Annotated in this window: 95 protein-coding genes (1 of these 95 cut by a window edge); 58 read left to right on the plus strand and 37 right to left on the minus strand. The window is 43.2% G+C overall.

The genetic code is table 11. The annotated features are described in order from the left end of the window. On the minus strand, nt 1–613 hold the 5' portion of the coding sequence (locus R7Q48_RS16095) for a type 1 glutamine amidotransferase domain-containing protein (RefSeq protein WP_054576772.1). It extends 59 nt beyond the left edge of the window; the window shows 613 of its 672 coding nt (coding positions 1–613); its start codon is at nt 611–613; its stop codon lies off the left edge, out of view. A gap of 117 nt (nt 614–730) precedes the next feature. Here R7Q48_RS16095 and R7Q48_RS16100 point away from each other — a divergent pair, with 117 nt between their 5' ends. Next, a complete protein-coding gene (locus tag R7Q48_RS16100; protein ID WP_318132378.1) occupies nt 731–1,615 on the plus strand; it encodes a LysR family transcriptional regulator in 885 nt (294 codons plus the stop codon). Nucleotides 1,616–1,674: 59 nt separating this feature from the next. On the opposite strand, the gene R7Q48_RS16105 is transcribed toward R7Q48_RS16100, so the two are convergent. Then, the gene (locus R7Q48_RS16105) at nt 1,675–3,336 is read right to left on the minus strand and encodes an electron transfer flavoprotein-ubiquinone oxidoreductase (RefSeq protein WP_213911987.1); all 1,662 of its coding nucleotides are present in this window, start codon (nt 3,334–3,336) and stop codon (nt 1,675–1,677) included. 138 nt (nt 3,337–3,474) lie between these two features. Here R7Q48_RS16105 and R7Q48_RS16110 point away from each other — a divergent pair, with 138 nt between their 5' ends. Continuing rightward, entirely contained in the window at nt 3,475–4,440 is a 966-nt protein-coding gene (locus tag R7Q48_RS16110) for an electron transfer flavoprotein subunit alpha/FixB family protein (protein WP_213911986.1), read from the plus strand. A 67-nt stretch (nt 4,441–4,507) separates the two neighbouring features. Here the strand turns inward: R7Q48_RS16110 and R7Q48_RS16115 are convergent, their stop codons facing one another. Genes R7Q48_RS16115 through pdhA form a run of 3 tightly spaced genes read right to left on the minus strand, consistent with a single transcriptional unit; the run spans nt 4,508 to nt 7,723 of the window. After that, entirely contained in the window at nt 4,508–5,656 is a 1,149-nt protein-coding gene (locus R7Q48_RS16115; protein WP_318132379.1) for a dihydrolipoamide acetyltransferase family protein, read from the minus strand. After that, nucleotides 5,653–6,636: an alpha-ketoacid dehydrogenase subunit beta gene (locus R7Q48_RS16120; RefSeq protein ID WP_042521051.1), complete on the minus strand. Its 984-nt coding sequence runs from the start codon at nt 6,634–6,636 to the stop codon at nt 5,653–5,655. Before R7Q48_RS16120 ends, R7Q48_RS16115 begins: the two co-directional genes overlap by 4 nt. After that, nucleotides 6,629–7,723 (minus strand): pyruvate dehydrogenase (acetyl-transferring) E1 component subunit alpha, encoded by a 1,095-nt coding sequence (gene pdhA / locus R7Q48_RS16125; protein ID WP_213911985.1) that lies wholly within the window; start codon nt 7,721–7,723, stop codon nt 6,629–6,631. The genes R7Q48_RS16120 and pdhA overlap by 8 nt, the downstream gene beginning before the upstream one ends. A gap of 65 nt (nt 7,724–7,788) precedes the next feature. On the opposite strand from pdhA, the gene R7Q48_RS16130 reads away from it, so the two are divergent. The 3 genes from R7Q48_RS16130 to R7Q48_RS16140 all read left to right on the plus strand — a co-directional run bounded on the left by R7Q48_RS16130 (nt 7,789) and on the right by R7Q48_RS16140 (nt 9,653). Beyond that, complete coding sequence (locus R7Q48_RS16130) at nt 7,789–7,983, plus strand: hypothetical protein (RefSeq protein ID WP_127891143.1); 195 nt, start codon at nt 7,789–7,791, stop codon at nt 7,981–7,983. A 396-nt stretch (nt 7,984–8,379) separates the two neighbouring features. Then, nucleotides 8,380–8,700: a DOPA 4,5-dioxygenase family protein gene (locus tag R7Q48_RS16135; RefSeq protein ID WP_005375836.1), complete on the plus strand. Its 321-nt coding sequence runs from the start codon at nt 8,380–8,382 to the stop codon at nt 8,698–8,700. A 326-nt stretch (nt 8,701–9,026) separates the two neighbouring features. Continuing rightward, nucleotides 9,027–9,653: a hypothetical protein gene (locus R7Q48_RS16140; RefSeq protein WP_154203902.1), complete on the plus strand. Its 627-nt coding sequence runs from the start codon at nt 9,027–9,029 to the stop codon at nt 9,651–9,653. Nucleotides 9,654–9,995: 342 nt separating this feature from the next. Here R7Q48_RS16140 and R7Q48_RS16145 read toward each other — a convergent pair whose 3' ends face one another. The 4 genes from R7Q48_RS16145 to R7Q48_RS16160 form a co-directional block, all read right to left on the minus strand. Continuing rightward, on the minus strand, nt 9,996–11,777 hold the full coding sequence (locus R7Q48_RS16145) for a sodium:solute symporter family transporter (protein ID WP_017634233.1): 1,782 nt from the start codon (nt 11,775–11,777) through the stop codon (nt 9,996–9,998). Nucleotides 11,778–12,463: 686 nt separating this feature from the next. After that, nucleotides 12,464–13,180 carry a 3'-5' exonuclease gene (locus R7Q48_RS16150; protein ID WP_005388533.1) on the minus strand — a complete coding sequence of 239 codons (717 nt, stop codon included), beginning with the start codon at nt 13,178–13,180 and terminating at the stop codon, nt 12,464–12,466. Beyond that, a complete protein-coding gene (locus tag R7Q48_RS16155; protein WP_053307762.1) occupies nt 13,180–15,042 on the minus strand; it encodes a putative nucleotidyltransferase substrate binding domain-containing protein in 1,863 nt (620 codons plus the stop codon). Before R7Q48_RS16155 ends, R7Q48_RS16150 begins: the two co-directional genes overlap by 1 nt. 141 nt (nt 15,043–15,183) lie before the next feature. Continuing rightward, on the minus strand, nt 15,184–15,903 hold the full coding sequence (locus tag R7Q48_RS16160) for a FadR/GntR family transcriptional regulator (protein ID WP_005388529.1): 720 nt from the start codon (nt 15,901–15,903) through the stop codon (nt 15,184–15,186). A 560-nt stretch (nt 15,904–16,463) separates the two neighbouring features. Between R7Q48_RS16160 and R7Q48_RS16165 the strand changes: the two genes are divergently transcribed. The 3 genes from R7Q48_RS16165 (at nt 16,464) to R7Q48_RS16175 (ending at nt 19,901) form a co-directional block, all read left to right on the plus strand. Beyond that, nucleotides 16,464–17,180, plus strand: a complete 717-nt coding sequence (locus tag R7Q48_RS16165) for a FadR/GntR family transcriptional regulator (protein ID WP_017634231.1) — start codon at nt 16,464–16,466, stop codon at nt 17,178–17,180. Between the two features lie 190 nt (nt 17,181–17,370). Beyond that, nucleotides 17,371–18,660 (plus strand): MATE family efflux transporter, encoded by a 1,290-nt coding sequence (locus tag R7Q48_RS16170; RefSeq protein ID WP_025998585.1) that lies wholly within the window; start codon nt 17,371–17,373, stop codon nt 18,658–18,660. Nucleotides 18,661–18,857: 197 nt separating this feature from the next. Continuing rightward, nucleotides 18,858–19,901, plus strand: coding sequence for a polysaccharide lyase family 7 protein (locus tag R7Q48_RS16175; protein ID WP_054578992.1), 1,044 nt, complete (start codon nt 18,858–18,860; stop codon nt 19,899–19,901). Between the two features lie 227 nt (nt 19,902–20,128). Here R7Q48_RS16175 and R7Q48_RS16180 read toward each other — a convergent pair whose 3' ends face one another. After that, on the minus strand, nt 20,129–21,874 hold the full coding sequence (locus tag R7Q48_RS16180; protein WP_033906977.1) for a hypothetical protein: 1,746 nt from the start codon (nt 21,872–21,874) through the stop codon (nt 20,129–20,131). A 570-nt stretch (nt 21,875–22,444) separates the two neighbouring features. Here R7Q48_RS16180 and R7Q48_RS16185 point away from each other — a divergent pair. Further along, nucleotides 22,445–23,218 carry an oligogalacturonate-specific porin KdgM family protein gene (locus tag R7Q48_RS16185; protein WP_017634227.1) on the plus strand — a complete coding sequence of 258 codons (774 nt, stop codon included), beginning with the start codon at nt 22,445–22,447 and terminating at the stop codon, nt 23,216–23,218. Between the two features lie 76 nt (nt 23,219–23,294). Next, nucleotides 23,295–24,860 carry a polysaccharide lyase family 7 protein gene (locus tag R7Q48_RS16190; protein ID WP_170893277.1) on the plus strand — a complete coding sequence of 522 codons (1,566 nt, stop codon included), beginning with the start codon at nt 23,295–23,297 and terminating at the stop codon, nt 24,858–24,860. Nucleotides 24,861–25,332: 472 nt separating this feature from the next. On the opposite strand, the gene R7Q48_RS16195 is transcribed toward R7Q48_RS16190, so the two are convergent. The 3 genes from R7Q48_RS16195 to R7Q48_RS16205 form a co-directional block, all read right to left on the minus strand. Further along, complete coding sequence (locus R7Q48_RS16195) at nt 25,333–27,084, minus strand: polysaccharide lyase family 7 protein (protein WP_318132380.1); 1,752 nt, start codon at nt 27,082–27,084, stop codon at nt 25,333–25,335. A 322-nt stretch (nt 27,085–27,406) separates the two neighbouring features. Further along, nucleotides 27,407–29,587 carry a heparinase II/III family protein gene (locus tag R7Q48_RS16200; RefSeq protein ID WP_170893275.1) on the minus strand — a complete coding sequence of 727 codons (2,181 nt, stop codon included), beginning with the start codon at nt 29,585–29,587 and terminating at the stop codon, nt 27,407–27,409. A gap of 2 nt (nt 29,588–29,589) precedes the next feature. After that, nucleotides 29,590–31,755, minus strand: a complete 2,166-nt coding sequence (locus R7Q48_RS16205) for a heparinase II/III family protein (RefSeq protein ID WP_256902652.1) — start codon at nt 31,753–31,755, stop codon at nt 29,590–29,592. Between the two features lie 421 nt (nt 31,756–32,176). Between R7Q48_RS16205 and R7Q48_RS16210 the strand changes: the two genes are divergently transcribed. The 4 genes from R7Q48_RS16210 (at nt 32,177) to R7Q48_RS16225 (ending at nt 36,381) form a co-directional block, all read left to right on the plus strand. Further along, nucleotides 32,177–32,512, plus strand: a complete 336-nt coding sequence (locus R7Q48_RS16210; RefSeq protein ID WP_005450851.1) for a cupin domain-containing protein — start codon at nt 32,177–32,179, stop codon at nt 32,510–32,512. 34 nt (nt 32,513–32,546) lie between these two features. Beyond that, the gene (locus R7Q48_RS16215; protein ID WP_256902653.1) at nt 32,547–33,479 is read left to right on the plus strand and encodes a sugar kinase; all 933 of its coding nucleotides are present in this window, start codon (nt 32,547–32,549) and stop codon (nt 33,477–33,479) included. Nucleotides 33,480–33,557: 78 nt separating this feature from the next. Then, nucleotides 33,558–34,181 carry a bifunctional 4-hydroxy-2-oxoglutarate aldolase/2-dehydro-3-deoxy-phosphogluconate aldolase gene (locus R7Q48_RS16220; RefSeq protein WP_005388506.1) on the plus strand — a complete coding sequence of 208 codons (624 nt, stop codon included), beginning with the start codon at nt 33,558–33,560 and terminating at the stop codon, nt 34,179–34,181. A gap of 442 nt (nt 34,182–34,623) precedes the next feature. After that, complete coding sequence (locus R7Q48_RS16225) at nt 34,624–36,381, plus strand: sodium:solute symporter family protein (protein ID WP_005388503.1); 1,758 nt, start codon at nt 34,624–34,626, stop codon at nt 36,379–36,381. 491 nt (nt 36,382–36,872) lie between these two features. Here R7Q48_RS16225 and R7Q48_RS16230 read toward each other — a convergent pair whose 3' ends face one another. The 4 genes from R7Q48_RS16230 to R7Q48_RS16245 form a co-directional block, all read right to left on the minus strand. After that, on the minus strand, nt 36,873–37,769 hold the full coding sequence (locus R7Q48_RS16230) for an NAD(P)-dependent oxidoreductase (protein ID WP_372051950.1): 897 nt from the start codon (nt 37,767–37,769) through the stop codon (nt 36,873–36,875). Nucleotides 37,770–38,183: 414 nt separating this feature from the next. Continuing rightward, nucleotides 38,184–38,939 carry an SDR family NAD(P)-dependent oxidoreductase gene (locus R7Q48_RS16235; RefSeq protein WP_017821229.1) on the minus strand — a complete coding sequence of 252 codons (756 nt, stop codon included), beginning with the start codon at nt 38,937–38,939 and terminating at the stop codon, nt 38,184–38,186. A 606-nt stretch (nt 38,940–39,545) separates the two neighbouring features. Beyond that, entirely contained in the window at nt 39,546–40,019 is a 474-nt protein-coding gene (locus R7Q48_RS16240) for a copper chaperone PCu(A)C (RefSeq protein WP_005375841.1), read from the minus strand. Between the two features lie 93 nt (nt 40,020–40,112). Further along, nucleotides 40,113–40,574, minus strand: coding sequence for a hypothetical protein (locus R7Q48_RS16245; RefSeq protein WP_005388493.1), 462 nt, complete (start codon nt 40,572–40,574; stop codon nt 40,113–40,115). Nucleotides 40,575–41,013: 439 nt separating this feature from the next. Here R7Q48_RS16245 and R7Q48_RS16250 point away from each other — a divergent pair, with 439 nt between their 5' ends. Beyond that, nucleotides 41,014–42,063, plus strand: coding sequence for a Preprotein translocase subunit SecY (locus tag R7Q48_RS16250; protein ID WP_213874008.1), 1,050 nt, complete (start codon nt 41,014–41,016; stop codon nt 42,061–42,063). 476 nt (nt 42,064–42,539) lie between these two features. On the opposite strand, the gene R7Q48_RS16255 is transcribed toward R7Q48_RS16250, so the two are convergent. The 4 genes from R7Q48_RS16255 to R7Q48_RS16270 all read right to left on the minus strand — a co-directional run bounded on the left by R7Q48_RS16255 (nt 42,540) and on the right by R7Q48_RS16270 (nt 45,357). Continuing rightward, complete coding sequence (locus R7Q48_RS16255; protein ID WP_080996836.1) at nt 42,540–42,818, minus strand: hypothetical protein; 279 nt, start codon at nt 42,816–42,818, stop codon at nt 42,540–42,542. Nucleotides 42,819–42,821: 3 nt separating this feature from the next. Further along, nucleotides 42,822–43,340 carry a hypothetical protein gene (locus R7Q48_RS16260; RefSeq protein ID WP_318132381.1) on the minus strand — a complete coding sequence of 173 codons (519 nt, stop codon included), beginning with the start codon at nt 43,338–43,340 and terminating at the stop codon, nt 42,822–42,824. Nucleotides 43,341–43,711: 371 nt separating this feature from the next. After that, on the minus strand, nt 43,712–44,008 hold the full coding sequence (locus R7Q48_RS16265; RefSeq protein ID WP_017634219.1) for a hypothetical protein: 297 nt from the start codon (nt 44,006–44,008) through the stop codon (nt 43,712–43,714). Nucleotides 44,009–44,157: 149 nt separating this feature from the next. Continuing rightward, entirely contained in the window at nt 44,158–45,357 is a 1,200-nt protein-coding gene (locus R7Q48_RS16270; RefSeq protein ID WP_213874014.1) for a DUF5666 domain-containing protein, read from the minus strand. Between the two features lie 89 nt (nt 45,358–45,446). Between R7Q48_RS16270 and R7Q48_RS16275 the strand changes: the two genes are divergently transcribed. The 3 genes from R7Q48_RS16275 (at nt 45,447) to R7Q48_RS16285 (ending at nt 48,395) form a co-directional block, all read left to right on the plus strand. Beyond that, nucleotides 45,447–46,115 carry a response regulator transcription factor gene (locus R7Q48_RS16275; protein ID WP_130545584.1) on the plus strand — a complete coding sequence of 223 codons (669 nt, stop codon included), beginning with the start codon at nt 45,447–45,449 and terminating at the stop codon, nt 46,113–46,115. Then, nucleotides 46,087–47,328 (plus strand): HAMP domain-containing sensor histidine kinase, encoded by a 1,242-nt coding sequence (locus R7Q48_RS16280; protein ID WP_318132382.1) that lies wholly within the window; start codon nt 46,087–46,089, stop codon nt 47,326–47,328. The genes R7Q48_RS16275 and R7Q48_RS16280 overlap by 29 nt, the downstream gene beginning before the upstream one ends. Before the next feature lie 137 nt (nt 47,329–47,465). After that, complete coding sequence (locus tag R7Q48_RS16285; RefSeq protein ID WP_151515497.1) at nt 47,466–48,395, plus strand: SRPBCC family protein; 930 nt, start codon at nt 47,466–47,468, stop codon at nt 48,393–48,395. A gap of 146 nt (nt 48,396–48,541) precedes the next feature. Here R7Q48_RS16285 and R7Q48_RS16290 read toward each other — a convergent pair whose 3' ends face one another. The 5 genes from R7Q48_RS16290 to R7Q48_RS16310 all read right to left on the minus strand — a co-directional run bounded on the left by R7Q48_RS16290 (nt 48,542) and on the right by R7Q48_RS16310 (nt 55,170). Continuing rightward, nucleotides 48,542–48,997, minus strand: a complete 456-nt coding sequence (locus R7Q48_RS16290; protein ID WP_256902656.1) for a hypothetical protein — start codon at nt 48,995–48,997, stop codon at nt 48,542–48,544. Nucleotides 48,998–49,009: 12 nt separating this feature from the next. Continuing rightward, nucleotides 49,010–50,788, minus strand: coding sequence for a S8 family peptidase (locus tag R7Q48_RS16295; RefSeq protein ID WP_213874016.1), 1,779 nt, complete (start codon nt 50,786–50,788; stop codon nt 49,010–49,012). A 249-nt stretch (nt 50,789–51,037) separates the two neighbouring features. Next, a complete protein-coding gene (locus R7Q48_RS16300) occupies nt 51,038–51,379 on the minus strand; it encodes a hypothetical protein (RefSeq protein WP_025767691.1) in 342 nt (113 codons plus the stop codon). Between the two features lie 10 nt (nt 51,380–51,389). Further along, nucleotides 51,390–53,303 (minus strand): tetratricopeptide repeat-containing diguanylate cyclase, encoded by a 1,914-nt coding sequence (locus tag R7Q48_RS16305; protein WP_130545588.1) that lies wholly within the window; start codon nt 53,301–53,303, stop codon nt 51,390–51,392. Between the two features lie 610 nt (nt 53,304–53,913). After that, complete coding sequence (locus R7Q48_RS16310; protein ID WP_086047610.1) at nt 53,914–55,170, minus strand: aromatic amino acid transport family protein; 1,257 nt, start codon at nt 55,168–55,170, stop codon at nt 53,914–53,916. 379 nt (nt 55,171–55,549) lie between these two features. Here R7Q48_RS16310 and R7Q48_RS16315 point away from each other — a divergent pair, with 379 nt between their 5' ends. From R7Q48_RS16315 to nirD, 11 genes are all read left to right on the plus strand, one after another. After that, complete coding sequence (locus R7Q48_RS16315) at nt 55,550–55,984, plus strand: GNAT family N-acetyltransferase (protein ID WP_017634213.1); 435 nt, start codon at nt 55,550–55,552, stop codon at nt 55,982–55,984. Nucleotides 55,985–56,276: 292 nt separating this feature from the next. Beyond that, the gene (locus R7Q48_RS16320; protein WP_256902657.1) at nt 56,277–58,940 is read left to right on the plus strand and encodes a nitrate reductase; all 2,664 of its coding nucleotides are present in this window, start codon (nt 56,277–56,279) and stop codon (nt 58,938–58,940) included. Between the two features lie 20 nt (nt 58,941–58,960). Then, nucleotides 58,961–59,866 carry a uroporphyrinogen-III C-methyltransferase gene (cobA, locus tag R7Q48_RS16325; protein ID WP_213877423.1) on the plus strand — a complete coding sequence of 302 codons (906 nt, stop codon included), beginning with the start codon at nt 58,961–58,963 and terminating at the stop codon, nt 59,864–59,866. After that, the gene (locus R7Q48_RS16330; protein WP_213877421.1) at nt 59,863–60,816 is read left to right on the plus strand and encodes a glycosyl transferase family protein; all 954 of its coding nucleotides are present in this window, start codon (nt 59,863–59,865) and stop codon (nt 60,814–60,816) included. The genes cobA and R7Q48_RS16330 overlap by 4 nt, the downstream gene beginning before the upstream one ends. 229 nt (nt 60,817–61,045) lie before the next feature. Next, nucleotides 61,046–61,963 carry a dienelactone hydrolase family protein gene (locus R7Q48_RS16335; RefSeq protein WP_005375880.1) on the plus strand — a complete coding sequence of 306 codons (918 nt, stop codon included), beginning with the start codon at nt 61,046–61,048 and terminating at the stop codon, nt 61,961–61,963. A gap of 73 nt (nt 61,964–62,036) precedes the next feature. Continuing rightward, on the plus strand, nt 62,037–62,618 hold the full coding sequence (locus tag R7Q48_RS16340) for an ANTAR domain-containing response regulator (RefSeq protein ID WP_005375883.1): 582 nt from the start codon (nt 62,037–62,039) through the stop codon (nt 62,616–62,618). A 265-nt stretch (nt 62,619–62,883) separates the two neighbouring features. After that, nucleotides 62,884–64,248: a CmpA/NrtA family ABC transporter substrate-binding protein gene (locus R7Q48_RS16345; protein WP_005375887.1), complete on the plus strand. Its 1,365-nt coding sequence runs from the start codon at nt 62,884–62,886 to the stop codon at nt 64,246–64,248. A gap of 72 nt (nt 64,249–64,320) precedes the next feature. Further along, nucleotides 64,321–65,286 (plus strand): ABC transporter permease, encoded by a 966-nt coding sequence (locus tag R7Q48_RS16350; RefSeq protein WP_318132383.1) that lies wholly within the window; start codon nt 64,321–64,323, stop codon nt 65,284–65,286. Nucleotides 65,287–65,297: 11 nt separating this feature from the next. Further along, nucleotides 65,298–66,134, plus strand: coding sequence for an ABC transporter ATP-binding protein (locus R7Q48_RS16355; RefSeq protein WP_318132384.1), 837 nt, complete (start codon nt 65,298–65,300; stop codon nt 66,132–66,134). A gap of 10 nt (nt 66,135–66,144) precedes the next feature. Then, nucleotides 66,145–68,664: a nitrite reductase large subunit NirB gene (gene nirB / locus R7Q48_RS16360; RefSeq protein WP_274792528.1), complete on the plus strand. Its 2,520-nt coding sequence runs from the start codon at nt 66,145–66,147 to the stop codon at nt 68,662–68,664. Beyond that, complete coding sequence (nirD, locus tag R7Q48_RS16365; RefSeq protein WP_318132385.1) at nt 68,665–69,000, plus strand: nitrite reductase small subunit NirD; 336 nt, start codon at nt 68,665–68,667, stop codon at nt 68,998–69,000. It begins immediately after the preceding gene. A gap of 98 nt (nt 69,001–69,098) precedes the next feature. On the opposite strand, the gene R7Q48_RS16370 is transcribed toward nirD, so the two are convergent. Both R7Q48_RS16370 and R7Q48_RS16375 read right to left on the minus strand, forming a co-directional pair. Continuing rightward, on the minus strand, nt 69,099–69,503 hold the full coding sequence (locus R7Q48_RS16370; protein WP_256902660.1) for a PPC domain-containing DNA-binding protein: 405 nt from the start codon (nt 69,501–69,503) through the stop codon (nt 69,099–69,101). A gap of 1 nt (nt 69,504) precedes the next feature. Further along, nucleotides 69,505–70,080: a TetR/AcrR family transcriptional regulator gene (locus R7Q48_RS16375; RefSeq protein ID WP_005375904.1), complete on the minus strand. Its 576-nt coding sequence runs from the start codon at nt 70,078–70,080 to the stop codon at nt 69,505–69,507. A gap of 284 nt (nt 70,081–70,364) precedes the next feature. Here R7Q48_RS16375 and R7Q48_RS16380 point away from each other — a divergent pair, with 284 nt between their 5' ends. From R7Q48_RS16380 to R7Q48_RS16395, 4 genes are all read left to right on the plus strand, one after another. Beyond that, nucleotides 70,365–70,979, plus strand: a complete 615-nt coding sequence (locus R7Q48_RS16380) for a glutathione S-transferase family protein (protein ID WP_005375905.1) — start codon at nt 70,365–70,367, stop codon at nt 70,977–70,979. A gap of 220 nt (nt 70,980–71,199) precedes the next feature. Then, nucleotides 71,200–71,460, plus strand: coding sequence for a hypothetical protein (locus tag R7Q48_RS16385; RefSeq protein ID WP_005375908.1), 261 nt, complete (start codon nt 71,200–71,202; stop codon nt 71,458–71,460). A 29-nt stretch (nt 71,461–71,489) separates the two neighbouring features. Further along, nucleotides 71,490–72,719, plus strand: coding sequence for a PP2C family protein-serine/threonine phosphatase (locus tag R7Q48_RS16390; protein ID WP_256902661.1), 1,230 nt, complete (start codon nt 71,490–71,492; stop codon nt 72,717–72,719). Further along, nucleotides 72,700–73,161, plus strand: coding sequence for an ATP-binding protein (locus R7Q48_RS16395; RefSeq protein ID WP_064354660.1), 462 nt, complete (start codon nt 72,700–72,702; stop codon nt 73,159–73,161). Before R7Q48_RS16390 ends, R7Q48_RS16395 begins: the two co-directional genes overlap by 20 nt. Nucleotides 73,162–73,231: 70 nt before the next feature. On the opposite strand, the gene R7Q48_RS16400 is transcribed toward R7Q48_RS16395, so the two are convergent. The 3 genes from R7Q48_RS16400 to R7Q48_RS16410 all read right to left on the minus strand — a co-directional run bounded on the left by R7Q48_RS16400 (nt 73,232) and on the right by R7Q48_RS16410 (nt 76,390). After that, nucleotides 73,232–73,423, minus strand: coding sequence for a hypothetical protein (locus R7Q48_RS16400; protein WP_025767706.1), 192 nt, complete (start codon nt 73,421–73,423; stop codon nt 73,232–73,234). Between the two features lie 34 nt (nt 73,424–73,457). Further along, nucleotides 73,458–73,793 (minus strand): Hpt domain-containing protein, encoded by a 336-nt coding sequence (locus tag R7Q48_RS16405; protein ID WP_053307740.1) that lies wholly within the window; start codon nt 73,791–73,793, stop codon nt 73,458–73,460. A gap of 446 nt (nt 73,794–74,239) precedes the next feature. After that, nucleotides 74,240–76,390 (minus strand): serine/threonine-protein kinase, encoded by a 2,151-nt coding sequence (locus tag R7Q48_RS16410; RefSeq protein WP_256902662.1) that lies wholly within the window; start codon nt 76,388–76,390, stop codon nt 74,240–74,242. A gap of 312 nt (nt 76,391–76,702) precedes the next feature. Here R7Q48_RS16410 and tagH point away from each other — a divergent pair, with 312 nt between their 5' ends. From tagH to R7Q48_RS16520, 22 genes are all read left to right on the plus strand, one after another. Next, entirely contained in the window at nt 76,703–77,896 is a 1,194-nt protein-coding gene (tagH, locus tag R7Q48_RS16415) for a type VI secretion system-associated FHA domain protein TagH (protein ID WP_053307738.1), read from the plus strand. An 11-nt stretch (nt 77,897–77,907) separates the two neighbouring features. Then, nucleotides 77,908–78,363: a type VI secretion system lipoprotein TssJ gene (gene tssJ, locus R7Q48_RS16420; protein WP_017820223.1), complete on the plus strand. Its 456-nt coding sequence runs from the start codon at nt 77,908–77,910 to the stop codon at nt 78,361–78,363. A gap of 21 nt (nt 78,364–78,384) precedes the next feature. Continuing rightward, complete coding sequence (tssK, locus tag R7Q48_RS16425; RefSeq protein WP_080659252.1) at nt 78,385–79,710, plus strand: type VI secretion system baseplate subunit TssK; 1,326 nt, start codon at nt 78,385–78,387, stop codon at nt 79,708–79,710. 11 nt (nt 79,711–79,721) lie between these two features. Continuing rightward, the gene (gene tssL / locus R7Q48_RS16430) at nt 79,722–81,014 is read left to right on the plus strand and encodes a type VI secretion system protein TssL, long form (RefSeq protein ID WP_167416000.1); all 1,293 of its coding nucleotides are present in this window, start codon (nt 79,722–79,724) and stop codon (nt 81,012–81,014) included. Nucleotides 81,015–81,030: 16 nt separating this feature from the next. Next, a complete protein-coding gene (gene tssM, locus R7Q48_RS16435) occupies nt 81,031–84,549 on the plus strand; it encodes a type VI secretion system membrane subunit TssM (protein ID WP_256902663.1) in 3,519 nt (1,172 codons plus the stop codon). Beyond that, complete coding sequence (tagF, locus tag R7Q48_RS16440; protein WP_130545602.1) at nt 84,531–85,226, plus strand: type VI secretion system-associated protein TagF; 696 nt, start codon at nt 84,531–84,533, stop codon at nt 85,224–85,226. Before tssM ends, tagF begins: the two co-directional genes overlap by 19 nt. 9 nt (nt 85,227–85,235) lie before the next feature. Beyond that, nucleotides 85,236–86,030, plus strand: a complete 795-nt coding sequence (locus tag R7Q48_RS16445) for a PP2C family protein-serine/threonine phosphatase (RefSeq protein ID WP_256902664.1) — start codon at nt 85,236–85,238, stop codon at nt 86,028–86,030. After that, nucleotides 86,023–87,138 carry a type VI secretion system protein TssA gene (gene tssA, locus R7Q48_RS16450; RefSeq protein WP_318132386.1) on the plus strand — a complete coding sequence of 372 codons (1,116 nt, stop codon included), beginning with the start codon at nt 86,023–86,025 and terminating at the stop codon, nt 87,136–87,138. The genes R7Q48_RS16445 and tssA overlap by 8 nt, the downstream gene beginning before the upstream one ends. Nucleotides 87,139–87,153: 15 nt before the next feature. Next, nucleotides 87,154–87,684, plus strand: a complete 531-nt coding sequence (gene tssB / locus R7Q48_RS16455) for a type VI secretion system contractile sheath small subunit (RefSeq protein ID WP_005375949.1) — start codon at nt 87,154–87,156, stop codon at nt 87,682–87,684. Next, nucleotides 87,684–89,177 (plus strand): type VI secretion system contractile sheath large subunit, encoded by a 1,494-nt coding sequence (gene tssC / locus R7Q48_RS16460; RefSeq protein ID WP_005375950.1) that lies wholly within the window; start codon nt 87,684–87,686, stop codon nt 89,175–89,177. Before tssB ends, tssC (R7Q48_RS16460) begins: the two co-directional genes overlap by 1 nt. A 52-nt stretch (nt 89,178–89,229) precedes the next feature. Further along, nucleotides 89,230–90,741 carry a type VI secretion system contractile sheath large subunit gene (gene tssC / locus R7Q48_RS16465; RefSeq protein WP_047100991.1) on the plus strand — a complete coding sequence of 504 codons (1,512 nt, stop codon included), beginning with the start codon at nt 89,230–89,232 and terminating at the stop codon, nt 90,739–90,741. Between the two features lie 10 nt (nt 90,742–90,751). Then, nucleotides 90,752–91,546, plus strand: a complete 795-nt coding sequence (locus tag R7Q48_RS16470; protein WP_017635622.1) for a type VI secretion system accessory protein TagJ — start codon at nt 90,752–90,754, stop codon at nt 91,544–91,546. A 7-nt stretch (nt 91,547–91,553) separates the two neighbouring features. Beyond that, entirely contained in the window at nt 91,554–92,018 is a 465-nt protein-coding gene (tssE, locus tag R7Q48_RS16475; protein WP_017635621.1) for a type VI secretion system baseplate subunit TssE, read from the plus strand. Next, nucleotides 92,015–93,838 (plus strand): type VI secretion system baseplate subunit TssF, encoded by a 1,824-nt coding sequence (gene tssF, locus R7Q48_RS16480; RefSeq protein WP_203345463.1) that lies wholly within the window; start codon nt 92,015–92,017, stop codon nt 93,836–93,838. Before tssE ends, tssF begins: the two co-directional genes overlap by 4 nt. Next, nucleotides 93,835–94,800 (plus strand): type VI secretion system baseplate subunit TssG, encoded by a 966-nt coding sequence (tssG, locus tag R7Q48_RS16485; RefSeq protein ID WP_256902666.1) that lies wholly within the window; start codon nt 93,835–93,837, stop codon nt 94,798–94,800. Before tssF ends, tssG begins: the two co-directional genes overlap by 4 nt. Before the next feature lie 10 nt (nt 94,801–94,810). Continuing rightward, nucleotides 94,811–97,378: a type VI secretion system ATPase TssH gene (gene tssH, locus R7Q48_RS16490; protein WP_256902667.1), complete on the plus strand. Its 2,568-nt coding sequence runs from the start codon at nt 94,811–94,813 to the stop codon at nt 97,376–97,378. A gap of 208 nt (nt 97,379–97,586) precedes the next feature. Beyond that, nucleotides 97,587–98,066, plus strand: coding sequence for an Hcp family type VI secretion system effector (locus tag R7Q48_RS16495; RefSeq protein ID WP_005375967.1), 480 nt, complete (start codon nt 97,587–97,589; stop codon nt 98,064–98,066). Between the two features lie 49 nt (nt 98,067–98,115). Further along, nucleotides 98,116–99,951 carry a type VI secretion system tip protein TssI/VgrG gene (gene tssI, locus R7Q48_RS16500; RefSeq protein ID WP_256902668.1) on the plus strand — a complete coding sequence of 612 codons (1,836 nt, stop codon included), beginning with the start codon at nt 98,116–98,118 and terminating at the stop codon, nt 99,949–99,951. A gap of 11 nt (nt 99,952–99,962) precedes the next feature. Then, nucleotides 99,963–100,253 carry a PAAR domain-containing protein gene (locus R7Q48_RS16505; protein WP_005375969.1) on the plus strand — a complete coding sequence of 97 codons (291 nt, stop codon included), beginning with the start codon at nt 99,963–99,965 and terminating at the stop codon, nt 100,251–100,253. Further along, nucleotides 100,254–101,093 (plus strand): NAD/NADP transhydrogenase subunit beta, encoded by an 840-nt coding sequence (locus R7Q48_RS16510; RefSeq protein WP_213903759.1) that lies wholly within the window; start codon nt 100,254–100,256, stop codon nt 101,091–101,093. It abuts the gene before it with no gap. Between the two features lie 359 nt (nt 101,094–101,452). Then, nucleotides 101,453–102,586 (plus strand): exonuclease SbcCD subunit D, encoded by a 1,134-nt coding sequence (locus R7Q48_RS16515; protein WP_256902669.1) that lies wholly within the window; start codon nt 101,453–101,455, stop codon nt 102,584–102,586. Between the two features lie 9 nt (nt 102,587–102,595). Beyond that, nucleotides 102,596–105,652 carry an AAA family ATPase gene (locus tag R7Q48_RS16520; protein ID WP_256902670.1) on the plus strand — a complete coding sequence of 1,019 codons (3,057 nt, stop codon included), beginning with the start codon at nt 102,596–102,598 and terminating at the stop codon, nt 105,650–105,652. Nucleotides 105,653–105,711: 59 nt separating this feature from the next. Here the strand turns inward: R7Q48_RS16520 and R7Q48_RS16525 are convergent, their stop codons facing one another. Next, nucleotides 105,712–106,092 carry a cystatin domain-containing protein gene (locus R7Q48_RS16525; protein ID WP_256902671.1) on the minus strand — a complete coding sequence of 127 codons (381 nt, stop codon included), beginning with the start codon at nt 106,090–106,092 and terminating at the stop codon, nt 105,712–105,714. 307 nt (nt 106,093–106,399) lie between these two features. Here R7Q48_RS16525 and R7Q48_RS16530 point away from each other — a divergent pair, with 307 nt between their 5' ends. Continuing rightward, nucleotides 106,400–106,933 carry a lipocalin family protein gene (locus R7Q48_RS16530; RefSeq protein ID WP_017820207.1) on the plus strand — a complete coding sequence of 178 codons (534 nt, stop codon included), beginning with the start codon at nt 106,400–106,402 and terminating at the stop codon, nt 106,931–106,933. Nucleotides 106,934–107,140: 207 nt separating this feature from the next. Here R7Q48_RS16530 and R7Q48_RS16535 read toward each other — a convergent pair whose 3' ends face one another. The 5 genes from R7Q48_RS16535 to R7Q48_RS16555 all read right to left on the minus strand — a co-directional run bounded on the left by R7Q48_RS16535 (nt 107,141) and on the right by R7Q48_RS16555 (nt 111,933). Next, nucleotides 107,141–108,136, minus strand: a complete 996-nt coding sequence (locus tag R7Q48_RS16535; RefSeq protein WP_054574303.1) for a succinylglutamate desuccinylase/aspartoacylase family protein — start codon at nt 108,134–108,136, stop codon at nt 107,141–107,143. 110 nt (nt 108,137–108,246) lie between these two features. Further along, complete coding sequence (yfcC, locus tag R7Q48_RS16540; protein ID WP_256902672.1) at nt 108,247–109,779, minus strand: putative basic amino acid antiporter YfcC; 1,533 nt, start codon at nt 109,777–109,779, stop codon at nt 108,247–108,249. A 212-nt stretch (nt 109,780–109,991) separates the two neighbouring features. Beyond that, nucleotides 109,992–110,312, minus strand: a complete 321-nt coding sequence (locus R7Q48_RS16545; RefSeq protein ID WP_256902673.1) for a c-type cytochrome — start codon at nt 110,310–110,312, stop codon at nt 109,992–109,994. Between the two features lie 78 nt (nt 110,313–110,390). Next, nucleotides 110,391–111,395: a low-specificity L-threonine aldolase gene (gene ltaE / locus R7Q48_RS16550; RefSeq protein WP_042520986.1), complete on the minus strand. Its 1,005-nt coding sequence runs from the start codon at nt 111,393–111,395 to the stop codon at nt 110,391–110,393. Between the two features lie 22 nt (nt 111,396–111,417). Beyond that, nucleotides 111,418–111,933, minus strand: coding sequence for an NUDIX hydrolase (locus tag R7Q48_RS16555; RefSeq protein ID WP_256902674.1), 516 nt, complete (start codon nt 111,931–111,933; stop codon nt 111,418–111,420). Between the two features lie 269 nt (nt 111,934–112,202). Between R7Q48_RS16555 and R7Q48_RS16560 the strand changes: the two genes are divergently transcribed. Together R7Q48_RS16560 and viaA are read left to right on the plus strand one after the other, a co-directional pair. Further along, nucleotides 112,203–113,864 (plus strand): ATPase RavA domain-containing protein, encoded by a 1,662-nt coding sequence (locus R7Q48_RS16560; protein WP_054576741.1) that lies wholly within the window; start codon nt 112,203–112,205, stop codon nt 113,862–113,864. Nucleotides 113,865–113,873: 9 nt separating this feature from the next. Then, nucleotides 113,874–115,328 carry an ATPase RavA stimulator ViaA gene (gene viaA, locus R7Q48_RS16565; RefSeq protein WP_033907023.1) on the plus strand — a complete coding sequence of 485 codons (1,455 nt, stop codon included), beginning with the start codon at nt 113,874–113,876 and terminating at the stop codon, nt 115,326–115,328. Nucleotides 115,329–115,343 lie beyond the last annotated feature (15 nt).

A 115,343-nucleotide genomic window follows, 5' to 3' on the forward strand; every position in this document is an offset into this window, starting at 1 on the left:
CTGTGATGACACGATCATCCACAATTACAAACTCTTGCCATGGTTGCACTTTAGAGTAGCGCGCTGCGCCACGAGCAAGAGACTCTTCCAATAGGAATGGGATGTCGTTGATGGTGCCGAAGTCGATCTCTTCTTCACGAGTGAAGCCTGTTACTGATTTAGACGCAAGCAGCTTTTCGCCATTGCTAAGCGTGATAGGGAGAAGAGCGCCTGGACCATGACAAACTGCTGCCACAATACCGCCATCTTCATAGTGTTTTGCAGAAATCTTGGCAAAATCTTCGTTGCTCGCTAGGTCTGAAAGAAGACCAAAACCACCCGGATAGAAGATCGCATCATAGTTGTCACCGTTGATTTGTGACACTGGAATCGTGTTGTTGATGCGGTTCTGGAAATCATCATCCGCCAAGATTTTCTCGTTCACTGCGTCGCCTTCGATGTCGGTTCCGTACAGTGGTGCTTGTCCACCTTTGATAGAGGCAATGTCGTAATCGAAGCCTGCACCTAGTAGCTCGCTAAGGGCATGAGTGAGCTCTGGCGCGTAAGTTCCGTTTGCTTGGTCAGTTTCACCAAGAGTCGCATGGTTCGTCACAATGATGAGTACTTTCTTCATGATGGTTTCCTTTTTGGCTTACGTGTATTTGTTGAACACCTTCATACTAATTGCTAAACAAATAAGTGATAATACGATTAATTGGCAAAACATTATTGCTATATAGCAAAGGTAAGTATGGACAGTTTTGAAGGTATCAATGAGTTTGTTACGGTTGCTGAGAGCTTAGGTTTTTCTGCAGCGGCAAAACAGTTAGGTTGCAGTACCAGTCATGTCAGTCGCCAAGTCACAAGATTAGAAGAGCGATTAGGTGTCGCTTTGTTAGCCCGTTCGACAAGAATGATGAGTCTAACGGAAGCGGGGCAAGCGTATTATCAGCAGTGTAAAGAATTGGTGATTGGGCTTCAGCAAGCCAATGAACAGCTCACCACGCAGCAAACTCAGTTGAGTGGTACGTTACGCGTGAGTGCCGCTGGTGCGTTTTCTGAGAACCATGTAGCGCCTGCCTTGATGGCGTTTGCCAAGCAACATCCTAATCTCACGGTAGAAATCAACTTCAACACCAGCATGGTCAACTTTATTGAAGATGGCTTCGATTTCGCTATTCGTTACGGAAGGTTGAGTGATTCAGGCTTGGTTGCGAGAAAGCTGGTGGATCGTCCCATGGCAGCGGCAGCCAGTCAGCGTTATCTCGATGAACATGGTTTGCCAACGCACCCCGAGCAACTCAAGCGTCATAGCTGCATTATTGCCAACAAAGACGTTTGGTTGTTTGAAAAAGGCGGCAAGCCGTTAGATGGCGTAAAAGTGCAGGGCAGATGGAAGAGCAATAACGCACACACGGTCTTGCAAGCCTGTGCAGAAGGATTAGGTGTGGCGTACTTACCGAAGAGCAGTTTCAACGATGCTATTTCGTCTGGTCGTTTGGTGCCAATCCTAGAGCCCTATTGGGGAAGCGGCAACAGCAGCTGGATTGTTTATCAGAATCGTCACTTTCTACCACTACGAGCGCGATTGGCTATCGACTTCTTGCTTGATCATTTTGCCGATTGGCAGGAGTAATGAGGCTCTGCCAATCGGTTTGTTTATCCATTTGTTAGATCGTCAACATACTAACGTATCTACATGTTTTGATAGCTCGGTCCACCGCCACCTTCTGGTGCTTTCCACGTGATGTTTTGCGAAGGATCTTTGATGTCACAGGTTTTGCAATGCACGCAGTTGGCGGCATTTATCTGAAACTTCAACTTATTGTCCACTTCCACCACTTCGTAAACCCCAGCGGGGCAATAGCGCTGACTCGGTTCGTCATACATACCTAAATTAACATCAATTGGAATGTGAGGGTAAGTCAGAACAAGGTGACAAGGTTGATTCTCTTCGTGCTGTGTTCCCGACAAAAATACCGACGAAGGCTTATCAAAACTGATTTCACCATCTGGTTTTGGGTATGCAATTGGGTGGCACTCTTGTTTAGGTTTTAACTGCTCATGATCGTGCGAATAGTCCTTGATAGACCAAGGTAACGGCTTCTTAACCAGTGGTTGCCACAGGTTGTGTTCAAAAGTCGAAAGAGCACCGCCCAGTATGCTGCCAAACTTATGAATGTTCGCACCAAAGTTACGCGTTTCAGCGAGTTCGTCATACAACCATGATGATTCAAACAACGACTGGTAGTCTGGCTCAGAAGCTCCAGTTTGTCGGGCCGTATGTACCGCTTCTGCTGCAATGATTCCGGATTTCATTGCTGTGTGGCTGCCTTTAATTTTAGCAACGTTCAAAGTCCCCGCATCACAACCAATCAATAAACCGCCAGGGAATTGTTGTCTCGGCAGAGAGGAAAGCCCACCTTTCGCAATGGCTCTTGCGCCGTAAGCGATGCGCTGAGCACCTTTCAAATGTGGTTCAATAGCAGGATGGTGTTTAAAGCGTTGAAATTCGTCAAACGGACTCAAGTAAGGATTGCTGTAATTCAAGTCGACAATAAGCCCCACGGCGATTTGGTTGTTCTCCATGTGATAGAGAAAACCGCCGCCTGTGGTATTTGTTTCACTCAAGGGCCAGCCAGCGGAGTGGATAACACTGCCAGATACATCCTTACTGTCAGTGGGTAACTCCCATATCTCTTTTAGGCCAAGCGCGTAGTGCTGTGGTTGCTTTCCTGCGTCTAGGTCGAACCTTTGAATAAGTTCTTTACCCAGATGTCCGCGACAACCTTCAGCAAAAAGGGTGTATTTTGCCCTTAGCTCGATACCTGGTTCAAAGTTAGGTTTGGCCTGGCCGTTCTTATCTAGTCCCATATCGCTCGTGTTAATGCCTGTCACTGCGCCAGTCTGATCATAATTGATGCTTGCAGCGGCAAAGCCCGGAAAAACTTCCACCCCAAGATTTTCTGCTTGGTTAGCGAGCCAACGGCAAAGGTTGGCAAGGCTAATTACGTAATTATTCTCGCCATTTATCATTGGACGCGGTGTAAGGAAGTGGGGAACGCGAATATGGTTTTGTTCAGTAGTAAGATAAAGGAAATCATCTCGTTGAACTGAGGCTGCTAGCGGGGCGTCCATTTCTTTCCAATTGGGGAAAAGCTCATCTAAGGCACTAGTTTCAAAAACAGCGCCAGATAAAATATGTGCGCCCACTTCTGAGCCTTTTTCTACAACGCAAATTGAAAGTGCGTCATCTTCACTGTCTTGGTTGAGTTGAGCTAGTCGACAAGCTGCACTTAAGCCCGCAGGTCCGGCCCCCACGATCACGACATCAAACTCCATGCATTCTCGTTCCATCTCTATGCTTCCTTTCTATTATCGTCATCTGCGTGACAGGTTTTTGGTTTCTATACAGAAAACTATAGCTCAGTTGACGTTAACGTGAAGTGGACTAAGCTCAAGTAATGGATCTGACGTGTTATATGAGGCATGACCATGGAAGACCGACCATTAGCAACACTTGTGCTCGCAGAGCATGACAACCAATCGTTGGCTGTAGGGACGCTGTGTGCAATTAAAGCGGCATTTGAGATTAAGGATGATGATAAATCGCTTCCTGTTTCTGTGTTGCTTATTGGTTATCAGTGCCAATCAGTTTTGGATGAGTTGAATTGTGTTCAGGGTGTTGCAGAAATTATCTGGGTTGATGCGAAGGGATATGAACATGGATTAGCGGAAAATATCGCACCTTTGATCTCACAAGTAGCCAAAAACTACTCACACATTCTTTCTCCTGCCAGTACATTTGGTAAGAATGTGATGCCTCGTGTGGCGGCGTTGCTTAATGTTGGTCAACTTTCTGACGTGATGACAATCGAGTCTATCGATACGGTGATTCGTCCAATTTATGCTGGAAATGCATTGGTGAGAGTCACGTCGAATGATCCCTATAAAGTGATGACCATAAGAAGTACGGCTTTTGATGCCGCAGAGCTATCTGACACGCCAGTTGTCCCTAAGCTTACTCAAGTCGACACGGTGATTATCAATAAACTTAGTGAGTTTGTTTCGCAACAAACGCCAGAAAGTGAGCGACCAGAATTGCCAGCGGCTAGAGTAGTAGTGTCGGGTGGTCGTGCATTCGGGAGTAAAGAGAAGTTTGTTTTAGTAGAACAATTGGCTGACAAGCTAGGTGGAGCGGTAGGGGCGTCACGAGCGGCGGTCGATGCGGGCTATGTGTCTAATGACCATCAAGTCGGGCAAACCGGCAAAATTGTTGCACCGGAGTTATACATTGCCGTCGGAATTTCTGGCGCGATCCAGCATTTGGCGGGAATGAAAGATTCCAAGGTGATTGTTGCAATTAATAGCGATCCTGATGCGCCTATTTTTGACATTGCAGATTATGGATTGGTCGGCGATTTGTTTGTGGTAATGCCTGAGCTGTTAGAGAAGCTGTAGATATAGTCTTGTTCCCTAAAACAAAAGGCTTCCAAATTGGAAGCCTTTATCATTTGATTTTTATAAGTTACTTTTCGCTCGGACGTTGCAGGTGCTCTGCAAGTACTTTCGTAAACCTTGCAGCTTCACCACCAGTACAAGCGCGATGATCAAACGTTACGGATAGCGGCATTGCTTTCACCGAAATTGCCTGACCATTTCTTATCACAACTCGGTCGAGTATTCGGCCCGCGCCGACAATAGCGACTTGTGGCGGTGTGACGACAGGTGTCGCGTAAATACCGGCAATCGCGCCGAAGTTGGAAAGCGTAATCGTCGCGTGTTGCAATTGCTCACGACCGATTTTTCTCTCTCTGATCCCTTCAACGGTTTGATCGAGCCAACGACGAACATCTTGTGGCTCGTATTCATCTGCGTGGCGCAAGACTGGCACGTACAATCCATGACGGCTATCTACTGCAATTCCTACATTGACCGTTGTGTGTACACAGCGTGTCATGGTTTCGGCATCAAACCAAGCGTTTAAAGCGGGCTCTTCTTGACACGCATGAACAATCGCTTGAACAAGGCGGATACTGATATCTTCGTTTGGCAGCCAATCTTCCAACAATGCTTCTTCCGTAATGGTTACGGCAGCAACATGTTCGTGCGATTCGGTCATAGACGATACCATGGTACGTCGAGCGCCTTTCAAAACTTCGGTGCCTGGACGCTGTTTTCCGGCTTCGTCGTAAATATCGGCATCTACGATAAGTCCGTTCGGGCCACTACCTGACACAAGGTTAAGATCTACCCCAAGTTTTTGTGCCAACAAGCGAGCCGAAGGCAGGGCGGTAACGAGGTTACTTTCTGTCGTGTTGTGGTTGCCACCAATCCAGAAATCATCAACGTTAACATGATGCGCTTGGTGAGAAACGCTACCGACGACGGTTGCGGCGTCAGCAGTGGCTTTTTTCTCTGCCGTTACTTCTCTCCCGGCACATGTTTCATCAATCTCTAGCAGTAATGCACCAATATTGACGATTTCACCTTCCTCACCATGACGGCTGACCACACGGCCCGAATAGGGGGCAGGGACGTCGACCGTCGCTTTTGCTGTCTCTACGGTTAAGATCACTTGATCTAATTTAACCATGTCACCGACATTAACGTGCCATTTTACAATTTCTGATTCAGCGAGGCCTTCGCCGAGATCGGGTAAGTTAAACGTCTTCATTTCCAATCCTCCACGAGTTCGCGCGCTGCGGTCACAATGTCTTCTTTCTGAACCATGAAATAATCTTCGTTACGGTAATAAGGCATAATGGTGTCCATTCCAGTTACTCGTTTAGGTGGGGCTTTAAGTAAGCACATGGCGTGTTCAGCGGTTCGAGCTAATAGCTCAGATCCCACACCACAAGTTTTACTCGCTTCATGAACAACGAGTAAACGTCCAGTTTTTTCTAGTGAGCTGAAAATCGTCGCGGTATCAATTGGCTTAATACTCGCCAAATCAATCACCTCGACTTCAATTCCCTGACTAGACAAGGTTTGCGCGGCCTGAAGTGACTCTACGACGCATGCGCCCCAAGTAACGAGCGTGATATCTCGCCCCTTGCGTAAGGTGAAGCAGGTGTCGAGTGGGAGTGCTTCGCCGTTATCAACGACTTCAGATTTAACGGTGCGATATATGCGCTTCGGTTCGAAGAACATGACGGGATCATTGCTTCTAATTGCAGCGAGAAGTAAGCCGTATGCGCGTTGTGGAGAAGAAGGAATCACCACTTTAAATCCAGCAGTGTGAGCAAATAACGCTTCCACGCTTTCTGAGTGGTGTTCCGGAGCGTGGATACCGCCGCCAAATGGCGCACGGAAAACCGCGGGACAAGTGAGCCGACCGCGAGTTCTGTTACGCATTCGAGCCGCGTGGCACATTAAGTGCTCCATCGCAGGAAAAACGAAACCTTGAAACTGAAATTCGGCGACAGGTCGTAATCCTTGCGTTGCCATACCGACCGCAACCCCGCCGATTAAGGCTTCAGCGAGTGGCGTATCGATGACTCGTTTAAGACCAAACTCTTGCTTGAGTCCGACAGTGGCACGAAATACACCACCATTATCGCCCACGTCTTCACCTAATACGACAACATTGGGGTCTTGTTGCATTTCGTGGTGCAGGGCAAGGTTTACTGCTTCAACCAACGTTAGCTCAGCCATGTCTGCCTCCCTGCATTCTCATTGCCTTGTTGATGAGTTCATCTCTTTGTGCATGAAGCTCTTGAGGTAGCGATTCATACAAATAATCGAAACCGGTTTCTGGTGCTTGTGGCGGTAAGCTCAGATAGCGTTCAACAGCTAACTCTACTTGCTCTTTACAGTAATCTAGCCATTGCTGTTCTTGTTCGTCGCTCCAAGCGCCTTGATTAAGGAGATACGTTTTAAGACGTGCGATAGGTTCGTATTGCCATGCAGTTTGAACATCATCTTCTTTACGATAACGAGTCGCATCATCGGCCGTAGTGTGGTCACTCAGTCGGTAACTCACCGCTTCGATGAGTGTTGCGCCTTTCCCTTTTCTTGCTCTCTCAAGGGCGGTTTTAGTTGCATCATAAACGGCGACGACATCGTTACCATCGACAGTAATACCCGGTATACCTGCACCTTGCGCTTTTTCTGATAAGAAATCGGCGGCACATTGGAGACTACGCGGCACTGAAATTGCCCACTGGTTATTGTTTACGACGAAAACAAGTGGAATATTCCAAGTACCTGCGCAGTTTATTGACTCAAGAAAGTCCCCTTTGGATGTACCACCATCGCCGCACATGACTAGCGCAGCTTCATGGTTACCTTGAATTTTTAGCGCGGAAGCCACCCCGACAGCATGCGTACATTGCGTCGCTATGGGTACACAGTAGGGAAGGTCTCGGCTAGGAACCGGACTGCCTTCAGGAGCAAAATCACTCCCGCGCTCATCGCCACCCCAGTATTGAAGGTTCTTTTCCATGCCAATGCCACGACACCACATCGCAGGCATATCGCGGTAGTAAGGGACAAACACATCATCGGCTTTAAGTGCTCTGCCGACCGCAATGCCTATGGCTTCCGCGCCTAAGTGTGAGGGATAGGTCCCTAGCTTACCGGTGCGTTGCAAGGCAACTGCTTTGTTGTCGTAAGTGCGAGTTAATACCATATCTCGGTAAAACCCGACCAATGTTTCATTGTCAGCCCAGTTGGGTAGTTGGCCGACTAGGTCCCCACGATGGTCGATAAACCGATGCATGGGTAATGCCTGAACGTTCATCTCAAGCTCCTTTTGACGCTGCGGGTCTTTTGGACTGCAGCTGTTCATACAAAACCAGAGTTTGTATGGGTACTCAAACTCTGATATCAGCGCAAAGGCCATACCTAAGGTTGCGTGTGCTTTCGATAGCGGTAGGCATCTGTTCGTCCCTTAAACTATTTGTCGATAACATCGCTGCGACTATTTCACCGCAAGATACAGAGAAAGGCTTTTCTGTATCTAACCCTCTAACTAAATCGTGGTATAGCCAGATACAATAAGTGTAAACAAATTGTTAAATTATGCTTCATTTTGACTTTCGCTCAGTAGTAAAGTTTTGCTTACACCCTGATTTTGCAGAGTAATATGCTGCTATTTTGTTGGTGGTATTTTTAAACTCGAATTTAATTACTGGCTAATGAAACATATTTGCAACAAAATTTGGCTGTAAAATTTGACAAAGTGAGTCATTATTAATGAATCAACTCAAACAGTTGCTATATGATGAATTGCAAATTTTTGTTGTGCTCGAAGCCTCGACCTTATGAGAATGCATAACTTCTTCCCAACTGAGTGGAATCAAGGTAGGGTGACGGCATTACAAATGTATACCCTCGGCAGTCCTTGAGCTTATCCAAAGTAGGTGGTGCTCAAGCGGAAGTGATTATGGAGAAGTTATGTACCACGCTCATGTTTATTTTCCCCTAAGAGAACAAGATAAAGCGCAAGCCTTGAACGAGATCATCCGTCAAGAGCGTCAAGATGTGCTGCGTGTGTTTCCATTAGTTGGAAGGTTAGTTGGCCCACACAAGATGCCGATGTTTGAAATTCACCTAGAATCATTGAGTGAAGAGTTCTTGGCGTGGCTTGATACGATTCGAGGCGATTTTTCTGTGCTTATTCACCCAGTAAGCGAAGAAGAGTTGCTCGATCACACAGAACGCGCGATTTGGTTGGGCAGAGAGATTGGTGTATTTGAAGAAAAGTTAGAGAAATAGTTGCTCTTCTCGCCCATGCATGACCGCTTTGAATCCTTCTCTTCTCATTGCGGTCGCAGCTTCTGCTTAACGCCTCATCTTCATTGATGGGTGCGGAATCCCTCTCTTACGCTTTGCTGTAGTTATTTTTGTGCTAAACCTAAAAGTAGGCTTTCGAACTTCACGCACAAAGCGTGAAAATGTTGCTGTTTAGCATGCCATTAAATGAATTTTGGTGGTAATAAAATAATAAATCTTTGATAAATCAAATAGGTATAGCAGGGAAGTGCAGTTTACGACCCCAACGCCATTGGCAGTGGCGCCGATAATTTATGAGGGGGAAGGGTATGTTTTCAATACTCTTGGTTATACTTGCACTCTATATATTTTGGCTGTTGTTTCGCAACGGGCCTGCGTTTGCCGGGCGTACCGCTCAAAAAAAACGTGACTGGGTTGGGCCTACCGCCAACAAAGAAGAGTGGCGAGGATTTTGTACGGATGTATTTCAGCCGTTCAGTTCTCAAACGACTTTCTACGCCATTGCTTATTTTGCCAATTACGTAGCAGCAGCGAACGCAATATCTTGGTCAACGATATACGAAGGCGATTATCCGGTCATCATAAGCCGATTTGGTAGCTACTTCATTTTAAGCACGCATGATGCACTGGTCGTAGCTGGGTTTATTGCGCTTGCTTTCTTTATCATTAATTGGCAACTTGCCATGCGCTGCTCTGGTATTCTTAGCCAGTATCTAGTGCGGATTCTTATTATTAATCAAAAGCGCTTTGTCGCGATTAGCTTGGTGTTTTGCAGCTACTTTTCGTACCTACTGACGCTTGGTATATTCTGGCTGTTCCATGATGGGTATTCAATCTGGCATGGATTAATGCTTAGCCCTGTATTCCTGCTGTTAGCTTTATTGGTAGCGGTTGTTGTGCCATCTGCAAAAAGAGAAAATAGTGTACCTAAGTAATCCCGAGATGGTTTGTTCAGCGGGAATAGTTTGGCTTGTAGACTAGGTAGTGATGTAAAGGACTAGCGAGTCTAAATCACGAAGTGGCAACAAAGTATACGAGCCGAGATCTTTACTTCATCAGGTATTTTTGGGGCGTTTACTTAAGCAAGGTAGGCTGCACTTTTAACTCGATCAGATTATCACGTTCTGGTTTAGCCTTATCAAATGACAAAATAAAGCTGCAATTCGATAACCCTAGACAAGATGATATGTCTTCGTAAAAGGGTGAAGTGTTCGTACTGGGAACTTAGAATTAAAAAACGCGGCCAAAGAATAGCCGCGTTTATTAGAATAAGAGATTTAACTTTCTGTAACAGGTTCAGAGGCTTGTTCAGCGCTTGAATCCACAGCTTTTACAAGTAGTAGACCAACACCTCCGACGATGGCACCACATAGAATAAACACTAAGCGCCCCCATACTGGGTTAGGTAGCAGAGCCATAAACATGACACCTATACCTGCGACCGCGATAAGTTTACCCAGCATTTGACGTTGCTTGTTATCGAGTTTTTTCTGTGCCACTGATTCCGCTACAAGAGGCGTTGATAGGTTTTCAAAGAACTTATCGACATCTGCTTGACGTTTGTCAGTTAGAGGCTTGTAGAATAGAGTCGACAACATGAAGAAGCCACCAGTTAGCGTCATGTGTCCGATTAGACCTATTGCTACTTTCACATCAGACCATTCTCGGCTAGTCAACTCCTCAAGGCCAAACGCCGATGACACCATATCAGCTGTGATAACAAACCCAACAAGGTAGGAAACGATGCCACCCACGACTAGAGTTCCCCAACCGGCCCAGTCTGGAGTTTTCTTGATAAAGAAGCCTAAAAACGCTGGAATTGTCATTGGGAATCCGATGAGCGCACCAACGTACATCATAGTGTCGAATAGACTCAGACCTTTTAGAGAGTTTATAAACTGCGCGATTAGAATAATTGCAACGCCAAATACCGCCGATGTTGCTTTAGAAACTGCGACGAGCTCTTTCTCTGATGCTTGGCCTTTACGAACGATCGGTTCATAAAAGTTCTTTACGAAAATACCTGAATTGCGGTTAAGACCAGAGTCCATAGAGGACATCGTAGCAGCAAACATTGCAGCGACCAGAAGTCCAACCATACCTGCTGGCATGTATTCTTGAACGAAGTATAGGTACGCGAAGTCGCCTGCTTTGTTACCAGCATCTGGATAAGCTGCCGCTAAATCAACACCTTGGCCTGCAATATACCAAGAAGGCATGAACCAAATGAAAACTCCACCCAGCATCAATACACATGCTAGCAAAGCTGCTTTTTTTGCATTTTTAGAGTCTTTTGCAGCTAGGTAACGGTAAGAGTTCAACATATTGTTTGTAATAGAGAACTGCTTAACGAAGATAAAGAACGCCCAAATACTAAAGATGCTTAAGTAGTTCAGGTTGTTACCTGCAACAAAGCTGCCACTTTCTGCGACTGGGAAGTTAGAGATAATTTCAGTAACGCCACCACCTTGAACAATAGCAACGGCTGCACATGTGATCGTTACCGCCATGATGATGACCATTTGCATGAAATCGGAGGCGATAACCGCCCAAGAGCCGCCAGTTACCGACATCGCAAGTACAACTAAACCGGTAATCCAGATGGTTGCTGTCATATCAAAACCAAAAATACCTGAAGCTATAATAGCAAGGGCGTTAAGCCATACACCTGCAGAGACAACACTGTTTGGCATCGAAGACCAAGTAAATACTTGTTCGTTTGTTGTACCAAAACGCATACGAATGGCTTCTATGACAGTTACGACGCGTAACTGACGAAATTTCGGTGCAAAGTAAGCGAAGTTCATGAAGTAACCAAACGCGTTTGCAAGGAAAATAATAGCGACAGCAAAACCGTCATTGTAGGCTTTACCAGCGGCGCCAGTAAATGTCCAAGCAGAGAATTGAGTCATAAACGCCGTTGCTCCAACCATCCACCAAAGCATGTTGCCGCCACCTCGGAAGTAGTCGCTTGTAGTACTAGTAAAAGTTCTGAACATCCAACCTATTGCGATTAAGAATAGAAAATAGATGCCCACAATGAGAGTATTGAGTTCCATCTTTAGACCTTTGAAGTAGTTTATTGTCCTAAGTAATAGTAACGTTCGCTCCTCTTATTTGTAGTACAATAACTCAAAACCGTGACCAGTAAGGCGTAATAAACCCTTTAATTAATCATACAAGTGATCGGTGTCAGATATTGCTTTTCTCTGAAGCTGCTAAAAGTGTCGAGTTTAGGTATGGGTTCTATGAATATACTTATAAAGAATCTTAAGTCCTCTAATAAGAATGGACGCGGATTTATGCATATCTGGCAGAGGGATATAACATCGATTGATGTAGGATTGTTAAAAAAAAGCCCATGCAAGCCTGTACTGCATGGGCCAAACGGTACTAGTACCGCGAGCTGTCGGCTGAAGTTCGCAACAGCGGCTTTACATGATTACTAACCACTGCAGATGACGTTCGAGGGGACATCACCTGAATTCGGTTGTTTATGTAACGCTGCTAGATCTTCGACAATCATTGCGCACATGCAATGCTAAGCTCTCTAAAATGTAGTTATGATATGGAGCAACTAATCAGTTTACACTCGCTCTGATGTTGGCAAGTGACAATGGCTATTCGCTGCATTTTGCTAACGTCGCCTCCATTAATGATATTGTATTATTAATTAAGGTAAATGCTGATGATACCAAATTGTGACAGAGAACATGTTTAGCAAATAGGCCTGTGATCTGGATGATTACAGGCTAAGCCGGTAAAGGGGCCCGACTGTCGCTTTTGTCTGAGGTGCGATACGGGTTTGTTGAACTAATAGTAACTCTGCAGTTGCAATTGCATCTGCAAGTGCATTATGGCCGTTGTAAGCGGGTAACCCGTAACGTTCCCTTGTCGCTGCTAGAGTCACATCTGATTCATCGGAAGCATTGATAGCTCTTTGTAACCTTTTTTCTATTCGCAAGGTGTCTATCCAAATGAGCGGCAACTCTTTTATGTTGAAAACTCGCTGTAAATATTGATTAATAAAGCTAGTTTCGACTATACATCCGTGCGCAACAATAACTTTGTTTTCTGCTGCTTTAAAGAATGTCCGCATTGCTTCATGAATAGAGATTCCATCAGTCAGCATTTGTTGGGTAATATGGTTAACAACTATGGTTTCGGGCTTAATTTTTGAGTCGCTATGTACATAAAGGTGTTGACTTGTTGCTAAGTCAATATGGCCTTGTCGAATCTCTACCCAGCCCATGGAAAGAATGACTTCTTCCTCACTGTCTAAGCCAGTTGTTTCAAGATCTAGAACGATGAACTCAGTGTCAAAAGCTCGTTGATTTACGTCCAGATTTGGCGAGCGAAGCAGCTTTTTAAGATAAAGAGGGATGTGCTTCTTTTTACAGTGCTTTTGTCTCTGACGATTTTTTCGTGTCAATGGATGAAAGTACTCAAGTAAGCGCTTCATTATCGGCTCCCAAAACGGAGTTTGGCGACTTCTTGTAGATCTGCAATAATGCGGAACGCGTCTTTTAAATGTTGACGTTCAAAACTACCGAACGTATTGGGGTCAATGTGGTTATTTGGCTCATCTCCACTTTTTAGTGCTTCTAATTGATGGGCAAATCGAAACGACAAGATGAATTGATATGCGTTTATTATATTTTTGTACGCGTCATGGCTGAGCAGCCCTTTTTCGTTGGCTGCTTTAAAACGCTCATCAGTTGCAGTGAGGTCACATTCAACTGCAAGACCATAAATCCTTGCAAGATCAATGATTAGATTAATCGCGTATTTTTTTACGTCGAGCGTTTTCTTGTTCTCTCCCGATTTTTGTAACACTAGGCTATTGAATATTCCTAGCGGTGGGTTTGTTTTCACCGCATCGTTAACTAACATCGTAAGGAATTCTCTATTAGCGTTGATGTTAGAGTGAAGCTCATCGCGAAGTATCTGTTCAAAGTCTTTGTTTCCATAAACGGTTCGGATTTCTAAAAAGACACTGATATTGAGGAGGCGCTCGTATTCAGGATTTGCCACCCATTTCTTATAGTACTTTTTCCAAACAGAGAGAGGCTGGCACCATTTAGGGGTCGCTGCCATAAATTTCCCTGGACACAATGGATAGTTACATTTATTCAGACCATTACTTACTATCATTGCTAAATGTTTGAAGTAGATACGGTCGTTATCTGTTGCAGAATCATCTAATACGATGGCGCTATCTTGATCTGACAGCATATGTACTTCTTGGCGAGCATGAGAGCCTGCCACAATCCAAGAGAAGTCACAGGGAGGTGTTCCCAACTTATCAATGGCTATTTGTATTAACCTACGAGTGTACGCATCCATAATCATGGTCATCACTTTACCAATGATTTCTGGTGAAACCCGTCCTTCGACTAATGCTTCAAAAATAGCTTGGCGCTCAGACGTAAAACTAGACAACGCTTTGACACTGCCAGCATATTTGATCTTTTCAATTAAAAATATTGCTTGGACTCGATGGTTTTGAACCAAGTGCGTTGTTGTCAAAACGCCAACGACGTTATTGTCTTTAACTAGGGGTAAATTTCTTATGTTGTGCTGCATCATAATGGAGGCTGCGTGCAGAACTAAATCGTCAGGATGAATTGTTTTAGGATCAGGCGACATGACTTCGACGACTGGTGTTGAGATGCTTAATCCTTTGGCGATGACTCGCTTTGTCATATCTCGGTCGGTAATCAGTCCAACTATTTTATTATCACGATAAACGACAGCGCAGGGAGAGCACTTATCGATCATCTCGTTGGCGACTGACTGAATGGATTGCTCAGCGGTTACAATTGCAACTCGACCACTAGCAACTTCCTCTACACGCCGAATAAACAACCCTTTTTCTTTGTTAGACCACACGACATCTAATGCTGACTTTAGCCGTACCTGAGCTTGTGATGCAAAATGTTCAGCACATTCAGGATGAGAAGTGCACAACTTTTTCAGCGCAGCATTTGGAATTACATAAACTAATGAATTTTCGATTGCAATTGCTTTGTATTCTTTTCCGCTTTCGACTTCGTTACCAAGAAAAGTGAAGCCAAACAAATCTTCCGGACCAAGTTTAGCTCTCAATATGCCATCAGATTTACGCTGTTCGATAGAGCCAGTTCTAATAATATAAAGTGACTTTTCGTTCTTAGAAGAATACTGATCAACAACATCCCCCTTGCTTAAATAAGTGATCTTAACAGATGAAGCAAGCTCGCGAAGTGCACCTTTAGGTACCTTGTCAAACGGATCAATCTGGCTGATAAACTGTATGATATTTGGCAGTAGCGAGTCGGTCATAACACAACATTCTCAAAATACATTTGTATTACTATATATCAAAATATTGATGGTGTGCCATAAAGAATTGGAGGAAACGAAATTAAAAAAGCACGCGAGATGCGTGCTTTTGCCTAGTTATTAGATCGCCCAAGCCCAAGCTTAACTGGCTTCGGGTAAGCGATGTTTTGACTCCAACAAGTGGTTAGCCGAAGCTTGACGTGCTTTTTCAGCATTGCCTGCCATTATTGCTTCATAAATCTCACGATGTTCTTCGATGCACGTATTGCCTTCCTCAGATGAGTGAGCAATAAAGTTAATGAACATTGTAGTCAGAACATGCCCAAACGGTAAGAAAAAGTCGTTTCCGGTTGAGTTAAAAATAATGCTATGGAAACGAATATCTACATCCATCCAGCGCGCTTTGTCCAGTTCGTCTGCTTTAGCGACTTCCAACATATCTTGGAATGCTTCTGATAGCTGAATTCGCTGTTCCGCAGTGGCATTTTTCGCTGCGAGTGCACAAGCTTCAGGCTCTATAGCGCGTCGTAACCCCAAAAATTGATGACAGAACTGATCTATCTCTGTTAGACCGTCCATCCATTCAATTAATTGTGGGTCTAAAAAGTTCCAGTACGCTCGGTTGATGACTCGAGTACCAACTTTTGGACGTGACTCGAGTAAACCTTTTGATGTTAAAAGTTTTACGGCTTCACGCAAAGCTGTGCGACTGATACCAAACTGTTCACACAGGGACATTTCTCCTGGAAGAATGGACCCTTGAGGGATCTTGCCTGACAAAATGCTACGAGCAATTTCGCGAGCTACTTGTACATGTAAGCTGCGCTTGGAACCGGAGATAGAATGAAATTCACCAGACATAAAATCACTTATCGTTAAAATTGTATTATTTAAGCTTGGACTATATCATCCAAAGTGTAGCTCACCAAGAAGATGTTTACGTAATAACAGCTGTCTTCACAAATCCATTTTGAATCTCCGACTGCTTTATGAAGCCTTCATGATTATGATACTTAGCGTATAACAGATGAGGCCACCGATTCTTACATCATTCCTTATTTATTTGTTAGCTCAATATGTTAGTTAACTCTAGTCGCGCCTACTTATTGTACTCACTGATTTTCAATACACAGCACACAATTTGAATAGAAGGTCAGGTTTCTTGTTAAATAAAGTGATATTGTATTATTATATACTAAAGATCGGTGTGCATGATGTTACTACTCGACCATTCAATATTGAGTTTGGCCAATATACCTCGCGAGTAAAAATCATATTCATAAGATCGTTAGATTTTAGACGCTAAATAACAGTGCTTTACATTTACACAGAAAGTCTCCGCCTTCAAAGCGTGTTTCATTTGGCCTTTTCTAATTATTAGCTAAACAAGTCGTTTAGGCTGCTGGCAATGAGGAATATAGATGGCAGAGTTTTCACTTCTCGGGAATTCAAATCACAAGATACATGTACAAGTAGCAAGACAGATTTCTCGCAAAATATTGTCAGGAGAATTAAGTCAAAATGAGAAGCTCCCGAGTGAAATAGAACTGTGTAAGTTGTTTGGTGTTAGTCGGACAGCACTACGAGAGTCGACGAAGTTGCTGTCTGCTAAAGGCTTAATTATCTCTAAACCAAAAGTTGGAACTACGGTACTACCAAGAAACTATTGGCATTTTCTTGATCCTCAACTCTTAGAGTGGATCCAAGATTTAGAAGATACTAAGCCGTTTCTATCTCAGTTTTTAGGATTGCGTAAAGCCATAGAACCAGAGGCGTGTGCGCTGGCAGCCCAAAATGCCAATGCTGAGCAAAGAAAGCTGTTGTCAATTGTATTTCAAAGAATGACGATGGCAGCACGATGTCACGATTATGATGAGTGGATTGCTAACGATCATTTGTTTCATCAAACGATATTCCTTTGTACCGATAATCAATTCTACGTTCCCTTCAGCAATATACTTTCGACCATATTTAAGGTGTTTATTGACAAGTCAGTTGAAGGAGGGAGGTTCTGCCTTAATGAGCACCGTGCAATTTATGATGCAATTATGGTCGGAAACTCATTTCAAGCTCGTTTAGCCTCTCAAACGCTGTTAAATGATGAGAATCAGAGGCTTTCCGACGCCGTGAATAGTTAAGAGCTTGCGTACACCTTTATTGACTAAAAAGATTTTTCTGTCGTTTCTTTTTTGTCATGAACTTTGCCTAATGACCGAGCTCTTTAGTTTAAACGTTTAACCTCATTACAAAGGTTTACTAATGTTTTCCCAACCATATATAAAGAAAAATTTATCTCTTGCTTGGCCGCTCGCTCTTAATGCTTTGTTGATGCAATCAATGCTTATGATTGATACGCTGCTTGTTACTCCATTAGGTGAAGTTTCACTTGCTGCTATGGGGATTGCTACAACAATAGTTTCTTTCGTTTTAGGTATCCAAATGGCTCTAGCAAATGGGTCTCAATTGGTACTTAGCCGTGCCGTAGGCTCTGGTCATTATCTATCGTTAAATAAAGGTTTCTGGGCAGCTTTAGTTATCAACGTTCTAGTCGCATCCTTATTCTGGCTGTTGATTACTGTCTTTGATGAAGCATTAATCAGTAAGTTGACGGATAACGTTGATCTCTATGCGGAGACAAAATGCTACCTTGCAATTGCTAAGTTCATCGTCATATTCAATGCCATTACTCAGGTTATGATTGCGGTGTTCAATGCGCTTGGACGGACCAAAGTTCCATTTAAAGGCTATTTGATTGAATTGCCAGTCAACGTGGCGATGTCTTATGTTCTGATTCACGGCCTGACTAATTTTGAAGGTATTGGCGTTCAAGGCGCCGCGGCGGGTAGTTTGGTTGCTATTAGTATTCGGCTGTTATATTTAACCATGTGCATTAAGCTTGATGATTCTATCATCTTGTCTATTAAGAAGCTTGATGCGTCATTGAAAAGCAATATACATAAGCATTTTAAAGAGATTTTCCCCGTCGCGGCGAATGTCACAATGTTACAAACTGGCGCAACGATATACATGTTGCTGTACTCGCAACTGACCTTAAATGCTTATGTCGCTATGACTATCGTGATGCCTTGGATCAAAGCGGGTACTCAGTTCATTACTGCTTGGGCGCATTCATCGGCAATCACGATTAGCCAAGCAATTGGATCAAGAAAAATGGATGAGCTGCGTAACAATGTCGATATTAGTATTGATATGGCCGTGATGATCTCGTTCGTTTCAGCATTTTTCTTTTTTGCACTTAGTTTCGTGCTTCCTGATTTGTATCCCGACTTAGACCCGAGTACTTACAAAGCGTTATCCGCGATTGCTCCACTTTACATACTGCTACCGATAGTACGTGGCTATAACACCGTTCATGGTCATATTTTGAGAGCGTTAGGTAAAACAACGGAGGTGTTTAAGATTAACTTTACCGGTCAGTGGGTAATCTCAATACCGTTATGTGCTTTGATGATTTTATACTTGGACCTTTCAGTGTTTTGGGTGTTTGCAATCATGCCGTTTGAAGAAATTGTTAAGGCATGGCCATTTAGGCATTTAGCACGTAAGTCTCTGAAAGATTTCGATATTAATAAGGCAGACAAGCTAATGTACGATTGATCCTATGACTATTGGATTAGGTCGAAAATATTCGTAGATGCTATGGACTAAAGAGGAGTATGTCTAGCTTATCATTTTGGCGTTTATCGAGTTTATAAATTGTGATCAATAGAGCACATCATAACTTCTTTCCTCGAATCATTCCTTTGCAAACCTTATTATATGTATGACAATATTACATATAATAAGGTTTGAACATGAAACTCAATCTACTCGTAGCCGCAATGGCTGTTACCTTACCAACTCTTGCTATCGCTTCTGATTTAAATAATGGCGTTGATTATCCAGTCCCTGCCGATAAATTTGATATGCGAAACTGGAAGATCACTATTCCTTCCGATATCAATGAAGACGGAAAAGTGGACGAAATCGAGGGTGTGGCGATGCTGAGTTATTCACACAAAGATTTCTTCTTCTTGAACGAAGAAGGCAACTTGGTGTTTGAAGTGCAGAATAAAGCGGTAACGACAAAAAACTCGAAGAATGCTCGCTCTGAACTACGTGAAATGCCTCGTGGCGCTGACTTTTCTATTCAAACCGATGATTTAGCAAACCATTGGGCTTTATCGAGCCACCCTCAGGCTGCTAAACACAGTCGTGTAGGTGGAACGTTGGAAGCGACCTTGAAAGTGAACCATGTTTCTGAACACGCCAAATTTCCAGAGAAAGGGCCTGCTCATTCTGTTGTTGTCGGTCAAATCCACGCGAAAAAAATTGATGCAAGAATAAAAGAGGGTAAAGGTTATGGACATGGAAATGAACCCATTAAAATCTTCTATAAAAAATTCCCAGAACACAAAATGGGCTCTGTATTTTGGAACTACGAGCGTAACCTAGCGAAGGAAGATCCAAATCGTATTGATATTGCATATCCAGTATGGGGAAATACTTGGGATAACCTTGAAGAACCAGGCCAAGCAGGTATCGCTCTTGGTGAAGAGTTCAGCTACAAGATAGAAGTTCAAGGAACTATGATGAACTTGACGTTTGAAACAGAACGCCACGAGACAGTGACTTATTCCATAGATCTCAGTAAGGGGATTGATAGTAAGGACTTTGAGCATGGCTACGCAGAAGACATGTTCTATTTTAAAGCAGGAGCTTATGGTCAATGTAGCGTCAGTGAGTCTCACCCTGTGTGGGGTACAGGATGTGCGGGCACCGGTGATTTTTCAGTCGACAAGAAAAACGGTGACTATAACAGCGTGACATTTTCTAAGCTCAAGCTAAATCAAAATTGAAACTAATAGAAAACTAAGAGCTACTCGATTTCTACTTAAGCCTCATCGATTTGATGAGGCTTTTGTTTTCAGTGGAATTCTTTAAAAGGTAAGAAACAAGATAGAGCAAGCAATCACTGGGACTGGCTTGAATTTAGAGTATTGTGTTGAATTTTGTTCTTCTGAAGAGGTAAAAAATAAAGCCAGGCTCGAAAGCCTGGCCTAGTATCAAGTGCTACAAAATAACACTAGAGTTGCTTTGAATCGATGTTATCGAAATATGCTTTTGTTGAAGCACCACTTGTGTCCCCTACGTAAATAGTTAGCTGTGATGGTGTATTCGTTGCGTCTAAGCCTGTTTCGGACTGGCTTGGCGCATCAACCGTTTTTCCATTAATAGAAACGTTAATCTCATCACCATCCCAAGCTAGGGACATTGAGTTCCAAGCGTCAGTCGTAATAGTGCCTATTTCTACGTCATCTGATCCTGCTTCGGCTTCAACTTTACCACTGCCCGAAATTCTCAATTCGTAGTAACGATCTGAGTTGTTTTTACCTGAGCCAACATTAATGTATGTAGTTTTTTCGTTGTCTGACGGAATGTAAACATCGAATGACACGCTACCGTTTGATGTTGCTCCGTTTGAAAACTCGCGCGTAACGTATGGTTTGTTGGTCGTATCTGTGTCGGATATTAGCAGAGAGTTAGCGCCGCTCTTTGATACGTCATCACTTACTACAGCCACGGACGTCAAGGTGGAGGAGTCATCAGCAACCGTATTGTATTCTTTCCAACTAGAGTTTGCTGAACTGATATTTGTTCCTACTGGGTATGAGTCAAAGTTTTCACTCACGTCTTCTGACGGTTTATCAGGATTAGAACTTCCGTCTGAAATGACAACCGCTTCGCTTGATGCACTGTTGTAAATTGTCGCGAGGTCTAAGCCTGGAATGTAGTTGTCAAAATCCTCTTCTAGAACCAACACTTCAGAGCCCGAATCACTAGAGTAAATCTTCAAGTTGTCTGCATTTAATTCAAAGTTTGTAGTGTTGCCATTATCACCTAGTCTCAGTGATACATAGGTTACAGCGGTGCCATCAGCGACAGGTAACATTTCACCTATTTGTTTACCGTTAACCGAAAAAGAGAAGAAGTTTTCTATCCAACTGACTTCTATCGCGAGGTTTTCACCTAACTCAAACGTGTCGCCTGTTTCCGTCAAGTTTCCACTTGCATCGCGGTATTTGATTTTGCCGTTTTCAAATGCCACTTCGCCATGCAAGTTGGAATTCGAGGTTTTTGCTGCATAAAATGAGATGTAAGCATTGTCACCAGAACCGTCGGCTTCCTGTTCTGTTTCTTCATGATGCTGGTAAGTTAGATCTACAGTTAGTCGGCCTGTTGAAATTTCTGAAACACTCGTTGAATCAGACAGCTTGATTCGTAACTCACCGGTGTCTTCTTCTGTTCCACCTTTATTGGTATCCAAAATTTGTACGACGTTGTTATCGCCAGCGTCATTATTTGCCGCTGCAACTGCATCTTTCACCGCATCGTTTTCTGATTCATCGTTACCGGTGAAGTTTCCGTCATTCGTTCCTGAGATGGTTAACATGCCGTTTGAAACTTCATAAGTCCCTGTTAACTCGGTAGGGTTACCTAGATCGCTCTCGTCATAAAGGTTGAATGTAAGCGTCTCTGTATCTTTATCTTCGGTATAAGTTGAAGTGTAGATTGTGTAAGTACCGAAGTTATCATCATCGTTATAATACTTTTGCGTACCGTCTTCAAAGACATAGACGTTTGGCAGGTCGTGCTCATCATCGGATTTCGCCACAGTGGCTGGTGTTGAAATATCCCACATACCTTGGCTCAACTCAGACTCAGTTTCTGTTGGTGGGGGAGCCGATGGTGCATCCCTTAAATCAGTGTTACATCCGGTTAACAAACCTGTGGAAATAGCAATTGCTGCTGCAATTTTTGTTACTTGCATGGTAGGTACTCACTTCTATGTGTCTTTATTTATGTAATATTGTTAGACAAATAATTTCTGTCATCTAGATGGTTTTATCAATAGAATGATCCGACTCACACTAGATACAATGATTGCTCACTGAAGTGATGAATAAGTCACACAAAATAGTTGAATATTAACATCAATAAGAGCTGAACCTTTATGAGGTTGACAGCTTTCTTTATAGAGGAACAGCAAAAACTAAAGGTGATTTAGGAAAGAAATTTGATTTTACATCAAGATTTTTGATTTTAAGCCATTGAAGTTATTGCTGTTTATGTTTTTTTAATCTTCTTCTTTATCATATGAAACGAGTTAAAACATTTCTCTGTAAGTGATGTCTACAAAGGTCGTTTTAGAATCAGACATAGCTAACACTTTTGAATATATAATAATACAAATTGTCAGTTAAGGGGCACTTACATGATTAATATCACAGAACTCTCATGATGAATTAACTAGTATTTGTCATACATTAATTCAATAGTGTTGAATCAAATCCAGGGATTTAAGTGGTATCCCAAAAAATATATACAGAGAGATATAATCATGAAAGCAGTTACAACAATGTCCCTATTCGTTGCTTCCACATTAATGGCGGGAGCGGTTTCCGCAGCAACTTTAGACTATCGCGCAGAATATAAGCATGAGAGTGAAACTTATGCCCAACGTATCAAAATTAGTGGTAGTTCTAAAATTAACGATCAGACCAAACTGAACTTTGGTGTTGAACAAAAATTCCATAGTTACGACAACTCGCATTTTTGGGATCAACTCGTTGCTGGTGATTCTGAGTTTGATTGGGGAGTTCGCTACCAAATAAATAAACAATGGTTTATCCAACCAGGGATGCCTATTACTTTTGGTGATGATGACGAAAAAACCACTTATAAACCACAAGTTCGTGTTGGTTACAAATCCTCTTTTGGCTTAAGTACCGCTTTACGTTACCGACACGAATTTCAAGTTTATTCAGATGGTGCAGGTAACAAAACACTAACGGATGGTACTTCGGTAAGCGTTGCTGGGAAAACAGTTGAACAAGGTAAGTGGACACTGACAGGCTCTTACGATATGCGTCAGTTTGATAACGAGTACCTTGATAACGTCAAGCTGAGCTATGAGATCAACTACAACAAAAACTATGACGAAGTGCGTTTATCTGATTGGAAAGATTCTGAGTGGGATGCTGGCTTAATTGTTGGTTACCAAATGGGAGATTTCCGTCCTTACTTTGAATTGTGGAATGTCAAAGGTAAGGATGGTTCAACCACGGATGACCGCCAATTGAGAACACGCCTTGGCCTTAAATACAGCTTTTAACCCGAGTGTTATTGCCTAATTGTTGTTACAGCAAAAGAGCTGTTAATTCATTTTTATATTGTAGGTGTTAGATTACATGAAGCATATTTTCTTCAAAAGCTTGTTAGCTTCTTCTATTTTACTTGCTGTGGGCTGTAATAGTACGGCGACCATGGTAGATCCATTTCCAAACAACCAAGAAACTGGTGCTGATATTCTGACTCCCGTTACGATAACGGCGAGTAGTCATGATGGTAATGTTCCAGAGCAGTTGTTTGACCAAGATATTATGACACGCTGGTCAGCAAATGGTGATGGTGAGTGGGCGATGTTGGATTACGGCTCGGTTTATGAGTTCGACGCAGTTCAAGCCTCGTTCAGCAAAGGTAACGAACGCGTCAGCAAATTTGATGTTCAGTTTAGTACTGATGGTGAAAACTGGGTGACGGTTATTGAGGGTGCGCAAAGCTCTGGTCGCGCACTTGGCTTAGAGCGCTTCCAGTTTGAGCCTGCAGTAAAAGCACGCTATGTTCGTTACGTTGGCCACGGTAATAGCAAAAACCAATGGAACTCAGTTACTGAGTTAGCGGCAGTTAATTGCGGAATTAATGCCTGTCCGGCAAGTCACATCATTACTGATGACGTCGTTAACGCTGAAGCGGCTATGATTGCGCAAATGAAAGCGGAGCAAAAGGCACAAAAGGATTTACTCAAAAAGAATCGTAAAGGCGACTTTGGAGCACCAATCGTCCGTCCTTGTGAAACGACTGTGACGTGTGATCTTTCTAAAGCAATGCCTTACCCTACGTTACCGAAAGAGCCACTCGCTACAAATGCACCGGGTGAAAACTTTGACTTAACACGTTGGAAACTGACGACACCTTTCGACCATGACAAAGATGGTCGTGCTGATGATATTGATGAGTGGGACTTGGCTAACGGCTTCCAACACTCTGATATATTCTACACAGCAGATGATGGCGGAATGGTATTCAAGAGCTATGTGAAAGGCGCTCGAACTTCTGAAAACACTAAATACGCGCGAACTGAGTTACGTACCATGCTTCGTGCTGGTGATAAGTCTTACAGCACAAAAGGTGTAAATCCTAATAACTGGGTATTCAGTTCTGCACCAGTTGAAGATCAAAAAGAAGCGGGTGGTGTAGACGGTACGCTTGAAGCGACTCTGAAGATTGACCACGCAACCACAACTGGTCAGTCGCATGAAGTTGGCCGCTTTATTATCGGCCAGATTCATGACAAAGATGATGAGCCAATTCGTCTTTATTATCGTAAGCTACCAGACCAACCAACAGGTACAGTTTACTTTGCTCACGAAAAAACCAAAACTGGAACAGAGGATTACTACAGCTTAGTGGGTGATATGACTGGTGAAATCGGTGACGATGGCATCGCGCTAGGTGAAAAATTCAGCTACATCATTGATGTGAAAGGCAACACAATGACAGTTACGGTAAAACGTGATGGTAAAGATGATGTTGTTCAAGTCGTAGATATGAGTGACAGTGGCTATGACGAAGGTGGCAGATATATGTACTTTAAAGCCGGTGTCTATAACCAGAATATGTACGGTAATCCAGATGATTACGCACAAGCTACTTTCTATAAATTAAAACAATCTTTTGGTAAGTACCAAGGCTAGTTCTATCTCTTTTAGTTGATTGAAGTCCTTTGCCCTCAGCTTTGTAGCTGAGGGCTTTTTCTTTCTATAGAAGAATAAAACAGCTCAAATATTATTTTAATTGACATAGATAAATTAATTTAAAAATTTATCACTATAGATAGGTAATAATTATTGATTGCTTTTATCTTCTGACAATGTTTATTTTTAAGTGCGAATGTATATTAGAGTAGTTTAATTGGTTAAATTAAAAATAACTCAGCGTTAGGGTAGATAAATATCTCATGAAACTATAGAAGCTGTTTTTAAGCTGCCTAAGTGGAGGTTGACTTATATATTTATCGTAGAAGGAAACACTATGCGTGAAGCGAGTTGAATTGTGGTGTTCTAAAAGAAGAGGCCACGAGAAAATAAATTTCCCGTGGCGGCGGTATGAGCTTTGTTCGTTGCTTTAGAGCAAAGTAGCAAGCCTATTGCTAAGAGATTGAAATGACTATTGATGAAGAGTGCTCAAAGCACTAAAGCTCACATCAAAGATTTCTCCTCGATATGCATTATCAGGTTTAAACTGAGGGTAAATTCCGGCTTTGAAGTAAAACGCAATATCAGGCGACGCCCATCTTTCAGTCAGAGTATAGGACTTGTTGTTAGCGGTGTCTGAGTATGCTTCTCCCCACTTCAGTGTGTGCGAGACCATATTACTGCCATCTGCATCGTAGGAGGCTAAAAACAGTCCTTCCTTATCGGCACGGATCGTATATTGCCAGTCTTCGTTTACCGCGTAGGTACCAAGCTTAACGCTGAATGCGTTGCAATCAGTACAGTCTTTGTTGTTATCAAGTTTGTAGTTATCGTTCAGAATAACTCTGACTGGCTTATTGTCACCTTCCCAAAGTAGCTTCACGAGTGCTTGGCTGATTTTCCAACCATGTATCTGGCCTACCACGACTTTTGGTAATTGACCGTCGATTTTAGGGTATTCGTTAATTCTTAGTGTTGCGTTTAGCGTATGCGAAGTTGCACCGGTACGACTATCTTCAATATACCAACTTGTCTCTTCATCGCTGGTGCTGCAATCCGGGGAGTTAGTACTGATGTAGAGCTCTCGCAATTCTGAACGGATGTAACTGGAGTTGGCCGTTGACGTGCCGTAACCCATATCGGCGCGGAAATGCATGCTACCGTCAATAACATTGAAGTATGATAAATCAATCTCGCGTTGGTAAACGCTCTCTTCGTTAGACAGAGGATCTTTACTTGAATTACAACGCTCAGGCTCTAATTCAGCCGCGCTGTCACCGCCAAAACCATACCAATCATTTTTGCTTGTAGGAATGGTTAATTTCCAATCGTCAATATTCCAAGCTATTGAATCAGTATGGTCAGTTTTGGTTAGTCCTAACTGCTTAAATTGTACCTTTGCTTCACCGTTTTCAAACTGGTTGTAAACTCCGGCTTTAAAGTAGCTCAGGAGGTGCTGCCAGTAGGATACATCTACATTTACCTTTTGCTCATCGTTCACTTTAATGGTTAATGTGTTTTCTCCGATTTTTACTTCGAATCGCGTGAATGCGTTGAGATCGGCTTTTCCTAAATCATAACGATCGTATGATGTTGCATAACAATCTGATGCGCTAGAAGGTAGACTGCAATCTATGGCATTGTTCTTTACTACCGCCCAGTAATGACCAGTGATACTGTTTCGTTCTTGTTCCCAAACGATTCGTAACAAAGGGTGTGGGATAGCACCTGTACCAGAAGTATCTGTGCCTTTGTTATGAATTTGCAGGAAAGTGACTTCATCATGGTTTGCAGGGGAGCTAGCAATTGCAAGGTTAATCTCTGGTAATCGAACATCTGCATACAAAGTTCTAGAGACGCCTTGTTCTGAAATGTTGAAGTTTTCTCGCTCACGAACTTCTGAGCGCATTTTGTAGTTCGACATTTTAAAGACAAGGTAATTGGAATCCTTTTCTGCGTAAAAGTGGTCACTCTTATAATCCGAGAGTGCTCCATTTTTGACGTCACTGGTTTTATTTCCCTCCTTCCCATTGGGATCTGATACTTGTAAATCTGAATTACTCAATATGTTTTGAAATTTTGCTATTGAGTATGGTGCTACATGCTCTTGGTGTGGAATATTTGGTTTATCATCTTGGCTTGTAGGGGAGGTATTTCCTCCACACCCTATTAATCCAAGCCCAGAGAAGCTTATTAGAAGCAATTTAGTTGATTTTATAAACACAGTAGTACGTCTCTTACACTATTTAATATTTGTAATACAATATCATTTTAGTGTTGTTGGGGAGTAGTTTAGTCATAAGTTAAATAGTAAAACTGTTAATTAAATCTCAGAAGAGTTCTATATCTATAAGTGGTGTCTTTGATAAGGCGTAAGGTTAAGTTATGTCTGTTTTTCCTAAGAGTTATTAACGGTTTTACTATGATTAAACGCTAATTGATAAGCTCATGTAGAGTCATGTAAACAATCAAAAAAAGCCGAACATGACGTCCGGCTTTGAATTAGTTCCCGATTTTTACATTAATTTTTAGTGACTAGCTAAAGATTAAATTTGTGCGAATGCGCCTTCCCAAGTGTAAGCCACACCGTCGAACTCAACGCGATGTGCCGCGTTCTGCTTGTCTTCGTCTAGGTTGCAGATAGCGAAGTGGTAAGCGTTGCCTGTGGTAGTTTGCAGACGAATTACGGTACCCACTTCGTTGTTACCAACGACGGTTACTGACTCTACTAGGCCACGAGCGCCAACCGATGCTTCGATAGACTCGTTGAAGTAACCGTGTGTCTCTAATACAGAAGCAAACACGTGGTTCTGACCAGATTGACGTAAGATCAGTGCTGGTTCGCTCTTCAAGTTGAAGTCTGGATCATTTGCGCCAGTGCGAGTGAAGAACACTTTGCCGCCGTTTGTTGCGCTTGTGATTAGCGAGTAGTAGCTGTTGTCGTGCAACCAGCTTACAAGTGAGCTGCCTTGAACTTGGCCTGAACCCACATTCCATAGATGTTGGTAGCCGTTGTCTTCGCCCATTGGACGCAGCGTGCTTTCTACATCGTATTCAAAATCCGTACGGATGATTTGACCAGAGTAGTGCACTGGCAGGTCGTATTGGTGCTCTTGATCTGCTTCGATGCGGTAAACATCAATCACAAGTGGTTTTTCGAATTCTGGCAATTCAGCAAGAATGATGCTGCGCTGCATGTCTACACCGTTGTAGTAACCAGAAATACGACCGCTCATGCCTTGCAGCTTTTCATCATCAGCTTTGAAGAAGTGCTTAGAACCGAACTTGGTTTCTGCTAGCGCTGTGTCGAAGTTATTTTGCGTCTTTTGGTCAACCGTTACTGTGTTGTGCGCCACCGTCTGCTTACAGTAAGACTTGTTCTCTGGGATGTAACGACCGCCAAATTTAGGCTCAACGTTTACCCAGCGACCAAAGCCGTAATCGTGCAGCACTTCATGACCGCGGTTAAACACGCTCAGGTGCAGACCATCATAGTGACCGTGGTCTAGCGCTGAGTGGTACTGGTGATCGCTGCCGTGTTGACCAAACCAGATAAGCGCCATTGTATCTGCGGTATTGGGGTCGTCGTCTTGCTCGTCACGGTGACGAAGAATGCTTACGCCGCCTTTTTCGCCTTTTGGGCCGTCCGTTACGAATAGGCTACCCCAGTTGAATGGTTTGATGTTGTCTGTTGCTGCAACCGCGTCAGACAATGTTTTACCTGAGATATGAACCCAAACGTCTTGCTGGTGGTCTGCCATGCCAAGTAGCGTTTCAGACTGCTCGTAACGGTGGAAACATACTGATGTAGCCATGATTACGCCTTCATCATTGATCGAAATCGTCTTCGATGAATCGTTCAGTGCTGGCAAAGTACCATCTGGGAATGCCGTCTTAAATACTGCGTAAGACGTAGTCTTGATGACTGAATCGTTGAACTCGTAAATACCAAGCTCAGGCTGACGACGTTCAATCGCTTCTGCGAATAAGTAGATTGGACGTAGCGAGAAACGGTGGTAGTAAGGACCTTCCATGTAGTAGCCGTCTGGCGAGAACAGTTGGTCTAGCTGAGCTAGGAAGCCGCCGCTGACTTTGTCCAGTTTCAAGCCGTAAAGCGCTTTGTCTACCGCATCTTGATCGTTGATTGCGTAACCACAGATACCCACTGCTGCTACTGCCCACAGGCCGTGGTTGTGTACGATGTCGAAGTCGTGACCGTAAGTGATTACGAACAGCTCAATCATGTGTTTGAACAGGTCGTTTTCAATCAGTGTTTTTTGCTCTTCTTCCAACGTGTGGTAAATGCAGCTGTACGCGCAAGATGCGTATAGCATCCACATGTTCTCGTTCAAAGTTTGGTGGAAGATCTTACCCGGAGGGTTAGAGTCACGGCTGGTGTTGCTTTCGAGCTGAGGGTAAATCTTCGCGTAAGCCGTTAGCATGTCCACGATGTAATCGCGGTACTTCTGTTCGCCAGTGATAAGGAATAGGCGACCTGCTAGATCAATGTGGATGTAGTTTTGCTTGTGGCGGTTGTGCTCGTAACCGCCGCCTTCGCCGTGACCTGGAACTTCAATGCCCACCTCGGCCATGTAAGCGTCAGTTTTTTTGATGTCACGTGCTAGTGCATTTCCTAATAGGCTATCCGTGCCAAGTGCTTTGCTTAGTTCTGCCGCTTCTTCAAAGTTCATTAATAGCGGTTGGTAAGACTGGGTTTGGTAGCTCATTATTATTTCTCCTGCCCGAATGCGTTCACTTCTAGAGAGTAGAAGCCATTCCAGCTGTAGGTTCTACCGTTCATTTCTACTTGGTGTGGGGTTTGATCGTCAGCGCCGAGCACATTGCTGATCATCACAGTAATCAGTGATTTTTCAGTCGTGATTTCTACGATGCTGCCAACGGCGTTGTAACCCACGACGCGGATATATTTCACCTGACCACGTGCATTCACCGATTGCTCAAACTCTTCATTGAAGTAGCCGTGTGTTTCTAGCACAGAAGCAAATAGTGTCGATTCGCCCTTGCTGCGCAGAATGAATGCCGGTTCGCTACGTAGGTTAAAGCTTGGGTCATTGGCGCCAGTACGAGTGAAGATTACTTCATTCTCGCCGTTTCGTTTCGCGCTGCTGCTTGTGCCTAACCAAGTGTAGTAGGTGTTGCTTTGTAGCCAGCTAACCAGCGCCGTATCTTGCACTTTGCCGCTTGCTACTTTCCAAAGGTGTTGGTAACCGAAGTCATCGCCAAGCGTGTTCAGTTCACCAAAGCTTTGGTAATCAAAGTTAGTACGTACGATTTGACCATCGTATTGATGAGAGTAGTCGTACTGATGTTCGCCTTCACCTTCAATGCGGTAAAGGTCTAGCAATAGCGGTGCTTCAAGCTCATCGAGGTTAAGCATGAACACACTACGCTGCATGTCTGTATTCGGGTAATGGTCGTTCGCAAACGCACTCATACCGTTGATTTCAGTGTCTTCTACTTTGAAGAAGTGAGGCAAACCATGCACCGAGTCAGCGCGGTCTGCATCGAAACCATTCTGACATTGCTCATCAATCGTTACCGCGTTGTGCGCGATGGTTTGACGTGCGTACGATTTGTTTTCGTCTAGGTAGCGACCGCCGAATTTAGGCTCTACGTTTACCCAGCGACAGAAGCCGTATTCACGCAGTACTTCTTGACCACGGTTGAAGAAGGTAATGCCAAGCGTATCGAAGTTACCATGTCCCATGCCGTGTTGACCGTAGTTCATCACAAGCTGTGACACATCACCGGTTTTATCCTGCATACGGATAAAGCCTTGTGCTCCATTGTTACCAGTTGGACCTTCGTTAAGTTCCACACTTGGCCAGAAAGGCATGCCGATTTCTCGGTCAGCAATGGCTTTATCGTAGGCTTGAGAAAGTTCTAGACCGCATGGGTGCATCCAAACGGCGTTTTGAATCTTCGCCATGCCAAGGATGTTGTCATCCATACCGTAGTGTTTGCTGTAAACGCTAACTGCCACTTGAACGCCCATGTCGGTAATGCTCATGGTACGAGATGCGTCGTTTAGGGCAGGAAACTCACCATTCGGGTAAGCCGTTGCCAGCATTGCTTGTACTGTGTTGCCAATCACTTTGTCTTTGTAGTTGTAAATGTCTACTTCAGGCATGTGACGGTGCACTACTTCTGCAAATACACAAGTTGGACGAATTGCATAACGATGGTAGTACGGACCTTCCATGTAGTATCCAGAAGGGGCAAACAATTGTGAGATTTGCGCTAGAAAGCCGCCGGTATCATCGCGATCTTGACCGTATACCGACATCTCTAGATATTCAGGTTTGCCAATAGCTAGACCACAAATACCAACAGCCGCAACTGCCCAGATACCGTGGTTGTGAATACGGTCGAAATCGTGCGCGTATTTCACGGTGAACATGTCTAGCATTGGTTCGAAAATGCGCTCAACAACGGCTGTGCGCTCTTCTTTTGTCATCACTGATGCCACGCAAGAGTAAGCAAGGCTAGTAAACATTAACCAACAATGTTCATTAAGGATCTGGTGGAAAAGACGACCTGTTGGGTTAGTGTTTTTCTGTACGTGGAAATCAAAAGTTAGGTACTTCTCTGCGTAAATAGCGAGAAGATCTTTAACGAACTGTGCGTACTTGTCTTCTTGAGTGATCAAGAACAAACGACCCGCTAAGTTCATGTAGGTATAGTTTTGTTTGTGGCGGTTGTGCTCGTAGCCACCCGCTTCGCCGTGACCTGGCACGTCTAGAGGCAGACGCATGAAGGCTTCAAGTCCCTTGCGATTCGCTTCAATGGATTTGCCCATTAAGCTCGGCTTTCCGACTTCCTTTCTTAGTAGTTCGACTTCTGCTTCAGTCAACAAAATCGGTTGTGTAGTCATTTCTTTACCACCCTCAGATGAAGTGTGTTGTTTTCTTAAACTTTCTATAAAGTAATACAATATTAAGTTTGGGTGTAGTTTTTGTGGCAAAAAGGGAGAGTGAAATCACGCGAATTTAGCTAACTTATTGATTTATATTGGTGTGGTAATCCTTGTTGTGACTGATGTTTCGGCGTTATCAATCGTTAAGTGGAATGCTTTAACGAGCACCGTTTGATGAATATCACATATTTTTAGATATATTGTATGACAATTAAAATAGATCGGATATGCTCGTTACCAATTCGACAGCAGACCCTTTCGCTTCGCGTTTCACTTTTATCAATACGACGCTTTTTTAAGAGAACCTTTTAATAAAAGCATGGTTAAGAATGAAGTGCCGTAGGGTTCGCTTTAATAGAGACTTTTTAGGAGTATGACGATGAATTCTTTCTTTGTATTAGATGAGAACCCGTGGGAAGAGCTAGGCGGCGGTATCAAACGTAAAATTGTTGCTTACACAGATGACCTAATGGCGGTTCACCTATGTTTCGACAAAGGTGCGATTGGCGCTCCGCATACTCACGAAATCCATGATCAAATCGGCTACGTAGTACGTGGCAGCTTTGAAGCAGAAATCGAAGGCGAGAAGAAAGTACTTAAAGAAGGCGACGCATACTTTGCTCGTAAGCACATGATGCACGGTGCGGTTGCACTAGAGCAAGACAGCATTCTTCTGGACATCTTCAACCCAGCTCGTGAAGACTTCTTAAAATAATCTATAGCGCAACCTCAGTTGCTAAGGTGACAACATGAAATCATTAAACATCGCGGTCATTGGCGAATGTATGGTTGAGCTACAGAAAAAGGAAGGTCAGCTAAAGCAGTCATTCGGTGGTGATACGTTGAATACCGCACTGTATTTATCTCGTTTGACCAAAGCTCACGATATCAAAACCAGCTATGTAACGGCTCTGGGTAATGATCCTTTTAGCCAAGAAATGCTATCAGCATGGCAAGAAGAGGGCATCGATACTAGTCTGGTTCTTTCCGTTAAAGAAAAGCAACCAGGTATCTACTACATCGAAACCGATGAAACTGGCGAACGTTACTTCCACTACTGGCGTAACGAAGCGGCCGCTAAGTTCCTATTCGAGCAAAACGAGTCTCCGCTATTAGTCGACAAACTTTACTCGTACGATGCGGTTTACTTGAGCGGTATTACATTAGCGATCCTTACTGAAGAAGGTAAGACGCAACTGTTTGGCTTCCTTGAGCGCTTCAAGGCACAAGGTGGTAAGGTTATTTTCGATAACAACTACCGTCCTAAATTGTGGGAAAGCCGCGAGAATGCCATGTCTTGGTACCTTAAGATCCTTAAGCACACAGATATCGCACTGCTCACATTTGAAGATGAGCAAATGCTTTACGGTGACGAGCATCTAGAACAGTGCATCGAGAGAACCTCTGCACTGGGCGTGGATGAAATCATCATCAAACGTGGTAGCAAAGATTGCTTGGTTGTGGCGAATGGCGAAGCGCAATACGTGGCGCCAAACAAAGTCGACAACGTGATTGATACAACAGCGGCTGGTGATTCTTTCAGTGCAGGCTTCTTGGCGAAGCGTTTGACTGGCGGTAATGCTGTGGAATCGGCTTACTCTGGTCACTGTATGGCTGGCGCGGTTATTCAACATAAAGGTGCCATCATTCCGCGTGAAGTGATGCCAGATCTTCCTTTGTAATTCTTTTGCGGAGCGTTGAGTAATCGGCGCTCCGCAGTGATTTATTGAACTCAAGTTAACGACGACGAGTACACTCTTATGACGACATTAAACGAACAATTAGCAAACCTAAAAGTAATTCCTGTTATTGCCATCAACAAAGCAGAAGATGCGATCCCTCTAGGTCGCACTTTGGTTGAAAACGGTATGCCTTGCGCTGAAATCACGTTCCGCACAGAGTGTGCTGCAGAAGCGATTCGTGCTATGCGCGCTGAGTTCCCAGAAATGCTGATCGGTGCAGGTACGATCCTAACTAACGAACAAGTTGACCAAGCGATCGAAGCTGGTGTGGACTTTATCGTAAGCCCTGGCTTTAACCCTCGTACGGTTCAATACTGCCTAGACAAAGGCGTGGCTATCGTACCTGGCGTAAACAACCCAAGCCTAGTTGAGCAAGCGATGGAAATGGGTCTGCGTACACTTAAGTTCTTCCCTGCTGAGCCATCTGGCGGCGTTGGTATGCTTAAAGCATTAACGGCGGTTTACCCAGTGAAATTCATGCCAACAGGTGGCGTGAGCTTAGGTAACGTAGACGAGTACTTGTCTATCCCTTCAGTACTGGCATGTGGCGGCACTTGGATGGTTCCAACAAAACTTATCGATGAAGGTAAGTGGGATGAACTAGGGACACTGGTTCGCGACGCAGTAGCTCACGTAGCATAAGTGTCGTAACACCCCGATAAAACTAGCGAAAGAATGAAAAGCGAGCCTCAGTGCTCGCTTTTTTGTGTTTGAAAGAGGCGAGAGTTAAGAATCGCATTCATATAAATCCTACTTTCTATCAAATTTTTTCGAAACATCTCATTACGTTTCCTTCAAAGAAATGCCGCGCATTTTTGATCTTCAGACAAAGCGCGAAGAAGAAAAATATTCCATACTCTAATAAATTTCAATTAGACAATTTGTATTACAATATATTGAGGTGTTCTGAATGGCAATTATCTCCTAGAAAGCCATTGGTCTAAGAAAGTAAGGGGTTTGACGTATTTTTTTCGTTGAATAACTTATGCTTTAGATCACAATTAAAGCTTATTGTAGTACAAATAGAGTTGTGAGGAGAGTAGTCTAGACGTTAGAAAATGATCAAACTTGAAAGGCTGAAAAAATGACTATTGATACTCTTGTTGTTCTTGCCTACTTCTTCTTCTTAGTTGCAATTGGTTGGATGTTCCGTAAGTTCACTACCTCAACCAGTGACTACTTCCGAGGGGGCGGTAAGATGTTATGGTGGATGGTAGGTGCTACCGCCTTCATGACGCAATTTTCAGCATGGACGTTTACAGGTGCCGCAGGACGCGCGTTCAACGACGGTTTCGTTGTTGTAATCCTATTCTTAGCCAACGCATTTGGCTACTTCATGAACTACCTCTACTTTGCTCCAAAATTCCGCCAATTACGTGTAGTGACGGCGATTGAAGCGATTCGTCAACGTTTTGGTAAGACTTCAGAGCAGTTCTTCACTTGGGCTGGTATGCCAGACAGCTTGATCTCAGCCGGTATTTGGTTGAATGGTCTTGCGATTTTCGTGGCAGCGGTCTTCAACATTCCTATGGAAGCGACCATCATCGTTACGGGTTTAGTGCTAATGCTAATGGCGGTAACGGGTGGCTCTTGGGCAGTTGTTGCATCTGACTTTATGCAGATGCTGGTTATCATGGCAGTGACGATCACTTGTGCAGTGGCGGCATACTTCCATGGTGGCGGTATTGGCAACATCGTGTCGAACTTCCACGGCGACTTCATGCTGGGTAACAACCTGAACTACTTCAGTATCTTTATCCTTTGGGTTGTGTTCATCTTTGTTAAACAGTTCGGTGTCATGAACAACAGCATCAACGCTTACCGCTACTTATGTGCAAAAGACAGTGAAAACGCACGTAAAGCTGCAGGTCTTGCATGTGTGCTGATGATTGTTGGTCCTATCATCTGGTTCCTACCACCTTGGTACGTTGCGGCATTTATGCCTGATTTCGCAGAGCAATACGGCTCAGTAGGTGGTGATGCAGCTTACCTAGCATTCGTACAAAACGTAATGCCAGCAGGTATGGTGGGTCTTCTTATGTCAGCAATGTTTGCGGCGACCATGTCTTCAATGGACTCTGGTCTTAACCGTAACGCGGGCATCTTTGTGATGAACTTCTACAGCCCGATTGTGCGTCCACAAGCGTCGCAAAAAGAACTGGTTATCGTGAGTAAAGCAACGACTATCGTGATGGGCTTCATCATCATTGGTATCGGTCTATTCATTAACTCACTACGTCACTTGAGCCTGTTCGATATCGTACTGAACGTCGGTGCATTAATTGGCTTCCCAATGCTGATTCCTGTACTACTTGGTATGTGGATTCGTAAGACGCCGGATTGGGCTGGTTGGGCAACACTGGTTGTTGGTGGCTTTGTTTCTTACATCTTCGGTATCTCACTACAAGCAGAAGATGTAGAGCGCCTATTCGGTCTAGAGCAAGCGTTTACAGGGCGTGAGTGGGCAGACCTAAAAGTTGGCTTGAGCTTAGCTGCACACGTTATCTTCACCGGTGGTTTCTTCTTGCTGACAACGCGCTTCTACAAAGGTCTATCACCTGAACGTGAGAAAGAAGTGGACCAATTGTTCGAGAACTGGAATACGCCACTTGTGGCTGACAGCGAAGAGCAGCAGAACCTAGATACAAAACAGCGCGGCATGCTTGGTAAGCTTATCAGCGTAGCGGGCTTCGGTATCCTAGCTATGGCTCTAATTCCAAATGAACCATCTGGTCGACTACTGTTTATCTTGTGTGGTGCGATTGTTCTCTCGGTGGGTGTTCTATTGGTGAACGCAGCCCGAGGGCCTAAAAGCCCAAAGTTAGCTAACGCGAAAAGCTAACCAAAGTTAAAGACTCTCAATGAAAAATCCCGCGGTGTTAAAGCCGTGGGATTTTTTGATCACGCTGACTGAGAAAGCGTGGCGCATCGTTTGTTGTTATTCGTTGTATTGGGGAACTCCCAATAAGGTGCGACTATATTCGCATTAGAGTCGTCAGCCTGAAGCGAAAAAGCAATCTAACTTTCTTTGCACGCTGTGTTTACACTTTACACCCCAAACCTGATGCTTTGTCTATTTAAATAAATATGTGTGCCTTCTTAGCAAAGAAAAAGCATTAAATCAGACGTAGCTTTAATGAGGCGTACGCCAGAAATAGGAGAGAGGTTTTGAAGTGTTAGTGGAAAATATATAAGAGAATTGGAAGAGGCAGCCCTGCAAAACCTTAATGGAGTGGCTAGGGTATCAAGGAGTGATGAGCGTCAGGGGAAGAGGAAAAACAAAAAAAGCCCAGCTACATTAGTAGCTGGGCTTTTAGTCACAACTGAGTGTGACTAAGCTTCTAGCTCTGCAAAGTAGTCGAAGATGACTGGAACGTCATTTTGACCAAGGCCTTTATCAACTGCTGCTTGTAGACTCTTAGAAGTGCCCTCTGCAATCAGGGAAGTTGTACCAAGCTCTTCGCATAGAGCAAGGAAGTAACCGAGGTCTTTGTTTGCGTTTGCAACAGAGAAGCCTAGTTTTTCTTCGCCATCTACGGCGTAAAACTTACAGAATTGCATAAATGGTGAGTTTGATGGTCCTGCAGACATGATGTCGAATAATTGTTGACCATCAACACCAGCACGTTTAGCAACAGCAAATGCCTGAGACATGGTTGCTACGGTTGTCATACCCATAAAGTTATTCACAAGCTTAGTTACGTGACCAGAGCCTAGTGCGCCAAGGTGGAATACGTTTTCACCTTGATCGTCCAGCACTGGCTTAACCTTATTGAATGTTTCGACGTCGCCTGCGGCCATGATGTTCAGTAAACCATCTTTTGCGTGGGCAGGTGTACGACCTAGAGGCGCATCAATCATACCAGCCCCTTTCTTAGCAAGGTCAGCGCCAATCTTCTTCGTTGAAGCTGGAATAGATGTACCGAAGTCGATGAGTGTTTTACCTTCTGACATGCCAGCTAGAACACCAGTGTCTCCGTAAACAACTTTTTCGACAACTTCAGATGTTGTTAGGCACAGCATCACGATATCACTTTTCTCTGCTAGCTCTTTACCTGAAGAAGCTTCAGAAGCGTTTCCACGAGCTAGTACTGCGTCAACAGCATCTTTATTGAGGTCCATTACAGCAACTTCGTAACCACGTTTCTGTAGGTTTTCAACCATGTTTCCGCCCATCAAGCCTAGGCCGATGAAACCAATGATAGGTTTAGTCATTTTAACTCCAAAAATACTATTGTATGATTATATTGCTTGTTAGTCATCATAATGACTATTGTGGCTTTTGCAATTGAAAATTATGAGCATAGCGGGCTTGGGATGAATTTTTTCTAAAAGTGAGATGTAAGTAAGGTTTGTGGGGGTTTTATTCATCAGTGTATATAAGAAAAGCGGATTCATCACGCTTCCATTTTATCGTGAACAAATCCTTTAGGAGGCTTAAATAACGTAAAAATAAGATTTATTGTAATACAAGTGATTTTGTTTCAGCTAGAGGAATACTGTCTATACCAAAAATGGGTGAAACGTTCCAGATGGGGTGAAAGGCGAGGTGGTATAAGGATAAGCCGCAGTACAAACATACTGCGGCCGTTATCAAATCAGTACTAAAGCGTACTTACTGATAGGTAAAAAGACTTATTGGTACTAAATGCCTAAAGCTTGACCACCACCAATTTGCAGTGTTTCTGCGGTAATGAATGATGCATCTTTACTTACCAGAAAAGAGATAGCAGAGGCGACTTCCTCTGGCTGACCTAGGCGTCCAAGCATAATACTGTCTGCCCAAGAAGCAAATACTTCAGGCTTGGTTGCTTTGATTTGAGCATGGAATGGTGTATCGATAGTGCCAGGAGATACTGCATTGACACGAATTCCAGCCGGAGCTAACTCTTTAGCTAAAGCGCGAGTTAATGTATGAACGGCGGCTTTTGATGTACCGTAAATACCTGCACCTGGACCACCTGCATTCCAAGCAGCGTTTGAAGTGAAGTTGATAATTGATGCATTATCAGACTTTCTTAGAAATGGAATCGCTGCGCGTGATACGAAGAATGCACTATCGAGGTTTAAAGCCATGACTTTACGGAAAAAATCAGTTTCCATACCTTCAATAGGACTACGACCACCAAGACCACCTGCGTTATTAACGACAACATCGATTTTGCCGTATTTTTCACCAATAGCATTGATGTTTTCATCGACGGCATGTTCATCTGTAACGTCAAAACCGTAGTATTCAGCCTCAATTCCTGCGTTATGTAGTTTGGAGACACACTCCGAACCTTTTTCATCTTCAATGCCGTTTAGAATGACCGTGTATCCATCCTGACCAAGACGCTTTGCTACTTGGAAGCCGATACCGCCAGTAGCACCAGAAATAAATGCAATTTTAGTAGACATAATGGTGTTCTCTCATGTTTGTAGAGTTGGAAAGGATTTTTATCGAACATAGAGTATTATTGTAATACAAATAGTTTTAATAAACAGAGAAACACCAACAATGAGAAGTCGATCACGTACTTTCTTTAGATGCTGACTCATCCAGTGGCATATATCGACTTTTACGGTCGTGCATGATTTGTATCTAGTCAGGATAATCGGGATATATAAACAATTGAGCATATAGCTGCCGGCTTAGCTCGTTGGGCTGAGGTTTGTTTCAAGTAGAAAGAAAGCTGATTAACCGTGGGTCTTTGTTGCCAAACTTATGATTTCATTCAGGCTTGCCAAGTGATGGTTGGAGAACTTTGTCGAGAGGTTGAGTTTTAAGCGGGTAGGGAACCTTTTTAGGATCTTAAGTCTTTCAAGGTCATTCTGAATAGCGAGGGACGAGCGTGATTTAGAATCTCTTGCCCGAGCACGCTGTTATGATATATGACGCCGTTTCGCCAAGCGTTATTTATCACCATTATTCTGAAGAGTCGAGTTAGGACCTATTGGATAATGATTTTGACTAAGCTGAGATAAAAATGCCCGCTAAATCAGCGGGCACTTTTGTTTGCGTCATTAATGATGCATGTGTTTTTCCATGTGGCCTTGTTTTTCAACCGCCATTTCTACTTCCACTTTACCCGCGTTTTTGAATGTTAACGTCATAGGGAAGCGGTCGCCTTCTTTAAGAGTTTGTGTTGGGTTAAAAATCATTAAATGGAAGCTGCCTGGCTTAAACAACACTGAGTCATTGGCTGGAACGCGCACTTCGTCAATCTTAATCATTTTCATCACACCATCTTCTTTCTTATGCGTGTGAATTTCGACATGCCCTGCGATTGGGCTTTCTGCTGCGATCAATGCATCTTCACTGTCACCGTGGTTGGTTAATTGAAAAAAACCACCGATAACAGGTGCGTTTGGTGGCGCTTCGCGGCTCCATGGATGGTCGATATGAATTTTTCCTGCTTCATAATCGTGCGCTAAACTCAGTGGGCTAGCGATGACAGCAATAAGCGCGATAGCGGCGGTTTTTAATGATTTAAGCATGTGTTTTTCCTTTTGAATTAATAGCTTCTCTGAATGGACAACAAACAGAGTCATCGTTATTTTTGAATAAAGTTGTCAATGATTAGATGCCTGTTAGGCAGGAAAAACACTCGGCGGAGAGTGCTTAGGCGCGATGTGTTTGTAAACGAGCTTATCGCATTTTGAAAAGTGATAAGTCGTCAGTGCATACTTTACTCGGCGCAGCCAATGGATGGTTGTCAGGTAAAGCCCAATCGCAACCAGAAGAAAGAATTGAACAGCTTGAAGAAGCGGACATTCAAACTGAAAGCCGTCGTGTAAGTTAAGATCTTGGATGAGCTTAGAAGAAGATTGAGCGTTAGCCTCAATCAACGTATTGATATCCACCCATTTGAAACCATCTGCGGTACACAGTAAAACCTTTTCACTTTGGACTTTGTTGAGCCAAGTTGTGCTGTGAACTTGTGTAGGGTTAAGAGCGGCTGTGGACGCTAAATACAACTGAAACAACACCGCGATAATAACCGCAATAGCGTGCAAGCGATGGTGTTTGTGCTGTATTAGAGTGTTTTCCATACAATTGAGTGCTTATCTTCTTCGGCGCGGGATACTAACAAATTAACCAAACAATGTAATTATCAGTTTACTAAAAGGTGATGCAAGTGTGCATTATTTGTTTTATTGCCTATTTTTAACGCTTTAATGTTTTGATTCGGCTGACATTCACAACCTCCAATTCAACTTGTCAGTCTTGCCTAGTCGCTTTTGAAGATACCGAATTAATCTCTCTTATATGCCACTGAAGCTTCGGTTAGTGGGTGTCGTGGTGGTGTTTTTACGTGCTAGATTTGGCTGATATCGATTCAAAATGCACACCGAATCTTCACTTGTTTTCCATTAACGGAATTATGACAGTAATTTAATAAAGGATACGGTATTCTGCGCCCCTTTGTACATGCCAGAAACGTCCGTCCTACTTAGTCGGAGGGGCGATTAATCTTAAGAAATTTCTCAAATGAAATACGAACAACAGATTGGATATCGATACCCTAAAGGTCGATTTGCCATGGTGAGTGTATATGCATTCACCGGTGCTGCGATTTTAGCATCGACTATTTTTTCTCTATTGCTGTTTTTGTCGATCGACGAAAACCCGATGATGCAAACCTTATTTGGTGGTTTAGCGATCATTTTTGAAGCGGGTAAATTTTACGCTTGGTATGAATACGGTGAGCGCCGAGCCCATCGCAACTACACAGGAGCAGCAACCGCTCTCGTGTTTTATTTAGTTTTAGCTGCGATTTCCATTGGCGGTAGTATTGGTGGGATTAATAGTGCAACCAATAGTGCACAAAGTCATATTTCGGTAGAGCAGGCGAAAGTGGAAGCGTTTAATCGTCAGATTGCGGCAATCGATAAGCAGATTGAGCTCAACAATATGGCAGCGCAGAAATACATCGAGATGGAGCGTATCGCGACTGGTGTAACTCGCATTCAGGATCAAAACAAAACCTTACGTGAAGAGCAGCAACGCTTGGCTATGGAGCGTGATAGTTTACCGCCGGTGACGCAAGGCTCAGTGATTGGTTTGATTGATAGTCTAGCTAACGCATTTGGTACCACCTCTCAGCAAGCTCAGCTTGGCTTGGTTGTATTTCTTTCGATTCTGTTGGACTTCTTTGCTGCATTTTTTGTTGGCTTGATTGGTGAAGAGCAACGGTTCCGATATTTCTATCGCAGAAATGAGGGCATGACATTGAAAACAGTTCGCGATATAGACCCAGCGCCTGCGGGTTATCTTCCTCATATAAAAGAGGAAGAAGAGCAAGAAATACCAGCTGCGCCGGAGCCAGAAGAACCAAAGGAACCGAAAACCTTGTTAGAGCAAGTTAGCGATGCACTTAAAACGCATCAAATTACGTGCACCAAAAAAGCCGTTGCTAAACAGTTTAGGCTGTCTGCGGAAGAGGTAGACAAGGTATTTGAAGAATTGGCAGAGCTCGGTTTAGTGGGGAAAAAAGCCAACCACCATTATCATTGGATAGGTGAAGCAGAAACCGCATAATTGGTTATCTATTAGAGATCGGAAAGAGCGTCAATCGGCGCTCTTTTTTGTATTAGCTCCCCATGAACTCGTTGTTAATTGTTAAATAAACTATGAGCAGTTGGTGATACAAACTACAAATTCATTTGGATATAAGTTGAGGTTAGATTTGAGATGTCCGAGACAGCTAGATATTCACGAGCAAGGTATATGTGTTTCAATACATAAATAATTTTCTATCACGGTACAGCGAATAATTCCGACGTCTCAATAGAGGGTATGAACTATGCGCATTCAGACGTTCAAGAGCTCTAAATCCCCGAGTCAAAAGGCTCTCTTTTTTTCATTAAAGAAGTCATGATAGCGGTCTCGTGCTCGAAGGTGAACGTTAGAAGATATTCGAACCGGCCTTACTCGCCAGATCAGTTATTAATAAACCAATAATAAAATAGGCACCAATTTGATGCCTTTGGTGATAGCTGGACAACCCGGTTCCACTAATCTCTTTCTGACTTAAAACGATACTGTTCCGACAAGCAGACCAGAAGGCCAACTAAAGCTGAGACTAAAACTACACACACTTGGTAGCTGGTTTTCTCTACATTAAGATCGTTCAAAATCTCGGTAGTCGCAATCATAGGAAGCGTTACCGTGATCAACAAGCTAAATAAGCGAGAAACCCTAGATTTCTTTCCATGTCGCTTGGTATAGAAGTAATGCGCGTAATCCGAGTACATGATAAACAAGGAAACTAAAAGACCCAGTATCCAAAACATAGCTTACAAATCCTCTATTCCAAGCATGTTACGTCGTAACAACTCTTTCTTTGCAGCTAGCGCATCTGCCTCGTTAAAGCCTTTGAGTACACTAGCGAGAATAACAGCTACAAAAAATGCTCTCGCGCCAGCTTGTTGTGCAGTTGATGAGAGGCTGAGTTTTTTGAAAGTCTCTTCAGCGATGTGCACTGAAGCCATTTCTTTAATCAATGCAGCCCCTTGACCTTTTGATAGTGCGTCTATAACAGCTGCCATAAAGCCGACCTCAAGTTTAATATCGATGGTGATAAACCATGTAGAAAGGAAATTTGCAACTGCTTTATGAGTATTAAAATACTGGCGCAGCTCACCATCTGATAGGCTCCAAGGGTTCCACATTGGCTTTGCAATACTTTGCGCTACCAGCATTTTAATCTTACCGAAAAATTTCGAACTCCCTAAAGCCTGTACCTGCTCAAGGACTTTTCTTTGGTCGAGTCTATTGAGCTGTCGATACAAAATGAGACCTGTGATTATAGGCAAAACCTTTTCTCTGTTGTTTCTGATGAACTCAAATCGACATCTAAGCCAGTCAGTACCGCCAATTGAACTACAGTTCGGTTTTTAGAGTCTGTTCACTATAACCTCTAACCATCGTTAAACCGATATAGTATGTGTACAATATAGGCAAGCAATCCGTATGCAATGCATTGCGCATTTAGTTAGACTCAAAGTCTCAAAGTTAGGAGAAACTATTACTAATTTTTGAACTTGTGTAGTAAAAATAGTGTGTGGTCAAATGCAGGTTTTTGAATATGAAAAACCAAGATTAGACGTGTGCTTCAAACAACTGGTAAATCACCACTTTATTCTAGGAAAATGTTTTCTACGCTCAAACATCTATGATGTAGGTATCAATCTTTATTGAGCTTTTTGGTTACGTCTTTCACCGTTTTCTTCTCTTTTTCCGGTGTCATTGCATCAACAGCTTTACCCGCCATCCCTTCATCTGGCAATTTGTCTTTTCCTGCATCAACTGCGGTATCTTTCAGTGCCTCTTTAGGCGTACAGCGACCCCCAACACCAACCACGGCTTTTGTCGCAGCGGCTTTAGCTGCCTTTTCTGCATCGCAGTCAGGATCCATAACGCTAGCTAAGCTCGTGGCTGAACCAAAAAACAAGATTAACAAAATGAGGTTGCGTTTTTTCATAGTTGTCACCAATGTTGTGAAACATAGGTAAAGTGTAACGGAGAGAAAAGGCTTTGGCTGAGAATTTGTTGGTTTGAGCTTGGGAAGCAAAGTAAGGTAAAAAGAAAAAGTGCCATCGAAGTGACACTTTTTCTTAAGCGTAGAAGGGATTAGTTGTCGTAAACGTCTAACTCCACTTCACGGGCAATATTTTGGTCGTTAATGATCACACCTTCGACTTCGACACGAGCACCATTTAGGTTAAGTTCTTCGATGCCTTGGAAGCGTGTTTGTGCATCAATCACAACGGTGGTGTTACTTAGTACTTGATCAGCATCATTCTCACAATGCTCAATTTCAAACACTCTTGAATCAGCATCGTAGTTTGATACATAGCCTTCACATTCAAACTCTTTACCCCGCCATTGGTTGTCATTGTCAAACTCCGACCGCTCAAATTCGATGACGGTAGCTGTGCGTTTGCCATTTTTCATCACAGAGGTCACTTCTACTTCTTGACCTTGTTTTAGGTTCGCTTTGCTGCCATCTTCAAATCGTGTTGCGTTATCGATGAAGAATGCACCTCGGTAGTTTAGTGAGAACTCACTGTAGTCATTTGCAACCCATGTGACGATGCCTTCCACATCGCTGTCATTGCTTATGACGTCGTAGCCTTCAACTTCTACCTCATTTGCCATGAAGATGCCGTTTTGCATTTCACCTTCTACTTCCACCCATTGGCCGATGCTAAGTTGGCTAATGTTGTCGTAAGATACGGTTATATTTGTACCAAGCTCAAACGTGCCAGCATTTTCATCGGTATTAGTAATGCGACCTTCCAGTTCGTAGTAGCTTCCAAGGGCTGGGTAATCGTTATCTACGTCGATTTCGACCACAGACAACACTCGATAACCCGCATCCGCAGTCGGCAAGGATGACACCATCACCCAGTCGTTGATCTCTATATCATCACTTAAACCGTCAAACTGCAGATCTACGCCGTTTACCGTAAATGTTTTCTTCACATGATCAATTGCTGTAACACGTCCAGTAATGGTTGGTTCAAGTGTGACTCGGACGCCATTGTCCGAAGCTTGCCGAATATCTGAACCCACGCGAACCACCATTTTTGGTTTTACATCGGCCAATTGCACTTGTGTGTCGTCATAAACCACCTCAGACACACGATACGTATGTCCATTGACGGTTAACGTGCTTTCTTCAGCGTTGACCGCTTCAACAGAGCCCATCGCTACACTTGGTTTCACTGTTGGTTGAGTTGGTGTGCTATCGCTATTGCTGCCACCACCTGAACCACCACAACCAGACAATGCCAAACCTACTACAGAAATAAGAGCGAGTTTTTTCATTGTATTAACCTCAATTTACGAGCGAGTTTAGGAAATTGCCTGTATCTTATTGGGCATATCGTGAAGAGATCGTGAAGAAATGTGATTTTATGAAAATTTTAATTGTAGATGACAACCATAACGTCTCGGAGACGATTGCAGACTATCTTGAGCTCGAAGGCATGATTATCGATTGTGCGTTTCATGGAGAGGCTGCGATTAAGTTAATCGAGGAAAATCATTACGATGTAATCATCATGGATATCATGATGCCGAAGCTCGATGGCATCAGTACGGTACAGAAGCTTCGACAAGATAAGTTATGTGGAACGCCAATTCTCTTCCTAACGGCAAAAGATACGCTAGATGACAAAATCGCGGCTTTTAAAGCGGGGGGAGATGATTATTTAATGAAGCCATTTGCGATGGAAGAGCTCAGTTTGCGTGTTCATGCTTTGGCTAATCGTGGTCCAAGACAAGATATCGGAACGCTCAAATTTGCAGATATTTGTTTAGATGCGCGTACAGGAAAAGTAACGAGAAAAGACAAAGAAATTAAGCTGAGTCGAATGCAAGCTAAAATTTTAAAATTGCTCCTCCAACGTGCTCCAGCAGCGGTCTCGCGCGCAGAAGTGATCGATAGTGTGTGGGGAGACGAACCACCGGGAAGTGATGCACTTCGTAGCCATATTTACGGTTTAAGAACCGCGTTAGACAAAGGTTTTGAAGAATCACGATTAGAGACTATTCATGGACAAGGTTACCGACTTAAAGCATAACGAATATCCAAGCATTTATCGCAAGATCCGTTGGGGTTTTGGGGTCATGACGTTTGTGATGTTTACTCTTTTTTGGTCGCTGATTTATGTGGCAGAAAACAAACTGGAAGTGCTGAGTTTACATCACTGGCTAGATACTGAAGCTGCGCTTTATAGTGAGAATTTCGAGAAACAGGGCTGGGATGCGCCATTGCCAAACGTATTGGAGTTCAACTCATATTGGAGTGAAGCACCGACACCCGATTGGTTGCTCTCTTTTACTTCACCTGGTTTTTACGAATACCTGCTTGGTGAAGAAGATAAACACTTTGTTGTATTGAAACACCCCTCAGGGAAGGGGCTTATGTACATTGTGTTTCAAGATGACTCAGATGATTACTTGGACGAATACGAAAGCTCGCTGCATCAGTTTACGCTGCTGCTCGGTGGTTTGTTTTCATTTGTCATGGTTGGGTATGGCATTTACATGGTTCGAATATTGTCTCGGCCATTAGCGCAAATTGAAGACAAAATTAGCCAAATGTCACCGGATCAACCCGCTTTCCAAGTTGAAACTAAGTTCAGCGAAACACGCCAGATAGAGCAGACTTTGCTGAATAATAAGAACGATATCGCGGGCTATTTCAAACGAGAACAAGAATTTAGCCGTTTTGCATCGCATGAGTTGAGAACGCCAATCATGGTGATTAAAGGCTCAACAGACATTCTGACGCGTATTCCTGATCAACCTCGAGTTGCGCAAAAAGCCATCACGAGGATGCAGTCAGCTTGTGACGAGATGCGTGTACTGACAGAAGCGTTTCTCTTACTTGGTAAAGAGAAAATAGAGCCTCAGCATTACGGAGAGCATCAGCTTCTCACTTGTTTACAAAAACAGTTGGAAGAGCTAGCGCCTTTATTTGCCAAGCAAGATTCGAACTACGCTTTGCACGAACAACATAGTGGTGTCGTGAATGCACCGGAGAGTTTTGTGACCATTGTTATCAACAATCTGATTAAAAACGCCTTTAGCTATAGTGTGGGAGATATTGAAATTGAGTTGAAAGGTCATGCGCTTAAGATCCTAAACCGTCACGATGGCAACGAGACGTACAACGCTGGTTATGGTTGTGGGCTTGTTATCGTACAACGAATATGTGAACGGATGGGGTGGGCGTTAGTAGTGGACGATGATGGTGTTCGATTTAGTGCAAAAGTGGAGTTCTGCTCTTAGCTTTGCGCGTATTGATTCAAGTGAGAATTAACGCTCTGGATTTTTCTTGTCGTACGCATCTAACCCGCAGTCAAACAAGAAAAAACTGGAATTTGGATTAGACTGAAGTTAGTGAAGCGGAAACTCGAGGAACCGTTATGCTCTCTTATCAGGTCAGCCGAAGTATTGAAATTAATAAGAATCAAAGTGAAATTATTGGCTATCTCAAGAACTTCAATAACTGGCCTAGCTGGTCACCATGGGTCATTCTTGAACCAAGCTGCGAGCTGACATTCAGTGATAATCAGGGCCACGTTGGAGCTGGTTATCAATGGAATGGTCAGCGTATTGGGACTGGCGCGATTGTACTGGAAAGTACTCAAGAGCATCGATTAGATATGGAGCTACATTTCTTTCGCCCAATCAAGAGCCATGGAAAGGTGACTCTAATCGTGACGCCGTCACAAAATGGCTGTTTAGTCGAATGGCAAATGCAATCTCGCGTCCCTTGGTATCTGTTCTTTCTGAAAAGTATGTTTAAGTCGATGATAGAGATGGATTATCAACGTGGGTTACGCATGCTTAAAAGTAAGCTTGAAACCGGAAGAGTGCATTCAGACTTAGCCGAAATTGGTAACCGAACGTTGCCTCAAATTCATTACATTGGGATCAAGGGTGTGGCTAGCTTGCAGGAATTAGGTTCGGTAATTGAGAAGCATGTTCAGCAACTAGAACAGTTAATTAGTGACGAAACCCTATCCGTGAATGGTGAATTGTTTTGTTATTACGAGTCGATGGATATGCAGAAAGGTACATTCGAGTTTATCACTTGCTTTCCTCTTCATAACTCAGTACCAGCGCCTCAAGGGGCGGTTACCGGTACCATTCCTGAGAGTGAAACATTTGTCGTTGAACACCGAGGTGAATATCAGTTTTTGGGAAATGCATGGGCGTTAGCGATGAACTTGGTTCGTCAGAGTGGTATGAAAGTCAAAACCAGTCCTTTAGGAATCGAACGCTATCTGAATAGCCCGAAGGAAACCACGGAAGAAGAGCTAAGAACGGAAATTATTTTGTTTAAGAAATGACAGGCGCAGGCGAGTAGGGTGTTTAGGTATCATACTAGTTATGCGAAATGTTACTAAAGAATAATAGCGTATCTGTTCCTACCCATAAAAATGCCTCAGCAATCGCTGAGGCATGGTTTTACAGGCCAACTTCTCTTGTTAGAGAATTATTGTGCACGGTATTTACCGCTGTTTAGTTCAATTTTAGACGCTTTTACCCGGGTGTCTGCGTTTAGGTAGTCGCTAATACTTAGCAGATCTTGATCTTGAGATGCTTTTAACACCGCTGATTCCCCCTCTGCGAAGATAACTTCTAATTTTAACTCTTTGGCGACTGCTTTCGCTTCGTTAGGATTGTTTACGGTGATATAAACCAGTCCAGTGGTTTTGGATACGTTACTAAACGCATTCTTAAACACCTCATCACCCGCTTGAAGTTTTACGTCTTCAGATAGGGTTCTAACAGTGCCAGTTTGCACTTTTCGATAATCTTGGCCATTAATCTCAACCGCTTCTGATGGCACAAACAGTTCTGGTGCAGGTTGTTGAGAGAGCTGTTGCTCAGCGTATACACTCGACGTCATGATAACGAGAGCCAGCATAGAAAATGATTTGTATTTCATGTTATTGACTCCTTAGTGTCCAAATATGCGCATCGACCAGTTCTTAATAACACCGGGCTGAGCGTTGTTTGCCATCGGAACGTCATAGATGGTGGAAGAGTTGAAATATGCAATGTAAGAATAGACTTCATCGCCGTTCGTATCTATTGCTCGCAACGTCCATTCGCCTTTTGCATCTTCGCCATAAAATTGGTTGGACAACATTAATTGATCTTTGTAGCCTGTAATCGTTGGATCAAGAGATTGACCAACAAGACCATTGCGCGGTGTTTGCAAAACGGAACGAGTCCCTGATGGCGAAATGAGCTCGATAGCTAAGTCGGGCAGACGAGCGTGGTCCAATGTCAATGTCACTTGAACGGATTCTACTGTCAGCTCATCGGCAATGGCGATACTTGAAGAACCACCAACTAGACTTGCATCGGGTACACTTACTTCTGTAGCGTTATTAACCCATGGCGTAATGACTTGAGCTGGTAAAACACGATTCGTCATGCGAGCACGTTGAATCGCTTCATCTAAATCTACAGCGCCGAAGCCATAAAAAGTATGGAAATCTACGCCTGCTGCGTTTTTCTGCCAAGGGGCAATTGCCTCGTAGCTAACCTGTTCACCTTTATGGTTAGTAAATTCAAGCTGTACGCCTGGATGCGCTTTATCCGTTACTTTTGCTGTCTCCGCTAGTAAAGCACGTACATCACGAGCAGAAAGTGCGTGGTTGGTTGACATGATTGCCGCGATGGCACCCGATGTGTTTGGCGCAGCCGATGAGGTTCCGTTCATCGTACTGGTATAGTTACAGTTCGGGTCGAGATCCGTTCCGCCGTGTAACCCATTAATGCCAAGGCCTTCACTGGTATTTTGCCCTTCTTCACAACCCATTAAATCAGTGGTGACCATAGCAGGGAAATCTTGCCCATATTCACCTGCTGGTGCTGCAACCCACACGTTCGAACCCACCGATGAGTAACTCGCTCGCGTACCATCCGCTCGTAGTGCACTAGTGACTAAATTGAAGTAATTGGCGTTATCATAAGACTGAGCAGAGTTGTGCATCGGTAAGCCTTGATTGTCTCCACCAGCAAAGAAGTTACTTGGCAATACGAAGAATCGCCCTGCATTGAAATAGCGGTAACCATTACCTGCTGACTTTACAAATACAGCACCTCGACCCCAGGCGTTACTCTCGCTGACGTTTTTCATCACGTCCATTTCAAGTTTTAGTTGAGGGTCGCTTTCATCAAAAGTAATCGGGTTTATAGGGCTGAAACCGTAACTTTGGTTAAATACGCGAACATCGCGTGTTGCTGGGTCCATGCCATGGGAGATTAACCAACCTTCTAATGTCTGGTTGGCTAACCAGTTAAAACCAATGAGGGAAGAGTGAGAAGCGACACCGCGTCCGCCTTCACCGTTGTTGCCGACGGCGCTAATCAAACCGGCTACAGCAGTGCCATGACCATTAGTATCAACCGGATAACTTGATGGGAATGAAGAGTCTTCGACGAAGTTTCTGCTACCTGTAACTATATTACCTGCAAGGTCGGGGTGATCGATCTGCACTCCAGAATCAATGACGGCAACTTTCACACCAACACCTGCAATCCCCATTGCCTGAGTGAGCTTAGTGTTTAAGTCGTTCCCAGCAACAGCAGGATTAGCCGCAAACGCAGTTTGCCCCGTGTTGTCTAAGTGCCATTGTTCAGAATAGAGTGGATCAAACGCCGAGACGGCAGGTGCAATGCCTACTGCCAACATAGCTGCAAATAGGCGATTAATGCGTATTTCCATTTTTGACCTCATGTCTTTGTTTGGAATTTTTTAGTTCCTGTTTCATATTCCGCTAACAGGAACAAACAAAGCTAACGACAAAGAATAAGGACGAAAACCATTTACAACTTGTTTACATTAAAAGTTCGATGGACAACATAAGTCTTTGTTAATTTACTGAAACCATGAGGTTTTTATATGTCGCATCGAACATGCATGAAAAATGAAAAGCAGAAAATACGAGTGTACCGTCTGCTTCAAGATGGTGGGTTATTTAGTTGAAGCGGGTTGAATAGTTGCGATTGGTTTCTTGGGTTCGGCTTTTTCCTTAGGCAGCACGTTATCAATCCACTTTTTAATGTACAACTTATCGAATTCTTTATCACACCACTTTTTGTTTAATCCACGTCGATTGAACTCAGCACCAATCGCCACTTTGGTTTGGTTAGTTGCACGGTTGTAGTAGAGAGTTTCACATAGTTGAGTGTTACTCATTTGCTGGGCATATACGTTGACACTGCTGCTGCGCATTCCCAGTTGAGATGCTTGCTGATTACTGCACGCCATAAGAAATAGAGGCGCAAAAGTAATAATGATTAGATTTTTTTTCATGTGTGCTTTTTTATGATGTAGGGTGAATGATGAACTGGTTTCTGCCAGCTTGCTTCGCATCATACAAAGCTTGGTCTGCCAAGAAAAACCACTGATCCCATTCTTGTTTAATTGTTTGTGCCGACAGTTTGTCCACTGCTCCAAGGGAAATTGTCGCGCTTAATGGTTTAGAGTCAACCACCAATGGTGTGTTTTCAACAGTATATCTCAATCGCTCCAAAAACTTAGCGCAATCTTCAACTCGCTGTACTTCGAATAATAGGACAAACTCTTCTCCACCCCAACGAATGAGTAGGTCACCAGAGCGGGTGGATTCATTAAATAGCGTGGCAATATGAGTCAGCATTTTATCGCCAATATCGTGTCCATATTGATCATTAAAGGTTTTAAAATGATCGACATCTAAAACGGCTAAGGCAAATGTTCTATCTGGGCTTCTACGAGCCATTTTGTCCAACCAAATGTGAAGATAGCGACGGTTATGCAGTTGAGTTAATGGATCGGTAGTATTTTCTTGAGTGAGTGCTTTATTAATACGTCTAACGCGCAGTACGTAACGAAAACCAACGACTCCAATTGCCGCAATAGCGATAAAGTAGAACATTTCTCGATAGCGCTGTGAACGCAGCTCAGAGGCTTGTAGCGCATTTTTTGTTTCTAGCAATTTGAGTTCTTTCTGGGCTAACTTAGCTTCGAGGTCAAACTTAATGTTAATCATCTCTTCACCATGAATATGATGAGAAAACTCAGCCTCTAGCTCTCTTAATTGGGTTAAATAATGAAAAGCCGCTTCATAGTCATTAAGAATTTGATGAGCGTTTACCAGTACCGAAAGCATATCAATACGCTGACGCAGCTCTAATTCACTGGTTGATTTGGTTTGTTCTAGAACGTTAAGTGCTGTTGTAATAGCTTTATCGTATTGTTTGTTTGCGAGGTAAGCCTCTGCAAATGCCTCGTAACAAGACGTTTTTAGCATTTCTAGATTTTTTGGAATGGGCAGGTCAACGCAACGTTGTGCTACCATTAATGCATCATCAATTTTTCCTACCGAGCTCAACATTTGTGAAAAGCTGGATAAAGAGTGGTGCTTGACTGTGTCAGACCCCGTTTGCATTGAAAGTCGAATGGCTTCATTGAAATAATATTCCGCTTTTTTGTTATCTCCGAGGCTCGAGTGAACGATGCTAAGGTTTGCGTAGATAACCCCCATAAAAAAGCTATTATCGTATTGATATTCGCTCTCTAGGTAAGTGTCGAGAGCTTGCGTTAGGTAACTGTTGGCCCGAGCCCAATCTGATGCGTCGATGTAGACCGTCCCAATGTTGTTCAGTGTCATCGCGACTTGTATTTCAAACACTGTTTTTTCTAATAACTCATAGGCATTGCGATAATATTTTAGGCCACTGCGTAGTTGATTTCGAGATACTTCTAGATTGCCTAACCAGCGGTAAGCACGGCCTTCTAATGCTAGATAACCAAGATCACGGGCTGTAGAAACAACGTCATGGAGTAACAATTCTGCGTTCCAGTTATCGTCTTGCTCAATCATTGTTACAGCCTTATTGAGCTGTGCTTCAGCGACGACCCATTCCAAATGGTGCTTTTTACCGAATTCGATTAAATCGGGCATATCTTTCGGTAATGGAACACCTTCGTAACGCTTAAGGTACTTTCGTGCAAAGTAATACAGAGCAAGAGACTCTGCTGATGCATTCTGTGGCGTATTTAACTCATCTTTTTGAATTGATCGCGGCTTACCCATCGAGCGAAAGTAGAGTTTTAACATGGGCTTGCTTTCTGCTGAAATGTGTTCTTCCAGATAAGCTTGCTTTTCGGTACTCGCCAGTACGTTGGTCGGATGCAAGAAAAGTCCAAGTGCAGTACAAAGTGCGCAAGCCAGTTTTTTAATTGAGAAGTGCATGAGCGTATTAATAAAATGTGATCTCTTAGCCGAATACCAGTTAAGTCTACCATTTCTTGTTGGTTAAGTGCGGATGGATTCCCAGTGGTAAAGTGTTTTGGGAGTGAGAGACGAGAAGGCTCTCTATAATATTATGATTTATAAAACAAAATCTATTGAAAACTTATGCAATGATTAGACGATGGTATAGACAAGGTAACGATGACAGGTAGGCGAGCATATTGGGTGGACTCAATCTAATGATTCAAGCCGCGGATTCATCGCTCAAAATCATGGCGAAGTGTAAAAAATTACGTTTCTGTCATAAATATTTAATGTTTGTATGGGTTGTTAAAAAACTGGATATTAGACATAGTGTTATTAAGCCAATAAAAAATGGCTTTTATAATAAATAGGAGATTAACTATGCATAATGAAATGATTCAACCTTCGCACTTCGGTATTATCGGCCGGACCTGCATCGCTTCAGTACTTATGATTGCGGGTGTTTTCGCTCTTATTTAAGAGTCAAGGGTAACGATGATTACCTTTTAAAGAGTAAGAAAATTCAGGGAATCACCTTAACCTTGTGTAAGGTATTCCCCTGAAAATCCAAGCTAGTCTTTAGTTATTAGCTGAAGAAGCTAAAAATCAATGCACTTACCGCCACAATGCCTGCTGCTAGAACAAAGTAAGTAGAGACATTTCCTCGATATTGTTTCATCGCCTCGATTTTATACACCGCTAACATTGGCATAATAAATAAGATCATTGCAATAACAGGCCCTGACAATGCTTCCATCATACCAAGAATACTTGGGTTCATGATCGCCGCCGCCCAGATTGAGAAGAACAGTGCTGCCACGCTGATACGATCAACACGCTTCTCAGATAGGTTAAAATGCTTGGTAATTAAACCATTTAAGCTTTCACGCGCACCTAAAAAATGCCCAAGGAAAGATGAAGTGATAGCAACAAACGCTACTAAAGGACCAAGTGTTGCAATAAATGGATTATCGGTTGCGTTCGCTAAGTAAGACAATACGGATACGTTTTGTTCTTTTGCTTGAGCCAATTGTTCAGGTGACAGTGTTAGCACACAGGAAAATACAAAAATAAGAACAAAGGCAATAAGCATGATGCTAGTGCGACGAAGAATAACTTCGGATTTGGCATCTGCCTGCTTACCATAATGGCGACGTTGTACATTTGCAAAGCTTGAAATTGCAGCTGCGTGACTAAACGAGAAAATCACTACAGGAACTGCTAACCACATAGTGCTAGCAAAAGCTGACGCTTCTGGCATATCCATGACAGGCATGGTCCAGTTCGGTATTAAGTAAAATGATAGAAAGGCAAGAATGGCAACAAGTGGGAACACCATAATGGCAAAGGCCCGTAGCATTACTTTTTCACCCGCCATCATAATAGCAATTAGTGCAAACACTAGTACGCCAGAAAGCAAAGGTCTAGGTAAAGAAGCCATATCAGCCTGATTTACCATGAAGCTATCTACTGTGTTTGTTATTCCAACCCCATATATCAACAGGATCGGGAAGATCGAAAGAAAATACAGCAGTGAAATAGAACGACCTGCTTTTGCGCCGAAGTGCTCTTCCACTACATCAGTGAAGTCTGCGTTTTTGATCTTAGAAGATAGTACAAAACGAGCTAAGCCACGGTGCGCAAGATAGGTCATTGGAAAAGCAAGTACTGCCATCGCGACTAAAGGCCAAAAACCACCAATCCCAAGGTTAATTGGCAGAAACAGGATGCCTGCGCCAACGGCTGTTCCAAATAGGCTAAGAACCCAATGTGTATCATGTTTTGACCAAGCTGTGGTTGTGTTTATTTCACTAGGATTTAAGGCATTTCGAGATTCTTTCACTTTAAAACTCGCTTTTATAAAAATAATAATGCTGAAAATGGTAAAGGTTTTAGTGTTTATTATCACATGCGAAGCTTGGTGAATAATGCTGTGGATTTGGGGTGGTTGTAAATTATCCAACTATGAATTTTTTAATAAACCAGAATAAAGTTCTTAATTTTAATGATCTTAATGGTTGTATGTTTTGAAATTTTCATCTTGTATGGTTTTTGATTTTGCGGTTAAAACTTAATCACGGATGTATGTTCTAAGTGAGTTAGGCCTAATTTTCAGGAAGAATATTACATTTCTTAAGCACTTAATTGAGATGTTTGTGTCCCGTCATTTAGATGAGATTTAGGTATACTGCTGCCATTCATGTTAAAGAAGGAGTCATTGAATGGACATCTTGTCTGCGCAAAAAGAGGACTTATTTGCCATATATAAGCTCGAAAATACTTTATTTGGAGAACACGCCTATCCTCAATTTTTCTTTCGGCAAGCTTTTGATTGTTGGGGAGAGAGTTTACTGGTAGCAAAAGAGGGAGAGCAGGTCGCAGGGTATATATTGCTAACGACTAGCACAAATGCACATCAATATTGGATCATGTCATTGGCCGTCGATATTCAACATAGAGGTAAAGGTATTGCGCGTTCCCTCCTAGAAAACGTTATTGCGTCGTTGACGTTAGGCTCAAGCGTGAAATTGACTGTCGATCCTAAGAACCAACCTGCATTGTCTTTATACCTCTCCCTTGGCTTTAAAACGTTAGAAGAAGAAGCGCATTATTTTGGTGACGAAGAATCCAGGTTAGTTATGGAATTAGTAAAGTAATACTGCACGATAATGACCGAAATTTGCACACAATCAGTGCGTAGCATTACGTTGCTATAATTGGTTTTAAGCTAACCCTTTGTATAGTAAGGGTTTTTAATCTTGGCACCTCACTTGCTTTACATAAACGTTCATCGATAACTCGATGCGCCGCTCTTAATAGCAGGCGAGAGCGGTATAGGGTATTACTTTTTGAAAATGTACTAACAGCGTTAAAGGCATTGCTGCCTCTCTCGATTCGGGAGAGGCTTTTTTTTGCTAGTAAGTTGGGCTGAATCACACTGGAGGTGTTATGTCGCAAGGATGCAAAAAAACCACTTGTCCCTATTGTGGTGTTGGATGTGGTGTCGAGGTCAATGCGAAAGGAATCGTTGGGGATGCGTGTCATCCTGCAAATGCGGGCTCACTGTGCGTAAAGGGCGTCGCGTTGGCAGAGAGCTTGAATATGCCTTCGCGCTTGCTGTATCCAAAGCTTGTCACCAAGCAGCGACCTCAAGGGCAAGAAGTACAATGGCAACAAGCCACGGATCTGATTGCAGAAAAGATTCATCAAGCGAAAGCAGAGTTTGGGTCGAATTCCGTCGCGATGTATGTGTCAGGCCAGTTGTTGACGGAAGACTATTACGTCGCCAACAAACTCATGAAAGGCTATGTTGGCAGCGCAAACATCGATACGAACTCCCGTTTGTGTATGTCTTCGGCGGTTGCGGCTCATGTACGAGCATTTGGTGAAGATGTCGTTCCCGTCAATTACGACGATATTGATAAGACTGAGCTATTGATAATTTGCGGTGCTAATACCGCTTGGACGCATCCTGTTTTATTCCGACGTATTCAACAAGCGAGAGAAAGCAATCCTAACCTCAAGCTGGTGGTCATTGACCCGCGTGAAACGGTCACCGCGCAGCAAGCCGATTTGCATCTACCGATTAAAAACGATGGGGATGTATCACTTTTTAATGGGCTGCTTAAGTTTCTTATTGAGCAGCAATGCGTTGATTCTCAATACATAAATTCCTATACCGACGGGTATGATGCGCTTGCAGAAGAAGCTTCTGATTTGCGTTACGATGTCACTAATCTAACGTCTTCCATTGGCATTTCAGAAGAAAAACTCACGACATTCTTCCAATGGTTTGCGCAAAGCCCAACAGCAATCACGCTGTTTTGCCAAGGGGTAAACCAAGCCGAAAATGGCGTAGACAAAGGCAATGCAATCATTAATGCACACTTGGCGACAGGTAAAATTGCCAAGTCAGGTTGCGGGCCGTTTTCTATTACAGGTCAACCGAATGCAATGGGTGGGCGAGAAGTCGGTGGATTGGCCAACCAGTTAGCGGTTCATCGTGCTTTTGACGCAGAGTCTATCAAGCAAGTGCAGGCGTTCTGGGATTCACCAGAAATTGCCACTCAGCCCGGTTTAAAAGCCGTTGAACTGTTTGAGGCGGTAGAACGTGATGAGATTAAAGTTCTGTGGATCATGGCAACCAATCCTGTTGTCTCTTTGCCAGATAACCAATTGGTAAAACGAGCACTAGAGATTTGTCCGTTTGTGATTGTTTCCGATATCACCGCGGATTCGGATGTTGCGCATTACGCGGACCTATTGCTGCCCGCCGCTGGTTGGGGGGAGAAGCAAGGCATGGTGACCAACTCTGAGCGTCGACTTTCAAGGCAGCGCCAGTTTCAAACGCCTCCGGGTGAAGCAAAATCAGATTGGTGGGCGATAAGCCAAGTCGGACAAGCTCTGTGTGCATTGGAAAAGACACAAAATGGTTTTGCATTTACTTCTGAGCGGGCGGTATTCAGGGAATATGCGGCTATGACAGGCATGAATGCAGATTCACCTTTGAAGCTAGATCTTTCTCAATACGCGAACTTAACCGAGCAAGAATACGAAGAGTGGGTACCGACACAATGGGGAGGAGAGCGTCCTTTTTCTGATGGAATCTATTCGCACCCAGATGGAAAAGCGCGTTTTGTCGTGACCAGTGAATCTCCAACACGTTTAGAGAGAACAAAAGGCTGGTGGCTCAATACGGGTAGGCAACGCGACCAATGGCATACCATGACGCGCACAGGGCATATCGTACACCTTGCCGCCTCTGAGTTAGAACCAACCGTGTACATGAACACACTCTCTGCCACTCAAAATTGCTTAAAAGCAGGACAACTCACCAAGCTGTTTCAGCCTACTTCAAACACCGTTATATATGCCAAAGTTGCCATTGATGAAGGTTTGGGTTTTCAGGAGCTGTTTATGTCAATGCACTGGGCGGGTCGATATGGCGGTGAAAGCAGTGTTAACGCGATAGTAAACAGCGCAAAAGACCCTATTTCCGGACAGCCTGCGTTTAAGTCGTCTTATGTTGAAGTGCAAGATGCGGCGGTAAAAACCTACGGTATGTTCATTGGTACACAGTTTGATTCCGGTAAATTTCTCTACAGCGCATTTCAAGCAGAAAGCAATTTGGGCATTTGGCGCTTTGCACACGATAAGCGACCAAAGAAGCAGAGTTTTTGTCGAACGGAAAAGAGCCGCAGAATTACGATAGATATTGCCCAAGGTTGGCTAGCCGTGGATTACGACCTTGTTGGAGACGTTCGTATCATTCGCTCTGTTTTGGTGGTGTCTAGTGAACCGATTCAAACCGACTACACCAACTTTACCGGCTTGATTGGCAAACCGATGGAGCTATCGCAACTGCTTACCATCACTCAATCGCAAAGCAGTGCCAAACTGGTTTGTAGTTGTTTCCGGGTTACTGATAAACAAATACATGACGCGATGGAGAAGCAAGACTGCACTTCACTGACTCAACTTCAAAACAAACTCAAATGCGGCACTAACTGTGGCTCGTGCGTCTCTCAAATCAAACAAATGGTCGACAGCCATCAGCATCAAAAGGGCAAACAGCAAGCGAACCAGCAAAGTCTGGCTATTCAAATAAAGTAAGTCATAAAGAGGATAAGCACATGGAAGCGCCTTATCAAAAGTCTTGGTTTAAGAAAGGACAAGCGAGTCAGAAACAAGAACGCTCGTCTCGCTTTTCTAAGCATGACCAAGCAAGCAAACTGAACCAACTTTTAGAAGACCATTCAATAGACCTCGACGCGAACCACAAAGGTTTTGTCTCGATTGTCGGAGCAGGGCCGCACGATCCTGACTTGTTAACCGTGAAGGCAGTGAAAGCGATTATGTCGGCAGAGATTCTGCTGTACGACCGTTTGGTTAACAAAGATATTTTGGAGTTGGCTCCGCCACAAGCCGATTGGATTTACGTGGGCAAACGATGCGGACAACCTAGTATTGGTCAGGAAGAAATTTGTGACTTGATGGTATCGCTCGCTCAACAAGGAAAGCGAGTTGTGCGCTTAAAAGGGGGAGATCCTTTCGTATTTGGCCGTGGAGGCGAAGAAGCATTAGCGCTCGTCAAACACTCAATCGCGTACGAAGTCATTCCCGGCATTACCGCTGCGATTGGATGTTCAGCAAACAGCTTGATTCCGCTGACTCATCGTGGCGTTGCTCGCAGCGTTACCTTTGTGACGGGGCAAGTGGTTACAGGCGCATTTGAAGCGTGGAGCCAACTGATGCAAAGCGGACAAACGTTAGTCTTCTATATGGGGTTAGAAAAGTCATCGCAAATACAAACGGGTTTAATAGGCTCTGGTTTAAGAGTAGATTTCCCTGTCGCGATCATCACTCATGGTTGCAGTCCTCAACAACAAGTTCATGTTACCCAACTCAATCAGCTCAATGATTTATCGATTACACTTAAAGGCGTGAGCCCAGCATTGATTGTGATGGGAGAAGTTGTCAAACTGCGCGAACAACTAATAGAAACCGTACAGTCAGTGACGGAATACGAGGGAATATGAGCAGCATTTTGGAATGTATTAGAACAGTCGGTCGTGGCGAACGTGGTAGAAAACCACTGAACTTTGACCAAGCGTTTCGAGTTATGGATGAATACCTAAACGGTGAGTGCGACGACGATCAGATGGCGATGTTATTGATGCTGATCCGCGTACAGAACGAGACTCAACAAGAAATCGCTGGCTTTGTGAAAGCATTCCAATCCCGCATGCCTGCTATTGGTGCAGACATTGACTGGCCATGTTATGCAGGCAAACGTGAAGCGGCAGGTCAGCCTTGGCACCTGTTGGCGGCGAAGATCCTCGCCGATAATGGCCATAAAGTGCTGATGCACGGCTATCACGATCGCCAATCTGGACGTTTACACGCAGAAGATTACCTCGACAAGTTTGCTATCGAGAAAGCGGAATCAGCAGAAGAAGCAAAGCGTGTCTTAGAAACGCAAAACATCGTGTATCTGCCGCTCAGTGCGTTCGCTCCTCAAGCAGAAACCATGATCGGTTGGAAGAATCGTTATGGGCTTAGAACGCCGATTAATACCGTGGTTCGTGCATTGAATCCGGGGCAGGCGACGGTTGGTATTCGTGGTAGCTTCCATCCTGGGTTTCAACAACTTCATGCTGAAGTCGAATACGAGATTGGTCAAACCGCTCATGCCGTTGTGTCATTCAAAGGACAATCGGGTGAGTCAGAATACAACCCGAAAGTAAGTCAAACCGTATGGTTAAGCCAAACAAGCGGCGTGACATCGCACTACTGGACGGAGCAAATGCTGTCTGAGGTACCAATGCCTGCGAATTGCCCATTTGGGACGTCAGAAGACGACATGAATCAAATGGTGAATACGGTTCTTGCCACCATGACAGTGGTGCTATTTGCACAAATGCACGACAGAGAAAAAGCATTCGAACGAGCCTTCTCTTACTGGCAAGCCTATTGCGCCCAGCAATGACGCACTATTGTCAATTAATGTAAAACCAACGACGCAAAGTTGTTGAATCTGAATCCATTATCTATTGTTTGAAGAAGGTAAAAGATCCTAGCTCGCCAATGATGTGTTTCACCACCTTGCTTCGTATCAGAGTGGTGAAACCGCAGTTTTAGCCTCAATCGCGTTCGTTTTTAGCTTCGCGTTTGAGAATGAGAAAATCCCATATGGTAAGACACAGAGGACATGGATAATGGTTCTAAAGCATACCACTCCTAGTGAAAAGGCTTCTCACCCGATCCCGCAAGAAGCCTTCGATTGGTACGACGAATACGCCCACGGAAAAATCACGCGCCGTGAGTTTCTTAATAGGCTGGGTGGCCTTGCTGTGCTCGGCTTTAGTATGACAGCACTGGTCGATGCGTTAACCCCGAATTACGCACTCGCAGAACAAGTTTCATTTAACGATCCTGACATCAAAGCAACTTACGAAACCTTTCCATCTCCAAATGGGCATGGAGAAGGGCGTGGTTATTTGGTGATGCCACAGAAGAAGACCTTGAAATCGCCGACCGTGTTGGTGATTCATGAAAACCGAGGTCTGAACCCTTATATCAAAGATGTCGCAAGACGACTTGCAAAAGACGGCTTTATTGCTTTCGCTCCAGACGCGCTTTATCCACTCGGCGGCTATCCGGGGAACGACGATGAAGGTCGCGCGATGCAGAAAGAGATGGACAGAGCCAAGATCGAACAAGACTTTATTGCAGCCGCTAACTTCCTCAAACAATACGAGGGTGGCAACGGTAAATTGGGCGCGGTTGGATTTTGCTTCGGTGGATACATTGTCAATATGCTTGCAGCGGTAATGCCTGAAGAACTCGATGCAGGTGTGCCTTTTTATGGAACACCAGCGGCGCAAGAGATCCAAAAGCAAGTCAAAGGACCGTTGATGATTCATTTTGCAGGGCTCGATAAGCGTGTTAACGACACATGGCCTGCCTATGAGCAGCAGTTAATCGCGACCGACGCACAGTATCAAGCGTTAATGTATGAAAACGTCAACCACGGCTTCCATAACGACTCAACGGCACGCTACGCACCGGAAGAAGCAGCGCTCGCTTGGGAACGTACACTCGGCTTCTTCAAAGAACATCTTGCCTCTAGTTAAAACGCTTCAGCTTTAGTTGGCACATTCCTTGTTATGTCTCTCTTAGTGAGTGAGATATAAACAAGGAATGTGCATGACTCAATCAACGTCAAAAACACCCATCATAGTATGCTGTGATAGCCTCCAAGAGCAGGCTCGATTGTCCGGCTTATTGAGCAAAGATTACGACAACATCATCGGCTGCCAATTGGCACAACTAGAAACGTTAATGCAACGAGAACCGTCGGCAAGCGTTGTGGTTGGATGGCAGCAACCAACCGCGGAACTGCGTTTGATCGTCGATTTCTGCCGCAGAAAATCGGCACCACTTCTTATCGTCTTAAAGCAGTTATCATCTAATGATATCAATCGGTTATCAGAAAAAATGGACTATGTACTCATGCCGCATGATAGTGAGTTTGCACTTCAACCTTGGATTGAGCATGCGGCATTAGTGAGAGCGAAATTCGAAAGTATGCAATCGGAAATTGAATCGCTGACCCACAAGATTGAAGAGCGCAAGCTGGTGGAAAAAGCCAAAGGTCTGCTGATGAAGATGCACAGCGTTGATGAAGATCAGGCTTATAAAGCGCTTAGAAATTCGGCCATGCAATCGAGCCAAACGCTCGCACAAGTTGCCAAGAATTTGATAACTACTTTGGAAGTGTTGGATTAGTTGCTCTACCACTTTGGGGTTAGGGTGCGTTTTCTAACGTGGTGCGTGTTGCACTATCAGCAAGCAATAACAGGGAATTAGAAACGGTAGAATAAACTAATTTATTGTATTTACAGTGAAAAATAAGTTGGCACAGTAATTGGATTAGTAGAATTGGGTTTATTGTTGAATCGCTTATCTCAATTATCAACGGCGGTAATTGTAGACTTAGCAACGGCGCTACTGCTCTTCGGAGTAGTGGCGCTTTTTTTATGGGAGCAAACCAATGAAATGGAGTTCGATGCTGAAAGTGTCAGCAATTTCGTTATCGGTATTCACCACGGTCAGCGTAAAGGCAGAGTTAGGTGAGCCAGAAATTGAAGACCTGAAGTTTGGTTTTATTAAGTTAACCGATATGGCACCGCTGGCGGTTGCTTATGAGAAAGGCTTTTTTGAAGACGAAGGCTTGTACGTCACTTTAGAAGCGCAAGCAAACTGGAAGGTGCTTTTAGACCGAGTCATCGATGGTGAGCTTGCTGGCGCGCACATGCTTGCTGGTCAGCCATTGGGCGCGACGATTGGTGTCGGCACAAAAGCAGAAGTGATTACCGCGTTCAGTATGGATTTGAACGGCAACGCAATCACGGTTTCCAACGATACTTGGGAACAGATGAAGCAATACATTCCAAAACAACCAGATGGCAAACCTGTTCACCCAATCAAAGCGGATGCACTGAAGCCTGTTGTCGACAGCTATCTGGATAAAGGCAAACCGTTCAACATGGGGATGGTGTTCCCTGTATCGACGCACAACTATGAGTTGCGATACTGGTTAGCGGCAGGGGGGATTCATCCAGGCTTTTACGCACCAGACTCAGGCGATAACAGTGGCCAGTTGGATGCTGATGTTCTTTTGAGTGTTACACCGCCACCACAAATGCCAGCCACAATGGAAGCGGGCACGATCAAAGGGTACTGCGTAGGCGAACCATGGAACCAACAAGCCGTATTCAAAGGCATTGGTACGCCAGTCGTGACCGACTACGAGATCTGGAAGAACAACCCAGAGAAAGTATTTGGTGTTTCCAAAGCTTGGGCTGAGAAATATCCAAACACACACATTCGCGTAGTGAAAGCCTTGATTCGAGCGGCACATTGGTTGGATGAAAACGACAATGCCAACCGCCAAGAAGCAGTGAAGATGCTATCAAAAAGCGAGTACGTCGGAGCCGATGCCGAAGTTATCGCCAACTCAATGACGGGCACATTTGAATACGAGAAAGGCGACAAACGAGACGTGCCAGACTTCAACGTGTTCTTCCGTCATAACGCCACGTATCCGTATTACAGCGATGCGATTTGGTATCTGACTCAAATGCGCCGTTGGGGACAGATCTCAAGCGAGAAATCCGATGATTGGTACATGGATGTGGCGAAAGAGGTTTACCGTCCAGATATCTACCAACAAGCAGCTCAAGCGCTAATTGAAGATGGTGTGTTGAGCAAAAAAGACTTCCCAGATTTTAGTGCTGAAGATGGTTTCCGTGCGCCACAAACACACTTTATCGACAACATCGTTTATGACGGTCGCGAGCCAAATAAATATCTAGAGAAGTTCTCTATCGGGCTTAAAGGAAAAGACAAGGTTTAACCATAACGATAAACGCCACAGGCGAGGGAATTCGCTTGTGGCAACAAGGATGTAAATTTCTTAGGAGTGAGTATGTCTAGTAATGTCATTTCCCTTTTTCCTGCCAAGCAGGTAGTGAACCGAAGTAGGCTGGTGCTTTTGCCCGTCATTGGCTTGCTGATCTTTTTGGCAATGTGGCACTTAGCAGCGAGAGAAGTGCAAACCTCATTAGGTACGCTACCGGGACCTGTGCAAACTTTTCAGCAGTTCAGCAACCTTGTCGATGACCATTGGCAAGAGCGAGAAAAGGAACAAGCGTTTATCGAACGTCAGGAAAAACGAAATGCTGCGAAGTTAGCCAAGAATCCAGACGCGGAAGTGAAGATTCGTCCCTACACAGGTAAGCCGACGTTCTTCGATCAAATCATAACAAGCTTAGTGACTGTGACTGCGGGCTTTTTGCTGGCGACGGTTATCGCGATTCCGATTGGCATCGTGCTTGGTCTTAATCAAGGGCTGTATCAAGCGTTCAATCCAATCATTCAATTGCTCAAGCCTGTATCACCTTTAGCTTGGCTGCCTATCGTTACTATGGTGGTGAGTGCCACTTATGTGACTGATGACCCGATGTTTGCTAAGTCGTTCATTAACTCTCTGATCACAGTGGCGCTGTGTAGCTTGTGGCCGACGCTGATTAATACCGCCGTGGGCGTAACGAGCGTTGATAAAGACTTAATCAACGTGAGCAAAGTACTTCAACTTTCGTGGTGGCAGCACATTCGCACCATCGTTTTACCTTCTGCCATTCCAATGATCTTCACCGGTTTACGTCTCTCTTTAGGTATCGCTTGGATGGTATTGATTGCGGCAGAGATGCTCGCGCAGAACCCAGGGTTAGGCAAGTTCGTTTGGGATGAATTCCAAAACGGCAGCTCGGCATCATTGGGTCGCATTATGGTCGCGGTCATCACAATCGGCTTTATTGGTTTGATGCTCGATAGAGGCATGCTGCAACTTCAAAAGTGGCTGTCTTGGAATAAACAACAAGCGTTGAGATAAGGGAAAAGATCATGGAAAAAGCATTATTAGATCTAACGCGTTTAGGGATGCGATTCCCAACGCCAGATGGTGAGTTCATCGCGCTTAAGAACGTCGATTTACAAATCAATAAAGGTGAGTTTGTATCCCTGATTGGCCACTCTGGCTGCGGTAAATCAACGGTATTGAACTTAGTTGCGGGTCTACACATGCCAACAGACGGCGGCGTGGTCGTCGATGGACGAGAGGTGGCAGGACCGGGACCCGACCGCGCAGTGGTGTTCCAAAACCATTCATTATTGCCTTGGTTAACCGTGTATCAAAACGTTGAGCTCGCAGTAAAACAAATTGCCGGCAAAAAGGGCAAAGCGTGGATTCAGGAACAAGTGAACCACTATTTGGAGTTGATTCAAATGCAGCATGCCGCGCACAAAAAGCCCGATGAAATCTCGGGTGGTATGAAGCAGCGAGTCGGCATCGCGAGAGCACTGGCACTTCAACCAAAGGTTCTGCTGATGGATGAACCATTTGGCGCGTTGGATGCGTTAACACGTGCACACCTACAGGATGCACTGATGAAGATTCAAGCCGAGCTAAACAACACTGTCATCATGATTACCCACGACGTGGATGAAGCCGTGCTGCTATCTGACAAAATCGTGATGATGACTAACGGACCGGCAGCAACCATTGGTGAAGTGTTAGAAGTGAATCTACCGCGCCCTCGTGAGCGTGTAGCACTGGCGGATGATGCGCAGTATCAGAAGTGTCGACAAGCGGTGCTGAAGTTTCTTTACGAGAAGCAATCCAAAGTCGAGATTCCTGCTTCGAAAGACGACAAACCCAAAACCGCAGTGCAAACGGCATAAGGAGGCAGCGATGAACAGTCCTTTAACGATCCCAGTAAAGAACGCATTGAGCCACATTGTTGTGGTAGGTAACGGTATGGTCGGGCAACACCTCGTCGAGCAATTAGTACAGAAAAACGCGCATTTAGAGCACCGAATTACCGTGATTGGCGCAGAGCGTTTTATCGCGTATGACCGTGTACAGTTGTCCTCTTTGTTTGCGGGTAAGTCTCATGATGATTTGATGCTGAGTAACCAAGAATGGTACGACATGCATGGCATTCAACTCGTACTTGGCAGCCAAGTAACAGGCATCGACAGAGAGCAAAAGCGCATTCTGCTTGATGGTGAAGATGTGCTGGGTTACGACGAACTTGTGCTCGCGACCGGTTCTTACCCGTTTGTGCCTCCAATTGAAGGTAAAGACCGAGACAACGTGTTTGTCTACCGCACGCTTGATGACCTTTCACAAATCAAAAAAGCATGTGAAGGCGCAAGAACGGGCGCAGTGATTGGCGGCGGCTTGTTGGGTTTAGAAGCGGCAAACGCACTTAAATTATTAGGGTTAGAAACTCACGTTATTGAATTTGCTCCCCGCCTGATGCCCGTGCAGTTAGACGATGGTGCTGGCTTAGTGCTAAAAGAGAAGATTGAAGCGCTAGGGCTAACCGTACATACCTCGACGGGTACGGAGCGAATCTGCGATGGTGAAACGGCTAAGCATCGCATGGTGTTTAAAGACAAAGATCCTCTCGAAGTGGATGTGATTGTCTTTTCCGCAGGGATTCGCCCTCAAGATGAGCTGGCAAAAATGGCTGAGCTAGAAGTAGGCGAGCGAGGCGGTATTGTGATTAACAACCAATGCCAAACCAGCGATGAAAACATATACGCGATTGGCGAATGTGCCCTTTGGGATCAGAAGATCTTTGGTTTAGTCGCACCCGGATACACCATGGCGAGAACCACTGCCGATGTCTTGACTGGTATGCCAAGCGAGGGTTTTAAAGGCGCAGACATGAGCACCAAGCTCAAGCTACTTGGGGTGGATGTGGCGTCTATCGGCGATGCACAAATGCAAACCGAAGGCGCTCAAGAAATGGTGTTGCAAGATGCGGTTGCAGGCATCTACAAAAAGCTGGTGGTTGATGCGAGCGGCACCCAATTGCTTGGTGCGATTCTCGTTGGTGACAACAGCGACTACGATGCGCTCTTACAGTGTTATTTGAACAAAACGGTTCTGCCAGACCACGCGGCGAACCTGCTGTTTGATACCGGAATGCTGGATGGAGAGATGCCAGACAGCGCCATCATCTGTTCTTGTCACAACGTCACAAAAGGCGACTTAGTTGCCGAGATTCAAGCCGGCACTACCAACCTAACGGACCTTAAAGCCAACACCAAAGCCGGTACTGGCTGTGGTGGCTGTAGCAATATGGTCAAGTCGGTATTGGATACTCAACTGGCAGCCATGGGGGTAGAGGTTAACAACCACCTTTGTGAGCACTTTGAGCTCAGTCGCCAAGAGATGTTCCATATTTGCCAAGTGGAACAAATCAAAGACTTCGACACCTTAATTGCACTGCATGGCAAAGGGCATGGGTGTGATATCTGTAAGCCGACAGCGGCATCTGTGTTTGCTTCTTTGTGGAATGAACACATCATGGAGCCTCAACATCAATCTCTGCAAGATTCTAACGATGCCTTTATGGCAAACCTGCAAAAAGATGGCTCTTACTCAATTGTACCTCGTGTTCCGGGCGGCGAAATTACACCAGATAAACTTATCGTGCTAGGCGAAGTTGCGCAGCAATATGATTTGTACACCAAGATCACCGGCGGTCAGCGCGTGGATTTATTTGGTGCGCAGTTAGAGCAACTCCCAGAAATCTGGCAAACCTTAATTGATGCTGGTTTTGAAACAGGGCACGCCTACGGCAAATCGGTGCGCACCGTGAAATCTTGCGTCGGTTCTACGTGGTGTCGCTATGGTGTTGATGACTCGGTCGGATTAGCCATTGAGTTAGAGAACCGCTACAAAGGATTGCGAGCGCCCCATAAGCTTAAGTTTGCCGTATCGGGCTGTACTCGCGAGTGTGCAGAAGCGCAAAGTAAAGACATTGGGGTGATCGCCACTGAAAACGGCTGGAATCTATACGTTTGCGGGAATGGCGGCATGAGACCAAGACACGCAGATTTGTTTGCATCCGACTTATCCAAATCAGAGTTGATCACCATGATCGACCGAGTATTGATGTTCTACGTCAGCACCGCAGATCGCTTGCAGCGCACGTCTGTGTGGATGGAGAACATGGAAGGGGGCCTAGATTACCTTAAACAAGTGATTTTGGATGACTCTCTGAATCTATGTGATTCTTTGGATGAACAAATGGCACGAGTCGTAGATACCTATCAATGTGAGTGGAAGAGTACGTTGGATAATCCTCAAAAATTGCAACGCTTCCGTCCTTTCTTGAACAGCACGTCGGGCAGCAAAGTCTTGCCGTACCAACGTGTGCGCGGTCAGCGTATTCCAGTGAAACAGGAGGTGTAAATGGCAGCGTTAACCAAAGTGAAATTGTGTCAGCTTGATGACCTAATGCCGTTCATCGGTGCCACTGTATTGATTGAAGGCGAGCATGTCGCGTTATTCTACATTCCAGATAGCGGTGTGTACGCTGTTCAGGATTGGGACCCAATTGGTAAGGCTTATGTGATGAGTCGAGGGATTGTCGGTGATATTGATGGTGAGATGTGTGTTGCATCACCACTGTATAAACAGCACTTCAGTTTAAAGAGCGGGCAGTGTTTGGAAGACGAAGCGAACGGTCTAAAAACGTGGCAAGTAACGGTCGACGATAATCAGGTTTGTCATATAGTCGAAGAATGATCCTCGAAATTAGCTTGCTCGATATGAGTAAATTCTTGGCGTAAGAGGCAAGCGAATAAAGCTCCAGAGACAGCACAGTATGGCTCTGGAGCTTTTTACTATTTAGAAGGATTCACTTGTAGTTCGGTATAGCCAGTCGAGTCGTCCATCGCTCTAGTGAACTCAAGTTCTGAGTAAGAATGGATGATCAATTCTGCGGTAGTATCAATCACTGTGCCTTCCATTAAATGCCCGCCCCAGACTCGTCCTTCACGATCAGACACCGAGATATGAACGTGCTGATGTTCAGGCGTTAGGGTTCCCATCACAGAGACGATTTCAAATGGCTCTTGTTTGGTTAACGTACTCTCTGTACCTGCCAAACGAAGGTTGAGATCAGAGATACAGCCAACGCATGAGGCAATCGAGCCTGCTTTAATGCTGTGCTGCTTGACCAATTTCGCTAGGCTCAGTTTTAAGTCCATGCCTTTGGTAAGACGTACTGCTATCACTTCAATCGACATGTCACTTCCTAATCAAAACCAGCAAGCAGGAAAGCGCGGTATCCAAGTCGGCATAACGTTTGGCTTTGCCAAGTACGCGCATACCTTGCATGTTGTTGAGAACAAAACGAGCGAGCTCTTCTGGTTTCAGCGTTTTCGGCACTAAGGTTTCTTTTTGCGCATTGGTCAGCGCATCCGCAATGATGTCGATAAGATGGTCAAACAAAAAATGCCCTTTACGCAGTACATCATCGTCTTCACCAGCGTGCTCAATCAACGCATTTTGGATAAAACACCCACAGTTGCGTTTGCGTTGCAGTTCAGCAAAAGATTTAAGGAACGATTCCAACTCAGGTAAAGACGCATCGTCTTTTTCCAAATCATTCAGTGACGGTAGCGAGACCTTTTTTAAGTAAGTGTCGAGCGCTTCGTAGTAGAGCTGTTGCTTGTCACCATAGGTGTTGTAAAGACTGAAGCGGTTGATGTTCAACTCGTCGGTGAGATCCGAGATAGACGTGTTCGCAAAGCCCTTGCGCCAAAACACATCCATAGCTACGAGAAGCTTTTCATCTCGGTCGAAGTTGGCTTTTCTTGCCATAAATTACCTGCCTGGGTCTGCTTATCGGGTAATTGAATTGCTTTGGAGGGATGGTACAGAGAACCTCTAGCGTTCGAACTGAACCAATATGATGAATACCCATCTATTCTTGGGTATCAGCCTCCAAATTCATGTGAACTCACAAACGGCATCAAAAATCTCTCTCAGCAAACAGACCCACAACTGTTTGAAAATTTTTGATAGTGAAGTTCTTGACTGATCGTTTATAAACTGGCTACAGTATATCCTAACCAATCGGTTAGAAAAAGATAAAAGGATGTGAAATGAAGCTCTATGAAACCGCAATGACTCCAAGTTGTAAGCGAGTTAGCATTTTTCTAAAGGAAATCGGTGGCGAGGTTGAGCGAATTGCGCTGAACGTTCGTGAGGGCGATAACCTATCTGAACCGTTTAAATCGAAAAGCGTGAACGGCAAAGTGCCTCTACTAGAACTGGATGATGGTACGACGATCTGTGAAAGCGTGGCGATTTGTCGCTACCTAGATGAAGCGTTTGAAAATGATCTGGCGCTGTTTGGTGCTAACCAACTCGAACGTGCTCAGGTGGAAATGTGGCATCGTGTGGTGGAGTTCCAAGGACTAAATGCGGCATTTCAGGCGTTTCGAAACATGACCGGAGTTTATGGAGACAGAGAACGTTGCGTTGAAGCATGGGGCGAAGAATCAAAACAACGCGTCTATGAATTTCTGCCTGTCTTAGACAAGCGGCTTGAACATAATGATTTTATCGCCGTAGACCATTTTACTATCGTCGATATAACAGGCTTTATTTTAATCAGTTTCGCAATTAAAGGCCTAGAAATTGATGTGCTATCGACGTCGCCAAACATTGCTCGATGGTATAACCAAATTTTAGCTAGACCTGCATTTCAGAGTTAATGTATTGCAGCGAGTGGATGATAGCTCGCTGCTACCACCTTACCGATTCTTAACTCAGCAGGATATTCAAATTTTTTCAGATTTTTCTTATTTTTTCTCCTATCGCCTATAATTGGAAAAACAACCTCAATTTGCTTCGTTGCGTTTTAGAGCCTTGAGCTCTTGGTCCGTAGACGCTCTCTTTCATCATGGAAAGTCTAATAATAGACAAGGAGAGGTCATGAATATTCAAGTGAAAACTATCAATAATATTCTAATAGCCCTGTTAATGGTTTCGGTTTTTGGTCTATTCGCACTGTACCTCAATTACACACAGCAGAATGAACAGATTGAAAGGCTGCAAAGTCAGTTAATCGAAAAAGAGCATCAGATACTAATTTCTAATGAAGCGTTGTCTTACACTCGATATCAACACCAATTATTAGCCGAAGACTACAGCCGTTTTAGAAATGAGCAGTCAGTGACTAGTGTTTTGCGTTAGCCAGTATAGCAACCACTTTAAGGAGGCAGATGAAACCCATTCTTTTGGTCGATGACAGTAAAACAGTACTGCTTTACATCAGCAGTGCATTGGAAAAGCAAGGCTATGAAGTGCTTGCTGTTGAAGACGGACGAGCGGCGCTCGAAGTGCTAACCCACCGCCCTGATATTCAGTTTGTGCTGAGTGATTTAATGATGCCTGGAATTAATGGTATTGAATTGTGTCGCCAATTAAAATCTAAAGTTAGCGAACGTTACATTTTTTTTGTTCTACTGTCTTCTAGAAATGACCAAAGTTCGATCGTGAAAGGCATTGATGCTGGCGCAGATGATTTCGTAGATAAGAAGACGTCTGTAGAGGAACTTCAGGCCAGAATCCGTGCGGGGTTTCGTACTTTAGAACTGCACAACAAACTCGTTGAGAGAAACAAAGAGCTAGATGCGGCCTATCAAACAATCCACCAAGACCTACAGTCTGCGAGTCATCTGATGGAGCAACTACTCCCTGCTGAATCAACTATTCAGAATGTAAATTTTAGCTATGTCTACAAACCATGCTCCCAGATTGGTGGTGATATGTTGGGGTATTTGGATCTCGATGAACACCATGTTGCGTTTTATGTATGTGATGTTTCTGGTCATGGTATTTCTTCAGCTTTGATGGCTTTTTCTATTCAACAGACACTATCTCAAAGTCAGGGGCCTGATTCGATCACGATGGAGTTGAGAGATGACGGCTATTGCGTAAGTGAGCCAGCATCTGTGATTGAACGGCTAAATCGGCGTTATCAGCAAACTAGAAACAGTCAACTTTACTTTACTATGGCTTACGCCATTCTTAACACAAAATCAGGGCGACTTAGCTATTGCACGGCTGGCCACCCCAGGATCTTAGTTTGGCGAGCGAGTACGAAAACGATGGAACAGATAGGTGACGATAACTTTATCGTTGGTGCAATGCAGCCGATGGAATATATCGGTAACCAAATTAGTCTAGATGAAGGCGATGCATTGTGGCTTTATTCGGATGGTTTGATTGAAGCGAGGCAGGGTGAGGAGATGTTTTCACTACAACGATTGGCATCGAGTATAAAAGCTGTTTGCACGCTGCCAGTTGAAGAGCAAGTGGGAGAGGTCTTTAAAAAAGTACAATCTTGGCACAACGAAGATGAGTTTGATGATGATGCCAGCCTTTTACAGGTAAAATGGCATGGTGAGAGGCTCGATTTTAAGGAAAAGAATGTCAAAGAGCGAATTTAAACGAACTTACGGGAGCTCCCTTACTCACTCACGAAGTGCGAGCAAAGACGTTGTTCGGTTTTTGATGGGGCATCAAATCCCCTTAAATGCAATTCAATCATTGGAGCTTTGTGTCGTTGAGCTCATGAATAACGCTTATATTCATTCTTACAGTGAAATAGAAGGCCAGCCAATTGAAGTGGAGTGTAGGGTTGGGGATGACCAAGTGTCCGGTTTCGTGGAACTTAGAGTCTCTGATTGCGGAGCGCCGATCAATGAAAAGACGTTCATCCAACATAAAAATAAACAGATTGAGGCACCTAACTTAATGGATGACGATAGTTGGTCCTCCTCTGGTCGCGGACTGATGTTAGTCGCTCAATTATCTGACCTGTTTAAATTGGAAAAAGGTTTCGAAAACAATACGTTTGTTGTAGTGAAAAGGAATTGGGAGAGAAACTAACAACCAAGCAAAGTCGATTTGCTTCACTTGGTCCCTAGCGTTAATCTGACGGTGGCGTTGTATATCATTGTTATTTTGTATTCGTTGTTGGTGCTGGTGATAGTAACGCCTCCAACTCTTCTGGTGTTAGGATATCACTGATGTTTAACATATTACTTTCATCATCTAGCGCCATCTTTGTACGGCTAAGTAAGTACCTTTTTTGAGTTGGTGTTAGGTCTTTGAGAGACTCAATCAACTCCCTGAAATTGCTATTATTCATTGCCATATTTCCCCCAGTTAAGCCTTGAATTTCTTTATTGCATATTCTTCAAGTAAGCGAAGATTTGTTGATTAATTGCAGCTAGCTCTTTAGTAACTATAGCTATATCTGAGCTATCTGGCGCTGTATCGTTTCTGGTTTTTTCTTCTATTCTTTGAAACGCAATGACCGCGGTGTCTTCTCCGAAACTCTCTAGAATGCCTTTTAAACTATGAGCTAATAGATAGAGTTCTGACCAACATTTGCTTGCATATAGCTCATCTATACGCTCTATATCATTCGTGTGATCTTCAAGGTATGTAGAAAAAACAGTGACGATCAGATCTACGTCGTTATCCATGTATGTATTGAGAACATCAAAATTAATCATGTATACCCCTATTAAACGTTGAGGTAGAGGAATGTTTCGGATAATGAAGGCTTAGCCGAAGGTATGAATGGCATAACCAGTATTTGAGCAGAAATAGTTTGCTTGTCGCTTGAGATAAACTTACAAAAAGAAAGTGATTGTTAAAGATATTTTGACTTATATCCAAACGGCAATGGTCGAAATGTAGGGATGAAAAAACTTCAACTCGCGTGTTTTTAACACAAGTAGCAAAGGGGACGTTTCCAAGTAAAACGCCGAGTCGGTAAGTGTCTTGCAGTCCTAGTTTAAGGCTATCGTTACATACGGACGCCAGACGTTCGCCAACTTTGACTATTCCTTCAGTCAAGGCTAACTCTCCTCATTAAGTATAAGTATAAATTAGCAATCTAGTTGCATATTGGCAAGTAATCTGCGGCAAAAAAGGGACTCGCGTCCCTTTTGTATTACTAGCTTTGTTTAGAGTCCTGTTCTATTTGCTTCATAAGCTCGTTGGCTTTCTTCATAGCGCGTCTTGCGCTTGAAGTCCTTCGCTTATTAAGTAATATATCGGAGAAGCGTAAGTATTTATCAGCAGTTTTGAATCTTAAATCGCTAACATCCTGAAAACCAATAGGAAAGTTTTTCGAGAACAGATCCACATCCTTCACCAAGTTATCGAGATGAGTTGTCGTCCTTGCCTTTTCTAGGCGAGAATAAAAGTTTTCAAACTCTTCTTGGAACAGGATTCTAGCGGCATCTTCTGGAAACGGTAGAGGGCTGTTGGAATCTAGCGCTGTCTCATATAATTTCATTTCAAGCACTGCATCTTTCATCGCATTACTTATCTGTAAGTTCTCTTGATGCTCTTCTACGTTTGAAAAGAAGGTGTTCCCAACCTTAATAAGAGCAACAAGTGCAGCTGCGTCTTTCTTTTTGAGTGCTTCAGTGAGGTGCTGACCGAAAACATCGCTAGATAACGAACTTGGCGTGAAAGGATAACCTTGATGAATCTGATTTAACTCATCCTTGAGCTCATAGATGGATTTACTGCCGTCTTCTTTACTGTACCGAGACTTTTCAAGTTGACTGTTGATTTGCCTTGCTATCGAAAGTAACGTGGAGTGCTTGCTTGACTGAATATCTAAGGCAAGAACTTCTATTTTATGTGAGTCAGGGTAGTAGGTTTTTGCTTTATCAAGTATGGACTCAATTTCATCATAATTCGGGTAGTTGTTGGCATCAGAATTCAAAACCTGATCAATTTCAGATTCAAACTCGCTGAGAATATAGGTCTTGTGTAAGCGTAATAAGCCAGCCTTAACGACTGGATGTAAGCTTTTTTCACTATCAATCAGTGCCAAACTTTTTTCTGCTGGCGTATCAAGCTGCCACTCTTGTCCGGCAATTTGATCATTTTGCTTGCTAATAACGGTTTCCAAAGTGGCGATGGTTTCTTGTTGCTGCTGATAACCAAATACAATGCCGCTAACTAATAATATACTCGCTGCCGCGCCGCTAGCAATAGGCCAATAGCGCATATTCAATTTGCGTTTCAACTGCTCAGGGGTCAGCTCGTACGGAATGATGCCAGTTGAAAATACGCTTGAAAATATTGGCCACTTAGATGCAGGCATGTTAGTTGGTTTAGAGACCTTGATCTTCTTTTTGAGAGCTTCATTAACTGGAGTTCTTGCGTAAGGGTGTTTGCAACTCAATAACTCGTAAGCAATACAAAATAGAGCAAACATATCGTCGCTTAAGTTCGGTTCCTTACCGGATAACAGGTTGAGTGATGCATAGTTGGGAGTATAACCAAGCGTTTCAACATTTTCGGATTTACGTTTAGCCGCATATTGATCCTGCTTTAATTGATGAGTTTTAGATACACCAAAATCAAGCAGCTTAACGTCACCCTCAGACGTTAAAATCACATTAGCGGGCTTTAGGTCGGCGTGCACTACACCAAGAGAGTGAGCATATGAGAGTGCATCGAGTACCTGATTTAGGATTGATAAAGTTGCATTAAACTTCAGCCCATGGGGCCTAGAACGCTGTATTAAACTCTCTAATGTTTCTCCGTTAATATACTCCATAACTAAAAAGTATATTTCGCCATCAACACCAAAATCAAAAACCCTAATGATATTAGGGTGGCTTAACCTTTGAGTTTGTTGAGCTTCACGTATTAACATGCGTGCAGTCTCTGGTTGAGAAGCAAACTCTTTCTGTAATATTTTTAACGCAACGTAGGGTGTTTCTGAACCTGAAGATTCAAGAATCTTATCTTTAGCTAAGTAAACATCGCAAAGCCCACCATGCCCAATAACCGACTCAATTTCATACCGATTTTTAACGGTCGTTCCTATTAAGCTTTCGTTAATAACATCTTTGTTATTATTTAATGAGTCATCTTTATTGTTTTTTTTCTTATTAACTAACGGAGTGTTTTCTTTTTGAGACAGTTTTGTATTTGTTTCATTTTTATTTTTAACGGAGGTTTCATTATTAGTGAGTTTGGTTGATTTAATTGCATTGTCTCGTTTTTGAGTCTTTACAATTTTAGTTTTATCTCCGCTTTCTTCGTTATTTATAGAATTGTTTTTATTACTATCTTCCATCACAAGAACTCCGTATAAATGATGGGGGAATATATACCTTTCTGCTCAATGAAAAGTCATTATGTTAGAATTTCTCGGCCAAACTAACATTCGTTTTTTTATTGATGAAAGTCTAAGTGTCAAAAATTTGAACTTGGTTGGATAATTAAAATTGTTGAACAATACGTGATTGCTTTGATAAAAAAATGATTCATTATTCCGTGCATGATTTTCAATGGCAGTATTAAGATTTTTATTAATCTTACTGTTAATAAGAAAGCAGTTAATAATAAAATTAAAAATAATATCTAGCAGGTCTTTGGCGAGGTTTACATGAAGTTGGTTTTAACCATAACAAGTTTTCACAAATTTACTCCAGAGATTGAGAGTGAGTTCGTGTTTGAATCAAGTGATGAACATGCCAAGGTTACATTTGGTAGGTCTGAACAATGTGATTGGACACTACCAGATCCTGAAAGAGTGGTATCCGGAACCCACGGAGAACTGATTAAGTTTGGTGACAAATACTTGATAAAAGACCTCTCAACGAATGGTACTTTTGTAAATAATGCTGTAACTCCTGTGGGTCAAGGAAATGAAATAGCACTAAGCAATGACGATATGGTTAGCTTAGGGGATTATCAAATTTCAGTTTCTGTTCAAACAGATACAGATGTATTCAGCCTTGAGACAAGTAAAAGTCTTTCTAGCGCCCCCCCTGAAGTAGTCTCAAGTCCATCGGAAGAGGAATTTGTTGACCTAGGCCTTAGTGCTAGTGAACTCTTAAACGAAAGTGTTCCTTCTGACTTTCAGCTAGATATTGGTTTAGTCGATGATTTTATTGATATCCCAAAGCCCGAAAAACAGAGCACCGTATCTGAAACTTTACCGAAAGTTAACCGACAATCAGAACACCTATCGACTCCCAACTTTGATACCAATGGGGGTGAACTTGCGGCTTTTGTTAGAGGGGTGGGTATAGATCCAATGATGATTCCCAGCGATAACCGAGAGGAATGGTTTGAACAACTGGGGGAGTCATTTTCTTTGATGCTAGTTGGTTTAATGGAAACACTGCATAACAGAGCAGTGTTTAAGCAAACAAATCGACTTAGTCATACCGCATTTCGTAAGTCAGAAAATAACCCTTTAAAGTTTTCTGCAAACTTAGAAGATGCGATTCATAACTTATATAACCGTCAAACGGCTAGCTTCTTAAAGCCAAATGCAGCCATTAAAGAAGCATTTAATGACATCGAAAGTCATGAGCAAGCCTTAATGAAAGGTGTTGAAGGTACGGTTTCGAGTGTTATGTCACTTGTTGAACCTACTTCTATATACTCAGATGCTTTAGCGAAAGACACGGTTATTAATAAGGTTATTCCAGCTAGAAAATATGCTCAAAGTTGGAAGAGGTTTGAGGATATTCATGAAAAGTTATCCGATGATATTATCAATAAAGAGTCTCCGTTCTATTTAGAAGACTTCGCTAAGCACTATGAATTAGCATTAAAAAACAAAGGCTAGGAATTAGGGTGATGAAAAAGTTTTACCAATATATTTTGTTATTAATTTCAATGGCTTTATTTGGGTGCTCAGCAGCGAACCTAGTTGTTGATCCATACTCAGATTTAGAAATAGCAGCAAGTCATAACATTAATCCTGATTCAAACGGCAGGCCTTCTCCTGTAGTGGTGTATGTATTTGAATTAACGTCAAATACCATTTTCGAAAGCCAGGACTTTTTTTCTATTTATGAAGAAAGTGAAAAAGTCTTAGGACCTGATTTAGTGAATAAATATGAAGTTTCATTAACTCCAGGTCAGAAAGAAACATATCAAGCAAGTATGTCTCCAAAGACAGAATATTTAGGCATTGTCGTAGCGTTTCGAGATATTGAAAACTCAAATTGGCGACAAGTCATTAAAGTGGATAAGACCGGTTACAACACATATCAAGTATTGTTAGAAGATCTGTCTTTGGTCGTTAAATAACGTTTAGTTGGCTAATTATAAATGACGCAATACTCCAAGACGGCTTGGTGCGAAGGAATGTTTTTACGTCCCCAGCACTTCCAACAACAAGAACGCGCAACCTCTCAAGAATTCAAAGGCTTACATCAGTTAGGTGGGGTTTACAATTGGGGAGTTTGCAAATGTCGAGTAAAAAAACACGCGCTAAAAGATGGTCTTATTGAACTTGAGCATCTTGAAGCTGTTTTGCCGGATATGACGTTGGTTAATACGTTAATATCCAACGATTCAGTTTCGCCTCTACTTATTGATAAAAACACTGAAAATACGTTAGTAAAAATAACTCTCCCTCTTTCAAGTGTTACAGGTAAAAACGTTTCGGATGTAAGCGAATCGATCGTCTCTCGTTATGTACTTCAAGATATCGACGTGATAGATAACCTTACAGGACAAGACGAAGAAACCATCCAAGTTGCAGCCCTCAACCTTGAGTTGAAAGCGAGTAATGACAAATTAGCGGGTTATGTGGAGTTACCTATCTTAAGGATCAAAGAGGTAACTCCTGAAGGGGAAGTTATACTAGACGATGAGTACGTTCCTCCGCTTATCAATCTCCTGAGCGATAAAGTTATGTCAGCTTATCTACGTAACGTTATCGCGATGACAAAGATGCGTGCTGACGTTATTGCGCAGCGCTTGATTAAGGGCAAATCTGCATCGGCATCTGCTGTTGATTTCATCATGCTCCAAATGTTGAACCGATATGAGGCGAAGTTAAAGCATTTCAGTGAGTTAGATAGGTTACATCCACTGGAATTAGCGACGACACTTAAAGGTTACATTGGTGAGTTAGCCACTTTTTCTAATAAAACTAAAAGAGTCCCAAGTTTGCTTGCGTATGATCACTTAGATGTATCAAGTGTTTATAGCGAGTTGAATCAGATACTCAGTCAGTACCTCAGTGTTGTTCTTGACCAAACTGCGACCAAACTTCCGTTGGAGCCTCGCCAATACGGTATTCAAGTGACGCCGCTTCCAGATAAACGCTTGCTTGAGTCATGCCAATTTGTGCTAGCAATTAAAGCAGATACCACAACAGATGAAATAAGACGCCTGGTCCCAGCGCAACTCAAGTTTGGCCCGGCAGAACAGATTCGCGATCTAATTAATAATCAGATCAACGGTATAAACGTAGTGCCGTTGAGTGTCGTCCCGAGACAGATTCCTTACCAAACGGGCTATGTCTATTTCGAAGTTGTCAAGAAAGGGCCATTTTGGATGAGGCTAAAAGATAGTGGCGGTATTGCGCTTCACCTATCAGGGCATTTTCCTAATGCTGAACTTGAGCTTTGGAGTATTAATCAATAGGCGCGCTCTGTATGGAACAAACGATAGTAAAACCAACACCGGGTGGAAGAGCACCCGCATCGAAACCACAATCAGAAAAGTCTGTGGATAATACCGTAGTTATCTCAAAAAGCCCTGAATTGGTGAACAATGATTCAGTGGTCGCTTATGGGAGTAACTCTCTACTAGCAGAGGCGAATGGCCTGTTATCTATTATCGGTCAAATTCGGTCGACAGCGACTCATTCCGATCCGTTGTTTCTAAAAGAGACATTGGCACAAAAGCTTAGAGATTATGAGAACCGATTACGTCAGCATGACGTTGATTTGGATACCATTGATACAGCTCGTTATTGTTTATGCTGTTCACTAGATGAAGTTGTCCTTAACACCAATTGGGGTGGGCATTCATTCTGGAGTCACGATTCATTACTTAGCTCCTTCTATGCTAGCAGTCAAGGTGGGGAAGCGTTTTTTAAGCATCTTGATAAGTGCATGGCGAAACCAGATGCGAACTTAGATTTGCTTGAACTAATGTATGTGTGCTTATCTCTCGGGTTTCTGGGTCAATACCGTTTAGAAAAAAATGGACTGGAATCGCACCGGAAATTGAGAAGACAGGTTATTGCTACTCTTAAGTCTTATGGGAGAGGAGTCCCTCAGGAGCTAAGTAATAGTATCGACCAACACATTTTGAATGGCTCAAAGGCTTCTGATAGAGCCCCTCTTTGGGTTGTATGTTCTGTAACGGCGGCATTATTGGTCTGCATATATATGTATTTTAGCTATGAGCTAAATAAGGCATCCAATCGCACCTTTTCTCAATTAGTCAATTTGATTCAACCGCAACAACTTAACCAAGATGCAACGTCAGAATCAAAATCAGCGCCAATTGCAGAAAAGATTTCAATGTATCTAGCAACTGAGATCGGTAAGGGGCTAATCAATGTTGAGCCGCTGCAAGACAGGGTAAGAATTTCGTTAAAGTCTCAAGATCTATTTGAATCAGGTAGTGCTGATGTTGTCGCTTACATCCAACCCGTTATTTCTAAGCTTGCGAGAACATTGGAGTCGACCCAAGGCAAGATCATTGTTACTGGTCACACCGACGATAGGCCTATTTTCACGAGTAAATATCCCTCGAACTGGCACCTATCATTAGCTCGAGCCACTGCTATGTCTGAACAACTGATCTCGAATAGTGCATTAGAAGGGCGAGTGATACCCGAGGGATTGGGGGATGCAAGACCATTAGTTGAAAACAGTAGTGATGAAAACCGAGCTATTAACCGCCGGATTGAAATCGACCTTCTTGTCGCGAATTAATAATAGGTAGATAGAGATGCGTATTAAAGAAATTGGCAGAATATTTACTCAAAGATGGTTTCTCGGTCTTATCGGTGTCGCTGCTTGTTCTATTTTCATTTGGGTTGTTGGTCCACTTATTACGATAGCGGGGTATGAGCCCCTAAAGAGTGACTTTCAACGGCTAGTCACTATTCTTGTGTTAGTGTTGCTTTGGGCGATATTTAACGTTACCAAGCAGCATAAGCAGAAGGTGAAAGAAGACGAAAGTATTCAAACGTTGCTTGAGGTTGATAGCCAATCAGATAAAGAAGCGGCAAGTGAAATTGACTTAATGCGCGAGCGTATTGAGCAAGCTGTCAAAGTAGTGACGAAAACACACAAAGGCAAGAGAAGTTTGTATGACTTACCGTGGTATGTATTGATTGGCCCTCCTGGAACGGGGAAAACAACCGTATTAAAGCAGTCGGGGTTAGAGTTTCCATTAGGAGACAGCCTTGGCTCTGACTCTATTGCCGGTGTAGGTGGCACTCGCCACTGTGATTGGTGGTTTGCAAATAAAGCAGTTCTTATAGATACGGCTGGCCGGTATACGACACAAGACAGTCAAGAAAAGGTCGACTCTAAAGCGTGGCATGGTTTCTTAGGATTGTTGAAAAAGTATAGAACGCAAAGACCAATTAATGGTGCGATTGTTACGATAAGCTTAGCCAGCGTGATGTCTCAGACTCGAACCGAGCGAAGTCTTCATGCTCGAGCAATTAAGTCGAGACTTCAAGAACTGAAAAACCAGTTAGGCATGCAGTTTCCGATTTACGTATTGCTCACCAAAATGGATTTAGTTGCCGGTTTCAATGAGTTCTTTGCCGATTTAAGTAAGGAAGAGCGAGAGGAATTATTTGGTTTCATGTTCCCTCGTGAAGTGGATGATGAAAGAGGCGTTATTTCTCTATTCAACAAAGAGTTTCATGGCATGTTGGAGCGCCTTGATGCCCGTATGCTTAGAATACTTGAAACAGAGGACGATTTAGATAAACGCGCGCTTATCTTTGAATTTCCAAAGCAATTAAGAGTGCTACAAGCTAATCTTGACGAGTTTTTAGCTGAAATTTTTGCACAAAACAGTTTTGAAGAGCCTGCCTTGATTCGTGGTGTGTTTATGTTGAGTTCGGTTCAAGAAGGCTTACCAGTCGACAAGCTGATGAATGAATCAACCAATGGACTTGGGTTAAATCGTTTAGCTCTAGCAAAGAGTCAGACTGGTTCTCATAGTTATTTCGTAAAGAATCTTTTTGACAAGGTTATTTTCAAAGAGCAACTGTTAGGAACAGTTAATCGTCACTATCAAAAGCAGTCAGGTTGGATGCGTCGAGGTGTTTACATTGGATGTACAACGCTACTGCTCGGAGCTTCTGCGCTTTGGTTTATGAGTTATAAGTGGAACTCACAGTTAATTGTCGACACCAATGAACAAGCTAGCCATATTGATGAAATGATTGGCGCTCAAAGTTTAGATTTTGAAGCGGATATTGTTTCAGCTGTAGAAACATTAGATAGGTTGATGACGCTTCCTCTCGGAAAGCAAAGCAACTACGGTGGTGCCGACTCTGTAAAGAGGTTTGGTCTCTATCAGGGAGACAAAGTGTCTCAGGCGGCAAACAATGCATATTCTGATGCTTTGACCCAATATTACGCCCCTCTGCTTCTTGATAGCTTGGTGTCAGAAATGGAGAGCAATCAACAGCATCGTGAGTATTTGTACGAAACGTTAAAAACGTATTTGATGTTATTCAATCCAGACAAATATCAACAAGATGAAGTGTTGGCTTGGTTTAACTTTTATTTCGAACGTCAATATCCGGGTGAGCTAAACGCAGACTTAAGAAGACGTTTGCTACAGCACACTCAATATTTATTAGGCAACGATGGACAAGGCTTTACTTACAACACTGCTGCCGTGACGAGTGCTCGAGAAGTGTTGACTCAAATGTCTCTACCTGAACGTGCTTATCAGCGAATGAAAATACAATTTTCTAAGAGTCATGTACCTTCATTTCGCTTGACTGATGTATTGGGACCTAAAGGGCTTGAGCAGTTCGAGCGAGCTAGTGGAAAACCGCTATCACAAGGCATTTCGGGTTTCTACACGTACAATGGTTTTCATAGCATTTTTCAGATTCAGATCAACCGTACAGTAAAAAGCCTAATGGAAGAGAACTGGGTTTATGGTGACGATCTTAAGGCTCATGAAATTGATCAAGATAGTGCCATCCAAGGCGTTCAGTCTCGATACTATCAAGATTATGTTAATGAATGGAAAACGTTGATCGAAGATATTCAATTGAAGCAGGCTCCGAGCCTAGAACTTGCGACAGAGCAAGCGAGGGTTTTATCTGGAGTTGAAAGACCAATCGAATCTTTGTTGAGAGCAATCCAAAAAGAGGTTGCTCTATCAAAAGTATCATTGTCAGAAAATCAAAAAGCCGCTTCTGAAGTTGCTGGTAAAGTTGCCAAAGTTAAGTTTTCAAATACGGCAGATAGACTAGACATGTATTTACCTGAAGAAAACGGCTTCAATGTTGCTCTGCCAGGTAAAGAAGTCGAATCGCATTTTTCAGAGATCTTACGCCTTGGTGAGCAAGACTTTGATGATATTCAACAAGCAATGGTTAACTTGCGTTCGTATTTAAGTGACTTATCAAGCTCTGGTAACAATCAGAAAATTGCCTACAAAAGTATTTTAGATGGAACCGTTACACAAGATGTCGCAGCTTCCATTGCTCGTGCTAAAGAACTTTTGCCGAGACCATTTAATCAATGGCTAGGTGAGCTTTCTCAAGAGTCGGTTAAGTTTGCGGAGAGCGGTTCGAAGGATCATCTAAATCAACTTTGGGTAACACAGGTGGTCCGCCCTTATCAGCGGACTATTGCTGGCAGATATCCATTCGAGCCCAACGCGAGCAGAGAAGTTAGATTGAAAGACTTTAAGCGATTCTTTGGTTATGGAGGTACGCTTGACGCATTCTTCCAAGAATACCTCGAACCGTTTGTGGATACTTCGAAAAGTCGTTGGCGATTAGAAAAGGAAATTGGAGTTCGTCCGGAAACACTAATGGTCTTTCAAAGAGCGCAACGTATCAGGCAGTCTTTCTTTGAATCTGATAATTCATTACGCGTAGAGTTTGGGATGAAGCCTGTTTATCTAGACCAGCACATTACTCGATTTGTCTTAGAGTTGGGTGGACAAGATTTGGTTTATAAGCATGGACCAGCAAGAGCTAAATCGTTGAGTTGGCCTGCCGGTCAAGATCAGACTCGAATTGTGTTCACACCACCTGAATCTAAACGCGAAATTGCGCATACCTATGAAGGTGAGTGGGGCATATTCAAGCTTTTGGATCAATCACTTAAAGCAAGGCCAGAATCGCGTAAAGACAATATAGTTATGATTGATTTAAAGGGAAATAAGGTGCAGCTAGAGCTTATTCCTTCTAGTGCCATTAATCCGTTTTGGTCAAATGAAATGGAGAGGTTCAGATGTCCACGAACCTTATAACATCAGGCTGGGGCTATATCGGTAAAATGCCTGCAAAAGGGGACTTTGTGAAAGATGGTTTATCACAAGATTTCTCGGAGCGTTGGCATGATTGGCAACAGGCGGTTATTGCAGTCAGCAGGGAACAACTGGGTGAAAGCTGGAATGAGCACTTTTTAACGGCTCCTGTGTGGCACTTTGCTTTGGATATTAGCTATTTAGAAGACTCAACCTACATTGGTAGCATGATTCCTAGTGTTGATGCATGCGGTAGATACTTTTTCTTTACTATAGCTCGTGCCGTAAAAGGTGAAGCTGCGCAATATTGGGGTGACAGAGCTTGGACAGAGGACAGTGCCGCTCTTGCTCTTTCAGTACTTGAGGACGACTTTGTCTTTGATGTTTGGCATAAGAGTACTCAAGAAAAAAATGACCTCGTTGCGAATGTAACAAGTGAAGTGAGGCCTCTGGAGTTTCTTTATCAAAGCCAAATATCTACAGTTTTTCATGATCACGGCAATACTGATCAAAACACGCTTTTGAATTACTTCATTAAAGAAAAATTGAGTAAACCATGTTTTTGGTGGACTGAAGGTTCAACGAAGGTTGAACCATGCATGTTCATTACGAGTGGATTTCCTTCAATTGGTCAGTTTTCAGCCATGCTTGATGGCGGCTGGAAAAAGTGGAATTGGTAGGATAGAAGAATGAATTGGAACTATTTTACCTTTGCTAAATCGCACGCAGGAAAAGTACGCCCTTATAACGAGGATGCTCTGTTGGATATGACAGAACAGCATATTTGGGTGGTTGCCGATGGAATGGGTGGACACAGTGCTGGCGATATAGCAAGCCAGATGCTAGTGGATAGAGTCGCGCGCCACATGCAGGATGTCTCCAATACTAATATCGATGATATCCGAAGAGTGGTTCAAGAAGCGAACTTAGAAATTTACCAATACGCACAAAATCACTTAGACGGTAAAACGATGGGAACAACACTTGTTTTGTTGTTTATTCAGGATGGGTATTACCACTGTCTTTGGGTGGGTGATAGCCGAATTTACCAGCTTAGAAGTGGTAATTTTGTCCAAAAAACACGTGATCATAGTCAAGTCATGGACTTAGTGGATCAGGGCTTATTGGCATTTGAAGATGCCGAATCTCACCCTCTTGCAAATGTTATTACCAGAGCTGTTGGGGTCGACGAAAGTGTCACTATTGATCAAGTTTCAGGGCAGTTGGCTGACGGCGATCAGTTTTTACTCTGTAGCGATGGGCTCTCTAAGGAACTTACGAGTGATGAAATTCATCGGACATTGTATGCAGACTCAGTCAACCAAGCTGGATTAGCGCTCATGCATTCGGCTTTGGTTCGGGGCGCAAGTGATAACGTAACTTGTGCTTTGATCAAAGTTCACCAAGCGCAAACGGAGTGCGAAACAGTAACTAGAGAAGACGCGACAATACCTGTCTTTCTAAGAGGGAGAGCTTATGAGTAATGAAATGTTTGATTGGTATGAACAAGCGTTGGCTCCTATATCTCAAGAAAATCCTACAGGTGTTGATCCTAGAGAGGATGTATCACCACAGTCTGCTTACTATCGGTTGAAAGATCAGCGTATGGCCGCCCGCAACGCTGAACGTAATGCTCTTATAGAAGAAGAAAGTATCTATACCCACAGTAATTTATGGCGAGTATTTATTGAAGATGTCCCAGAAATACTCACGAATCAGTCTAAAGATTTGGAATTTGTTGCCTGGCTTATAGAAGCCCTAACTCGATTGTATGGTTTTCGTGGTATGGGCGTTGGCTACAAACTCGCAACCAGTTTAATTGAGAACTTTTGGGATGATCTGTACCCAATGCCTGATGAAGATGGTATTGAGACAAGAATATCGGCGATTATTGGCCTCAATGGTATCGATAGTGAAGGAACACTTATTTTTCCAATTGCTTGTATACCATTGACTGACTTAGGCGTGGAGCAAGCTTATGCCTATTGGGAATATCAGCAAGCTATAGAGCTTGAGCGCTTAGACGAAGATAAGCGCCGAAATCGAGTCGAGCTTGGGGCTGTTGAGCTATCTGAAATTACAACTACGGTTAAGTCGACTTCTGATACGTTTTATCGAGAATTAATCACGGATTTGGAGTTCGCTACGGAATCATTTAATGAATTCAGTCAGCGATTAGACGAAGCGGTCGGTGATGTGACTCCTAGCTCTTATATATCAAAAAGACTTGAATCAATACACTCGGCATTAAAGCACCTTCTAGGAGATCGTTTCAATCAACCACAAGCCGTGTTTGAAGAGCTAGAGGATCTTGATGAATCTTCTTCTGAACAACCGTTAAGTTCACAAAGTTGTGATGCATTATTAGCGACAAACATGAAATCACGAGAGCAGGCAATTATACAATTGCAGCAAGTAGCTGATTTCTTCCGAGAGAGTGAACCTCACTCACCAGTTTCTTACTCCATCGAACAGATTATTCGTTGGTGTGGGATGCCTCTGCCGGAGTTACTGGCGGAACTTATCTCCGACGGGGATGCAAAGAAAAGCTACTTCCGTTTGGTTGGCATAGCAGAACAAAATGAAAATTAATAAAGGGAGAATGGTATGACGAGTATCCACTCGAAACTATCACGAGTACGGAAGCCTCGTGTCCACATTACCTATGATGTTGAAACTGAAGGTACGACTCTTAAGAAAGAACTGCCTTTTGTTGTAGGTGTAATGGGTGACTTCGCTGGTCAAAACACAGAAGCGTTGAAGCCATTAAAAGACCGCCGTTTTATTCAGATCGATCGAGATAACTTTGACGATGTACTCAAAAAAATGAATCCATCGGTGAAGTTTAAAGTTGCGAATAAGCTTGCGAATGACGATTCACAGTTTGAGGTTGATTTAAACTTTAAATCAATGCAAGACTTTGAGCCTGCTGCGATCGTAAATCAAGTTGATCCACTACGCCAATTGATGGAAACGCGTAATAAACTGCGTGATTTGATGACAAAAGTTGACCGCTCAGAAGAGCTTGAAAATATCCTAGAGGATGTTTTGAACAATACAGACAATCTGGCAAGACTTGCAGGCGAGTTAGATCTTGGCAAGAAAGCGAAGTCAGACAGTACTGAAGGAGCGGAATAATGACGACTGAAGCTGAAAAACAGTTAGATCCAACTGTTAATGAACAGACAACTTCATTCTTAGATCAAGCTATTGGTGCGACTAAGCAGACCGAAGCTTCTCGTGCTGAGGAGCTGATTAAAACGCTCGCTGAAGAAGCAATGAAAGGGACAGTTACTTGGAACAAAAACCTAACAGTAACTTTTCGTGAAGCGATTAATTTGCTCGATAGGCAGATTTCTGATCAGTTGTCTGAAGTAATGCATCACCCAGAATTACAGAAACTCGAAGGTTCTTGGCGCGGCTTAAATTATCTAGTGATGAATTCAGAGACCAGCTCTACTCTGAAAGTTCGCATGATGAGTATGACCAAGAAAGAGCTACATAAAGACTTGAGCAAAGCTGTTGAGTTTGATCAAAGCCAGATCTTTAAAAAGGTTTACGAGTCTGAGTTTGGTAGTGCTGGTGGTGAACCGTATGGTGCATTGATTGGAGACTATGAGTTTACCAACCACCCAGAAGATATTGAGTCGTTACGCCTAATGTCAAATGTAGCGGCTTCTGGCTTCTCTCCATTCTTGTCCGCGGCTTCACCAGCACTATTCGGCTTTGATGAGTGGACTGAGCTGTCAAAACCACGCGACCTAGATAAGGTATTTGAATCACTAGAATACGCCCAATGGCGTTCGTTCCGCGAGAGTGCCGATTCGCGCTTCGTTAGTCTGACTATGCCAAAAGTCCTTGCTCGTTTGCCATACGGACAAGCTACCGCTCCAGTCGAAGAGTTTGGGTTTGAAGAGTTCGAAGTAGATCCTGTTTCAGGTATTGCTGTTAACGCTGAACATAACGACTACTGTTGGATGAACTCTTCGTATGTTCTTGGTGTTAAGTTAACTGACGCATTTTCAAAATATGGATTTTGTACTGCCATCCGTGGTGCAGAAGGCGGCGGTCGAGTGGATAACTTGCCAACGCATTTCTTCATGAGTGATGATGGCGACCCTGATATGAAGTGCCCAACAGAGATTGGTATTACCGACAGACGTGAGGCGGAGCTTGGTAAGCTTGGTTTCTTACCGCTTTGTCACTACAAAAACACCAACTATGCAGTGTTCTTTGGTGCGCAAACCTGTCAAAAACCAGCGAACCATGAATCCCCTGAAGCAACGGCCAATGCGGCCATTTCTGCCCGCCTACCTTATATGATGGCAACATCTCGTTTTGCGCATTATTTGAAAGTAATGGCTCGAGATAAAATTGGTAGCTTTATGGAAGCAGAAGACGTTGAGTCTTGGCTGAACCGCTGGATCCTAGGTTACGTCAATGCTTCTGAAGGCGGTGGTCAAGAGATCAGAGCGAAATACCCTCTAGCAGACGCTCGTGTTCAGGTTAAGGAAATTCCTGGCGCACCTGGTTCTTACAATGCCGTAGCATGGCTGAAACCTTGGTTGCAAATGGAAGAACTGACTACATCTTTGCGACTTGTGGCCAAGATCCCTCAGTCAGGTGGATAAGAAATGAATTGGCTGGTCGAAAGGCCAGCCATGACCAATCTTTATGTTCTAGATGGAATTAGCAGTGTCACTTAACTTTCGCGACCCTAGCAAGCTAAAGCATGAGTTTAGTACCGGAGGCTATGCTGAACTTGATAGCCCGTGGTTGACTCGATTCAATGAATCTTCTGATCTTGTAGCGTCAGCGCGAATTTGGCTAGAAGGTACACGTTCAAGAGATTTGGACAGCTTTCGTCATAGTGTGATGAACACAATTAACCGCATTGATGAGCTATTAGAATCTCAACTAAATGAAATATTACATCATCCTGAGTTTCAACAGCTCGAAAGGGGGTGGGTTGGAGTTAGGTATTTATGTGAACAGGTTGATTCTCATTCATCGGATTCTGTAAAAGTTAAGGTTTTAACGGCGACATGGAATGAAATCAGTAAAGATGCTTTAAAAGCCATCGAGTTTGACCAATCAGCACTATTTAAGTTGCTCTATCAAAATGAATATGGCATGGCAGGGGGAGAACCCTTTGGTGTGGTGGTTGGAGATTATCAGCTTCGCTGTGATCCTAGTAAAAATTATTTTGATAGAGATCTGTCTGTGTTAAGTAAGATCTCTCAGTCTGCAGCTGCAGCATTCAGCCCATTTATCATGTCTGCATCGCCAGAGATGTTTGGTGTTGATAGTTTCGCTCAACTCTCTGCGATAAGAGATATAGCAGCCCAATTTGAACAGGAAGATTATGCAAAGTGGCGTAGTTTGAGAGATAACGATGACGCTAAATTTATTGGTTTGACTGCACCTAACGTCTTGTTCCGTCAGCCATACAAAAGTGATGGCTCGCGGAATGATAAATTCAATTTTCAAGAACACGTCTGCGACTCCAACCGAGATTTGCTATGGGGGAGTAGTGCGTACTGTTTTGCTGCTGTATCAATTAGAGCATTTCAGGAACATGGTTGGTTCACGCATATGCGAGGGATTAAACAAGGCGATTACAGTCAGGGTATTATCGTCGCTCCTACAAGGAGCAAGATGCGTGTTAATGGCAAGAATGATCGTGAAAGATGTCCGTTAAACTTGAAAATCTCTGAGAGAAAAGAACAAGAATTGTCTGAGTGCGGTTTTATTTCTATTTCTCCAATACCTGAGACCGATATGGTAGGGATGACCTCGAATGTATCTCTCTACAAGCCCAAACAATACGCAGAAAAGCATATTTCAACGAATGCAAAACTGACATCGATGTTGCAATACACATTGTGTGTATCGCGAGTCGCACATTATCTCAAGGTTATGGGGCGTGACAAAATTGGTGGGTATCAAGACGCGGAAAGCCTAGAGCGTGACTTTCAACGCTGGTTACATCAGTACACTACCGCATCAGATGAAGCGTCTGATGAGCTTCGGGCTAAATACCCCCTAAATGAAGCGAAAATTACAGTTCGAGAGAAAAGAGAAACTCCTGGACATTATTACTCAGTTATCCATTTGCGACCGCATTTTCAACTCGATCAAATGGTATCTAGCATTAAATTAATTACCGAATTATCACCAGAGCACATGGTGTAAGGAAATAACAATGACTCAATGGAAAAATGCTTTGTCCCAAGGCCTATTGCAACACGCTCTAGAGCAATTAATTGATGAAATTAAAGCAACCCCTAAAGATGCGAGCTTGAGAAGTTCCTTCATTGAGCTTCTTTGCATTGATGGGGACTTCGAGCGTGCGGACGCTCAGCTCATGCAATCGATTAAATTGTTTCCTGAGTATCTGCCTGGTGCAAGTCAGCTACGACATTTAGTGAAAGCAGCTCAAGCTAGAAAGGATTTTATCAATGGTGCGGCTAGTGCCAAAGTATTAGGTGATGAGGAATTAACTAAAGAGCTTGTTCGATTTAATCTTGCTCTCGGAAATCAAGAGTACGAAGAAGCGTCACGTCTATCGCATCGCATTGAAGAGCATCGTACTATTAAAGGGTTTAACGTAAACGGCACAAACTACGAAGATGCTAGAGATATTGATGATCGTTTAGGTGGTTACATTGAACTGTTTTCTACAGCAGGTAACTATTTTCTTGTACCCATATCGAGCATCCATACGCTAGAAGTTAAAGCACCTACTTCTTTGTTAGAGAGTATTTGGCGACCTGTCGAGTTTGATATCGATGGACTTGGTGAAGGCGAAGGCCATATGCCGTTGACATATGTTGACTCAGAGACCGATGCGCAAAAGTTAGGTCGAGAAACGGATTGGAAGCAGATTGGTGAGCAAGAATCTTTTGTTGGCTTGGGTCAAAAATGTTGGTTAGTCGGTGACTCAGCGCTTCCAATCTGTGATTTGACTACATTATTAGAACAGAAACAAATAGCGTAGAAATATCATGTCGTTAACCGTTTCTCTGCTCGACAAATTGATAGATAGTGATCCTCTCACTCGAGATGAGAAAGACTTCCCTGCAAGCCAGCAACAAATGTTGAGCAGCTTACTTAGAGATCTAGAGTCGATGCTGAATAGTCGTATTGGATGGAAAAACATTCCTGATGATCTTCTAGAGGTTCGTTATTCAATATTGAATTATGGGCTGCCAGATTTTTCCTCAATGCCTTATAGCAGCCAAGAAGGGCAGAATCAGCTTTGCGACATTGTTCATGATGCAATTAAAGAGTTTGAGCCGAGGTTAAGGAACCCTCATGTCCAGATTTCGGACGAGAAAAACGCTATTGATAGGGTATTGAGGTTACAGATAAATGCCACTTGCTTAATTGATAACAGTATTCATGAAGTGCGATTCAATTCTGAAGTAGAGCCGGTAAATTTAGGTATGAAACTGAGTAGAGCAAAATGAGTGAAGAGTTTCTCAAGTACTATAATCGCGAGTTAGCTTATTTGCGTCATAAAGGGCAAGAGTTTGGGGAGCAGTATCCTAAGATTGCTGCGAGACTTCGTATTAGTGAGGAACAGGTTGACGATCCACACGTAGAAAGATTGTTAGAAGGCTGCGCATTTCTAACAGCAAGGATTAGACAAAGCTTAGACAATAGTTACCCTCAGTTTACAGAGTCTTTGATGGGACAGTTATATCCGGATTTTCACGCCCCAATCCCGTCAATGTCAGTCATTAAAATGAGCTGTTCTAACTCCACTTCCTCTTATTTTGATGTAGAAGAAGGAGAGCGAGTTGTTATCGGTGCTCCTGGATATCATGAGTGCGAGTTTAGAACTTGTTATCCGGTCAGAATGTATCCTGTTGATGTGACCTCTGGCGTTTTTAAAAATGCGCCTTTCAAGCCAGTTGGCTCCCGATGGGAAAGCAATGCTCATTCAGTTTTGAAAGTACAGCTCACGGCTCAAGATGAAGAGACTCCTCTTGGTGAAATGGGGATAGAACGGCTGCGCTTCTATTTAAACGGTCAATCTCAATTGACTTTTAAGCTCTACCAAATGCTGTTTCAAAACCTAATTGGTTTATCTGTTGTTGTGGATGGCAAAGAAGTTCGTCCTTTAACCAAAAGACATCTTTCTGAAGTGGGATTTTCAGAAGATGAGAAAGTTGTGCCATACAGTAAAAGAAGCTTTTCAGGAGCAAGATTACTTGTTGAGTATTTGCACTTTCCTGAGAAGTTTATGTTCTTTGATATCACCGAACTTGGATTATTTGAGCTAGATCTTGGAGAGCAAGTCGAACTGTATTTTTACTTTGATACCAACGATGACTGGCTTCCAAAGCAAGTGGACGAAGAAAGCTTAATGGTAGGTTGTGTGCCTGTAATCAACTTATTTAAAAGTATTATGGAGCCTAAGCGTATTCTACCAACTGAATACGATTACCACTTGTCTCCGCAATACCAAGAATCTGAAAGTAATGAGGTTGTCTCAATTTCTGACGTAACGTTGAGAAACTGGAACAAAACGTACCACAATTTGCCATGTTATCACGCTGGTGAGCACACGCATTATACAAACACTAGTGAGATTTATTGGTTGATGAGACGTGAGGATAAGAACTGGGCTGGTGGGTATGATGAGCCAGGTAGAGAAACTTACATTTCTTTTGTTGATAAAAAACATCAATTATTCAGCCCGGATAGCCGGGAAAACTGGTTAATGTACGTGGAAGCTGAGTGCTGTAACCGCAACTTAGCGCAGAAACTTCCATTTGGAGGTGGGCTGCCGCAAGTATCTTTACCGGAGGTAAATGACAATTTCGAATCTGTTCGTTGTTTAGTTTCTTTATCAGAAACTATTCGGCCAGAAATGGATGAAAGCACACGATGGCAGTTAACTAAGCTTTTAACTTTAAACCATTTTACCGAGGAAGATGGTTTAGCAACTTTGAAGCAGACCCTTAATCTCTATGCATTTTCTGGGACAGCAGAAACGAAAGCGGTAATCGATGCTTTAACTAAGTTAGAGTTTGAGCCTACTACAGGAAGAATTAGTCAGAAAGGCAAAGTTGGATTTGCGCACGGTATAAAAATTATTTTGACGGTTTCTGATCAAATTTTACCTAAAGAGCAGATCTTTCTCTTAGGTAGTGTTTTATCTGTTTACTTCTCGCAATATGCTGAAATTAACATTTTTACGCAGTTAGAAATAAGACTTAAGTCCACGGGAAAGTCTTTCCACCTATGGCCCGCATTAACTGGCGATAAGGTGTTGCTATGAGCGCGGAACAATTTTATCGAGAATTAAAGCAACATCCATTGTTTGAAGCGATTCATCTTATTGAACACGAAGTTCTGCAAGCAGAGGCGCAAATAGGAACAGATGCGTTACCGAAGCATGAAAAGCTAAACTTAAAGGTTAATCCATCATTAGGTTTTGAAAATGCTCAGCTTTGTGAACTGAAAAATATAGATGACAGCAAGTTAGAGATTGAGACCAATTTAATAGGCCTAACGGGTGAGCAAGGTGTGCTTCCCCAGCACTATAGTGAATTAGCTTTACATCGCCAAAAAGAAGGCGATACGGCTATGGTGGACTTCTACGATATTTTCAATCATCGCTTGTTATCTCTTTATTATCGATGTTGGCAACTGAGTCAGCTGACTGTTCAGTCTCGTGCGCATGCGCAGGGCGCGCGTTCGCCGTTAGAAAGCTGTAAATCGGCATTAACTGGGAAAGCGAGTTCACTGTCCCGGCACTATGGTGGTGTGTTTGCTTCACCAGTGAGAAGTAAAGGTGGACTAAAAAGTATTCTTGAATGTTTATCTGGATGCCAAGTAAAAGTTCATGAATTTCAAGGACAATGGTTACACCTTACGAAAGAAGAGCAAACACGCCTTGCATCCCGAACTATGCCTGAAGGGCAGTTTGCTCAACTTGGTTTAGGAGCGTCTTTGGGTTCGAAAGCATGGAACATCAACGCGGGGACAACAATAGAATTTCTGCCAAAAGATAAACAGCTAGTTAGTAAATTGCTTCCTAACCAACCCAATATAGCAATCATTAAGAACGCTGCTTATGAGTTGATTGGAAAACATAAACAACTGAAGTGGCAGCTCACCACCAAACATAGTTTGCTACCACAAGCTTGTTTATCGAAACAGCAGGGGCAGTTAGGTATTGGTTCTGTGCTTAAAAAACACGAACGTACAAAAGATCGAACTATAACAATTACTATTTAAAGGAAATGTAATGGCTTCACTCTCACTTTCAGCGTTGGTCGAAAGATTGTCTCCTCAGGCTAAGGAAACACTTGAACAGGCAGCTGCGATGGCAAGCTCCCGAACTCATCACAGTATTGAAATGTCTCACTGGTTAATGATGATTATCCGCCATCCTGACGATATTTACTCTGAAGTTTTTGACGAATTTGATGTCGATAAAATCAAGGTTGAAACCGATATTCAAAAGGCATTAGAAAAATACAAAACAGGATGCCAGTCGGTGCCTGGGCTATCAGCTCATACGGTGACTGTTATGCAAAATGCCTTGTTGTCTGCAACCATTGAATTCAATCAAGAACAGTTGGGGTGCATCCATCTTTTATTTGCCTACTTGTCTGATGATACGTTAGTCAACATGGCTGGTTCGATTAGTCCTGAACTAAACAAGATAGAACCATCTCGCTTATTGAACTTTAAAGAAAGTAATGCGCCTCAATCAAGATCGAATGACTTAGCGCAGTCAAACGCGAATTCCGCCTTAAATCAATTTACAACAGACCTTACTGAGCAAGCTAGGGAAGGTAAAATAGATCCGGTGATAGGTAGAGATAATGAAATTCGCCTAATGATCGATATTTTATTAAGACGCCGACAAAACAACCCGATTCTTACGGGAGAAGCTGGTGTTGGAAAAACAGCCGTTGTTGAAGGTTTGGCGCAAAAGATCATTGATGGCGATGTACCTCCCGCTCTGCAAAATGTGGCAATTAAGTCTCTGGATTTGGCGTTACTGCAAGCCGGCGCAGGCATGAAAGGTGAGTTTGAAAACAGGCTTAAGAACCTTGTTAAGGAAGTAAACGACGCTCCACAGCCTATTATATTGTTCATTGATGAAGCTCATGGCCTAATTGGCGGTGGTGGGCAAGCGGGCCAAGGTGATGCGGCGAATATTCTGAAGCCAGCATTAGCGAGAGGTGAACTCAGAACGATCGCAGCAACAACGTGGGCAGAGTATAAAAAGTATTTTGAAAAAGATGCAGCTTTAACTAGGCGTTTTCAAGTCGTAAAGGTTGATGAGCCTGCCCCTGAACTCGCGATCGAAATGTTACGAGGCTTACTTGATGTAATGGCACAACACCACGATGTTCATATCACTAACCAAGCTCTCAATGCAGCGGTCCAACTCTCAGCTCGATACATTAATGGTCGTCAACTGCCAGATAAAGCGGTTTCTGTTTTGGATACGGCCTGCTCACGAGTTGCGTTAAGTCAGTCATCTACACCGGGAGGCCTAGATGCGAAAAGAAATAAACTTAAAGCAAAGCAAGCTGAGTATGAGCATCTTAGCCAAGAGAATCGGCTAGGAGCATCTCTTGATGTGCAGCTGCAAAGTGTCCGAAAAGAGATTGATGCGCTATCTAATGACATTATTGAATTAGAAGGACTTTGGGAAAAAGAAAAAGAATGGGTAAGTGAAGCTAAGTCACTTAGAACCCAAATAATCCAGGAGGGTTCTGAGACTGCGAGAGACAAGTTACAAGAGCTTGAAAATAACCTCTCCGCTAACTCACAGCCCTTAGTTTTTTCGCATGTAAATGAAGCGCTAATCGCAGAAGTTATTTCGGATTGGACCGGTATACCGCTGGGTAAACTTCAGGATGATGAAATCCAAGCAGTATTGGGTTTGAAAGAAAGTTTGTGCAAGCGAGTTGTCGGGCAGGATCACGCTTTAGAGCTCATGTCTGAAGTGATAAAAACCGCGAGTGCGCAGCTCACGGATGAGACACGACCAAATGGTGTATTTCTCCTAACCGGACCAAGCGGAGTGGGTAAAACCGAATCGGCTTTGGCGATTGCAGAGAAAGTGTATGGTAGTGAAGAAAATGTCACGACTATCAATATGTCGGAATTTAAGGAAGAGCATAAAGTCTCATTGCTATTAGGTTCTCCTCCTGGTTATGTCGGTTATGGAGAAGGAGGTGTACTGACTGAAGCTGTTAGACGTAAACCTTATAGTGTAATTCTCCTCGATGAAATGGAAAAAGCGCACTCTGGTGTTCAAGATATTTTTTATCAGGTATTTGATAAAGGCTCAATTAAAGACGGTGAAGGTCGAGATATAGACTTTAAAAACACTATTATTATTATGACCGCGAACACAGGGACCGAAACGACGATGTCTTTGTATTCTGATCCTGATTTAGCGCCTGAGCCGTCAGCACTAAAAGATGCTTTACGCGATGATTTGTTGGTTGACTTTAAACCAGCATTTTTAGGGCGTGTGAATGTATTACCTTATTTGCCTCTATCAAGAAAAGTATTGATAGAAATAACAAAATTAAAGTTGGATAAAATTACGACTCGTATTCGTAAGCACTATAACGCTGACCTGTTTTTTGATGAGGAACTAATTAATGATATTGTAGACAATAGCAATGAGTCTGGGAGTGGTGCGCGTGTGGTACAAACAACCATAGAAAATACATTGCTTCCGAAGATTTCTCATGAAATATTGCATGCAATTCTTAATGATAAGACGTTTGATGAAATTATTGTTAAAGGTACAACTAGTGGACTTGATGTCTCAATAGTTTAACATCCTTTACACTCTCAATAATAATTGGGAGTTGGTTCATATTAACTATTATTTTTTATAAAAAACGCTTAAATTAAATCTTATTTAAAGATATAACAGGGCGTATTTAAAATGAAGTTTTTGATACATTAATCACTAATTATCACCAAACGTCAGATAATTAAATTATTACGATATATGTCAATTAATAATGCTATAGGAGATTAGCATGCAGTCTAATACGTATCTTAAATACGCAGATATTAAGGGTGAGGCAACAGCCGAGCAATACAAAGATTTGATTACACTACTATCTGTAGATTGGAGTGTAGGTCGTGAGATCTCATCATACACTGGTACAGCGATGGACCGTGAAGCGAGCGCTACTCGTCTATATGATTTGACTATCACTAAACTTCAAGACCGTTCTTCTCCTGACTTATTTAAAGAAGCGACGATTGGTAAAGGTAAACCAGCGGTTTTCCATATTACTAAGCAGGGTGAGAAGGTTGAAGAGATCATGAAGATCGAACTGACTGATGCGATGATTTCTAACTACTCAGTTTCTATCCAAGACGATCGTCCAGTTGAAACTATCACAATTTCTTACACAGAAATGATGATGACAGTGACTCCTACTGACGATAAGAACAACACTTCTGCTCCATTGGTATACGGCTACAGCGGTGTTAAAGGTCAACAAATGTAATTTTCATGCGGGGGAGTATTCCTCCGCATTTTTTTGAAAGAAGTATTTAATGAAAAGAGCAACTCAAGATAACAATTTCATCCGAATTTGTTCCCCATTCGGTAAAGATGCCATCATACTAAACTCGTTTGAGTATAGAGAAGAGATCTCAGAACTTTTTTCATTGCGTGCTAAAGCTTACTTTAATGATCAACGAAGTGAGTTAAACGAAATTATTGGTAAGGAAGTTACCATTACCCTTGAAAATAATGAGGATGTTTCTTCAAATCCTCGTTATATGCATGGTTATGTTTCTGCTGCAAGATTAGAAGGGAAAAGGGTTTCTAATACACATAAAGGCGAAAATTATAAAAACATAGAATTATTAATAGAGCCTAAATTACGTTTCGCTGAATATCGAAAAAATTGTAGAATATTTCAGCATAAAGATATAAAGGAAATTATCTCTGAAGTACTATCGGAGCATAGTGTTGCCTTTAGTTTTGAGTTAACCAAGTCCTATCCTAAATACACATACAAAGTACAATATGAAGAATCAGATCTTGAATTTGTTCGACGTCTGTTATCGGAGGAGGGGCTATCATTTTGTTTTACACATACTAAGTCTGCCCATACGCTCAATATTTTTGATGACATCAGTTTTTATAAGCCGGGTACTGAGTTTTTAGTCGATTTTGATACAGGTACGGCGAAATCTAGCCACATTTCTTCTTGGCATGAAACGCAAATTCTGACTACTAAAGCGAGTCAAAAGTCAGGCTATAACATGCTCAAGCCTTCTTCGAATCCTAAAAATACTGCAAAGGGTGAAAGTGATTTTTTTACAGTACCTGGAAGCGAGTATTTTGAATACATGGGTGAAATGGAGAGCAATGATCAATACGCACTGAGAAACACGCATGCAATAGAAGCACTACAGCAAAATGCATATTTGTGTCGTGGCGAGGCTACGTGCAGAACATTCAGCGTAGGTAAGTGCTTCAAGTTTAAAAAGCATGAAGATAAATCTCGAGTCGGCAAGGAATATGTACTGTCTTCTGTTTTTTTGTCAGCTGCTGTTTATAACCAGACTGGTCAAGGTGGCACCGGTGCGCAAGGTGTTAAAGTCTCGTTTAGTTGTGTTGACTCAAAGACAATCCTTCGTCCTTCAGTTAACTATCCGAAACCTCAGATGAAAGGTTTGCAAACTGCAATAGTTACGGGGAACAAAGATGGTGAAATTTACATAGACAAACATGGCCGTATCAAAGTTCAGTTTCACTGGGACCGTGTTGGTAAATACGATGTAAATAGTTCATGTTGGATTCGTGTTGCGCAAAATATCGCAGGTAACGGATGGGGGTCGGTGTTTCACCCTAGAGTCGGACAAGAGGTCATCGTCGAGTTTGTTAACGGAGACCCTGATCAACCAATCGTTACGGGGTCACTATATAACGGTAGTCAACTCCCTCCTTACGCTTTACCAGAGCAAAGTTCTCAGAGTGGTTATAAATCACGCTCTGTACAAAAAGGTACATCCAATTTTAATGAGTTGCGCTTCGATGATAAGCCTGGTGAAGAGCACATTTATCTTCATGCTGAAAAACTGTTCCAAATGCTAGTTGAAGACTGTGTTGATATCGCCGTTGAAAACAGTAAAACCGAAAAAGTGACCAATGATGTTAATCAAGAGGTTGGTCAGAACGCGAGCTTGAAAGTAGGTAAAAACTTTTCGAATGAAACGGGTGAAGTACTGTCTTTTAATGCAGGAAAGAGCGTCGAGATCAAAGTAGGTGGTGCTTCTATTCAGATGTCTAGCTCTGGAGAAATCAATATCAAAGGTAATAAAATATCCATTAACGGCTCAGCTATTGCTCTTAAAGCTGGGAAAATTTCATTGAACTAAGGTGATTTAAAGTGGGTAAACCAGCCGCAATTTTGGGCAGCTTTCATCTTTGCCCTAAAAAAACAGGAAAGATACCGCATGTCGGTGGTCCCGTCGTTGTTGGTTCACCAAACGTAACGATTGGCGGGATACCTGCGGCAAGACAAGGCGACAAGCTTATTTGTATCGGTCCTCCGGATAGTATCTCAGCAGGTTCTTCTAGCGTAACAATCAACGGTAAACCAGCCGCGAGAGTCGGCGATTCAACGTCTCATGGTGGCAAAATTCTATCTGGTATGCCTACGGTTTTAATCGGAGGCTAGATGCCACTCGCATTTCAAACGCATCTTCTATCCTTTAATGGCCGTTCACACACCGTTCGCGAGATAGCTGATGATTCTTTTAGATTGTCCGAGGAAATCCGACCCCCTGACTTTGCTCAATCAATAGATGAGCATATATTAAGCCTCGTGCGCTCTGAGCGCGAGAGTCTTGAGCAAGCTGATATCAAAGGGAATCTCTGTGTTTTTTTACCATCTTCGGTAGACAAAAGCTTGCTTAAAGCATTGATAAGCGAGCTTTCTATTTTCGTTGACCAAACTGTCAATACTGAAATTTACTTTTATCCTTATGGCCAAGCTGCATTTTTGATGGCACTAAATCGGATAAATCGTGAAGTTAATGAAACGCAAGCGACTTGGATACTGGCTATAGAGGTTACGAGTGATGTAGAAGGGCATGTCAAACCTCAAAGCTCAATCATTTTAACCAAGTGTTTTTTTCGACATTCAGGTCTTGTGCCTGATGTTGTTCGAATTGATTTAGATGCCAAACAACAACGCATCGCCGTGGACAAGGTGTTTAAGCAATTAGGAGTAAGTTGTGAACATCCACTCAGTCAATTGTATTTATCCGTTAATAAGAAAGAACCGCAATGGTTAAACTCAATGCAATTCTTGTCTCCGTGGGTGACCGATCAAACTCAGTATCAATTTGTTGATATCAAACTTGGCGGATTGGGTGCATGTGGCGGCGTTTTAAAAGCGTTAGTGATTGATGAGCTTCAAAGAAGCAGCCCCTGCCCAGACTTTCACGTGTTGCAAGCCGACATCGAGCCAGATGGCTATGCGGTAGGAGTAATATACAATTGGCGTAGTGAATAGGTCTGGCTATTGCTTTTCCTTCTAGTAGCTGAGGTTTTAGTGATGCAAATGTTATGGGGGATTGACTCGAAATTGGCCCTTTAATGATGTTTGGACAATGACTAGGCGCAGCTTGCTTTTCAAAATAGCTTTGCTCACCGCGTTTTTACAGTGTTCTTCTCGCTTTCTGATTAAATAGCCAGCCATAGAACACAAACCACATGAAAAGCTGTTCGACTCAAGATATCCTTACCGATATAAAATAACTTGAGTTTTTGGCTTGTTCGAGATCCCACCCGTGACGCATTTCTGTTTATAAACGGTACATGAACTCTGACAGAAGCAAGCCTGCTCATAGAATTGGCGGAAAGTGAATTCGAATGAAGTTTATCCACACCTCAGATTGGCATCTTGGTCGACAATTCCACAACGTGTCACTACTCGAAGATCAACAAGCAGTACTCGAACAACTGATTAACTATATTGAACACAACCCCGTCGATGCAGTTGTTGTGGCGGGAGATATCTATGACCGTTCGGTGCCACCAACGGTTGCAATAGAACTGTTAGATCGAGTCGTGAAACGCATTTGTACCGAGTTAGAAACACCAATGATATTGATATCTGGCAACCATGATGGTGCAGAAAGGCTAGGTTTCGGCTCAGAGCAAATGAAAAATGCAGGTCTCCATATTGTTAGCAACTTTGAAGATATGCTCACTCCCATCATCATAAAAACGGACTCTGCGGACGAGGTCGCGTTTTATGGTATGCCTTATAACGACCCTGAACAGGTCAGGTTTGCCTACAAAGCCTCGGTATCCACTCATGATGAGGCTCATCAATTGCTTGTTGAGCAAATTAAAGAGCGCTTTATCTCTAAGCAAAAGCGCGTGCTCGTGAGTCACTGTTTTGTTGATGGGGCCATCGAGTCAGACTCTGAACGACCATTATCTATTGGTGGTTCTGAACGCGTGAGTCATGAACACTTCTTAGATTTTGACTACGTCGCACTTGGTCATTTGCATCAGCCTCAAAAGAAAGGCGCAGAGCATATCCGTTACTCTGGCTCTCTCATGAAGTATAGCTTTGGTGAACAGAACCAGAGAAAAGGTTTCACGTTAGTTGAACTGGACAAGAAAGGATTCGTTTCTGCAAAGCATATTGATCTTACGGCTCCTCATGAAATGCGTATTGTAGAGGGCGAGCTGGATAAAGTTATTGAGCAAGGGAAAACAGACCCCAAGAATGAAGATTATTTGTTAGTTCGTTTGATGGATAAACATGCGATTTTAAACCCAATGGAAAAACTTCGTTCAGTGTATCCAAACGTTTTACACCTTGAGAAACCTGGCATGTTAATTGGGGTAGAGCAGGAAATGGCGCAAGCAAAGTTGGCGCGAAGCGAAATTGATATGTTCCGAGATTTTTTTATTGAGGCGCAAGATAGCCAGTTGTCTAAAGAGCAAGAGCAAGCTGTTACTGACATTATTAAGCAATTATCACAGCAATAGGGACCAAAGATGAAACCAATTAAACTAACCATGCAAGCCTTTGGTCCGTTTGCAAAAACTGAAATCATTCATTTTGAGAAGCTTGGCAGTAACCCTCTATTTTTGATTAATGGTCCTACAGGTTCCGGTAAAACGTCGATCTTAGATGCCATTTGCTTCGCCCTTTATGGTGAAACCACAGGTAATGAGCGACAAGGTATTCAGATGCGGTGTGACTTATCCGCGCAAGATTTACCAACCGAAGTAGTTCTCGAATTTTCGTTACACGGCAAACAATACCGAGTTGTTCGATCCCCTGAGCAGGAAGCGCCCAAGGCCCGTGGTGAAGGGATGACGATTAAAAAGCACACTGCGGCTCTTTATGAACTCGGTGAGACTGAAACGCTTATCACCAGCAAGACGACTCAGGTTAAAACTGAAGTTAGCAATATTATTGGCTTGAATGAAACTCAATTTCGTCAAGTTATGGTGTTGCCTCAAGGAAAATTCCGAGAACTGTTGCTTGCTAGCTCTAAAGAGCGTGAAGAAATTTTTGGCCAGCTCTTTCAAACTGACATATATAAAAAAATTGAGTACGCGCTCAAAGATAAAGCGAGTGCAATTAGTAAAGCGAAAGGCGAATTTGATAATCAAATTCGAGGTGCTTTACAAGTTGCAGAAGCGAGTTCTGAACAAGAACTATTACAACAACTGGAACAAGTAACTAAGAAATTAGAGTCTGATAAAAAGAATGAGCAAGCAGCGTTAGATAAGCTCAATACTGCTAAATCTGAATTGCAAAAAGCGGAAACCTTGAATGGAGAGTTTTCGAAACGAGAGCAAGCAGAAAGCGCACTCAAGCTGCATCTAGAACACTCAGATTCGATAAAAGCTCGTCAACAGAAATTAGAAAACGCTAAAAATGCCAATAAGATAGAGTTGCCCTACATCTCATTACAAAATGCAAAAGCTCAAACGCAAGAGCTTAGGCAAAAAATCGTAGCTTTGAAAGAGAGTCTCGAAAAAGCTCATGTCGTTGCGAGAGAACAAGAAAACTTGCAGCAAAGTGCAAAAGAGGCCGCGGCAAAGGTCCCGCAGTTAACGCAACTGCAGTATCAGCTTGAAAGTATGAAAAACAAGTTGGTCGAGAAAGACAATTTGGAAAGTAAAATAACGGCGGGTTATCAACAAAAACAACAATTTGAAGCAACGTTAAAACAGTACATAGAACTAAAAGATAAGTTAACGTTACAGGCCCAGCAGGGACAGAGGGAGCTAGAGAAAGCACGAGTTGATGTTGCGCTTATTGGCAGCATCGATGCGGAAATAAAACAAAAACAACGGCTGTTACAGGATCTACAAAAGCTGCATGATCTTACTTTAGAGCTCTCTAAACTCAATGCGCTAACTGTAGGCAAGCAGCAGTCACTACACGAAGCCAGTCAGCGCTATATGCAGCGTCAACAAGCCGCTGATACGATAGAGCTTAAGTGGCACAACGCTCAAGCGGCAGTATTAGCGCAGCGACTAAAAGCAGGTGAAGCATGCCCGGTGTGTGGTAGCGAAACGCATCCTAACCCCGCAACGTTTGTTGAAGAAGCCGTTACAAAAGAGCAAGTTCAGGCGGCTAGAGCGAAAGAGCGAGAAGCTCAAACCTTGTTGAACCAACTAAGCAATCAGCTAGAACAACATAACGTTGTCATTAGTCAGTATCAGAATCAGTGTAACCAGTTGAAAGAGGAGTTGGGTGAGTATGCTACATCTGAGATCTCGACGGTTCAAAATGATTTGCAAGCGCTTAATGCTCAACTCCTACGTCTACAAGCTATTGATATTGAAAAGCTAGAAAGGAACGTTGAACAGCTTAATCAACGCTGCGTCGTGGGTGAAAATAAAATTCATGAGCTGCAGAATCAAATGGCGGCAAATGAATCAACCGTTAAAGCGAACCAAGAACAATTGGCTCAATTACAAGCTTCTATTGACCCAAAATACAGTTCCGCTGACTTGCTTGAACGTGAAATTTTGCTGACAAAAGAGCAAATTCTGAGTTTGAACACAGGCTTAGAAAAGGCGCAAACCGCTTTGCAGCAAGCGATATTGGAGAAATCAAATGCGGAAAGTCACTTAGCGACGAACAAGCAGTGGTTATCTGAGTCAGAGCAAAAACTTAGCCAAGCAGAATTAGCGTGGAATGAGGCACTACAGGCGAGTAAATTTGAGGATGAAAGCCATTATCTAAGTAGTCGAGTGGGAGATGATGAACTTCAAGCCTGGCAGCAAGAAATAGACAGTTTCAAACAGGCACAAACCAAGCTTGAGCAAACACTACATGATTTAAATCATGCATTGAAAGATCTTGAAAGGCCTAATTTGGAGTCGTTTAACGACAGGTTAACCACTCTGCAGGCGCAATATATTGAAGTAAGGAATCAACTTGATACCACACGCTCAATATTTGAACGTCTTGAAAAGGTTCGTAAAGATATTGCCGTGTTGCATGAGAAAAATAGTAAGTTAGAAGAAGAATACAAAGTCTTTGGTACGTTGTACGACGTTGCTAGCGGTAAAACAGGCAGCAGGGTTAGCCTACATCGCTTTGTTCTTGGTGTACTGTTGGATGATGTGCTGATTCAGGCCTCTCAACGCTTAAGCCTTATGAGTAAAGGGCGCTATATTCTTGCTCGAAAAACAGAGGGCTTCAAAGGCGCAGCGGGTCGCGGCTTAGATTTAATGGTTGAAGATGGCTACACAGGAAAAACGCGTGATGTTGCGACACTTTCCGGCGGTGAATCATTTATGGCAGCGCTTGCTCTGGCACTTGGTTTGTCGGATGTTGTGCAATCCTATAGTGGCGGTATCCGTTTAGACACTTTATTTATTGATGAGGGCTTCGGTAGTTTAGACCCAGAGTCTTTAGATCTTGCTATTCAAACGCTAGTGGACTTGCAACAGACTGGGCGCATGATCGGTGTTATTTCTCACGTTTCTGAGCTGAAAGAGCAAATGGCGCAGAGGATTGATGTTGAACCATCAAGACTTGGTTCAACGGTGTCGATTAAATCTCAATGTCGCTTCGCTGTCTAATTCAGTGATTACTGTTAGATCAAAAAGCCCCTATTGTTAGGGGCTTTCTGACTAAGTCGCTACTGTTCGCAAAAGTGGCCTTCTTTTGGCGATTGGGTAATCGCATATTCGCCATCGAGGTTGCGATAAACAATCGTGTGCCAAACAGAGCCATCATCCAATTCAAACTCAATAGCATAGTTGACGCCGCTAACGATTTGCGCGTGAACATTCAGTATTTGTTTAAACGACGCTATTGTGTCCATTTTCTTTAAAACAAAGGCCATTGCCTTTTGTGCATCAGGGGTCGCGTTAAACTCATTCCACCCACCTGGCATGTTTCCTTGTGCATTACATACATCTGCCGAGGTCGTTAATTGTGTCGTTTCGCTCGGCTTTTCCTGCTGACAACCTGCAAGTAACACCAAAAGTGCACAAACTGACACTGTTTTTAATTTCATAACAATAACCTCTGTCTATAACGCAACGTATTATAGGAGGGTGATATGCCTACGAATGTCTATGTTGTGCAAAGTTTCTATATGCATAGGGTTAAATGCTGACAAAATGTACAAGCATGGTCAGCTTGTAAGTCAAAAATAGAGCAATCTTGTTATCGATTTGCTGAGATGACGAGGTTTCGGTGTTCAGCGCGCTATTGATGATGAAGAATTGTGATGTGTACCTATGAGGGCGATGGTGCGGCTTAGTGATCGATTTGTTATCTTCTAGAGTAAAATCAATCACTAATTAAAATTTAGGTGTTGTATGAAATCGATAAAAATATTTTTACTTTTGTCACTTGCAACTTTATTTGGTTGTACTTCGAAGCCGGATGGGGTGGAACCCGTCAATAATTTCGATTTAGAGCCATATCTAGGTAAGTGGTACGAAATTGCACGCCTAGACCATTCATTTGAGCGAGGCTTATCCAACGTTACCGCTGAGTATCAGGTTCGCGAGGATGGTGGGGTTAAGGTGATAAACCGTGGATATTCCGAAGAAGAGCGACAGTGGTCAGAAGCTGAAGGCAAAGCTTATTTTGTTGAAGATAAAACGGTTGGACACTTAAAGGTTTCCTTTTTTGGGCCAATATACTCTTCTTACATTGTTTTTGAGCTAGGTGAAAACTATGACTATGCGTTTGTTTCCGGTTACAACCACGACTATTTGTGGCTACTGTCTAGAACGCCTAACGTTGATGAGAAAGTAGTGGAGCGCTTTAAGTACGTAGCTAAAGAGAAAGGTTTCGCTATAGACGAGCTCATTTTTGTTGAACAAGAGAAACAAAGACAGCTTTAAGTTCATCAGCGTGGCTGAAAAAGCGGACAGAGGGGAAGCTTCCTAATTAAGAGCTCAGTTTGTCATTTCGCTTAACAGTAATTTGTTACCGCGTAACTTAATGTGGTCAAAATGGATATAGCCCCATCATTTGTGATTACTCGTGATGGGGCTTATATAAATTTGAGTGAGCGTCGAAAGGTTGATCTATCAACAAACGGTTATGGTTTACTTAATCAAACGAACGATCAGGGAACCTGGTGCTCGAATAGATTCAACATTGTGGCTAAGTACTGTGCCGCTTGTTGGGGCGGTGTAGCGTTTAATCTCAGCGCCAAAGCTGTCGTATTGAATCGCAAGAAGTTGGCCTTGCTCGACAAAATTCATCAAACTGACATGAGGCAGTACAAAGCCGCCGTGTGTCGCTTTCACACTGACGATTTCGTTTCCTTCCAAGCATGACGTAATAGGGTCCATATCACCTTCAACAATGTTATGCTTTTTCAGCACATTAAAAATGCCTGTTACAGTTCGACTGATAAGTTCTTGCTCGGTGTATCGCCCCATACCTACTTCAACAGTAATGCTTGGGACACCATGGTTATTCCAGACCGTTTCAAGGACGCCAGCATCTCCAGGATCATTTAAAATCGCATCAGGATTAATGAGGCGAGCCATTTCTAATGATTGCTCGATTCGGAAATCTGCAAACACGTAAAGTGGATAGGCCGCACCACTGGTTTGAGTGTGAAGGTCAATGGCTAAATCAGCATTTGGCTTGAGCAAATCATTCCACAATGCATATAAGTAACGTTGGGCCTCATTGCCGTTTTGGTCACCAGGAAAAAAGCGGTTTAAGTTTGCAGGAGACGCATCAGGGTCTGCGGAATAGAAATCGCGGCTGTGGTTTAGCATACCTGGCATGTTAATGGTTGGAACAATAGTGACAGTACCAGCGACTTCAGTGCCGATGAGCTCTCGAGCAGTTTTCTGCGCTGCTAACACACCATTGTACTCATCACCATGAACCCCTGCGGTAATCATGATCTTCTTGCCAGGTTTTTCACCTTTGAACACTAGCACAGGTAGGTGTTGCCACTGAGAGAGAGCATTCGTTGCGATGCGAAACCAAAACTTATGCTCGCCCGAATTTAGGTCTGCTACATTGAGAGATTGAATCACTTGATGACCCTGAATCACGTCATCGAGAAATTGTGTTGCCATTAAAGTTACCACTCCAAAACCATAAGCTAATCTAAAACCTTAGCGTCGTCATACCATGAATGTTAATAAGGCGAGAACATGTCTCGCCTTAATTACCAATTGGTTTCGTTTTACGCAAAACCCATAATATGAGCTGCGATAACGACGATACTTGATAGGGTAAAGAGTAATAGAATAAATCGCCAGCAGAATTTTGCCCAGTCACCCCAGTCGATACGGCAGACACCAAGCGTTGCCATGAGAGATGCCGAAGTAGGGACGATAACGTTAGTAAAGCCATCGCCTAGTTGGAATGACAAAACAGCCACTTGGCGCGTAACTCCTGCAATGTCTGCCAGAGGGGCCAGTAGAGGCATCGTTAGTGCCGCTTGTCCAGAGCCCGAAGTGACGAAGAAGTTGAAGATAGATTGGAATACATACATTAACCATGCCGCAGCCACGTCAGGAAGCCCACTGATCACGCCGCCAGCACTGTTTAGAATTGAATTCAGTACACTCGCTTCATCAGTTGTACCACCACCAAGGATCAACAATACACCTTTTGCACAGCCCACTAATAGGGCAGGTGCAAGCATAATAGCTGCACCTTCTTTAAATGCATCAGCTGCGCAGTTTAGCGTCATACCGTTCAGGCGAAAAATCGTACCGATGATCGCGACAACAAAGCCCATAGTGAAAAATTGAGACGCGATTTCTGGGATGTACCATGCGTTAGCGACTACGCCCCAAACGACCCACACCGTGGTCGCAATAACCGTAAGGATAACGAGTGTGTCACCTAGGTTCCAACGAGAATCTTGATTGCCAAGATCTTGCTGACGGAAATACTGGTCTGTGCGATGGCTGTAAGAAAGTTTAGGATTTGACTTCACACGAGCGGCGTAGATCATTGTGAAAGCGATACCGATTAACGTAAAGCCAGCCCATAACCCCATGCGCACTGTCATGCCGGATAAAACAGGTACACCAGCAATGCCTTGCGCAATAGCTACGGAAAAAGGGTTCATCCAAGAAGTAGCGAAGCCAATTTGAGTCGCAACATAGGTAACCATTACCGTAGTGATACCATCATAACCAAGGCGAACCATAAGCGGCGCGATAATAATCGCAAACGCTACGGCTTCCTCACCCATACCAAATACCGCACCGCCTAGCGAGAACAGCAAAAATAGCACTGGAATGAATAGCGCTTCGTTACCTTTGGTCTTATCGATAAGGCGCAGGATACCGTTATCGATTGTGCCTGTGCGCATTACAACGCCGAAAGCACCGCCGATAACCAACATGAACATAATCACGCCGATTGCGCTGCCCCATTTAGAGCCAGAAACTAGCCCTTCGAAAGGGAAGTTCATCAAACCAATGCCACCACCAGAAGCAAACAGGCCAACTTTGTTGTAAACCAATTCACCGTTTTCGTCGGTTGCATAAGAGAAAGAAGAAGGATCGATAACTGTGCGAGTTTTTTCTGCACCGTCGACCATGTAGGTCACCTGTTGGCTATCAAAATGACCAGCAGGAATTAAGTAGGTAAGAATCGCAGCAAGAATACCAACAATGAAGATCAAAATGAGGGTATCTGGCATCTGCCACGACTTAGGGGTAGCAACCGAGTCTGCTGGTTGCGCATGTGTGTGAGACATAACTTACTTCACGTCAAATTCAATAAAGCATGAAATATCGATAAAATAGAATAAAAAGTCAATATTAATGCTTATGTTGAACTATAAATTCATCAAATATTTGAAGTGAAGTTAATTTGATTGTTTTGTGGTCAAATGTTAGGTTAATGTTTCAATATGCGTTGAGTTTGGATGATTCACGAGCTTTCATAGTACATCTACAGGTGATCTAATCACTTGATTTCTGTCTGTTCTGCATAAAAAGCAGCGACATCACGAAGGTCTTCATCATTTAACATTTTTAACTGTGCTGCCATCATTTCTGCAAGTGGCCCTTTACGCTCACCGACTTGATAAGATTTCATTGCATTGTAAAGGTACTGAGCATTTTGACCAGCAAGGCTTGGATAGGTGTTGTTCGTTGCGATGCCTGTAACACCGTGACAATAGACACAGCTAGGTGATTTGATTTTACCTTTATCAGCATCACCAAACGGCTCGGCATGGATAGCGGAAGAGAAAATAAAAGAGATTAGAAGTACAAATCTGAGCATGGAGGTTATCTATTCGCTAAAAATCATGCCGATACAATAAAGCTTCCCCTTAGGGGAAGCTCAATGATCAAAATCAAATTAAAGTAGAGATTTTATACTTGATAAGAAAGTGTCGATGTCTTTCGCTGAAATATCTTTATGAGTTACAAAACGAATTGGATTTCCAGGGGTTATCGTGATGTTTTGTTCCTTTAGTTTCGCAGCGATACTTACTATGTCCACTTGAGGAGCAAGCTTCGCGAACACGATGTTCGTTTGAACAAATTCAGGGTTGACTGAAAAACCAGGCAGTTCTGCTAAACCTTCCGCTAAGGTTTTTGCGTTGATGTGATCTTGTTTTAGCTGTTCCACTTGTTCGGTAAGGGCAAGTTTGCCTGCTGCGGCAAGAATACCCGCTTGACGCATACCACCGCCGACCATCTTTCTTAAGCGACGTGCTTTTGCGATGTAGTCTTTGCTACCAAGCAGTAGCGAGCCAACAGGGGCAGCCAGACCTTTCGACAGACAGATCGTCATTGAATCAAAGTACTGACCGATCTCTTTTACCGGAACATCAAGTGCAACGGCTGCGTTAAAAACGCGAGCGCCATCTAGATGCATCTGCAAGTTATGTTTATTCACGAAGTCACGTGCTTCTGCTAAGTAAGACAGAGGTAGTACTTTACCATTGATTGTGTTTTCTAAGCTGAGAAGCTTAGTGCGAGCAAAGTGACAATCATCTGGTTTAATCGCAGCAGCCAGTTTATCAAATGGTAGCGTGCCATCTGGGTTATTTTCGACTGGTTGAGGTTGAATTGATCCCAAAACCGCCGCGCCACCAGCTTCGTATTTGTAGTTATGTGCTTGTTGCCCACATAGATATTCATCTCCCCGCTCGCAATGCGCCATTAAACCGAGCAGATTGGCTTGAGTGCCTGAAGTGGTAAACAAAGCTGCTTCGAAACCAGCAAGCTGCGCAGCAAATTTTTCAAGCTCATTGACCGTAGGGTCATCACCATAAACATCATCCCCAACGGGGGCCTTAAACATGGCTTCTCGCATGGCTTGGGTGGGCTGTGTAACGGTATCTGATCGAAAATCCATGAATGTCTCCTTGGTCAAAGTCCTAAATATATCCGCAAAGGCGCGCTTTGCTTAAGCAAGCGATCGTTTTGGCATCGGTGATCGAGCCATCGACAATCTTTTCCTCGAGTTGCTTGATTGACAAGGTGACGACCTCAATCACTTCGTCTTCATCGCACTCGTAACGGTTTGTTTTGTTGAGCTTTTCGGCAACAAATAGATACTGTATCTCATCACAAAATCCGGCAAGAGGGGTGACTTGGCCGAGAGACGTGAATTTCTCTGCACTAAACCCAGTTTCTTCCTCTAACTCTCTTTTGGCGCAGCAGAGTAGCTCTTCGTTGCCTTCTCTGGTACCAGCAGGAAGTTCCAATAGCCATTTATTAAGTGAAGGCCGAAATTGGTGGACAAGGACAATGTGACCCTCCGCTGTAATAGGGAGAATCACCGCAGCACCCGGATGATGGATTGTGGTGTGCGTAATTGCCTGTCCTGTAGGAAGCACAACGTCTTCTTCAATCAGAGAAATTTGCTTCCATTTATGAATTATCTTGCTCATGCAGTTATGAACCCTAGCTGTTACCGCATTTTTGACGTTTTTCGACATTAACCACAAATGGTGGGAAACAAAAGCAAAAAATACTGCAACACGACGAAAGCGTTTGCACTTTAAGTGAGCAATGTCTCATAAATGGAAACTTTGATTGCTTCGTCAAGAAGGGGAAAAGCATCTGCTATAAGGGGAATTCGACAAAATACATTTGTAACAAAGTTATAACAAGTGTATAAAAATGTTAACGCAATACCACTTCAGTAGCCGGAGAACGTATGACACAAACCTTATTTGCCTCAAATGCCGAAAAAGCGCTTCTCTCAGAACGCATCAATAAATTGGCGAAAGCGTTAACGGATGGCGTTTATGAGCGTGAACATACGATCAAGCTCTGCCTTCTTGCTGCACTTGCTGGTGAAAGTGTTTTTCTTTTAGGCCCCCCTGGTATTGCAAAAAGCTTAATTGCCAAACGACTCATCCAAGCGTTCGATAACAGCAGTTACTTCGAATACCTGATGACGCGCTTCTCAACCCCTGAAGAGGTGTTTGGGCCACTGAGTATCCAAGAGCTAAAAGACAACGGCCGTTATGTTCGCTTAACTAAAGGGTATTTGCCAACTGCACAAGTCGTATTTTTGGATGAAATCTGGAAGGCGGGGCCTGCAATTCTTAACACATTGCTGACAGTGGTTAATGAGAAAACATTCAAAAATGGCAGCGATATCGAGCGTGTGCCAATGCGCCTGTTGGTATCGGCTTCCAATGAATTACCCGATGAAGATAGTGGATTGGATGCCCTCTACGACCGCATGTTGGTGCGTGTGTTTGTGAATCGAATTCAGAATAAACAAAACTTTAAGTCGATGTTGACTGTGGGCACATCGCAAGAGGCACAAGTACCAGAAGGCCTAGCGATAACTGATGAAGAATATCATCAATGGCAACAACAGCTCGACAAATTGACGCTAACCGATAATGCATTCGAAAAGCTTTTCCAGCTTAAAACGATGTTAGAAAGCAAAGTTGAAGCTCAGTTTGGTGATGTGGCCAATACCGACATGTATGTCTCTGACCGCCGCTGGAAGAAAGCCGTGAAGTTGTTAAAAGCGAGCGCGTTTTTTAATGGTCGCGATGAAATCAATCCGCTTGACCTTCTACTGCTGCAAGATTGTTTATGGAACAGTCCTGAATCGCGAGATGTGGTACGTGAAGTGGTTCAAGAGTTCGCCTTAAAACATGCATTTGATCAACAAGACGCGGAGCAGGAAATCGAGTACTGCCGTGAGTCTTTGGTTGATGTTCAACATGAACTTGAAGATGCCTACCGCATGACGTTAACGTCTGAAGCGGCAACGGGTATTTTGCGCAAAGAAACCATGCGCTTTGATACCTCTAAAGCCAAGATGTACAAAGTTGGCGCAGCCGTTAACTTAGTTAAATTGGTGGTCTTGCAAAGCAACATGTCGGTTTCAGAATCAGAAAAAGGTGATAGCCGCTGGGTTTATGTACCCAAAGATGAGTTAGATCGAGTCATTAAAGAGGGAAGCGGTGATGTGTATGGTTACGTCAATCAAAACACCAACATGTGCCGTTTACGATTTGACGTTGACGCGGCGAATAACCTAGTTATCCGTGATATCGCGAACCGAGGCATTCTGGTTAGCCTAGTGACTCAAGAGGGCTTGGATGTAGAGCTTTACCAAAAGTGGTTAACGCAGAGCGAAAAAGCCGTAAATCAGCTTAGTGAGGCAGAACACCATATGCGTAAGGTGAAAGCGAACTTTCATGATGCGCTTCCGCATAGCTTTGTTGATCCTGAATTACCCCGCCTAATGGAGTCGAGTCTGCAACAGGTCAGTCAGAGACTTGAATCAATCCAAGCAGAAAGTGAAAAAGTTATCCAACGCTTTAAAAACTTAAATCAGTTTTTCTCATAAGGAGACGACATGCTAGGTGCAGACGGACTTAACCTCGCGCTGATGGTGGCCGACTCCGGCATCATCGATAGCGCAGTTAATGATTTGATGGCTCGTTCACAAGTCATGATGATGGCAGAAAACCGAGGTGTTAAATCTTCGGTCAAAGGTCACTTGTTAAAGTGGCGAGGCAGCGTTAAAAAACGGATCACCAAGGTATGTGAAACAGAGCGTTTCCAACAAGAGCTGTCTTTATATCAAGAGGTTATTCATTGGGATGAAGAGGCGTTTTTTGAAAACATCGAAGATGTGATTAAAAAGCTGGAATGGCACTCTGCGTTTTACATGCAAGCTCGCCGAATGATGGAAAAGAACAAAGGGATGAATAACCCTATGTTCCCACATTACTTTTGTGACCAATGGTACCAAAGCCTCACCGATGCAATAAAACAAGCGCAAGTAAGCGAGCTTGAAGCCAATAAAGAAAAGGTGCTGAATGACCTGTATCAACGTATGGAAACCATGCGTAATATGGATAAAGTCACGGAGTCGGGTGATGCTGAAAGTGTAGGGCGCCTGTGGGATATGGCATCTGCCAAGTTGAGTAAAACAGACTTAACGGTGATGAAACGCCATGCTGAGTTTCTGAAGAAGCACCAAGGCTTGCAAGAAATTGCGGAGCAACTCGGTCGTATGGCGGGGCAAGTAAATGATCCTGAACTAAATCGTGCGCCCACTGAAGAACTTCAATTGGTCGAAGAGAAAAGTGATGAGGCGACGGATGATATTGTCGGTATTCACGAAAGCGATGATCTAAATAAGCTACTTCCCAACGAAACGATGTTTTTGGCGTATCCTGAACTTGAAGTTGTGTTCTATAAACACTTAGTTGATAAACGGCTCATGAACTATCGTACACAAGGCAAATCGCGCACGTTACGTAAAGTTAAAGCTCACCGACCTGACCATAAAGCGGTAGATATCGAAAAAGGCCCCTTCATTGTTTGTGTGGACGCGTCCGGTTCCATGAGTGGCTTTCCTGAGCAATGCGCCAAAGCCATGGCTTATGCTCTGATGCAAATCGCACTAGCGGAGCAACGTGATTGCTATGTCATTATTTTTTCTACGGAACACATTACCTACGAACTAACCAAACAAGATGGTCTGCGCGAGGCGGCGGACTTTCTAACTTATAGCTTCCATGGTGGTACAGACTTAGAGCCAACTTTGATTAAATCTATCGACTTGATGAGCGGTGATAAATACAAAAACGCAGACATGGTAGTCATTTCCGACTTTATCGCGCCAAAACAACAAGACGAGTTACTGGCCAAAGTGGATGCGCTCAAAGCGAAGAAAAACCGTTTTCACGCAATTAGCTTATCGAAATACGGAAATCCTGCATTAATGTCGATGTTTGATCACACTTGGTCTTATCACCCTAATGTTGTGGGAAGATTGCTAAAAAGGGTCAGCAACTATTAAACGCCTTAATGTTTC

It is taken from the genome of Vibrio sp. 378 (assembly GCF_033339435.1).

What these genes read in the sequence shown, in the direction of transcription:
- R7Q48_RS16520 (WP_256902670.1), top strand. Translation starts at nt 102,596, where the DNA reads ATGAAACCAATTAAACTAACCATGCAAGCCTTTGGTCCGTTTGCAAAA.
- tssK (WP_080659252.1), top strand. Translation starts at nt 78,385, where the DNA reads ATGACGCAATACTCCAAGACGGCTTGGTGCGAAGGAATGTTTTTACGT.
- R7Q48_RS16545 (WP_256902673.1), bottom strand. Translation starts at nt 110,312, where the DNA reads ATGCTCAGATTTGTACTTCTAATCTCTTTTATTTTCTCTTCCGCTATC.
- R7Q48_RS16170 (WP_025998585.1), top strand. Translation starts at nt 17,371, where the DNA reads ATGCAATCAATGCTTATGATTGATACGCTGCTTGTTACTCCATTAGGT.
- ltaE (WP_042520986.1), bottom strand. Translation starts at nt 111,395, where the DNA reads ATGGATTTTCGATCAGATACCGTTACACAGCCCACCCAAGCCATGCGA.
- R7Q48_RS16355 (WP_318132384.1), top strand. Translation starts at nt 65,298, where the DNA reads ATGGAAAAAGCATTATTAGATCTAACGCGTTTAGGGATGCGATTCCCA.
- yfcC (WP_256902672.1), bottom strand. Translation starts at nt 109,779, where the DNA reads ATGTCTCACACACATGCGCAACCAGCAGACTCGGTTGCTACCCCTAAG.
- R7Q48_RS16255 (WP_080996836.1), bottom strand. Translation starts at nt 42,818, where the DNA reads ATGTTTTGGATACTGGGTCTTTTAGTTTCCTTGTTTATCATGTACTCG.
- R7Q48_RS16400 (WP_025767706.1), bottom strand. Translation starts at nt 73,423, where the DNA reads ATGAATAATAGCAATTTCAGGGAGTTGATTGAGTCTCTCAAAGACCTA.
- tssJ (WP_017820223.1), top strand. Translation starts at nt 77,908, where the DNA reads ATGAAAAAGTTTTACCAATATATTTTGTTATTAATTTCAATGGCTTTA.
- tssC (WP_047100991.1), top strand. Translation starts at nt 89,230, where the DNA reads ATGGAATTAGCAGTGTCACTTAACTTTCGCGACCCTAGCAAGCTAAAG.
- R7Q48_RS16190 (WP_170893277.1), top strand. Translation starts at nt 23,295, where the DNA reads ATGAAGCATATTTTCTTCAAAAGCTTGTTAGCTTCTTCTATTTTACTT.
- R7Q48_RS16185 (WP_017634227.1), top strand. Translation starts at nt 22,445, where the DNA reads ATGAAAGCAGTTACAACAATGTCCCTATTCGTTGCTTCCACATTAATG.
- R7Q48_RS16530 (WP_017820207.1), top strand. Translation starts at nt 106,400, where the DNA reads ATGAAATCGATAAAAATATTTTTACTTTTGTCACTTGCAACTTTATTT.
- R7Q48_RS16160 (WP_005388529.1), bottom strand. Translation starts at nt 15,903, where the DNA reads ATGTCTGGTGAATTTCATTCTATCTCCGGTTCCAAGCGCAGCTTACAT.
- viaA (WP_033907023.1), top strand. Translation starts at nt 113,874, where the DNA reads ATGCTAGGTGCAGACGGACTTAACCTCGCGCTGATGGTGGCCGACTCC.
- tssE (WP_017635621.1), top strand. Translation starts at nt 91,554, where the DNA reads ATGTCGTTAACCGTTTCTCTGCTCGACAAATTGATAGATAGTGATCCT.
- R7Q48_RS16200 (WP_170893275.1), bottom strand. Translation starts at nt 29,587, where the DNA reads ATGAGCTACCAAACCCAGTCTTACCAACCGCTATTAATGAACTTTGAA.
- R7Q48_RS16510 (WP_213903759.1), top strand. Translation starts at nt 100,254, where the DNA reads ATGCCACTCGCATTTCAAACGCATCTTCTATCCTTTAATGGCCGTTCA.
- R7Q48_RS16135 (WP_005375836.1), top strand. Translation starts at nt 8,380, where the DNA reads ATGTACCACGCTCATGTTTATTTTCCCCTAAGAGAACAAGATAAAGCG.
- R7Q48_RS16320 (WP_256902657.1), top strand. Translation starts at nt 56,277, where the DNA reads ATGTCGCAAGGATGCAAAAAAACCACTTGTCCCTATTGTGGTGTTGGA.
- R7Q48_RS16470 (WP_017635622.1), top strand. Translation starts at nt 90,752, where the DNA reads ATGACTCAATGGAAAAATGCTTTGTCCCAAGGCCTATTGCAACACGCT.
- R7Q48_RS16270 (WP_213874014.1), bottom strand. Translation starts at nt 45,357, where the DNA reads ATGAAAAAACTCGCTCTTATTTCTGTAGTAGGTTTGGCATTGTCTGGT.
- R7Q48_RS16280 (WP_318132382.1), top strand. Translation starts at nt 46,087, where the DNA reads ATGGACAAGGTTACCGACTTAAAGCATAACGAATATCCAAGCATTTAT.
- cobA (WP_213877423.1), top strand. Translation starts at nt 58,961, where the DNA reads ATGGAAGCGCCTTATCAAAAGTCTTGGTTTAAGAAAGGACAAGCGAGT.
- R7Q48_RS16225 (WP_005388503.1), top strand. Translation starts at nt 34,624, where the DNA reads ATGACTATTGATACTCTTGTTGTTCTTGCCTACTTCTTCTTCTTAGTT.
- R7Q48_RS16215 (WP_256902653.1), top strand. Translation starts at nt 32,547, where the DNA reads ATGAAATCATTAAACATCGCGGTCATTGGCGAATGTATGGTTGAGCTA.
- R7Q48_RS16535 (WP_054574303.1), bottom strand. Translation starts at nt 108,136, where the DNA reads ATGGCAACACAATTTCTCGATGACGTGATTCAGGGTCATCAAGTGATT.
- R7Q48_RS16110 (WP_213911986.1), top strand. Translation starts at nt 3,475, where the DNA reads ATGGAAGACCGACCATTAGCAACACTTGTGCTCGCAGAGCATGACAAC.
- R7Q48_RS16205 (WP_256902652.1), bottom strand. Translation starts at nt 31,755, where the DNA reads ATGACTACACAACCGATTTTGTTGACTGAAGCAGAAGTCGAACTACTA.
- nirD (WP_318132385.1), top strand. Translation starts at nt 68,665, where the DNA reads ATGGCAGCGTTAACCAAAGTGAAATTGTGTCAGCTTGATGACCTAATG.
- R7Q48_RS16410 (WP_256902662.1), bottom strand. Translation starts at nt 76,390, where the DNA reads ATGGAAGATAGTAATAAAAACAATTCTATAAATAACGAAGAAAGCGGA.
- R7Q48_RS16340 (WP_005375883.1), top strand. Translation starts at nt 62,037, where the DNA reads ATGACTCAATCAACGTCAAAAACACCCATCATAGTATGCTGTGATAGC.
- R7Q48_RS16145 (WP_017634233.1), bottom strand. Translation starts at nt 11,777, where the DNA reads ATGGAACTCAATACTCTCATTGTGGGCATCTATTTTCTATTCTTAATC.
- R7Q48_RS16385 (WP_005375908.1), top strand. Translation starts at nt 71,200, where the DNA reads ATGAATATTCAAGTGAAAACTATCAATAATATTCTAATAGCCCTGTTA.
- R7Q48_RS16515 (WP_256902669.1), top strand. Translation starts at nt 101,453, where the DNA reads ATGAAGTTTATCCACACCTCAGATTGGCATCTTGGTCGACAATTCCAC.
- R7Q48_RS16350 (WP_318132383.1), top strand. Translation starts at nt 64,321, where the DNA reads ATGTCTAGTAATGTCATTTCCCTTTTTCCTGCCAAGCAGGTAGTGAAC.
- R7Q48_RS16210 (WP_005450851.1), top strand. Translation starts at nt 32,177, where the DNA reads ATGAATTCTTTCTTTGTATTAGATGAGAACCCGTGGGAAGAGCTAGGC.
- R7Q48_RS16265 (WP_017634219.1), bottom strand. Translation starts at nt 44,008, where the DNA reads ATGAAAAAACGCAACCTCATTTTGTTAATCTTGTTTTTTGGTTCAGCC.
- R7Q48_RS16105 (WP_213911987.1), bottom strand. Translation starts at nt 3,336, where the DNA reads ATGGAACGAGAATGCATGGAGTTTGATGTCGTGATCGTGGGGGCCGGA.
- R7Q48_RS16290 (WP_256902656.1), bottom strand. Translation starts at nt 48,997, where the DNA reads ATGAAATACAAATCATTTTCTATGCTGGCTCTCGTTATCATGACGTCG.
- R7Q48_RS16560 (WP_054576741.1), top strand. Translation starts at nt 112,203, where the DNA reads ATGACACAAACCTTATTTGCCTCAAATGCCGAAAAAGCGCTTCTCTCA.
- tssG (WP_256902666.1), top strand. Translation starts at nt 93,835, where the DNA reads ATGAGCGCGGAACAATTTTATCGAGAATTAAAGCAACATCCATTGTTT.
- R7Q48_RS16330 (WP_213877421.1), top strand. Translation starts at nt 59,863, where the DNA reads ATGAGCAGCATTTTGGAATGTATTAGAACAGTCGGTCGTGGCGAACGT.
- R7Q48_RS16115 (WP_318132379.1), bottom strand. Translation starts at nt 5,656, where the DNA reads ATGAAGACGTTTAACTTACCCGATCTCGGCGAAGGCCTCGCTGAATCA.
- R7Q48_RS16315 (WP_017634213.1), top strand. Translation starts at nt 55,550, where the DNA reads ATGGACATCTTGTCTGCGCAAAAAGAGGACTTATTTGCCATATATAAG.
- R7Q48_RS16250 (WP_213874008.1), top strand. Translation starts at nt 41,014, where the DNA reads ATGAAATACGAACAACAGATTGGATATCGATACCCTAAAGGTCGATTT.
- R7Q48_RS16370 (WP_256902660.1), bottom strand. Translation starts at nt 69,503, where the DNA reads ATGTCGATTGAAGTGATAGCAGTACGTCTTACCAAAGGCATGGACTTA.
- R7Q48_RS16345 (WP_005375887.1), top strand. Translation starts at nt 62,884, where the DNA reads ATGAAATGGAGTTCGATGCTGAAAGTGTCAGCAATTTCGTTATCGGTA.
- tagH (WP_053307738.1), top strand. Translation starts at nt 76,703, where the DNA reads ATGAAGTTGGTTTTAACCATAACAAGTTTTCACAAATTTACTCCAGAG.
- R7Q48_RS16235 (WP_017821229.1), bottom strand. Translation starts at nt 38,939, where the DNA reads ATGTCTACTAAAATTGCATTTATTTCTGGTGCTACTGGCGGTATCGGC.
- R7Q48_RS16305 (WP_130545588.1), bottom strand. Translation starts at nt 53,303, where the DNA reads ATGCACTTCTCAATTAAAAAACTGGCTTGCGCACTTTGTACTGCACTT.
- R7Q48_RS16525 (WP_256902671.1), bottom strand. Translation starts at nt 106,092, where the DNA reads ATGAAATTAAAAACAGTGTCAGTTTGTGCACTTTTGGTGTTACTTGCA.
- tagF (WP_130545602.1), top strand. Translation starts at nt 84,531, where the DNA reads ATGTCCACGAACCTTATAACATCAGGCTGGGGCTATATCGGTAAAATG.
- R7Q48_RS16380 (WP_005375905.1), top strand. Translation starts at nt 70,365, where the DNA reads ATGAAGCTCTATGAAACCGCAATGACTCCAAGTTGTAAGCGAGTTAGC.
- tssI (WP_256902668.1), top strand. Translation starts at nt 98,116, where the DNA reads ATGAAAAGAGCAACTCAAGATAACAATTTCATCCGAATTTGTTCCCCA.
- R7Q48_RS16240 (WP_005375841.1), bottom strand. Translation starts at nt 40,019, where the DNA reads ATGCTTAAATCATTAAAAACCGCCGCTATCGCGCTTATTGCTGTCATC.
- R7Q48_RS16245 (WP_005388493.1), bottom strand. Translation starts at nt 40,574, where the DNA reads ATGGAAAACACTCTAATACAGCACAAACACCATCGCTTGCACGCTATT.
- R7Q48_RS16120 (WP_042521051.1), bottom strand. Translation starts at nt 6,636, where the DNA reads ATGGCTGAGCTAACGTTGGTTGAAGCAGTAAACCTTGCCCTGCACCAC.
- R7Q48_RS16130 (WP_127891143.1), top strand. Translation starts at nt 7,789, where the DNA reads ATGGGTACTCAAACTCTGATATCAGCGCAAAGGCCATACCTAAGGTTG.
- R7Q48_RS16275 (WP_130545584.1), top strand. Translation starts at nt 45,447, where the DNA reads ATGAAAATTTTAATTGTAGATGACAACCATAACGTCTCGGAGACGATT.
- tssM (WP_256902663.1), top strand. Translation starts at nt 81,031, where the DNA reads ATGCGTATTAAAGAAATTGGCAGAATATTTACTCAAAGATGGTTTCTC.
- R7Q48_RS16390 (WP_256902661.1), top strand. Translation starts at nt 71,490, where the DNA reads ATGAAACCCATTCTTTTGGTCGATGACAGTAAAACAGTACTGCTTTAC.
- tssH (WP_256902667.1), top strand. Translation starts at nt 94,811, where the DNA reads ATGGCTTCACTCTCACTTTCAGCGTTGGTCGAAAGATTGTCTCCTCAG.
- R7Q48_RS16335 (WP_005375880.1), top strand. Translation starts at nt 61,046, where the DNA reads ATGGTTCTAAAGCATACCACTCCTAGTGAAAAGGCTTCTCACCCGATC.
- R7Q48_RS16175 (WP_054578992.1), top strand. Translation starts at nt 18,858, where the DNA reads ATGAAACTCAATCTACTCGTAGCCGCAATGGCTGTTACCTTACCAACT.
- R7Q48_RS16445 (WP_256902664.1), top strand. Translation starts at nt 85,236, where the DNA reads ATGAATTGGAACTATTTTACCTTTGCTAAATCGCACGCAGGAAAAGTA.
- R7Q48_RS16285 (WP_151515497.1), top strand. Translation starts at nt 47,466, where the DNA reads ATGCTCTCTTATCAGGTCAGCCGAAGTATTGAAATTAATAAGAATCAA.
- R7Q48_RS16495 (WP_005375967.1), top strand. Translation starts at nt 97,587, where the DNA reads ATGCAGTCTAATACGTATCTTAAATACGCAGATATTAAGGGTGAGGCA.
- tssF (WP_203345463.1), top strand. Translation starts at nt 92,015, where the DNA reads ATGAGTGAAGAGTTTCTCAAGTACTATAATCGCGAGTTAGCTTATTTG.
- R7Q48_RS16140 (WP_154203902.1), top strand. Translation starts at nt 9,027, where the DNA reads ATGTTTTCAATACTCTTGGTTATACTTGCACTCTATATATTTTGGCTG.
- R7Q48_RS16100 (WP_318132378.1), top strand. Translation starts at nt 731, where the DNA reads ATGGACAGTTTTGAAGGTATCAATGAGTTTGTTACGGTTGCTGAGAGC.
- pdhA (WP_213911985.1), bottom strand. Translation starts at nt 7,723, where the DNA reads ATGAACGTTCAGGCATTACCCATGCATCGGTTTATCGACCATCGTGGG.
- R7Q48_RS16395 (WP_064354660.1), top strand. Translation starts at nt 72,700, where the DNA reads ATGTCAAAGAGCGAATTTAAACGAACTTACGGGAGCTCCCTTACTCAC.
- R7Q48_RS16300 (WP_025767691.1), bottom strand. Translation starts at nt 51,379, where the DNA reads ATGAAAAAAAATCTAATCATTATTACTTTTGCGCCTCTATTTCTTATG.
- R7Q48_RS16180 (WP_033906977.1), bottom strand. Translation starts at nt 21,874, where the DNA reads ATGCAAGTAACAAAAATTGCAGCAGCAATTGCTATTTCCACAGGTTTG.
- R7Q48_RS16150 (WP_005388533.1), bottom strand. Translation starts at nt 13,180, where the DNA reads ATGAAGCGCTTACTTGAGTACTTTCATCCATTGACACGAAAAAATCGT.
- tssC (WP_005375950.1), top strand. Translation starts at nt 87,684, where the DNA reads ATGACGACTGAAGCTGAAAAACAGTTAGATCCAACTGTTAATGAACAG.
- tssB (WP_005375949.1), top strand. Translation starts at nt 87,154, where the DNA reads ATGACGAGTATCCACTCGAAACTATCACGAGTACGGAAGCCTCGTGTC.
- tssL (WP_167416000.1), top strand. Translation starts at nt 79,722, where the DNA reads ATGGAACAAACGATAGTAAAACCAACACCGGGTGGAAGAGCACCCGCA.
- R7Q48_RS16165 (WP_017634231.1), top strand. Translation starts at nt 16,464, where the DNA reads ATGGCAGAGTTTTCACTTCTCGGGAATTCAAATCACAAGATACATGTA.
- tssA (WP_318132386.1), top strand. Translation starts at nt 86,023, where the DNA reads ATGAGTAATGAAATGTTTGATTGGTATGAACAAGCGTTGGCTCCTATA.
- R7Q48_RS16295 (WP_213874016.1), bottom strand. Translation starts at nt 50,788, where the DNA reads ATGGAAATACGCATTAATCGCCTATTTGCAGCTATGTTGGCAGTAGGC.
- R7Q48_RS16375 (WP_005375904.1), bottom strand. Translation starts at nt 70,080, where the DNA reads ATGGCAAGAAAAGCCAACTTCGACCGAGATGAAAAGCTTCTCGTAGCT.
- nirB (WP_274792528.1), top strand. Translation starts at nt 66,145, where the DNA reads ATGAACAGTCCTTTAACGATCCCAGTAAAGAACGCATTGAGCCACATT.
- R7Q48_RS16220 (WP_005388506.1), top strand. Translation starts at nt 33,558, where the DNA reads ATGACGACATTAAACGAACAATTAGCAAACCTAAAAGTAATTCCTGTT.
- R7Q48_RS16155 (WP_053307762.1), bottom strand. Translation starts at nt 15,042, where the DNA reads ATGACCGACTCGCTACTGCCAAATATCATACAGTTTATCAGCCAGATT.
- R7Q48_RS16555 (WP_256902674.1), bottom strand. Translation starts at nt 111,933, where the DNA reads ATGAGCAAGATAATTCATAAATGGAAGCAAATTTCTCTGATTGAAGAA.
- R7Q48_RS16405 (WP_053307740.1), bottom strand. Translation starts at nt 73,793, where the DNA reads ATGATTAATTTTGATGTTCTCAATACATACATGGATAACGACGTAGAT.